General features: G+C 45.0%; 91 protein-coding genes, 4 tRNA genes and 1 other annotated feature (1 of these 96 running past the window's edge). Of the genes, 54 read left to right on the top strand and 41 right to left on the bottom strand.

Going from position 1 to position 115343, the window contains the following annotated elements; translation table 11 throughout:
- The 7 genes from BCT11_RS02535 to BCT11_RS02505 all read left to right on the top strand — a co-directional run.
- Positions 1-1088 carry the 3' portion of a glycosyltransferase family 39 protein gene (locus BCT11_RS02535; protein ID WP_102386988.1) on the top strand. It extends 319 nt beyond the left edge of the window, so the window shows 1088 of its 1407 coding nt (coding positions 320-1407); its start codon lies off the left edge, out of view; it ends in the stop codon at positions 1086-1088.
- A gap of 4 nt (positions 1089-1092) precedes the next feature.
- Positions 1093-1479, top strand: coding sequence for a GtrA family protein (locus tag BCT11_RS02530; protein ID WP_039974954.1), 387 nt, complete (start codon positions 1093-1095; stop codon positions 1477-1479).
- 389 nt (positions 1480-1868) lie between these two features.
- Positions 1869-3965: a methyl-accepting chemotaxis protein gene (locus tag BCT11_RS02525; protein WP_102386987.1), complete on the top strand. Its 2097-nt coding sequence runs from the start codon at positions 1869-1871 to the stop codon at positions 3963-3965.
- A 554-nt stretch (positions 3966-4519) separates the two neighbouring features.
- A complete protein-coding gene (locus BCT11_RS02520; RefSeq protein ID WP_039974952.1) occupies positions 4520-5188 on the top strand; it encodes a PAS domain-containing protein in 669 nt (222 codons plus the stop codon).
- A 24-nt stretch (positions 5189-5212) separates the two neighbouring features.
- Positions 5213-5596 (top strand): RidA family protein, encoded by a 384-nt coding sequence (locus BCT11_RS02515; RefSeq protein ID WP_010447452.1) that lies wholly within the window; start codon positions 5213-5215, stop codon positions 5594-5596.
- A gap of 40 nt (positions 5597-5636) precedes the next feature.
- The gene (locus tag BCT11_RS02510; protein ID WP_038880547.1) at positions 5637-7043 is read left to right on the top strand and encodes a cation:dicarboxylase symporter family transporter; all 1407 of its coding nucleotides are present in this window, start codon (positions 5637-5639) and stop codon (positions 7041-7043) included.
- A gap of 76 nt (positions 7044-7119) precedes the next feature.
- Positions 7120-8442, top strand: a complete 1323-nt coding sequence (locus tag BCT11_RS02505; RefSeq protein ID WP_102386986.1) for a CoA-disulfide reductase — start codon at positions 7120-7122, stop codon at positions 8440-8442.
- A 115-nt stretch (positions 8443-8557) separates the two neighbouring features.
- Here the strand turns inward: BCT11_RS02505 and BCT11_RS02500 are convergent, their stop codons facing one another.
- The 5 genes from BCT11_RS02500 to BCT11_RS02480 all read right to left on the bottom strand — a co-directional run bounded on the left by BCT11_RS02500 (position 8558) and on the right by BCT11_RS02480 (position 17068).
- Positions 8558-8971 carry a hypothetical protein gene (locus BCT11_RS02500; RefSeq protein WP_102386985.1) on the bottom strand — a complete coding sequence of 138 codons (414 nt, stop codon included), beginning with the start codon at positions 8969-8971 and terminating at the stop codon, positions 8558-8560.
- Between the two features lie 119 nt (positions 8972-9090).
- Positions 9091-10044 (bottom strand): hypothetical protein, encoded by a 954-nt coding sequence (locus tag BCT11_RS02495; protein WP_102386984.1) that lies wholly within the window; start codon positions 10042-10044, stop codon positions 9091-9093.
- A gap of 3 nt (positions 10045-10047) precedes the next feature.
- Positions 10048-13557 (bottom strand): T6SS effector BTH_I2691 family protein, encoded by a 3510-nt coding sequence (locus BCT11_RS02490; protein ID WP_102386983.1) that lies wholly within the window; start codon positions 13555-13557, stop codon positions 10048-10050.
- Between the two features lie 380 nt (positions 13558-13937).
- Positions 13938-14420 carry a hypothetical protein gene (locus BCT11_RS02485; protein ID WP_038880541.1) on the bottom strand — a complete coding sequence of 161 codons (483 nt, stop codon included), beginning with the start codon at positions 14418-14420 and terminating at the stop codon, positions 13938-13940.
- Between the two features lie 308 nt (positions 14421-14728).
- Positions 14729-17068 (bottom strand): YgiQ family radical SAM protein, encoded by a 2340-nt coding sequence (locus BCT11_RS02480; RefSeq protein ID WP_102386982.1) that lies wholly within the window; start codon positions 17066-17068, stop codon positions 14729-14731.
- Between the two features lie 409 nt (positions 17069-17477).
- Here BCT11_RS02480 and BCT11_RS02475 point away from each other — a divergent pair, with 409 nt between their 5' ends.
- Positions 17478-19934, top strand: coding sequence for an EAL domain-containing protein (locus BCT11_RS02475; protein WP_102386981.1), 2457 nt, complete (start codon positions 17478-17480; stop codon positions 19932-19934).
- Positions 19935-20008: 74 nt separating this feature from the next.
- Here the strand turns inward: BCT11_RS02475 and BCT11_RS02470 are convergent, their stop codons facing one another.
- Positions 20009-23707, bottom strand: coding sequence for an Ig-like domain-containing protein (locus BCT11_RS02470; protein ID WP_102386980.1), 3699 nt, complete (start codon positions 23705-23707; stop codon positions 20009-20011).
- 211 nt (positions 23708-23918) lie between these two features.
- Here BCT11_RS02470 and BCT11_RS02465 point away from each other — a divergent pair, with 211 nt between their 5' ends.
- Both BCT11_RS02465 and BCT11_RS02460 read left to right on the top strand, forming a co-directional pair.
- The gene (locus BCT11_RS02465) at positions 23919-24629 is read left to right on the top strand and encodes a hypothetical protein (protein WP_198593898.1); all 711 of its coding nucleotides are present in this window, start codon (positions 23919-23921) and stop codon (positions 24627-24629) included.
- A gap of 183 nt (positions 24630-24812) precedes the next feature.
- Positions 24813-25013, top strand: coding sequence for a DUF4250 domain-containing protein (locus BCT11_RS02460; RefSeq protein ID WP_005445023.1), 201 nt, complete (start codon positions 24813-24815; stop codon positions 25011-25013).
- A 21-nt stretch (positions 25014-25034) separates the two neighbouring features.
- On the opposite strand, the gene metR is transcribed toward BCT11_RS02460, so the two are convergent.
- Positions 25035-25946, bottom strand: coding sequence for an HTH-type transcriptional regulator MetR (metR, locus tag BCT11_RS02455; RefSeq protein ID WP_038871949.1), 912 nt, complete (start codon positions 25944-25946; stop codon positions 25035-25037).
- Between the two features lie 263 nt (positions 25947-26209).
- Between metR and metE the strand changes: the two genes are divergently transcribed.
- Positions 26210-28492, top strand: a complete 2283-nt coding sequence (metE, locus tag BCT11_RS02450) for a 5-methyltetrahydropteroyltriglutamate--homocysteine S-methyltransferase (RefSeq protein ID WP_102386979.1) — start codon at positions 26210-26212, stop codon at positions 28490-28492.
- A 103-nt stretch (positions 28493-28595) separates the two neighbouring features.
- On the opposite strand, the gene BCT11_RS02445 is transcribed toward metE, so the two are convergent.
- The 15 genes from BCT11_RS02445 to BCT11_RS02375 form a co-directional block, all read right to left on the bottom strand.
- Complete coding sequence (locus tag BCT11_RS02445) at positions 28596-28997, bottom strand: GspS/AspS pilotin family protein (protein ID WP_038871894.1); 402 nt, start codon at positions 28995-28997, stop codon at positions 28596-28598.
- 3 nt (positions 28998-29000) lie between these two features.
- Positions 29001-29297, bottom strand: coding sequence for a YciI family protein (locus BCT11_RS02440; protein ID WP_038871892.1), 297 nt, complete (start codon positions 29295-29297; stop codon positions 29001-29003).
- A gap of 120 nt (positions 29298-29417) precedes the next feature.
- The gene (yciA, locus tag BCT11_RS02435; protein WP_038871890.1) at positions 29418-29813 is read right to left on the bottom strand and encodes an acyl-CoA thioester hydrolase YciA; all 396 of its coding nucleotides are present in this window, start codon (positions 29811-29813) and stop codon (positions 29418-29420) included.
- Positions 29814-29950: 137 nt separating this feature from the next.
- A complete protein-coding gene (locus BCT11_RS02430; RefSeq protein WP_038871887.1) occupies positions 29951-30523 on the bottom strand; it encodes a septation protein A in 573 nt (190 codons plus the stop codon).
- A 132-nt stretch (positions 30524-30655) separates the two neighbouring features.
- Positions 30656-30898 (bottom strand): hypothetical protein, encoded by a 243-nt coding sequence (locus BCT11_RS02425; protein WP_038871884.1) that lies wholly within the window; start codon positions 30896-30898, stop codon positions 30656-30658.
- Positions 30899-30992: 94 nt separating this feature from the next.
- On the bottom strand, positions 30993-33536 hold the full coding sequence (locus tag BCT11_RS02420; RefSeq protein WP_102386978.1) for a hybrid sensor histidine kinase/response regulator: 2544 nt from the start codon (positions 33534-33536) through the stop codon (positions 30993-30995).
- Positions 33529-34728: an acyl-homoserine-lactone synthase gene (locus BCT11_RS02415; RefSeq protein WP_038880524.1), complete on the bottom strand. Its 1200-nt coding sequence runs from the start codon at positions 34726-34728 to the stop codon at positions 33529-33531. Before BCT11_RS02415 ends, BCT11_RS02420 begins: the two co-directional genes overlap by 8 nt.
- A gap of 158 nt (positions 34729-34886) precedes the next feature.
- A complete protein-coding gene (locus BCT11_RS02410) occupies positions 34887-36146 on the bottom strand; it encodes a dicarboxylate/amino acid:cation symporter (protein WP_038871875.1) in 1260 nt (419 codons plus the stop codon).
- 338 nt (positions 36147-36484) lie between these two features.
- Entirely contained in the window at positions 36485-37291 is an 807-nt protein-coding gene (gene trpA / locus BCT11_RS02405; RefSeq protein ID WP_102386977.1) for a tryptophan synthase subunit alpha, read from the bottom strand.
- Positions 37291-38481 (bottom strand): tryptophan synthase subunit beta, encoded by a 1191-nt coding sequence (gene trpB / locus BCT11_RS02400; RefSeq protein WP_005376781.1) that lies wholly within the window; start codon positions 38479-38481, stop codon positions 37291-37293. The genes trpA and trpB overlap by 1 nt, the downstream gene beginning before the upstream one ends.
- 64 nt (positions 38482-38545) lie before the next feature.
- Positions 38546-39985 carry a bifunctional indole-3-glycerol-phosphate synthase TrpC/phosphoribosylanthranilate isomerase TrpF gene (gene trpCF, locus BCT11_RS02395; protein WP_102386976.1) on the bottom strand — a complete coding sequence of 480 codons (1440 nt, stop codon included), beginning with the start codon at positions 39983-39985 and terminating at the stop codon, positions 38546-38548.
- A 13-nt stretch (positions 39986-39998) separates the two neighbouring features.
- Positions 39999-41009: an anthranilate phosphoribosyltransferase gene (trpD, locus tag BCT11_RS02390; RefSeq protein ID WP_102386975.1), complete on the bottom strand. Its 1011-nt coding sequence runs from the start codon at positions 41007-41009 to the stop codon at positions 39999-40001.
- A gap of 37 nt (positions 41010-41046) precedes the next feature.
- Positions 41047-41655, bottom strand: coding sequence for an aminodeoxychorismate/anthranilate synthase component II (locus tag BCT11_RS02385; protein ID WP_102386974.1), 609 nt, complete (start codon positions 41653-41655; stop codon positions 41047-41049).
- Positions 41656-41671: 16 nt separating this feature from the next.
- Positions 41672-43237 carry an anthranilate synthase component 1 gene (locus tag BCT11_RS02380; RefSeq protein ID WP_038880509.1) on the bottom strand — a complete coding sequence of 522 codons (1566 nt, stop codon included), beginning with the start codon at positions 43235-43237 and terminating at the stop codon, positions 41672-41674.
- 125 nt (positions 43238-43362) lie between these two features.
- Positions 43363-43466, bottom strand: a sequence feature (Trp leader region).
- On the bottom strand, positions 43413-43538 hold the full coding sequence (locus BCT11_RS02375; RefSeq protein WP_042603980.1) for a trp operon leader peptide: 126 nt from the start codon (positions 43536-43538) through the stop codon (positions 43413-43415). It overlaps the preceding feature by 54 nt.
- Before the next feature lie 94 nt (positions 43539-43632).
- Here BCT11_RS02375 and BCT11_RS02370 point away from each other — a divergent pair, with 94 nt between their 5' ends.
- Together BCT11_RS02370 and BCT11_RS02365 are read left to right on the top strand one after the other, a co-directional pair.
- Positions 43633-44508, top strand: a complete 876-nt coding sequence (locus BCT11_RS02370; RefSeq protein WP_038871860.1) for a PHP domain-containing protein — start codon at positions 43633-43635, stop codon at positions 44506-44508.
- Between the two features lie 39 nt (positions 44509-44547).
- The gene (locus tag BCT11_RS02365) at positions 44548-45168 is read left to right on the top strand and encodes an L-threonylcarbamoyladenylate synthase (protein ID WP_102386973.1); all 621 of its coding nucleotides are present in this window, start codon (positions 44548-44550) and stop codon (positions 45166-45168) included.
- Between the two features lie 112 nt (positions 45169-45280).
- Here the strand turns inward: BCT11_RS02365 and BCT11_RS02360 are convergent, their stop codons facing one another.
- Positions 45281-45991 carry a calcium-binding protein gene (locus BCT11_RS02360; protein WP_038871856.1) on the bottom strand — a complete coding sequence of 237 codons (711 nt, stop codon included), beginning with the start codon at positions 45989-45991 and terminating at the stop codon, positions 45281-45283.
- 345 nt (positions 45992-46336) lie between these two features.
- Between BCT11_RS02360 and rluB the strand changes: the two genes are divergently transcribed.
- A complete protein-coding gene (gene rluB / locus BCT11_RS02355) occupies positions 46337-47275 on the top strand; it encodes a 23S rRNA pseudouridine(2605) synthase RluB (RefSeq protein ID WP_038871854.1) in 939 nt (312 codons plus the stop codon).
- Between the two features lie 163 nt (positions 47276-47438).
- Here the strand turns inward: rluB and BCT11_RS02350 are convergent, their stop codons facing one another.
- Positions 47439-47759, bottom strand: a complete 321-nt coding sequence (locus BCT11_RS02350) for an HI1450 family dsDNA-mimic protein (protein WP_005431208.1) — start codon at positions 47757-47759, stop codon at positions 47439-47441.
- Between the two features lie 2 nt (positions 47760-47761).
- Entirely contained in the window at positions 47762-48328 is a 567-nt protein-coding gene (gene yeiP / locus BCT11_RS02345; protein WP_005431209.1) for an elongation factor P-like protein YeiP, read from the bottom strand.
- 187 nt (positions 48329-48515) lie between these two features.
- On the opposite strand from yeiP, the gene BCT11_RS02340 reads away from it, so the two are divergent.
- Positions 48516-49283, top strand: coding sequence for a nucleotidyltransferase domain-containing protein (locus tag BCT11_RS02340; RefSeq protein WP_054757123.1), 768 nt, complete (start codon positions 48516-48518; stop codon positions 49281-49283).
- Between the two features lie 26 nt (positions 49284-49309).
- Here BCT11_RS02340 and BCT11_RS02335 read toward each other — a convergent pair whose 3' ends face one another.
- Positions 49310-51673 (bottom strand): DNA polymerase II, encoded by a 2364-nt coding sequence (locus BCT11_RS02335; protein ID WP_102386972.1) that lies wholly within the window; start codon positions 51671-51673, stop codon positions 49310-49312.
- A 429-nt stretch (positions 51674-52102) separates the two neighbouring features.
- On the opposite strand from BCT11_RS02335, the gene uvrY reads away from it, so the two are divergent.
- The 10 genes from uvrY (at position 52103) to nspC (ending at position 62396) form a co-directional block, all read left to right on the top strand.
- The gene (uvrY, locus tag BCT11_RS02330; RefSeq protein WP_005434947.1) at positions 52103-52747 is read left to right on the top strand and encodes a UvrY/SirA/GacA family response regulator transcription factor; all 645 of its coding nucleotides are present in this window, start codon (positions 52103-52105) and stop codon (positions 52745-52747) included.
- A gap of 1 nt (position 52748) precedes the next feature.
- The gene (gene uvrC, locus BCT11_RS02325) at positions 52749-54581 is read left to right on the top strand and encodes an excinuclease ABC subunit UvrC (protein ID WP_102386971.1); all 1833 of its coding nucleotides are present in this window, start codon (positions 52749-52751) and stop codon (positions 54579-54581) included.
- Between the two features lie 46 nt (positions 54582-54627).
- Positions 54628-55185, top strand: a complete 558-nt coding sequence (pgsA, locus tag BCT11_RS02320; protein ID WP_005530466.1) for a CDP-diacylglycerol--glycerol-3-phosphate 3-phosphatidyltransferase — start codon at positions 54628-54630, stop codon at positions 55183-55185.
- 398 nt (positions 55186-55583) lie between these two features.
- Positions 55584-55657: transfer RNA gene (locus BCT11_RS02315), tRNA-Cys, on the top strand.
- 21 nt (positions 55658-55678) lie between these two features.
- Positions 55679-55754: transfer RNA gene (locus BCT11_RS02310), tRNA-Gly, on the top strand.
- Positions 55755-55834: 80 nt separating this feature from the next.
- A tRNA-Leu gene (locus BCT11_RS02305) sits at positions 55835-55921 on the top strand.
- Between the two features lie 11 nt (positions 55922-55932).
- Positions 55933-56008, top strand: a tRNA-Gly gene (locus BCT11_RS02300).
- 753 nt (positions 56009-56761) lie between these two features.
- The gene (locus BCT11_RS02295; protein ID WP_102386970.1) at positions 56762-59653 is read left to right on the top strand and encodes a pyridoxal phosphate-dependent class III aminotransferase; all 2892 of its coding nucleotides are present in this window, start codon (positions 56762-56764) and stop codon (positions 59651-59653) included.
- Positions 59654-59671: 18 nt separating this feature from the next.
- Positions 59672-60925: a carboxynorspermidine synthase gene (locus tag BCT11_RS02290; RefSeq protein WP_102386969.1), complete on the top strand. Its 1254-nt coding sequence runs from the start codon at positions 59672-59674 to the stop codon at positions 60923-60925.
- A 337-nt stretch (positions 60926-61262) separates the two neighbouring features.
- Entirely contained in the window at positions 61263-62396 is a 1134-nt protein-coding gene (gene nspC / locus BCT11_RS02285) for a carboxynorspermidine decarboxylase (protein WP_045416258.1), read from the top strand.
- A gap of 81 nt (positions 62397-62477) precedes the next feature.
- Here the strand turns inward: nspC and BCT11_RS02280 are convergent, their stop codons facing one another.
- Together BCT11_RS02280 and BCT11_RS02275 are read right to left on the bottom strand one after the other, a co-directional pair.
- Positions 62478-62990, bottom strand: a complete 513-nt coding sequence (locus BCT11_RS02280; RefSeq protein ID WP_102386968.1) for an ACT domain-containing protein — start codon at positions 62988-62990, stop codon at positions 62478-62480.
- A gap of 240 nt (positions 62991-63230) precedes the next feature.
- On the bottom strand, positions 63231-64133 hold the full coding sequence (locus BCT11_RS02275; RefSeq protein WP_038871838.1) for a DUF3943 domain-containing protein: 903 nt from the start codon (positions 64131-64133) through the stop codon (positions 63231-63233).
- A gap of 199 nt (positions 64134-64332) precedes the next feature.
- On the opposite strand from BCT11_RS02275, the gene BCT11_RS02270 reads away from it, so the two are divergent.
- Entirely contained in the window at positions 64333-65565 is a 1233-nt protein-coding gene (locus BCT11_RS02270) for a CinA family nicotinamide mononucleotide deamidase-related protein (RefSeq protein ID WP_102386967.1), read from the top strand.
- A gap of 80 nt (positions 65566-65645) precedes the next feature.
- Here the strand turns inward: BCT11_RS02270 and yfaE are convergent, their stop codons facing one another.
- The 4 genes from yfaE to ubiG form a co-directional block, all read right to left on the bottom strand.
- Entirely contained in the window at positions 65646-65924 is a 279-nt protein-coding gene (yfaE, locus tag BCT11_RS02265; protein WP_102386966.1) for a class I ribonucleotide reductase maintenance protein YfaE, read from the bottom strand.
- Positions 65924-67057: a class Ia ribonucleoside-diphosphate reductase subunit beta gene (nrdB, locus tag BCT11_RS02260; RefSeq protein ID WP_038871828.1), complete on the bottom strand. Its 1134-nt coding sequence runs from the start codon at positions 67055-67057 to the stop codon at positions 65924-65926. The genes yfaE and nrdB overlap by 1 nt, the downstream gene beginning before the upstream one ends.
- 80 nt (positions 67058-67137) lie before the next feature.
- Complete coding sequence (gene nrdA / locus BCT11_RS02255) at positions 67138-69420, bottom strand: class 1a ribonucleoside-diphosphate reductase subunit alpha (RefSeq protein WP_038871826.1); 2283 nt, start codon at positions 69418-69420, stop codon at positions 67138-67140.
- A 497-nt stretch (positions 69421-69917) separates the two neighbouring features.
- Positions 69918-70625, bottom strand: a complete 708-nt coding sequence (ubiG, locus tag BCT11_RS02250; protein ID WP_102386965.1) for a bifunctional 2-polyprenyl-6-hydroxyphenol methylase/3-demethylubiquinol 3-O-methyltransferase UbiG — start codon at positions 70623-70625, stop codon at positions 69918-69920.
- Positions 70626-70934: 309 nt separating this feature from the next.
- Between ubiG and gyrA the strand changes: the two genes are divergently transcribed.
- The 3 genes from gyrA (at position 70935) to BCT11_RS02235 (ending at position 74919) form a co-directional block, all read left to right on the top strand.
- Positions 70935-73577 carry a DNA gyrase subunit A gene (gene gyrA, locus BCT11_RS02245; protein ID WP_042605893.1) on the top strand — a complete coding sequence of 881 codons (2643 nt, stop codon included), beginning with the start codon at positions 70935-70937 and terminating at the stop codon, positions 73575-73577.
- Between the two features lie 121 nt (positions 73578-73698).
- Positions 73699-74322 carry a tetratricopeptide repeat protein gene (locus BCT11_RS02240; protein ID WP_042602730.1) on the top strand — a complete coding sequence of 208 codons (624 nt, stop codon included), beginning with the start codon at positions 73699-73701 and terminating at the stop codon, positions 74320-74322.
- 42 nt (positions 74323-74364) lie between these two features.
- On the top strand, positions 74365-74919 hold the full coding sequence (locus tag BCT11_RS02235) for a hypothetical protein (protein ID WP_039977597.1): 555 nt from the start codon (positions 74365-74367) through the stop codon (positions 74917-74919).
- A gap of 105 nt (positions 74920-75024) precedes the next feature.
- On the opposite strand, the gene nrfA is transcribed toward BCT11_RS02235, so the two are convergent.
- Positions 75025-76452, bottom strand: coding sequence for an ammonia-forming nitrite reductase cytochrome c552 subunit (gene nrfA / locus BCT11_RS02230; protein ID WP_038871812.1), 1428 nt, complete (start codon positions 76450-76452; stop codon positions 75025-75027).
- A 449-nt stretch (positions 76453-76901) separates the two neighbouring features.
- Here nrfA and nrfB point away from each other — a divergent pair, with 449 nt between their 5' ends.
- From nrfB to BCT11_RS02155, 15 genes are all read left to right on the top strand, one after another.
- The gene (gene nrfB / locus BCT11_RS02225; RefSeq protein ID WP_039977596.1) at positions 76902-77504 is read left to right on the top strand and encodes a cytochrome c nitrite reductase pentaheme subunit; all 603 of its coding nucleotides are present in this window, start codon (positions 76902-76904) and stop codon (positions 77502-77504) included.
- A gap of 1 nt (position 77505) precedes the next feature.
- Entirely contained in the window at positions 77506-78192 is a 687-nt protein-coding gene (gene nrfC / locus BCT11_RS02220) for a cytochrome c nitrite reductase Fe-S protein (protein WP_039977595.1), read from the top strand.
- The gene (gene nrfD, locus BCT11_RS02215) at positions 78189-79160 is read left to right on the top strand and encodes a cytochrome c nitrite reductase subunit NrfD (RefSeq protein WP_042605896.1); all 972 of its coding nucleotides are present in this window, start codon (positions 78189-78191) and stop codon (positions 79158-79160) included. Before nrfC ends, nrfD begins: the two co-directional genes overlap by 4 nt.
- A 9-nt stretch (positions 79161-79169) precedes the next feature.
- The gene (gene nrfE, locus BCT11_RS02210) at positions 79170-81077 is read left to right on the top strand and encodes a heme lyase NrfEFG subunit NrfE (protein WP_102386964.1); all 1908 of its coding nucleotides are present in this window, start codon (positions 79170-79172) and stop codon (positions 81075-81077) included.
- Positions 81055-81588: a DsbE family thiol:disulfide interchange protein gene (locus BCT11_RS02205; RefSeq protein ID WP_038876074.1), complete on the top strand. Its 534-nt coding sequence runs from the start codon at positions 81055-81057 to the stop codon at positions 81586-81588. The genes nrfE and BCT11_RS02205 overlap by 23 nt, the downstream gene beginning before the upstream one ends.
- Positions 81575-81985, top strand: a complete 411-nt coding sequence (gene nrfF, locus BCT11_RS02200; RefSeq protein ID WP_102386963.1) for a heme lyase NrfEFG subunit NrfF — start codon at positions 81575-81577, stop codon at positions 81983-81985. The genes BCT11_RS02205 and nrfF overlap by 14 nt, the downstream gene beginning before the upstream one ends.
- Positions 81986-82129: 144 nt before the next feature.
- Positions 82130-82306: a hypothetical protein gene (locus tag BCT11_RS02195; RefSeq protein ID WP_038871948.1), complete on the top strand. Its 177-nt coding sequence runs from the start codon at positions 82130-82132 to the stop codon at positions 82304-82306.
- 227 nt (positions 82307-82533) lie between these two features.
- Entirely contained in the window at positions 82534-83181 is a 648-nt protein-coding gene (ribA, locus tag BCT11_RS02190; RefSeq protein ID WP_196298756.1) for a GTP cyclohydrolase II, read from the top strand.
- 175 nt (positions 83182-83356) lie between these two features.
- On the top strand, positions 83357-84619 hold the full coding sequence (locus tag BCT11_RS02185) for an imelysin family protein (RefSeq protein WP_102386962.1): 1263 nt from the start codon (positions 83357-83359) through the stop codon (positions 84617-84619).
- A 94-nt stretch (positions 84620-84713) separates the two neighbouring features.
- The gene (locus BCT11_RS02180; RefSeq protein WP_061035863.1) at positions 84714-86096 is read left to right on the top strand and encodes a di-heme oxidoredictase family protein; all 1383 of its coding nucleotides are present in this window, start codon (positions 84714-84716) and stop codon (positions 86094-86096) included.
- A gap of 10 nt (positions 86097-86106) precedes the next feature.
- The gene (locus BCT11_RS02175) at positions 86107-87144 is read left to right on the top strand and encodes an imelysin family protein (protein WP_102386961.1); all 1038 of its coding nucleotides are present in this window, start codon (positions 86107-86109) and stop codon (positions 87142-87144) included.
- A complete protein-coding gene (locus tag BCT11_RS02170) occupies positions 87125-88207 on the top strand; it encodes a DUF1513 domain-containing protein (RefSeq protein WP_102386960.1) in 1083 nt (360 codons plus the stop codon). Before BCT11_RS02175 ends, BCT11_RS02170 begins: the two co-directional genes overlap by 20 nt.
- A gap of 104 nt (positions 88208-88311) precedes the next feature.
- Positions 88312-89904 (top strand): L,D-transpeptidase family protein, encoded by a 1593-nt coding sequence (locus BCT11_RS02165; RefSeq protein ID WP_038876084.1) that lies wholly within the window; start codon positions 88312-88314, stop codon positions 89902-89904.
- Positions 89905-90077: 173 nt separating this feature from the next.
- Positions 90078-90626, top strand: coding sequence for a DUF882 domain-containing protein (locus BCT11_RS02160; protein WP_038871788.1), 549 nt, complete (start codon positions 90078-90080; stop codon positions 90624-90626).
- 130 nt (positions 90627-90756) lie between these two features.
- The gene (locus BCT11_RS02155) at positions 90757-91413 is read left to right on the top strand and encodes an MBL fold metallo-hydrolase (protein WP_038876088.1); all 657 of its coding nucleotides are present in this window, start codon (positions 90757-90759) and stop codon (positions 91411-91413) included.
- Positions 91414-91438: 25 nt separating this feature from the next.
- Here the strand turns inward: BCT11_RS02155 and BCT11_RS02150 are convergent, their stop codons facing one another.
- Positions 91439-92107, bottom strand: coding sequence for a DUF2982 domain-containing protein (locus BCT11_RS02150; protein ID WP_038876090.1), 669 nt, complete (start codon positions 92105-92107; stop codon positions 91439-91441).
- A gap of 271 nt (positions 92108-92378) precedes the next feature.
- Between BCT11_RS02150 and BCT11_RS02145 the strand changes: the two genes are divergently transcribed.
- The 6 genes from BCT11_RS02145 (at position 92379) to BCT11_RS02120 (ending at position 98366) form a co-directional block, all read left to right on the top strand.
- Positions 92379-92768, top strand: a complete 390-nt coding sequence (locus BCT11_RS02145) for a MarR family transcriptional regulator (RefSeq protein WP_038871782.1) — start codon at positions 92379-92381, stop codon at positions 92766-92768.
- Positions 92769-93180: 412 nt separating this feature from the next.
- Entirely contained in the window at positions 93181-94275 is a 1095-nt protein-coding gene (locus tag BCT11_RS02140; protein WP_038871780.1) for a TRAP transporter substrate-binding protein, read from the top strand.
- A gap of 131 nt (positions 94276-94406) precedes the next feature.
- Positions 94407-94946 carry a TRAP transporter small permease subunit gene (locus tag BCT11_RS02135; RefSeq protein WP_038876092.1) on the top strand — a complete coding sequence of 180 codons (540 nt, stop codon included), beginning with the start codon at positions 94407-94409 and terminating at the stop codon, positions 94944-94946.
- Between the two features lie 12 nt (positions 94947-94958).
- The gene (locus tag BCT11_RS02130) at positions 94959-96245 is read left to right on the top strand and encodes a TRAP transporter large permease subunit (RefSeq protein ID WP_042605902.1); all 1287 of its coding nucleotides are present in this window, start codon (positions 94959-94961) and stop codon (positions 96243-96245) included.
- Positions 96246-96379: 134 nt separating this feature from the next.
- Entirely contained in the window at positions 96380-97735 is a 1356-nt protein-coding gene (locus BCT11_RS02125) for a cache domain-containing protein (protein ID WP_042602708.1), read from the top strand.
- Positions 97728-98366 carry a response regulator transcription factor gene (locus BCT11_RS02120; protein ID WP_038871772.1) on the top strand — a complete coding sequence of 213 codons (639 nt, stop codon included), beginning with the start codon at positions 97728-97730 and terminating at the stop codon, positions 98364-98366. Before BCT11_RS02125 ends, BCT11_RS02120 begins: the two co-directional genes overlap by 8 nt.
- Before the next feature lie 56 nt (positions 98367-98422).
- Here BCT11_RS02120 and cosR read toward each other — a convergent pair whose 3' ends face one another.
- A complete protein-coding gene (gene cosR / locus BCT11_RS02115) occupies positions 98423-98899 on the bottom strand; it encodes a MarR family transcriptional regulator CosR (protein WP_038871769.1) in 477 nt (158 codons plus the stop codon).
- A 395-nt stretch (positions 98900-99294) separates the two neighbouring features.
- Between cosR and BCT11_RS02110 the strand changes: the two genes are divergently transcribed.
- On the top strand, positions 99295-100866 hold the full coding sequence (locus tag BCT11_RS02110) for a BCCT family transporter (RefSeq protein WP_038871767.1): 1572 nt from the start codon (positions 99295-99297) through the stop codon (positions 100864-100866).
- Positions 100867-101094: 228 nt separating this feature from the next.
- Positions 101095-102978: a methyl-accepting chemotaxis protein gene (locus tag BCT11_RS02105; RefSeq protein ID WP_102386959.1), complete on the top strand. Its 1884-nt coding sequence runs from the start codon at positions 101095-101097 to the stop codon at positions 102976-102978.
- Positions 102979-103055: 77 nt separating this feature from the next.
- Here BCT11_RS02105 and BCT11_RS02100 read toward each other — a convergent pair whose 3' ends face one another.
- Both BCT11_RS02100 and BCT11_RS02095 read right to left on the bottom strand, forming a co-directional pair.
- A complete protein-coding gene (locus BCT11_RS02100; protein WP_081634795.1) occupies positions 103056-103775 on the bottom strand; it encodes a 3'-5' exonuclease in 720 nt (239 codons plus the stop codon).
- A gap of 8 nt (positions 103776-103783) precedes the next feature.
- The gene (locus BCT11_RS02095) at positions 103784-105673 is read right to left on the bottom strand and encodes a DUF294 nucleotidyltransferase-like domain-containing protein (RefSeq protein ID WP_042602704.1); all 1890 of its coding nucleotides are present in this window, start codon (positions 105671-105673) and stop codon (positions 103784-103786) included.
- A gap of 228 nt (positions 105674-105901) precedes the next feature.
- Here BCT11_RS02095 and BCT11_RS02090 point away from each other — a divergent pair, with 228 nt between their 5' ends.
- Positions 105902-106543, top strand: coding sequence for an outer membrane beta-barrel protein (locus BCT11_RS02090; RefSeq protein WP_198593897.1), 642 nt, complete (start codon positions 105902-105904; stop codon positions 106541-106543).
- Between the two features lie 121 nt (positions 106544-106664).
- On the opposite strand, the gene BCT11_RS02085 is transcribed toward BCT11_RS02090, so the two are convergent.
- From BCT11_RS02085 to BCT11_RS02070, 4 genes are all read right to left on the bottom strand, one after another.
- Positions 106665-107855, bottom strand: coding sequence for an amino acid aminotransferase (locus BCT11_RS02085; protein ID WP_045407207.1), 1191 nt, complete (start codon positions 107853-107855; stop codon positions 106665-106667).
- A 181-nt stretch (positions 107856-108036) separates the two neighbouring features.
- Positions 108037-109503, bottom strand: a complete 1467-nt coding sequence (locus tag BCT11_RS02080) for an HD domain-containing phosphohydrolase (RefSeq protein ID WP_102387023.1) — start codon at positions 109501-109503, stop codon at positions 108037-108039.
- 535 nt (positions 109504-110038) lie between these two features.
- The gene (locus BCT11_RS02075; RefSeq protein WP_102386957.1) at positions 110039-111760 is read right to left on the bottom strand and encodes a solute:sodium symporter family transporter; all 1722 of its coding nucleotides are present in this window, start codon (positions 111758-111760) and stop codon (positions 110039-110041) included.
- A gap of 133 nt (positions 111761-111893) precedes the next feature.
- Positions 111894-113996: an alpha-galactosidase gene (locus tag BCT11_RS02070; protein ID WP_102386956.1), complete on the bottom strand. Its 2103-nt coding sequence runs from the start codon at positions 113994-113996 to the stop codon at positions 111894-111896.
- Between the two features lie 232 nt (positions 113997-114228).
- Between BCT11_RS02070 and BCT11_RS02065 the strand changes: the two genes are divergently transcribed.
- Complete coding sequence (locus tag BCT11_RS02065; protein ID WP_102386955.1) at positions 114229-115290, top strand: LacI family DNA-binding transcriptional regulator; 1062 nt, start codon at positions 114229-114231, stop codon at positions 115288-115290.
- The last annotated feature ends 53 nt before the right edge of the window (positions 115291-115343 follow it).

The following is a 115343-nucleotide window of genomic DNA, read 5'->3' as shown; positions in this document are numbered from 1 at the left end:
CGGGCTTTAATGCAGTCATCGCAGCGTTGGTATTAGCGACGTGTGGCATCTTTTCAATTGCGGCGGGCGCAGTGATGACCGACATGGCACTGACGTTGGCAATGACCATGGCGATGGTCGGCTTTTACTATTGTTGGCTCGGCAAAGACAAACACAGCCGATTGTGGGGTTACCTCGGTTTCTTTGGTTTGGCTTGTGGGTTGTTGGCAAAAGGTCCCGTAGCGATAGTGATCATGGGCATCGCAGTATTTCCTTGGCTTGTGATTCAGCATGGTTTCTTTGGCGCTTTTAAAGCCTTGTGGCAGCGGTTTCCTATCGTATCGGGTTTGGCGCTTATGCTGGCGGTTGCTCTGCCTTGGTACATCATGGCAGAAATGGCAACGCCGGGCTTTATTGATTACTTTATTGTTGGTGAGCACTTTAAGCGTTTTGTTGTCAGCGGTTGGGAAGGGGACCTGTATGGCTCTGCTCATGATCAACCACGTGGGATGATCTGGGTATTCTGGCTGCAGTCGGCTGCGCCTTGGTCAATTGTATTGCCTATCTTGGCGTGGAAACGTCGTAAGGTACTCAAAGCCATTGAGACTGATCATCAAGGCCTATTTAGCTTCCTGATGTGTTGGCTGATTTCCCCAATGATCTTGTTCACCATGGCTGGGAATATTTTGCCTGCTTACGTACTACCGGGTGTGCCTGCGTTGGGTATCTTAATTGCGATGCTGGTGGATAAACACGATTTTAAATGGTTGACCGGAACGGCGGCGGTGTTACCAGCCCTGCTGATGATTGCGATGTTGGTTTTGAATATGGGCAAAGCAGACAGCCGCAGCGACCGCATCATCTTCGCGCAAATTAATGACAACGCTCCGGTCTTTTATGTTGGTAAGCGCCCGTTCTCAGGCCAGTTCTATAGTCATGGTCAGGCGAAAAAACTTGAAGATAAGAGTGACTTAAACGACCTGAAGAAATTCCACCTGATTGGTAAATCGCAGCAAGTGGATAGCATGATTCATGAAAATGCGTTGAGTTGTACCAACGAGTTCACAGCAAAATCGAAACGCTCACTCTACACCTGTGTGATTGGGTAACGGAATGCACAAATTAATCAGGTTTGCTCTGGTTGGTGGTGTCGGCTTTATAGTCGACACCCTTATCTTTTCGCTGTTGTTCCATTGGTTTGGTCTGGAGCTGATGCTGGCTCGTGGGATAGCATTTTTGTTTGCGGCAACCACGACTTGGCTTGGCAATCGCTGGCTGACTTTCTCTCAAGCAGAAAAAACCGATCCGTTTGCTCAATGGCAAAAGTTTATGGTGAGTGCTTGTATTAGTGCAGTGCCGAACTTTGCGGCTTTCAAAGGTTTGACGCTTATGTTTGGGACTCAAAACTATATGGTGTACGTCGCGTTGGTTTTCGGAATATTGGTAGGCATGATGAGTAACTACTTACTCAGTACAAAATGGGTATTTAGCGAACATTGATCCTAGCTTATTTGCTTTAATACTGAATAACTGCATTAAAAACAGGGAGATGAAGAAAATTAAACGTGACTCAAGTCACGGTTTGGCTAATCTAATACTCAGTATAGGAGAGTGAATAGCTATGGGTACTTTCGTATAAGATTCATCTTGAATGTTGATTTTAAATTCTATAAATACAATGACTTAATGAACGATTCTCTAGGTTTTATTTATTGTGGGGCTCATGCACTTAAAATATAAAACTGGCCTCATACGTAATCCTGTTAATAAGTTTGATCTTTCCATTCTCTTTCCATTCATATCTTGACGTCTTCTGTTCACCTCTGTTGTTTAAAATCCATGAAATTTCAGAAAATAATGCCAATCTATCATCAGTTACAGAGGTGACTATGTTTAACAGTATACGTACGCGAATCGCAGTCAGTGCGGGCGGTGCCATGGCCTTCACCTTATTGATTGCAATGGGTATGACAACCAACGCATTTACTGACGTGAGCATGCAAGTGAACGAGAAAGTAAAAGCGCAATTGACGGATGCGACTAGCACCGATTTGCAAAATACCGCGATTCAGCAGGGGTTGGATATTGCGAACCAACTTGATCCTGTATTGGCAAACTTAAAACAAGTACGTTCGATCATTGAGTTGAGCGCAGAAACCAACGCAAGCGCAGACCTTATTGTTAAACAGTTTACTGCCGCGCTAGAAGCACAGAATAAAGCCGTATTTGCGGGCTACATGGTTTGGCAAGACAAAACGTGGCCAGAACAAGTGACGTTTAATCCAGAAGAGGGTTTTAACAGCCAAGGCTATCTGGCGCCTTTCTTCTCGCCAAATGATCAAAATAGCTTTGATGCAGTGGCGATGGAGAGCTTTAGCAACACGGAGTTAAACAGCAGCGGTGAACGTAAAGACGATTGGCATTTAATGCCTTATGAAACGGGCAAAACATTTGTCATGGAGCCGTACTTTTATCCTGTACGTGGTCAGCAAGAGCTGATCACAACGATCAGTCAACCAATCAAACAAGATGGCAAAATCATCGGCTCTCTTGGGTTTGATCTGTCTCTTTATGAGCTACAAAGCCAGAGCGAGCAATCTGCACGTAACTTGTTTGATGGCAAAGGTAAAATCCTCATCACATCATGGAAGGGCATCACCCTAGCGAACAGCCGCGCTGCTGATATGGTCGGTAAGAAGGTCTCTTCTGAACTGGCCTCTGAATGGTCTAACATCCAATCTATTGCAAAACGTCAAGGCGCTGGTCTTGTGACCTTTGGCGGTGATGAATATGCGATTACTTCTATCGATACGAGTGACGCTCCATGGGTAGTCATGGTGTCGGTTCCCAGTAGCCACCTTGCAAGAAGCGTCGATGACTACGCGCAATGGAGTGATGAACAGAATTCAAAAGCGCTTGAAAAAGGTGTGTGGGCGGGGATCATCGCTGCTCTTCTAGGCATTGCCTCGATGGCTTTGATCGCGAACTCTCTGGGTAAAGTGCTAAACAATCTGGTTGAGCGTTTTAAAGATGCCGCGCAAGGTGAAGGTGACTTAACTTACCGTATCGAAGTGAAAGGTAAAGATGAAACTGCGCAATTGGCACATTGGTTCAATACTTTCCTATCGCGTATGCAGGAGATGCTGCTGACCGTGATGGTGACTGCTGATCAAGTCGATAAGAATGCGACCGAAGGTCAAACGCGCGCTGCGGCTTCTCGCGATCAATTGAATACGCAAGTGAATGAGGTGAACTCATTAGCGACGGCCATCAATGAAATGAGTGCAACCGCGCAAGAAGTGGCGAACTCTGCGGTCCAAGCGGCAGCGGCGGCGAGCCAAGTACAAAGCAACAGTCTAAATGGTATGACTCGCATGGACAATGCTGCGAGTGCGGTAGATAGCTTGGCAATGCAAGTCAACGATGCGCAGCAACAAACACAAAACCTAGTGGATTCCAGCACGGCGATTCAAGGTATTTTGAGTGAGATTGGTGGCATTGCAGAGCAAACCAATCTGCTGGCTCTGAACGCGGCTATTGAAGCTGCACGTGCAGGTGAAGCGGGTCGAGGCTTTGCGGTGGTTGCCGATGAGGTTCGTAACCTTGCAAATCGTACTCAAGGATCAACTGAAGAGATTCGGACGATGCTGGCCCGTCTAGAACAAGAAACTCAATCAATTGTGGTCTTGATGGAGCAAAGCCAAAAGCAAGCTAATGATACTAAAGGTGAAACACAAGCTGCCCACTTAGCGCTGTCTGAAATCAACCAAGCGATTGAAGTCATCAATGATATGAACAACCAAATCGCCTCGGCAGCAGAAGAGCAGAGCTCAGTATCAGAAGAGATTAACCGCAATGTAGTGATCATCAACGACACGGCGGTAGAGGTGATGGATACGATGACCTCTTCAGTAGAAATCAGTAACGAGTTGACGGTAAAAGCGAGCGATCTTCACGGTGAGCTGAGTAAGTTCAAGCTGTCTTAATTCGTCTTTCCTCATTTTTCATACAAAGCCGAGCAGGTAAATCTGCTCGGTTTTTTTGTTCTGTACTTCCATCTTTTCACTTCGATAACCGCTTTTTCTCGGTATTTTCTTCAACGTTTGCGTCTTTTTAAAATTCACGTCGTCTTATCAGCATGGACTAAGGTTGGAGAGGGCTGTTATTGATGTTTTATTCATTCACAACCATTGTTTTGTATCGTAAATGAATGGCATTTTATAAATATTATCGCCTTTTAAATTTGTTATTACCGTACGCGATTTTTACTGACTTTAAGAACTTGTTCTAGATCATTAAAGTGTTCAAAAATGCAATCTTTGATTTTAAATATTTAAACTTTGATGAGGTTTAAGAAATTAAACCCAATTCATATGTTTTTGGTGATCTTGTTCAACTATTGTGCGTGATTTCGATCAATTCTTCGGTTTTTGGCGGTGTTTTAGACGCATTTTTTAGGTTTACAGAAGTTTACCCTGTATTGCTCAACTAACTCGAAAGGAGTACTTTTTAGTCATTGAGTTCAAAAATGTAAACCGAGATGATGAGTGTAAAGCAAGTTCGATTCACCGACGAAGACAGAGAATGTTTAAGCAATTATTTTCGTTTAGCAGACACGATTGCCGATTTAATCGGGCCGTACTGCGAAGTGGTCATTCATTCATTTGAAAGCTTAGAAAATTCAGTCGTGAAAATCGTCAATGGTCATCATACTGGCCGCGAAATCGGCTCGCCTATCACGGATTTGGGTCTACGTATGTGGAGCACATTCGAGAAAACCGGAGAGGTCTCGCCAAAGAGTTACTTCACTAATGCTGCGGATGGTTCGTTACTGAAATCGACCACATGCATTTTGGCGGGCCCTGAGCAAAAGCCGATTGGCATGCTTTGCATCAATATGAACTTATCCTTCCCATTCCCAGAAATCGTTAAAACGCTTATGCCGCAGTGCAATGTGTCTCAAACCTTGGTCAGTGAGACGTTTAGCAAAAATGCTAATGAGGTCATTCAAAAAGCCTTGAGCGCCGCGATCACAGAGGTGGAGCAAGACGAGACGATTTCTTGCAAAGGCCGTAACAAAGCCATCATTCGTTGTCTGTTTGATAACGGCGTATTTGAGCTAAAAGAGACGACCACACAAGTATCAGAGCAGCTTGGGATCAGCCGTCAGGCGGTTTACAAGTTTATCCGTGAATTTAAATCAGAATAAAATTAATAACTTAGGAGTTACATCGTGAAACAGATCATTGCCACTGAACAAGCACCAGCAGCTATCGGCCCTTACTCACAAGGTACGGCTTATGGCGACATGGTTTACACATCAGGTCAACTACCACTGGTTCCAGAAACCATGCAGTTTGTTGAAGGCGGCATCAAAGAGCAGGCACGTCAGTCTCTTGAGAATTTAAAAGCGGTTCTAGAAGCAAGCGGTGCAGGCCTAGACACAGTATTGAAGACGACATGCTTCCTATCAGACATGGAAAACTTCGCCGCATTTAACGAAGTGTACACAGAGGTATTTGGTACAGAAAACGCACCAGCTCGCTCTTGCGTTGAAGCAGCAAGACTACCAAAAGACGCATTGGTTGAAGTTGAAGCCATTGCATACAAAAAGTAACCGATTTTCGGACATAAATGGGTATCAATAGGAGATTCTCATGAGCGTTTCATTTATTGGATTGAGCATCCTGTTCTTTGGGTTCTATGCATTACTTGCGAACTTCAAAAAACAAAAGAAAAGCTTTAACTTCCGCGTACTGAGTGCGCTTGCTGCTGGTCTGCTATTCGGCGGAGCGATTCAGCTTGTATTCGGTGTGGGCAACGTGGCAACCGCAGGCTTTGCTGAACTGATTTCCGTGTTCGGTAAAGGCTACATCAAGCTTCTACAAATGATTGTAATCCCGCTGGTATTTGTGGCGATGATCTCTTCAATCATGAACGTAGAAGGCGGTGGTGCACTATCGCGTATCGCACCAAAAATCATCGGTATTCTACTTTTCACTTGTGCAATCTCAGCAGCCGTTGGTATCGCAAGTATTTACCTATTCGGTATCGATGCAAACGCACTAGTCAGTACAATCGGTACGAATGGTGCGATTGAAGCTCGTGGTGATGCATTAGTAGCAACGCAAGATGCGATGGCGAACAGCGGTTTGTCTGGTATGGCGCTATCTATCATTCCAGCTAACATTTTCGACATGCTAACGGGTTCTGAGCGTACTTCAACACTATCAACAGTATTGTTCGGTATGTTCCTTGGTTACTGTATCCTGCAAGTGAAAAACCGTAAGCCTGAGAAAGTGCAAAACTTCGTTGATTTCATCAACTCTGCAAAAGAAGTAGTACTTTCAATGGTACGTGAGATTCTGAAGCTGACGCCTTACGGTGTATTTGCTCTGATGACCACGTTCATGATGACAAACGATTTGTTCGCACTAGCAGAAATGGGTCGCTTCCTACTAGCAAGCTACGTGGCAATCGGTGTAATGTTCGCTATCCACTTCGTGATGGTGTCTATGTTCGGTCTGTCTCCGGCGAAGTTCATGAAGAAAATCTGGCCAGTGCTTGTATTTGGCTTCGGTTCTCGCTCAAGCATGGCGGCAATCCCACTAAACGTTGAAACTCAAACTCAACGTCTAGGTGTGGACGAAGAAACAGCAAACATGTCAGCAACGTTCGGTACCAGTATCGGTCAGAACGGCTGTGCAGGTATCTACCCAGCAATGCTCGCTATCATGGCAGCTCAAGTAATGGGTATGCCAGTTGACCTAGGCTTCATCCTACAACTGATTGCTGTCATCGCGATTGCTTCATTCGGTATCGCAGGTGTTGGTGGCGGTGCAACGTTCGCAGCAGTAGCGGTACTGACTATCATGGGTCTAGACATTACGGTTGTGGCGATTCTGGTTTCTATCGAAGCGCTTATCGACATGGCTCGTACCGCGCTTAACATCTCTGGCTCAATGTTGTCAGGTGTACTAACCGCGAAGAAGAATGGCTCACTAAACACTGAGCAATACAATGCTGACGTTACTGCAACAGTAACAAAAGAAGCAGCTGTGTAATTTCCAAACTTAATAAAGAGCACCCAACGCGGGTGCTCTCCGTTTTTCCTGAGTTCAGGTTATTTAGGTAATAAATATGAAAGTTGTTGTCGTAGGCGGTAGCGCTGCAGGTATGAGTTTCGCAGCGAAATACAAACGTAATCAGCCATCAGATGAAGTGATTGTGCTGGATAAGCGCGATTACATCTCGTTCGGTGCGTGTGGTTTACCTTATTTTGCTGGTGGCATGTTTGATGACACTGAGCGCATGATTTCTCGTACGCCAGAGCAAGCGATTAAATCTGGCTTGGACGTGCGTATTGAAACCGAAATGGTGGCACTAGACCGCCCTGAAAAGCAGATTAAAGTTCGTCACCAAGAGGAAGAAAGCACCATCGATTACGATATGTTGGTGATTGCCACGGGCGCACGTCCAATCGTGCCATCGTTCGGTGAGTTCAACCCAGAGCACGTATACACGCTAACCAGCATGGAAGATGGCTTGGCAGTCAAAGAAGCGCTTAAGGACAACAACAAACAACGCATTTGCGTGATCGGCGGTGGTTTTATCGGCCTAGAGGTGTTCGATGCAGCACACCTACTAGGCAAGCACGTCACCCTCATTGAGCGTGAACAACACGTTATGAGCCGTCAGTTCAGCCCTGAAATGATTGAGGTGGTAGAAAGCGCGATTCGTGAATCTGGCGCTGAGCTTAAAACCGGTTGCAGCGTATCAGCCATTCGCGACGCAGAGCAGGGCGGTTACATCGTAGAAACCGACAACGGCAATGTTGAAGCAGACGTTGTGATCATGTCACTTGGCTTCAAACCAAACACAGAAGCGTTCGAGTTACCAAAAGCCGCGAACGGTGCACTACTAGTAGACGAGTTTGGCGCAACAGAAGATGCACACATTTACGCTGTTGGCGACTGTGCCGTGGTTCACCATATGGCGCTAGGCAAATCAGTGTATGTTCCACTGGCAACCACAGCGAACAAGCAAGCGCGCATGATGGCCGACAAACTTGCAGGCAAAGACACTTACATGAGTGGTTTCTTGGGCTCGTCTTGCTTGAAAGTGTTGGATTACGAGCTGGCATGCACAGGCGTATCGGAACTTCTAGCTAAAGAACACGGTTTGGAAGTGAAGGTATCAACCATTTCAGATAAGAACCAAACTGATTACTACCCAGGGCAAGAAGACATTAAAGTGAAGCTGGTTTACCACCCTGAAACCAATGTACTGCTTGGTGGCGAAATCGTTGGCAAGAAGGGCGCAGTGGGCCGAATCAACGCACTCGCTGTTGCTATCACTGCGAAGATGACCACACAGCAACTAGGCTACATGGACTTCTGCTACGCACCACCATTCGCACGTACATGGGATGCACTGAACGTTGCAGGCAACGTAGCGAAATAATATAGCTATCCACGTAAATCAAACAAAAAAAAGGGCTCCAGAGTTATCTCAGGAGCCTTTTTTAATGCTTGTTGTGAGCTACGAAGCAGATTTTTGCGCGTATCGATTTATCAACTTATTTAGAAACTTCGATGCAAAGGGATTCTTCTCTAGCAAACTTAGTTGCGAAGAATGGTAGGTAACCTTCGGGGGAACGAGAGCACTCTTTTAGACCCGCATTTTCATAGCGTGCCTGATAAATCGAAGGGGTTATTAGAGTCAATACGATAGCAACAGTAAGAGAACCTAAGATCAAATATTGTAAGCCGTTTCCATATACTTCATCCCAGCGTTTCTTTTTAAATGCAAAAAACAAAGCACTGATTAATCCTCCAAGTAATACGAAGCCAAATGGAATCATCGCTAAGTCAAACCTTGAGTAAACCGCAACGTCTCCAATTTGGGAAGTTAGCGCTGAGATTTTTTGATATCCAAAGTAAAAACAGAAGCTCGTTAAGCCAGCAAGGAGCAATAAACCACTTAAATACATAAATTGACTAACCAGAAGTTTAGGCTTGGTTTGTGTACCTTATGTTTTTGCATTCTCAAAAACATAAGGTACGGGGGCAGGTTGATACCTGGAGCCCTTCTTTTAGTGCTTGTTGTGAACTATGAAGCGGGAGTGGCTTGCTGTTCACCAGCCGCTTTTAAGCGTTCGATTTCAGATTCCGTTTGCCACTTGCCGTTGTAAAGGTATTCACGCTCAGGGAGCGGGGCATTTGACGCCCTTAAATCAAATACCTCATCGGTTTGATATTCTCTACTACAAACTGGAATACTAAAGAGCCTTGACTCTGGCTTCGATTCAAACAGCTTTTTGTGGTCATCTACCTCTGTACAATCCAGCTTGTAGACCTTTGACAGTTGCGCGACCATGGATTCTAAATCCGCTTCAGTTTTAAAGAAAACATAACAATCTGATCTATCTTGTGAGCGAAAGATAGTCTTATGAGCAGTATCTCGATATCTGCATATGTCCTGCTTAAAATAGAATTGGATCACTTTCCTTTTCTTGTTGTAGTCCGCAAAAAGCCAATCTTCTCGTTCGCCTACTCTCACTTCTGTTGCTTCATCAGGCTGTCGTTTAAGCATACCAAATGAAACCAATATAAACCCACCAGCTCCGGCAAGAACCATGGGGCCAGCAACCCCAACCATCACGACACAAACTATTGCTCCAATCCAGCCCATGGCTTGAGTCGCAGAGTTGACCCAATTCGGTAAATCACGTCGCTTTTTTATAACCAATCCGCGATCGGACAAGGTGTAATCATAACGATTGTCCAAACCAAATGTCAGATAAGATACACCAGACATGATTATCGTCAGACCCGATAAAATATAAGTTAAGATCATGTCACTGTTATCATGTAGGAAATAGGTAAGGAAAAATAATGGACTGACAGCGGCTATAGCAATCGATAGGTATAAGTATCGAAAAGGCTCTTCAATATCGTGCTTGTGCCAGGTTGTGAGATCTTTCCCCTTTAGAATTTGTTGCTCTTGTTCTTCTTGATAAGCCGAAAGCTCGTCTGGCGTGATGTAAAAAGGTAAATAAGCCAAGGGTTACTCCTGTAAGCTAAGTTCACTAGCATCTGAAGTTAATGAACTTCTGATCGTTGCTTGTTTAGTATTGTCTGAAATCGCCGTATAAGTTGCACGCTGTTTTGCATTATTTTGGAACCAGTACTTACGGCTTAATTCGTTTTTATCATCAAGGATGTATTCAATCTCAAATGCTAGATAGTTAGCTGAGCCTTTCATTGGTAGAGTCAATTTATAGACGCTTTGAGAATCTGAGGAATCCGTTGAACTATTCAACGTTTCTAGGTCTACTCCTGTGTACCAAGCTCCCGACATCAGTCCCCCCTCTGTTACAGAAGTATTTGTCCGAAGTTTTATGCCATCTCTTGCATTATTAGTGGGAACTTGGATATGTAGCTCAATACCAAACAGTTCTTGTTTTGCTGCTGGATATTGTGTTGTTGAATTCGGAACGGTACGCATCATTGGTATTTGGCAGATTAAAGGTTTATCCATTATGGTTTTTAACTCAAAAAGGGCCTCTTGTACTAAAGAAGAGTTATGCTTTTCTCTCTCTACCAAGCTTGAGGATTTACTCCAACGTGCTTTATCTGGGTGATAGCCCCAAGGAAGTTTATCTAACCATTTTTGATAATCGTCTTGTTTAAGTTTACTCATGATATGATTACTAAGAAGGTAAACCGCAGTGAGGCCCATAATGACAAACATTATTGGTCCTCCAAAGAGAATGTTTGCCGACCATATGCCTGTTATTCCGCCTATAGCTTGAAATCCACCAATAAGTGTCAATCCAACTAAAGATGCAAAGTTGAAGTATTCCACAACTCTCGCGTTGCCGTACAAGCCGTCAATTTTCTTCCATGAGCGATAGGCCTCTATCCCTGAAGCAAGAGCCCCAATAACTCCGGTTACAGCTAGCCATTTATTGAATACCTTTAAGTCATCAATAATCAGGTTTTCAAAGCCTTTTGTATTTCGAGCTACTAACTTTTTGAGAGTTTTCAGTGAGTGTTTTCTGAGTTCGTCACTCCCTTTAACCTTATCCCATAACTTCCCTGTACGAATACCCGTCCAAGCATTGGCTGCATAAAATAGCTTTTGCTGAATATCCAAGAATTCATCTGAGGACATTAACCCTGTGTCTTGAATACTACTCATGGCATCACCAAGCGCGATGCAGTTAAATACTAATGCCATAAAGCCTAGACCACCGGCATTCTCGAACAGTTTATTCAAATCATCGAGCTTATTCATAGCGATCCGAGTTCTAAGCTCGACGGTTCTTTGCGGTAGATCATCGGGTAATTCAATACGCTGTGGGTACTCCAATGTAGCCACAGCGAGTGCCTTCTTAATTCTCTTTTTATTTTTTAAAGCTGTTGTGTATTTAGAGTCGGCTTTGCGGTTGTTTTTCTGGAAGTCAGCAATGACCGCATCGTTTTTCTTGAGCTCACTTGGGTAATCATTTACGCGTGTTTTCCATTTTTTAAAATCGCGAGCGTAGCTTTCATTTACAGTAACAGGCATATTGTGTGCCATATGCTCTGCTATAACAGCAAACAAATAATAGCTATGGCGGTTCAGAGGTTTAGCAAAAACAGGCATCAGCATAATCGATGCTTGTGAACTCATGCTAACGCCAAACTCTAAAACTCCTTTTGCAAGCGCACCTATTGCAGATTTAAAGATAATGTCCAGCTCTTGGAAACCTTTGGCGATATCTTTGAGAAAGTCCGTTTCCGCAGTGTTTGGGTTGGAAACAAAGTCCATGATTTTAGAGTACATGCCCATACGGTTGCTGGTAGCAGAGATCTGGTCCATCAGCTGATTATCAGCATCAGAATTTTCTGAGGCGATCGACTGTTCATTCTGCGCCTCAGTAATATTCTTCTCTATTACTTTAAATAAGCTTCGGCTAAACCCAGAGGCATAGAGAGCAAGTAAACTGGTTGGTTTATCCCATTGGCTTTCAGCCCATTGGCGGTCTTCTTCCTGCACCACCAAAGTAAATGACTCAACGGCTTGTTTATGGAGTTGATACAAGCTGTATTGTGTGTCTTCACTGTATAGGTCGAAGGTTCTTTCGAGATGATGCGGTGTCAAAGATTCCATTACAGCAATAAAGTCCCTTTTTACCGAGACAACTTGGGCTAGCATGGTTTCTTTTTGTTCTGACAGCTCTTGCATCTCGCTCAGCATTTGCTTCCAGTTGAGCTGCTTACGCCAGCGTTCAGTCGCTATCCATTGTTCGTATTTACCAAATCGGTTTGCTGAAATGCCATATTTTCTCTGTATGGCCTCTGCTATTTCTGAAGTGGATTTTTGGTAATCATCGATAGCTTGCTGGGAAAATGAAGATGGCATTCCTTTGATGATAGCTGCTTGAGATTCACTGGTAAGGTCAACCATTGTTGAGTTGTCATAGTAATCCGCCATGTCCATATAGAATTCAAGCTCTTGGTTTTTGCGCTTTACTCCTGCGGGCATGTCTATATTGTCGCTTGCTCCGAACATACACAACTGCATGGCGGTCTGCATCAAGTTCCACTGGTTTGAAAACTGGTCAGTGAAAAGGCGGTAGGGACTTGCAGCACCAACAAAATGCAGCGACATGTCTTGAATGTCTGCGGCGTAATCTTTTATCGCGACGAAGTAGCCCGATTCTTCTTCTGGAATTGAAGAGGTTAAATCACTCTCGGCTGCGACAGGTTTAAAGGTAGAACCATCTTCATCAGCTTTGGTAGCGATGCCAGAATCTGCAAAGCGCCCATCATCGACGGCGGAAGATTCAATATCAGCCACTTGAGTTAACTTATCTATGGGTGCTATGTTGGGCTGATTCTCGTTTGCAGACAGAACAACAGTCTGCATGCGATCGATATGATTACTCGGATTGTTAAGGACGCGCATGAACATGTTCCATGTCCAACGGTGTTCAGAGTAACAAATCGACAGCACACTCCCGTCTTCGTAGGTAAGGAAAGGTTTTGCACCTTCTGGCGTCCCACGCTGTTCGGATTCTGGGCTTTCCGACTCTCCCAGCTTGTAGAGCGTGAATTGCGTTCCTTTGATTTCGTATTCGTCTAGGCTTTTGTTGATTGCATCATAGACATACAACCAACCATCACGAAGCTGACGCAGGGTGTAGCCAACGGTATTGAGTTTAGCTGGGCCTTGGCCTCTCCATTCTTCAGGCAAACCAAAAGGTTGTGTTTCTTCTGTTTCTAGCTGATCGATGGCGTAGCGAACAGGGATGAAATGTGCCGGTAAAGCCTCTGTTGGTTCTTTCTCGGTTTTTAAATTGAGAGGTTCTGGTTCAGACGGCGGTGGCGGATCGATTTTCTTGGTTTCTCCCTCCCAAAACATGCTGCGCTCTGGAGGCGAGCCAGCCATATCATCGGATGCGTTGGTTGGAACGGTATTCAGAGATTTCAACGTGCCATCGCTTTCAAATGCTTGAACAGCCTCTTCGTGGGTATAGCTGTTGTCGTGCCAAAACATCGAAGTTTTCGGGGGAAGTGGATTACTCATCGTCGGCCTATGTTTAAGAGTTTTACTCCATTAGGCAAATATCGCACCAAAATAAAACGACTAAAAATCAGTGGTTTAATTCTTTCCAGATTCTGCTTTAACCAAAAAATTGTTTGTTTTTCCAATAAGTTGGTTGGCGCATACCATTTTTTGTATCGATAGGGCTTAAGTTTGAGTTAGGGCTTAATTGTGAGTTGTTATCGGGACAGTTAGAGGTGTGTACAAAACAAAAAGGCTCCGGAGTTACCTCTGGGGCCTCACTAGTATCGGTTTCTAGGATGATTTTGGGGGAAGCTGATAGCTTTAAAAGGGAATATGAAGTTTAGATCATCAGTTTTATTACCATCGATTACTGTAGGGGAGCTTAGCCCCAAAATCGCTTAGTAGTTTCTGGTCATGAGACCAAGAATCGAAGCGCTATTCTCACCAAAATGCAAAGTGACGGACTTCGTTTCTCCTTGAGCGAATTTATCATCCTGCTCAATCGAAGAAGGAGATAAGTACACTTGGCCACCAAAGTACGCTTTGATTTGAGATGTTTTGAGCTTAATACCACCGCCTGAGTTGTTGGTGATAACGGCTTGAATCATACGCTTGCCAGAAGGGCTGCTGAATATGTCGTAGCTCTCTATCGAGAAGTAACTGTAAGAAGGCATATCTTTACTGTGTTTGGGTTCCGGCACAAAGGTTGAACCAGAAACCGATCTCACGAATTGCATGGTGTCTTGCGATTGAGAGAGGCTATCTTGGATATCGCCAATTTTGTTTTTAATGTTATCAATGTCATCTTTGCTTTCCGCATTCGCACTCGAGGCGAAGGCACACAACAGCATTAAGGTGGTTACATAGTTCTTGTTTGACATACTTAGACTTCCTGTTTTAATTATGCGAAACACAGTAAAATTGATTTAGATCAATTATGTCAATGTTGCGTCAATTCAGTAATTTATATTCCTGCGCTCATGTACATGACTAGATATCACGTGCTGGCTTACCTTAATCCGATTATAGAAAGGGATACTCGGATGCTCTAGAAAGGCGGTTCTCTGAGGGGGTAGTTTTTAGTGTGAAGTTCTTAATGGCATCGCAGTGATAGTCACAAACGAAAGACAAAACAAAAGGGCTCCAGAGTTACCTCTGAAGCCCTTTTTTCTATTCAAGCTCTATTGAATTAACGGCGCTTAGGTTTGCGTTGACCTGCTGGTTTGCCTTGTCCTTGAGGACGACCTTGACCTTGTGAACCTGCACCGTTTGAGCGGCTTTGGTTGTTGCTACCAGGACGTGATCCCGTATTAGGACGCTGACCGTTTTGACCACCTTGCGCTTTACCTGAACCGTTGCGGTTGCCAGATGGCTTGCCGTCTCGAGAGCCGCCTTCAGAGCGTTTATTCAAGTGACCACCGAAACCCGGTTGGTTCTTGGTGTGTTTGGTCGCAAAACGGTTTGCACCGTGACGACCAGACTTACGACGCTGTGCTGGAGTTTGCGCATCAATGTCTTCTGCTGGAACCAAACAGTTCGGTTTATCACCAATCAGGTGTTTTTTACCCATGTTGATCAGCGCTTCGCGGATCATTGGCCAGTTCGCTGGATCGTGGTAGCGAAGTAGGGCTTTGTGTAGGCGACGCTGACGTTCACCTTTCGCCACTGGTACATCTTCACGTTGTTTGTACTTCACGCGTTTCAGAGGGTTTGTCTCTGAGTAGTACATCGACGTTGCGTTACACATTGGCGATGGATAGAAGTTCTGTACTTGGTCACATTCGAAGTTGTTCTTCTTAAGCCATAGTGCCAAGTTCAGCATGTCTTCGTCTTCTGTACCTGGGTGTGCTGAGATGAAGTAAGGGATTAGGTATTGTTTTTTACCTGCTTCCGCGCTGTACTTCTCAAACATCTCTTTAAAGCGGTCATAAGTACCCATGCCCGGCTTCATCATCAGATCCAGTGGACCTTTTTCTGTATGCTCAGGTGCAATCTTTAAGTAACCGCCGACGTGGTGCGTCACAAGCTCTTTCACGTACTCTGGTGATTCAATCGCGAGGTCGTAACGTACGCCAGATGCGATCATAACTTTCTTCACACCTTCCACTTTACGCGCCGCACGGTAAAGATCGATGGTGTGTTTGTGGTCGGTATTCAGTTTGTTACAGATACCCGGGAACACACAAGAAGGGCGACGACAGTTTGCTTCTGCTTTTGGATCGCTACAGCCAAGACGGTACATGTTTGCCGTTGGACCACCTAAATCAGAAATGGTACCGGTAAAGCCAGGCACTTTGTCGCGGATTTCTTCTAACTCGTTGATGATGGACTCTTGTGAACGGTTTTGGATGATACGGCCTTCGTGCTCGGTAATCGAACAGAAAGAACAGCCACCAAAACAGCCACGCATGATGTTAACCGAAGTTTTGATCATGTCGTAAGCAGGGATCTTTGCCTTGCCATACATAGGATGAGGAACACGCGCGTACGATAGGCCGAATACGTAATCCATTTCCTCTGTAGTCAAAGGGATTGGCGCTTGGTTCACCCAAAGCTCACGGTCACCATGACGTTGCAATAGAGCACGACCCGAGTATGGGTTGGTTTCTAAGTGCAGCACACGGCTTGCATGCGCATAAAGAATGCGGTCGTTGTGCAGTTTTTCGAAGGCTGGTAGGCGCACTGCTGTGTTCGCTGCATCATGACGTGATGGGCGAATAGTGATTGGCTGTGCAACAGGCTCTTCTTTTTTGGTATCGCACTGAGTTTCCACTTCGTAAGGGTTCTTTGGTACGAACGCTTCTTTACGAGGTTTCTCAATACGAGAAGAATCAATAACGGTGTAACCTTCTGGTTCGGCTGGCAGGTTAACCGCAGTACCGCGAATGTTGGTCATGGTCGAGATGTCTTCGCCATCAGCAAGACGGTGCGCGACTTCTACTAGGGCACGCTCAGCGTTACCAAAAAGAAGAATGTCTGCTTTTGCATCGAACAGAACAGAGCGACGAACTTTGTCTGACCAATAATCGTAGTGAGCAACACGACGCAAGCTGGCTTCGATACCACCAAGAACAATAGGTGTGCCTTTGTAGGCTTCACGACAACGCTGTGAGTACACCAAGGTTGCACGATCTGGACGCTTGCCGCCTTCATTGTTTGGAGTATAAGCATCATCGTGACGAAGCTTTTTGTCCGCCGTGTAACGGTTGATCATGGAGTCCATGTTACCCGCAGTGATCCCGAAGAACAGATTTGGCTTACCAAGCTGCATGAAAGCGTCTTTGTTGTTCCATTCTGGTTGAGCAATGATACCGACACGGAATCCTTGTGCTTCCAACAGACGACCAATGATTGCCATACCAAAGCTTGGGTGGTCCACGTACGCGTCACCCGTGACAATGATAATGTCACAACTATCCCATCCTAGGGCATCCATTTCTTTGCGGCTGGTCGGCAAGAAAGGTGCCGTACCAAAACACTCAGCCCAGTATTTTTTGTACTCATGAATAGGAGTAATGTCGTTGGTCATATTTTGCTCTCTGTTCCAGGGAGCGCGAATTATAGCGATTTGATGATCAGGTATCTATACCCAAGTGATTATATAAAGCTTAGTTCGACTAGATTTATTTGGAGATGAAAATCACTCTCAATTCCATCGCTGACTTTTACGCCATTATGTCCTTCAATCCCTTGTGGTTATTGGGTTTTTTAACCTTGTAAAAATTAGCAATAAGCAATGGTGTGCTTATCGAATTCTGTTCCTATAATTGTATTAGTGCATACTAAAATGCACGCGCTTGTTGACTGAAACGCGCCGTAAACATCGTTGATGTTTCAAATGGTATTGACCGATTTGCAATCAAAAAACTACAGCAAACAATCGTCATACATGGGTGGCGCTCTCAAAGTCTTAAGCCGATACAATAGGGGGCTAGGTTATGAGTGAAATGCTATCCGTAGCACAAGGAGAAGTGCAGCCTGCGTCCGGTCATTCTCAAGTGATCGAGTGGTCTTATGATATAGAGACACATGAGTTTGAATGTGACCAGCAAAGCATGATGTCTGTTTTGGGCTTAAAACAGACAGTGAATAGTTTGGATGATGTTTTTCAATACATGTTGCTTGGTCAGGGTGACAGCGCGAAGCAACACATTTTAGATGTAGAACAAAATGGTGGGCATGGTAAGTTTTCTGGTTGCCTGATGCTAGATAATGATCGACTCGTGCATGTAGCGTTGAGCTTTGAGCGTCTTAACGGTCATATCGTGCAAGGTGCCATCATCCCGCAATTGAGTATTACCGGGTGCGAAGAGTTAGCCAAAATTCTGGAAACCATTTTCGATTTACCCAACGTAGGCGTTTTGGTCGCCGATCAAGATACTCGCATATTAGGCTGCAACCCAGCGTTCGAGCAGCAAATGGGTTATGAAAACCGTGACCTTGTTGGTCTGAAAACCCATATTTTAAGTTCTGAACATCATAGTAAAGCGTTTTACGAACAGATCTGGCAAGACATTGATACTGAAGGTTTTTGGAGTGGTAATCTTCTTAGTCGTACCGTGAATGGGAGTAACCAAGCGCATCATCTTTGCATTTATCGGTTAGTGTTCAATTCTGGTCGTACGCTTTACCTCGGTTTTTCTACCGATATTTCTGCCTCATTATTGTGGATGAAAAAGGCCAGTGACCAACCTCAACAGTGGACTACGTTTCTTCCCCCTCGCGAAGAGTTTGAACAACAGTTAGCACGGTTAGTGGATGAAAATAGCCACAAAGATCTCAATATCATCGTGACAATTAGACCGAAATTCTCACAGCAGTCCCTACTTGAGCAGCAGTTAGGTTTTTCCGATTTTGTGATGCGAAGTCGCCACGCCAGTATTGCGGGTCAGTTGTCGCGGGACGTATTTGTAGTGTGTTTGCAAACGCCTCGATGCCAATGGTTAAGCCCACTGCGTCTTATTCAAATTGCGTTACGAGGCTTTTTTTCGGAATTAAGAAGTGAGTTGGGATCAAGTATGCATGATGCAATAGTAGAAGGACAAACTGGTGTATCGGTGCTCGGTTACGATACTGATAATCCAAAACAAGCACTGGTGCATGCAGCGCAAGCGATGGTTTCCTCTCCGAGTGGAGGCCAGAACTACTTCAGTTTTTATAATAGTGAACTGCATGATGAACTCGTCAAGCGTCATCATCTCGAAGCCTTTCTAAGAACACAAATTGAGAGCCAACTTGTTGATGTCTATTATCAGCCGATCATTGAAACACGTACGGGCAAAGTGGTGAAGTTCGAAGCGTTAGCGCGTTTCTATCATCAGAATAAAACCTATGATACCCAAGAGATGATCGCAGTTGTCGAGGATTTAGAGTTGATTGCTGCGTTGGATGATCTCGTTTGCCGCACAGCACTCAAGCAACTTCCTCATATCCAGAAAGTTTATGGAGAAGAAATAGGATTAACGTTGAATCGTTCACTGAATACCAAGTTGGATGCGCTGCAAGTTTTGCAAAGTTCCTATGATTTGATTGCTGGAAGTGGTGTTGATCCGAATCGAATCACTATCGAACTCACGGAAACTGCGTATTTTGAACAAGATAAAGAGCATACCCTTGCTTTGAGTGAACTGCGTGACAAGGGCATCAAGATCGCTATTGATGATTTTGGTACTGGCTACTCTTCCTTTTCTTACCTTGAAGAAGGGCAGTTTGATCTGCTCAAAATAGATCGAAAATTTATCAGAGGTATCGAAGAAGGGAGCACTCGTTACAACATCGTCAAAATGATCACTGAGTTAGCACACAAGCTTGGCGTGAAAGTGGTTGCTGAAGGGGTTGAGTCGCAACAAGAACTAACAGAGCTTGCAGACCTTGGTGTTGATTTTATGCAGGGTTTTTTGTTTTCTCAAGCGGTACCTGTGGTGCTACTGGACAAGCCACAGTGTCACAAAAAGCACTTTAACAACGTGAAAGTAAAACCGACGCAAGATGCACCACTAATGTCTCTCAGCCATACCGATGTTCGTCGACTTGATCCGGGTGAGCCATTGTCACTCGCCGTTGAGTACATGAACTTGAGCCCGACGGCGCCTTTGGTGGTCATTAATGAGAAGCAATGCGTTGGTTTGATTACTAAAGCTCAAATCAACTTGCACTTAACACCAACGATGGGGACTGATTTGGAATCGGAACGTGAGAATAGGATTTGGAAGCGACCAGTGAATCAAATCATGAGTACAGAGTTTGAGCTGGTGGATGCGAACTTGCCTGTCTCGACCGTTCGAGAGCTAGTGACAGCAGGAACGGCCTTTCCATGGATACTTTGTGATTCACAAAATCAGTACCGTGGTTTGTTAACTCAAGAAGATGCGTTGAGTTATCTGGCAAAGAGCTAGTATTAGTTGCATCGCTCTTTTATATGGGCAGTGTTGGGGACTGGTAAAAGTGCTCAATGCTGCTTTCATTCAGTTCACTGCTCATTACATACAATTACGGCACCTTTTTCTACTTCTGTAATAGTATTTGGTCGGTAAGTGGTTGGTACTGAGATGGCCATTGGTGTACCAGTTTCGTACGACAGCCCCACTTGAGTTCCGTATTTCTGATATTTCGTTTGAAAATCCATCATATCTCTTGAGCGAAATGGTTTTAATGTTCCTAGGTTGAGTCCTTTCTCTTTGCAGAACTGTTCCGCTTCAATTGGTGAGAGTGTATTTACTTCATTGGTGAAGACGTTATTGTCATTTTTATTCCATTGCTTGGTTAGATAGACGAACTGTCCATCTTTGCTGACAAATCCTCCTGAACCTGAGTAGTTGATTACGAGGTTCGCTTGTTGCTTTGTATCTTCCCCGTTACCACCGATAAAGATGATAGACGTAGGGATGTTGTTTGTATTTGCTTGTTCTGGTTTGTCAAAAACAAAAATGAGTTTTGACGCGACTGGTTCAGAGTTCGCCTCACTTATGCTTTGAGGTTGAATTGGCTCAATATTGTTAAACAAATACGTGTGATCATAACCAGAGTCGAGTTCTGGGTAAATTTCGATGGCATTGTTATTATGATCAATTAGATAGCTACGTTCTAATTTAGCCAAAGAAGTGGTGAGTAAGATGAACTTATCAATATGTCGGTTTGATGGCACCGATGTGCTCTTATCTAAAAATGAAATCTCCAACTTAAACTGTTTACCCAGATCTTTGAGTTCGTATTGGCTTGCTAGTGTGGGTGTTGATGCCTCAACCGCGCCATCTTCGTAAAACTGTGTCCAAGATTGATTCACAAACTTGCCAGTCTCTGCGGGGTAGCCATAGGTCATTCCTCCTTTATGACCGAAGCCGTGGTTGTGCATCTTTTCGTGTAGGTAGGTTGTTTTAGGTGATGTAGCCCCTTCAGAAAACAACCTAAAATCACGTACGCTCAACCACCCATCTCCAACCGTTGCGACGCCGTTGGCTTCTCGGGTCAGCATCATGTAGGTCGCACTCGGCTTATTTGCGATAAGACTTACGTGTTTCAATGTATGTGGTGAAGTATCGTTACCTTTGAATTTAGCAAAGTGGTCAGAACTGCTTTCTATTGAACGAGTTGATGTCAGTAGCGTTTCTACTTCACACCAATGATCTTCATGCCGGATCATGCGGGTTCTTGAATTCATATAGCTTTGAATGAAGCCGATAAACCGATGGTTATAGTCATAGTTATTCATTAACTGTTTGAAGCCACGCAACTCTTTTTCATATTGATAAACGTTTTCTGTCGTTGGCTGTGCGTATTTGTCGTCATTTTGTCTGACGTCGGCATAAGCTCGTATATGTGCTTTGAACAATGGTTGCTCATCAACGAAATAAGCAGAAGCGATGGGTTCATCAAACCATTCTGGCAGTTCAAAATTCACAGCTTTAAATGGTGAGACAACCCCCGTAATGCGAAAGTGATGTTGATTGACTCTGACTAAAGGATTATTCAAGTAGCGTGGTGTTGTGTTCAACAAATCAAAGTTTGTTAAACCGTTATGCCTAATTTTTATATCATCGATGTCATAACCTTCGAAAACGGAGCGACTTAGAGGAGATATCGCTTCTTCTACCAATGTAATCGTATAGTCCTTAGGGACAACAGTGAATGTTTTCTGAGTTGTGACCGTTGAGGGAAAAGACTCCGCAGTAACAGAGACTTTTATTTCACCTTTTTCAATTCCGGTAAGCGTTATCCCTTCTGTTGATTGAGTAAGCTCTGCGCTACCAACGGGTTCGACGCTCCAATCTAATGTTGAGCTGTTTGTTACGTTAACCTCAGAGCCATCGGTCATGGTTGCGATAGCTTGCAGTACCAGAGGAACACCAGCCGTTATTTCTGTAAATGTTGATTCTAGAGAAAGTCGTTTTATTACGGGAGGCATGACGAATAATGTCATATGGTTTTGATGTTCTAATGAATTAAATTTAGCGAGTGCTGTAATTGTGGTCGAGCCCATATTCTTTCCGACAACCACATTTCTTTCTTGGTCGTCAAAATCGGCAAACTCTTTATTGCTAACAATAAAGCTAATCTCAGGAGAGTTCGAAATATCAATGACACTTCCATCTGACAATAGGGCGTTTACTTTCAAAGGATGCTCTAGCCCTACGGGTAAAGAAAGCTCAGTTTCATCAAAGCTGATCTCGGTAACGATAGCATCTGAAACCGTTAATGTAGCGGTACGACGCCATCTATCAGAAAGTGTACCTGTTATGTTGGTTTCACCAACTTGAATGCCCGTTATCATTCCTTTATGAGGACTAAGTTCAAATGTCGCGATGTCTGTATTATCTACGCTCCATTGAAATTCTGAGGCAGACGTAACTTCGGCAATGGAACCGTCCGAGTATGTGGCCCAAGCTTGAAATGAATGAGATAACCCTTTAGGCAATGAATCGACATTGGGAGATAAACTAAGTTTGGTCACGACAGGTTCGGATACGCTAAACGGTACTTGCGAGCGTATTTGTCCATCGTTCAGCGAGGCAATGAGCGTCGCTTGACCAGGTTTAAGCGCTTTGATGGTCAGTTTGTTCTCTTTTGTCTCTATTCGAGCAATGGTTACAGGGAGCACAGACCAAATCACTCGAGGGTCTCGTGTGACATTGATAGTGGATTGGTCTGTAAGTTCTGCCAGTGCTTGAACATGCGTTGAAAGGCCCAAAGGTATTTCATCTTTCTCGAGGGTTACATTGAGTGTAGAAAACTCAGCAGGAGTAATGACGACTGATACTTCGTCGGACAGCTCTGTGTTTTTAATTTTCGCCGTCAAGATTGCTGTCCCAGTAGAGGTAGCAAATAATTGGGTTTGATCTTGTTCTTGAATAATAGATGCCAGCGAGCGATCCCTGATGTCTAAATGGAGCTCCGGCGAGTTTGTAATTTCTTGCGTTGAACTATCTGAAAATTTAGCGAACGCGAGTATTTGAGAGCTCGAACCGACAGGCAGTTCTGAATGCTCTAGGCTAAGGGACAATTCGACAGGTATGGCTTTGCTGATAGAGATTTTCTTACCTGCTTCTAAGGCGGTATCTCCATATGTGCAGTTAAGTACAGTATTCCCTACACTCATTCCTTGGATGAGGTTGGCTGGATTCCCGAGTGTGAGTTGGGCGACAGTAGAGTCTGCAATATGACACTGAAGTTCCGAAGAGTCAGTCAAATCAATGCGGTTTCCATCTGAATATTCCCCCATGACTTGAAAGGGAAGCGTTAAGCCTTTAGGTGTTGAACCTTCGTTTGCCAATACGAGAGTTAATTTTGAGAGCATTGCTTCGGATACTGTGATTTCTAAGCTTACAGAGAAGGCGAGACCATCTTTATTTATTGATGCGGTGATGGTTGTGGCTCCTTGTGATTTCGCAAGCAATAAGCCGCTTGAGTTAATCGTCGCGACCTTCTCATTCGAGCTATTCCAAATCACGGTATCTGTTTCGGTAAGCCAACTGTTATTCTCTGAGTCAAGAAGTTGAGCGCGTAAATAGAGCTTATCCCCTTTGGGTAGTGACTGAGATTCAGCGTGAATGACTAACTCATGAGAAACCGTGGACTCTTCGTATGATAGGGAGAGAACTGGATCTTTGTTGAAATCACAGCCTGTTAACGAAAATAGACAAAAGAGAATAGAGATGAGCGTTCTGTTTTTCATGTTGTTTTTGACTTTACACTTTCATTTTATTGCAAAATGTAAAGTTCAAGCGGAGAGATTAAATAGCAGGTTTGACGGCTATTTCGCGGCGATGCTAACACGGAAAGCGAATCAGCCCCTCAAGAGATGCTGACTTGTGAACTCTGCGAGCGAGTGGTGAAGTTACGGGCTAGTCGACCATTAGGTGATTTGCTATTATCGCCACCCCAAAATGACTTTTGAGTTTGCATTCAACATGATTCAACAATTGCTGTTAACTTTTCCTCCAATGCTATTTGGCGCCCAAGCGCTGTTGACCTTACTTTTGATTAAGGGTGATATCTGCCCTGGTCAACGTGGTCGCCTGCATAAGATGTTGCCATCAATTGGCGTACTTTGGTTGGCAGTGGCGTCGCTTCGTATTGAAGCTTTCATGATCGTATTCGCGATCTTTTATTTTTACTCTCAAGTTCAGACTAAGAAGACACGTGAGAAAGGGCCATTATGGGCTCTGCATCTAGCGAACGGTTTGGCGTTCGCGTACGTGAGCATTCAACTATTTGAGCAACCGCATTGGGCGGCAAGCGCTTCAGTGGCATTGATGATCTTCTTCTTAGGTGCCGTGTTTGCGCAGTTACTTCTAGTTATCGCACGTAGCCGCTTGCAAGCATTTCACCGAATCTTACCGGTTACGGGTGTTGTTTCGGGTATGCTGTTGGTCGTGATGACGTTGTTTTCTGCTTATCAGTTGGATGAAGCGACATTGAATGGCGTGACACAACATATTCTAGCGTCACTGGCGATGCTGATTATGGCAATCGTGGTTTGGTGCTGGCATCTCTTCACTCATAAAGCGCCAAACAAAGTGCAATTGGCGGCAGCGTTGCTTCTTGCTTTGGCTTCAATGACAAGCTTACAGGGGCTGTTCCTATTGGGGGCATAGACCGAACGAACTAACACTTCTGTCTTCTTTTCTTTTTGTGAGCTCGGGATTTAGATCGAGCTCACTTTCAAAACATTCGATTAAGTCTACGCTTTAGTTATAGCCTCATTCATTTCGAGAGAGTCTTGACGCACGTGCTCAACGGAATTGGGGTCAAATACCTTGTCTTAGAGGAGTGTCGCGATGGATTTAAGCAACGTAAGTAACTGGGACAGCATTATCTTGTTGGGTATCGTTAATGAAAAGCTGCGCTTAGAATGTGATAGCTTTGAAGAGTTGGTATCGATGTACGAGATGGATGTGGAATCGGTAGTGGGCAAGCTCGATATGCTTGGCTATCAATATGACCCACTGACCAATCAATTTAAATCTTACGAACGTTAGTTTCGTTTCAATTGTCGATCTTTAAGCCATCTTGATCCCATCAAGGTGGCTTTTACATTGCTGGCGAGCTGTTGCAAAGAAAGCCTGTAAGTAACGCTTCTCTTTTTCTGAGTTACGTGTTGCTGCGAACAATCTACGCCATAACCCCTCTCCAAAAGGCATGCTGGTAATCAAACCTTGGCGCGAGAACTCAGAAATCGCCCAATTTGGTAATGCTGCTACCCCCAATCCTGCTGACACCATTTGTACGAGCATTAACGTGTTGTCCGCTTGTTTCCACTTGGCTGGCTCAACTCCCGCAGGGTGTAAGAAGTGTTTGACCACATCCAATCTTTGTTTCTGTACTGGATAAGAAAGCATGGTTTGATCAGCAAGATCTTCAGGCTCAATGACGTTTTTGTTCGCTAATGGGTGGCTAGTCGAAGTAATCAAGCGCATTTCGAAGTCAAACAACGGTTCATAATGGACTTCGGAGCGTGGCTGAATGTCTGATGTAATGACCAAATCAAGCTCGCCAGCCAACAGGGCTGGTAGAGGTTCAAAACCGAAGCCGGAAGAGAAATCGAGCGTCACACTTGGCCAAGTTAATTGGTATTCCTTCAGTGCTGGCATTAACCATTGGAAGCAAGAGTGGCACTCAATCGCCATGTGCAAACGACCGTTCACGTCCTCTTTCAAGCTTGCAAGCTCGTTTTCTGCTTTGGCGAGTTTCGGCAAGATTTCATCAGCGAGACGAAGCAAAATTTCACCTTCTGAAGTGAATTTAACGGGGCGGGTTTTGCGCAAAAAAAGCTGCCCACCAATACGAGATTCAAGATCTTTGATTTGATGAGAAAGGGCAGATTGCGTCAGGTGTAAAGCGGTTGCGGTTGCCGTTAATGAACCAGTATCCCTTAGTGAAGTGAGTGTGCGTAAGTGTTTCAACTCTATCATGAATCCCATTCATCCTTTTATGTCTGCCATGAGCTTTATTAACTTACCCATAAAAAATGGATATGTAAACGTCTAGACGTCCATTTGTTTTAGTCTAGTGCGAGTGAGATCGCTCAATATGAAATTTTTTAATAAACAAGTTGAATAATTGGATGTTGTTCAATGCGGTTGCCAGAGCGATAGTTTTAGCCATCCAGACATCTTGATAGGTTTTCTCTCGATGCTCTGACCTCAACATCAGACACTGAATAAGGAATACGGACATGGCAACGACAACGCATATTCTTGGTTACCCACGCATTGGTGAAAAACGAGAACTTAAGTTTGCTCAGGAAAAATACTGGCGTGGTGAAATCGATCAGGCGGAGCTTAAGCGAGCAGGGGCAAGCTTGCGAGCACAAAACTGGAACACACAAACAGAGGCGGGTTTGAGCTTCACAACTGCGGGTGATTTTGCTTGGTACGATCATGTCTTAACCACAACATTGTTATTGGGACATGTACCAAAGCGACACGCAAGTGGGTTTCCAGATTTAGACACACTATTTAAAGTCGGTCGTGGTCAATCTCAATCTGCTTGCGACTGTGGGGGGGCGGCAGCCTCTGATATGACGAAGTGGTTTAATACCAATTACCATTACATTGTGCCTGAGTTCAGCAAGGATGATACGTTTGAAGTCAGTTGGCCACAGCTTTTTGAAGAAGTGAATGAGGCAGTCAAAGCCGGCCACAAAGTAAAACCTGTTTTGCTTGGGCCGCTCAGTTACCTCTATCTAGGTAAGGAAGTGGAAGAAGATTTTGATCGTTTGACTTTATTGCCAAGGCTACTCTCCGCGTATCAAGCAATTCTTTCTAAACTTGCTAGTCAAGGTGTGGAATGGGTACAAATTGACGAACCGATTCTCTCGCTTGAGCTGGAAAGTAAATGGTTGGACGCGTTCAAGCTAGCTTATCAGGTCATTCGTAGTGACGTAAAAGTGTTGTTAACCACTTATTTTGATTCGGTCACGGACACGTTGGATAAAATCATCGAGCTTAATGTTGATGGACTTCATGTCGATTTATCTGCATCGCCTGAGCAGTTTGAAGAAGTGGTAGCAAAACTGCCTAGTGGCTGGGTATTGTCTGCGGGCGTGGTGAATGGACGTAATGTGTGGCGATCGGATTTAAGTTCTCAATTAGAGCGCTTACAGCCAGTTAAAGAGATACTTGGCGACAATTTATGGGTAGCCAGTTCGTGTTCATTGCTACACAGCCCGGTAGACCTAGAGTTAGAAACGGAGTTAAGTGAAGAAGTAAAAAGTTGGTTTTCTTTCGCCAAACAAAAAGTAACGGAAGTTGCCTTGCTTGGCCGTGCGCTTGATGGAGACCAAAATGCGATTTTAGCTTGTGATACGTATAGTCAACCCATTAAAGATCGTAAAGCCGCTTCACATGTTAACAAACCACACGTTCAGTCTCGTTTGAACCAAATCACGGCGGCGCTCAGTCAGCGCAGTGCACCTTATGAAGAGCGTGCCGTACACCAAGCTGAAGTGCTTGGCTTGCCACTCTTGCCGACTACGACTATCGGGTCTTTCCCACAAACGGGAGAAATTCGGGTTCAGAGAAGTGCGTTCCGCAGTGGTCAACTTTCAGAATCAGATTATAAACAGGCATTGAAAGGACACATCGCTGATGCGGTGAAACGCCAAGAAGCGCTCGATCTTGATGTTCTTGTGCATGGTGAGGCTGAGCGTAATGACATGGTGGAGTATTTTGCTGAAAATCTGGCGGGCTTCCAAACCACTCAACTTGGTTGGGTACAGAGCTATGGTTCTCGTTGTGTCAAACCAGCGATTGTGGTCGCAGATATTGAGCGGGTAAAACCGATTACGGTGGAATGGTCGACGTATGCACAATCGTTGACCAGCAAGCAAATGAAGGGCATGTTGACCGGTCCAGTGACGATTCTGTGTTGGACATTCCCACGTGAAGACATTACTCGCAAAGAAATTGCAGACCAGTTGGCCCTTGCACTTCGTGATGAAGTCTCTGACTTGCAAGAGGCGGGTATCAACATTATTCAAATCGATGAGCCAGCGATTCGTGAAGGCTTACCACTGAAGAAGCGTGACCATAAAGAATACCTAAATTGGGCCGTCGATGCGTTTAAGATCTCTGCGGCTAGCGCAAAACCAGAAACGCAAATTCATACTCACATGTGCTATAGCGAGTTTAACGAAATCATTGATTCAGTTGCCGCGCTTGATGCTGACGTGATTACAATCGAGACATCGCGATCCAATATGGAATTGCTGAAAGCGTTCGAAGACTTTAATTATCCGAATGAAATTGGTCCGGGTGTGTACGACATCCATTCTCCGAACATTCCAACGGAGGAGTGGATTGAAGGCTTACTCAAGAAAGCAGCTGAAAAAATACCGGCGCAACGCTTGTGGGTGAATCCTGATTGTGGACTTAAAACGCGTAGTTGGGCAGAAACCGAAGCCGCATTAGGTAACCTTGTCTCTGCTGCTAAGAAGCTCAGAGCTGAACTCGTATAAGCGCTTAGTTTTTCAAACTGGCCGCAGAAACAAAAAAGCGAAGATATCTATCCTCGCTTTTTTATTTTATCGAGCGTCTAACTCAAGAAGATTGAGTCGCGTATTACTGTGCTTTTTGACCTGCGCTGCATGTTTGCGCTGACACCAACTCATCCGCCATTAATTGGCCGCGGGAGTTGCGTACTTTGATTCGGTACATCAAGCCCATATCAATTTGCTCACGCACCGCTGGTGTATTGCAGTAAGTGTATATACTGGTGTTCACTACTTGATTTAACGGCTTGGCACCAAGCGCATCATCGTTATAAATCATCATCATCTCAACCACATTTTTGTTGGAAGAAATGCGTAAGATTTTTAATGGACCGTATTCAAGCGGTAAACCTGCAGAAAGAACACCAGCGCGGTTAGAAGCCATCAACTCAAGTTGATGTTGCTTGTCATCACTTGATGAACAACCTGCTAGTGCACCGAATACGAGGAAAAGACACAGTAATTTTTTCATAACTTAAAACACTTTCTTGAACGGTTTTACGATGACATTTTCGTAAACGCCCGCTGCAATGTATGGATCGGCATCAGCCCATGTTTGAGCTTCTTCCAAAGAGGAAAATTCTGCTATGACTGTCGAGCCAGTAAAGCCTGCTTCACCCGGATTATCGGAATCAATGGCTGGCATTGGACCTGCAGTGAGTAGACGTCCTTCGTCTTGAAGTTGCTGCAAGCGCTCAAGATGTTGAGGGCGAACACTCAGACGTTTTTCTAATGAGTTCTCGATGTCCTGAGAAAAAATGACGTACCACATAGCATATTTCCTTAATTGGTAGGGTAAAGTCCTAATTTAACGCCTTTTTTGTGCCACTCACAAGTCAACAATGGAATTTGTGAGGTTGTTCCTAGCAATTCGTTATATTAAACCAAGTTATTACTTTTGAACTGGGCGTGGTTTACCTTCGCTATCGATCGCAACATAGTTGAATGTGGCATCACAAACCATGAAGCGCTCTTCTACACCGTCGACTTTAACAGGCTTCACCCATACTTCTAGGTCTACACTCATCGAAGTTCTGCCGATCTTTGAGCATACTCCGTAACAACAGACAACATCGCCGACGCTGACAGGTTTTTTAAATGTGATGCTAGAAACCGAGACAGTAACAACTCGGCCTAAGGAGATTTCTTTAGCCAGAATCGCGCCAGCTAAGTCGAGTTGGGACATGATCCAGCCGCCGAAGATATCGCCATTGGCATTAGTATCAGCGGGCATAGCAAGGGTGCGAAGCAATAATTGGCCTTTTGGTGTATGACCTTCTTGATTCATGATGACATCCTACAATCTTTATTAAGCTCAAAAATGGAGCAAATAATGCACCAAGATTTCTGGCGCAAACAACAAAACAGCGACCCTGAGGTCGCTGTAAATAATCAATGTAAGAAGATTATAGCAAAATTGAGCTTTTAATCATCAACCGAAACATCGGATGAGTTTTCTTTCTTCTCTTTTTGATCTTTTGGCATGTGCTTATAGATGTAGAAGCCCGTAGCGATCATGTAAGCGAATGTCGCGATCAGTAAACCGAACACTTTGAAGTTAACCCACACATCGAGTGGGAGCTTAAACGCTACGTATACGTTTAGGCCGGCACAGAACGAGAAAAAGCCAACCCATGCCCAGTTGATTTTGGTCCAGACCGCTTCAGGCAAAGTGATTTCTTTACCAAGCATGCCTTTGATCGCGGACTTGCCCATAGCATGACTTACGGCTAAGCCAACAGCGAACAGTGCATAGATGATGGTTACTTTCCATTTGATGAAGTTGTCATCGTGGAAAAATATGGTCATGCCACCGAAGATAGCCACCATTGCGAAAGTAACCAATTGCATCTTTTCTACTTTCTTGTATAGAGCAAACGTCAACACGATTTGAATAGCCGTTGCGATGATAAGCGCGCCTGTCGCAACATAGATATCGTGCATCTTGTATAGGACAAAGAAGACAATGAGTGGAATAAAATCAAGGATTTGCTTCATGATGCAAAAAACTACCTAGTTATTGAGTTGAGGACAGTCTAGCGGAATCTGAGGCAATGTGAATAATTATAGAATATAGAGGAAAGAAATAGCCGCATTCAGCGGCTATTTTGTTGGACAGAACGAAGAGGTTCAGGCAACGTTTTGGTAACGAGTGATGAGGTTTTTCACATCTTCCAAATAGCCTTCGCGTAACAGGTTATCGACTGTTGCTTCTAGTTCGTCATGGGACATGGTGAAGCAGGTTGATTTTCCCGTCATCAGGTTGAGGTACTGATGGTATTCTTCTTCTGTATAGTGTCCAACACGGTCTAAAAGTAAGGTTTTAATACCGTGGTGAATCAAGCCGTAATAAGTATGTCGATGAAGCATCATGGTCATCTCCTTATCAAGTTTCCCCGCTAATAAAGAGAGGGCTTGAATCTATGGATAATTTGTTTGTACTTCAGTAATGCATATCAGATGCCAATTATTCATTCTCAATTTCGAAAGAATTCGACGCGGTGTCTTTGTTGAGCCAGTTGTTCAGGACATGCCTGAGGGCATTTAAAGTCGTTGGCTTTTCCAAACGCCCATCCATGAGCTTGGCAATCATTTCAAGCTCGCGTTCTCCAGACTCTCCTGAGAGCGCAATGATAGGCGTGTTAGGCGATAGCGCTTTTATCTTTTCACTGGCTTCAAATCCATTCATTACAGGCATTTGCACATCCATTAATATCAAATCGATGTGGTTAGCTTCAAACAGTTCGACCGCATTCTCTCCGTTCTTGGCTTGCAAGCTATTCACACCAAGTTGGTTTAAATACATTTGCACTAATGCTCGTTGCACTTCTTTATCATCAACGATGAGTACGGTTGGTGCGTTCTTATCTATTTTTACGTTCGATTTGGCTTTTTGTTCAGTGTGACTATTCTTCCAATCCGTGAAATAAGGCGTACGTAAGGTTTCAGCTTTTGGCGCATTAGGGACAACAGGGAAATAAAGGTGAAACTCGGTGAACTCTTCCAGTTTTGAGTGGCACTCAATTCTCCCGCCAAATGAACGCATTACGCGTTGGCAATAACCAAGCCCCAAGCCGCTACCACCACTTTTCTGGTAAGAGAAGAAGTCGTCAAAGATTTTGTGAGAGATGGTCTCGTCGATACCAGGACCGGTATCGCGGAACACAAGCACGTTTTCATAAGCCCCAGTACTGGTGCTGATTTCAATTTGACTATCTGGATAGGAATCAAAATAGTAAATTGCGTTACGAATGAGGTTAAAAATAACGAAGTTAAATAAGGTCTCATTTAGCTTGGCCACAAAATCAGTATGTTGTGGTAAACGAATTCTCTCAATTATCTTCTCATTTTCAAAACCGTAGTGGCTGACCGCTTGATCGACCGCTTTATGAATTGAAGAGAGGGCAATGGGCTCATGTTCAGGGGCGCTGTCGCTGACCTCCCGAAGAATGATATCAATCAACTGACGGCCACGTTGGATGGCCGCCTGACCATTTTCGATGTCAATTTTTATCTGCTCAATCGGTGCTTGGTTTTCAATATGCTGCTTCAGAGCCTCAAATTGCAATTGAACTTGAGCGAGAGGATTACGCATTTCGTGGGCAATTGAGTTAGCCAGCGCACGGCTTTGACGAATACGTCGATCGGCCTCAATGGTGCTTTGAACACGTGTAAGCAAGGTTTGCAACGCGGAGATCTCTTCATTTGAGAACAACTGATTGTTGATCTTATGTGGTGAGACCAATAGGTGCGTCACGGATTTGCCTTGCCCGAAGAGTGGCATAACCAAAGCCGTATTGTTTGAACTCATTTTTTCGTACAAGGCTTTTACGGAGCCCTTTGATGAGCTTGCATAGTCAATCTCGTCAGAGAGTTCGTCTAACACTAAGACAGATTTGTTTGACGACAAGTAGTCTTCGTAAAATGTCTCAGTGTAATTACTGGTCACCAAGCGGAGCTTGTCGTTCGGGATTTGCAGTAATATTCCCAAACGTCTCATCGCATCATCAATCGACAGTTTGAACTCATCCTCAAGCGCTAAGATTTGTTGCACGGGTGTTTTCTTATTGCCGTAAATCAAAAACGATGAATAACGGCTTACTCGTTTATAAAGTAGATGCCAAGTAATGCCGATTAGGGCGCAGATTGGTGTGGCGATTAACCATTGTTTGCTATCTGTCATTGGGATGAAGATTGCACCTAAAGGCAAAACGAATATCGCGCATACGAGCAATGCGCTGAGTGACATGTATGCGAGGTATTTGACGCTATAAAAACGTGAGGTGAGTAGCGCATAACCTACGAATAACATTTCACTGATAGACAACGCTGGTGGTAGCCAAGTCAGTGAAAAGTCACCCATGAAGTAAGTCATGCCAAGGTGTATGGTTGCCGTTGATAGCATGAACACCAAGATGCCTGCGATCATGTAGTTGGTTTTGGCTAGCGTTAGTCTGCTGCTGTTAGCGCGCATGGCGACTAAGTTGACCAAAGTGAGCACAACGAAACTTACCAAACCTATGAAGAAGTAGGAGGTCTGTGGGCCAAACTCAATGACAAACTCACTAGGTCCAACGATTTCGACATGCTCTACCGTTAAGTTCGGTTGTAAGTTGATAAATAATGAGTAGACCGTCAGGGTGACGAAGATCAGTTGTTGCCAAGGGTGTACTTTGCTTTTTCTTTGCTCGGCAGAGAGTTGGCAAGAAAAGTAATAGGCGAACGCAAATGCGAAGAAGGACGCAAGGTTAGCAAACTTTGCCATAAAGATGCCGACATCCGGCCCCAAATCAGGCAAGAGCTCGGTATGGAAATACGCATTGCTGCTTATCCAAGCAATGATGCAAACAGAGTAAGCAATGTAAGGCGCGTGATGCGTCCCAAAGATAACCTCGTTTTTTTGTTTTAAGCGAAAGCAGTAGTAAATCAGCCACATAAAAACCACTGCTACCGTGGCAAGTAGCGTAATGGCTTTTGCGTAGATGATTGTCTCTAAACCGAAATCAAACATATTCATCCCTTTCGGATGACGCTCGTTTTCGGTTAGCTCTCACTGCGCGTTTGTAGGCGCGGAAATCGGTTTGATTGAATGCTTTGACCATCATTTCGAAATTCCAGAATCCCCGGTAAGTTTCTTTGCCGTCATTATTGAGATCGCAATATCCAGAATGGAAATACGCTTTCTTATCGATCGACTGATAAAAGTTGAGCATGAAAGGTTGCTCAATGATGGTGAAGCCTACTTTATAACCAGCTTGATACAGTACGTTCATTAGCTCTTTTTGTGCAAGGTAGAGAAAGTAGAGTTTCTGCTGGGCATTTCCACTTACTGTCAAGCGCAGGACTTCACACACAGATTGTGTATCGGATAATAGTAACTTGAATTCGCGATCAAATTCTGGGAGAGAGTAACATTTTAACAGTGTAGATGATGTAAAAAGCTGTAATCGCGTTAGTTCTTCGTACCCATGGTTTGGTAAACAGTAGTGCCATTGTTCGTTGCTAAATTGTGGTGCGTAGCTCAACCAACGGTTGTGAATAGCCCAATCCTGAACCAAAGCAGAGGCAACAAGGGTAGGGACCGCTTCATTGTCTGGATGTTTTAGTAATATAAAGTGCTTCCCTGTTTGCGACAGCGACAGTAACGGCAGCATTTCGTACCACTTTTCACCTTGTATAAAAAGCTCAAGATTACTTAACGTGACTGCATCACTCAGTGATATCGCTTGAGAGTGAGAGGGTGTTTTTACCATAAGTTGAGCATCTTCTATGCGTTCAATCATGGCACCGTAATAAGCGCTATCTTCAAAGGGCAGTTTGGTACTTATTGTAGAGATTTCCTGTACAGGAGGCTTCGTCTTGATTGCTGCAATTTCACATTCACACCAAAACTCCAGCCAGTGCGTAAAGCACTGAGATGCGACAAGCTCTAACGCCGTAATGTAAGGCGATAAGGTGGAAGGGTAACGTTGTACTAAATCACGATAGTCCATCGATTCAAACAGCACTGAAAAGCTCTTAGCCTTATGTTCTGGGAAGAGTGCAATGAGTTGATTTCTTCGGTAGTCAGTAACGGATTGGAATATAACTTGACGTTCTTGCGTATCGAAACCACTAAGAACCGCATTGATCAGCGCGAGCTGTTTTTTTTCAATAGGCATGCTGCTCGCAGATAGCACCCCTAAAGACGACGTAAAATTCATGAGATAACCTAGCCAAGGTTTATGGTTTTTTATTTATGCCGCTCTTATATCATTTAAAACAAAATATGCCATTAGTTTCTATTTAAACGGTTACCTAAGGCAGGTTTATCGTAAAAAAAGCCGCTCGATGGAGCGGCTTGAATGAGCGTTAATTTAAATTATGCTTCTTGCTTTTGAAGCTCAGTTTGTTGTGCTTCTTCTTCAATAAGTGCATCCACGATAACGGCACATGCTGCATCACCTGTGATGTTTAGTGCGGTACGAATCATGTCGAAGATACGGTCAAGCGCAAACAATAGTGGGAGACCTTCGATTGGAATACCAGCAGCAAGCAGTACCGCGACTACTAGGAATGAAGGACCAGGAACACCTGCTTGGCCTACTGCGCCCAGTGTCGAAGTGACGATGATCGCAACGTAAGCGCCCATGCCTAGGTCGATGTTGAACAGTTGCGCAAAGAAGATTGCCACTAGGCCGTAGTAAATCGCGTTACCTGACATGTTGATGGTTGCGCCAAGCGGTAAAACAAATGAAGCGGTTGAGTTTCTTACGCCCAACTCTTTCTCACACGTATCCATTGTTACAGGCAGCGTTGCCATTGAAGAGGCGGTAGAAAGGGCAACTGCTTGTGGCTTCTTCATTGCTGATACGAATTTCTTCGCCGATGTCTTAGTGAAGATATGTACCATTGCTGGGTAAACTACGAAGCCGAACACTAGGATTGCCGCTACGTAAACGACGAACAGTTTGAAGACCACCATTAGGGCACCAAACCCGAACGTACCTACCGCTTCAGCCATCAGACCAAATACACCGATAGGCGCAATGATCATCACTTTGTTGATCATCCAAACCATAGCGTCAACGATGCAGTTAACACCATTGATGATTGGCTCGCGACGTGATTTTTCTTGTTTTGAAATCGCGATACCGAAGAACATACAGAACACAAGGATCTGAAGGATGTTCGCTTCGTTTAGTGATTGGAAAACGTTAGTTGGGATCATACCAGTGATGGTTGCCCAGAAAGTAGGTAATTCACCTTTTGAAGCGTATTCAGCTGAGAACATACCTTCAACGCCAGAAACGTCGATGCCCATGCCTGGTTGGAATACTTCACCCATAAACAGTGCTAGTGCGACAGCTAGGGCAGACGTTAGACCAAAGTAACCTAGGGTTACCAAGCCCACTTTACCTGCAGATTGGCTATTGCCTAGACCTGCTGCACCTGAGATAAGCGCTACTGCGACCAGAGGGATCACAAGCATCTTGATCAGGTTGATGAAGATAGCACCTAGTGGTGCAAATACTGTCGCGCTTTGACCCATGAAGGCACCAACGGCAGTACCTACGATCATTGCAATGACGACTTGTACGCCAATGTTGTTTAGCAAACTCTTTTTGTTTAACACTTCCATAACCTCTGTGCTAATAAAATGTAAAATCCTAAAATTACCCACCAATATAAAGTTATTATTTGGATAATTATATCGCCTTGCTTTTTACACTTATCATTCACAATTAGCAATACAATTTCCGTACAAACTTATCAACTGATCGGGAATTCACTGATGAATGGTAGTTTTTTAATCACAAGCAAACGATTGCCATCGATCGTGCTGATATTTTTACTAGGTGATGTTTATAAAATATATGGTAAGAAAGAGGGGAATTTAGAGAATGGATGTTAAAAAAAAAGATCGATCCCGAATGGTAAATAAGGAATCGATCTCATATTTATGCGAGTAGTAATACGTTATTTTTGTGTTGCTGCTTTCATAGCAGAAACGAATTCACTTAGCTTGTCTAGCATGATTTGTGGCTGCTCAACGTGCGCTTCAATGATCTTCACCACGGCTGAGCCAGAAATCGCACCAGCGGCACCAGATTCTAGTGCTTGTTTCACCTGTGCTGGCTCAGAGATGCCAAAACCAAGTAACGCTGGTGGCGCATCAAATTGGTTCAGTCTATCGAGCATGTGACCTACAGGCATGTTTGCTTTGGTTTCTGCGCCAGTAACACCTGCACGAGATAGTAGGTAAGTGTAGCCGCCACCTAACTCTGATACTTGCTTCAGTGTTTCATCACTTGCCGTTGGTGGTGCGATGAAGATTGGGTGAATACCAAACTTCTCTGCAGCAGCAACAAATTCGGCACTTTCATTAGTTGGTACATCTGCAATCAAAACAGAATCGATGCCTGCTTTTGCACAACGCTCATAGAAGTTCTCGATACCACGAGAGTAAACAAGGTTCGCGTACATCAGAAGACCAATAGGCAACTCTGGGTACTTAGCTCGGATCTTACCAATTTGCTCGAAGCAGATATCTGGTGTTGCGCCTGAGTCTAACGCGCGAATGTTAGCGCCTTGGATGGTTGGGCCATCGGCTAGCGGATCTGAGAATGGAATACCAAGTTCAAGGGCATCTGCGCCAGATTCAACCAGTGTTTCCATGATTTTGTAAGACTGCTCTGCGTTTGGATCGCAAACCGTTACGAACGGTACAAATGCGCCTTGGTTTTTCTCGTTTAGACGCGAGAACATCTTTTCATAACGGCTCATTAGATCGCTCCTTTTTCTTCTAGGATGGCATGCACAGTGAAGATATCTTTATCACCACGACCAGATAGGTTGACTACCAGCAATTGTTCTTTCTCAGGATTCTCACGAGCCATACGCAGTGCGTGTGCCACTGCGTGAGAAGATTCTAGGGCAGGGATAATGCCTTCATGGCGTGCAATCTCTTGGAATGCTTCTAACGCTTCATCGTCTGTTACGTTGTCGTATTCTGCACGACCAATTGCGTTTAGGTGCGCGTGTTGAGGACCAACTGAAGGGAAATCAAGACCCGCAGATACAGAGTAAGACTCCTCAACTTGGCCGTTAGGATCTTGCATCAATGGCGCTTTCATACCAAAGAAGATACCCGTTTTGCCATGTTTAAGTGGTGCACCGTGCTGGTCTGTATCGATGCCTTTACCTGCTGGCTCAACACCAATTAGGCGAACGCTTTCTTCTTCGATGAAGTCAGCAAACATACCAATCGCATTTGAACCACCGCCCACACATGCGATAACCGCATCAGGAAGACGACCTTCACGTGCCAAAATCTGATTCTTCGTTTCTTCACCAATCATGCGTTGGAAGTCACGTACGATGGTTGGGAATGGGTGAGGACCTGCCGCTGTACCTAATAGGTAGTGCGCGTCTTCATAAGTTGCAGACCAGTCGCGTAGCGCTTCGTTACATGCATCTTTAAGTGTCGCTGAACCCGAGTGGACAGGAATGACTTCTGCACCCATTAGCTTCATACGGAATACGTTCGGGCTTTGACGTTCAACGTCTTTTGCACCCATGTACACGCGACACTTAAGGCCAAGTAGTGCACACGCTAGTGCGGTTGCAACACCGTGTTGGCCTGCGCCTGTTTCAGCGATGATTTCGTTTTTACCCATGCGTTTCGCAAGCAGTGCTTGACCTAACACTTGGTTGGTCTTATGCGCGCCACCGTGAAGTAGGTCTTCACGTTTTAGGTACAGTTTGGTTTTCGTACCTTTGGTTAGGTTACGAGTTAGAGTCAAAGCCGTTGGACGGCCCGCATACTCTTGAAGAAGCGTCATGAATTCGCTGCGGAATTCTGGATCTTCTTGCGCGTCGATAAACGCTTGCTCTAGTTGCTCCAATGCTGGAACTAGAATTTGCGGAACGTACTGACCGCCGTATTCGCCAAAGTAGGCATTCAGTTTTGCCATCGTTATATTCCTTCTCGTATTTTTCGCTACGAATAGCTTTAAATTTTTTAGCTGATATCCAGCTTTAGTAGTTGCGAATAGCGGTGAAGGCCGCGAGCAACTTCTGTGAATCTTTTTTGCCTGGTGCGCTTTCTACACCAGAGTTTAAATCTAATCCCAAGCAACCTAGTGTCGCTGCTTGTTGAGCATTTTCTGGCGACAGTCCGCCCGCTAGCATAATTTGACTTGGGTCGCCGATCAGTGACCAGTCGAACACTTGACCGGTTCCGCCAGTTTGGGTGCCAACTTGCGCATCTAGTAGATGGCGGTCAATGTTGTCTGCAAGCAGTTCTGGCTTCGCATCTGTCACGCCGTAAGCTTTCCAAACTTCTACCGCTGCTGGTAGTTCGGCTTTGAGTTGGTTTACGTAAGCTTGGTCTTCTTGCCCGTGCAGTTGCACCGCTTTTAAGCCCAAAGAGGTTGCGACTGAAGCAACAAAATCGATATCGTGATTTTGGAAAACGCCAACGTAATTCAGTGGGGCACCGCTCATGGTTAAGCGAGCACCCTCAAGGTCAACCGCACGCTTCGACTTCTCGACAAAAATCAGGCCACCAAATACTGCGCCAGATTGATACGCTTTTGCTGCGTCATCTGGGTGCGTTAAGCCACAGACTTTGTTTTCACCCAACGTGACTTTGCGTACTGCAAGTTCAAGGTTGTCTTCTGCCATCAGTGAACTACCAATCAAGAAGCCGTCTGCGTATTCCGCTAAATCACGAACTTGTTGATGCGTATAAATGCCAGACTCTGAAATCACGGTCGCATTTGGTGCTAATTCGCGAATTGTCGGCGCCAGTTCTTTAGTACGATTCAAATCAGTACTTAGGTCGCGCAAGTTACGGTTATTGATGCCGATAACGCGTGCGCCTAGCTTAACGGCACGATGAAGCTCTTCTTCGTTGCTGACTTCGGTCAGGATACCCATGTTCAGGCTGTGTGCTGCTTCTTCTAGCGCTTTGTACTCTTCGTCATTGAGGACAGACAGCATTAGCAAGACAGCATCAGCACTGTAATGACGCGCTAGGTAAACTTGGTAGGTATCTACCATGAAGTCTTTACAAATAACTGGTTGTTTGACTTGACCACGCACTTGAGGAAGAAAGTCAAAGTTACCTTGGAAGTACTTTTCGTCTGTTAAGACTGAAATGGCATCTGCATGGTTGTTGTAAACCGATGCGATGTAATCCAAGTCGAAGTGATCACGAATCAAACCTTTAGAAGGAGATGCCTTCTTACATTCGGTGATGAATGCCGTCTTTTCGCCACTCAGAGCATCGTAGAAGCTGCGGTCCGATGGCAGCAAATCAGACTGAAATGTGCTTAGCGGTTGAGACACCTTACGGTCTGCTACCCACTGATATTTGTCGCGGACAATTTTAGCCAGTACTTCTGCCATTTCTGCTTCTTTCTTAGAAACGTGTTCAGACAGGTTGTCAGCTTGCTGAGTGTTGAAGTCAGTCATCTTCTTCAATTCCTTAAGCGTGTGCGGCAAGTTGTTGTACCAATTGGTACGCCTTGCCTGAATTCATTGCCTCAATCGCTTGTTGCGTGTTGGCTTTTAAATCTTCGTGGCCGAATAGACGCATTAGCAGAGCAACGTTTACTGCCACTGCACCCAATTGTGCGTCTGTACCTTTACCCGTCAGAATATTGGTAATGATCGCTTTGTTTTCTTCAGGATCGCCACCTTTGATCGCTTCTAGTGGGTGTACTTCTAGACCGAAGTCTTCAGGCGTTAGTTTGTATTCTGTGATCTTACCGTCTTTGATTTCGGCAACGGTTGTTTCACCGTGAATTGCTACTTCGTCCAAGCCACTGCCGTGTACCACCGCGGCGCGCTTCATACCCATTTGTAGCATGGTTTCAGCGATAGGACGAACCAGTTCTTCACTGTAAACACCCATCAATTCGATGTTTGGACGAGCTGGGTTAATCAGTGGGCCAAGAATGTTAAAGATGGTACGTGTTTTCATGGTTTGACGCACTGGCATCGCATGGCGCACACCACCGTGGTATTGAGGTGCAAATAGGAAAGCAACACCGATATCGTCTACCGCTTTGCGCGTATCTTCTGCGCTCATAGCTAGGTTGATACCAAATGAATCAAGAAGGTCAGAAGAGCCTGATTTGCTGGAGACGCTGCGGTTACCGTGTTTCGCTACTTTTAGACCACATGCTGCAGCAACAAACGCCGCAGTGGTTGAAATGTTGATGGTGTTGTGACCGTCGCCGCCAGTACCTACGATATCTGCGAAATCGTAATCTGGGCGAGGGAATGGGTTTGCGTTTGCCAGAAGTGCTTTCGCCGCGCCTGCAATTTCATCTGGTGTTTCGCCTTTGATTTTTAGTGCAGTCAGTGCTGACGCCATCAAAATTGGGTCTAGTTCACCACGGATAATGATGTCGAATAGCTGTTGGCTCTCTTCCTGAGTAAGCGATTCTTGCTCGTACAGTTTAGTAATAATAGGGTTGATGATTGCTTCCATATTTCCTCTCCTAAATTTCTTATGTGCCAAGTGCTTTTTAAGCAGTGAGTGGGTTCGCTGAAGTTTGTTCTTCAAGTGCCCATTCAATGGCATTGGCCAACAGTGTTGCTCCGTAGGTCGTCATAATAGATTCCGGGTGGAACTGGAACCCGCAAACTTTATCTTCTTCATGTACAACAGACATTACCAAGTCATCCACTTCTGCTGTGATGGCTAGGCTCTCAGGAACCTTGGTCGCAACTAGCGAGTGGTAACGCGCAATCGCAAGTGGTGATGGTAGGTTTTGGTAAATCGCATGGTTTTGGTGCTCCATCATGGAGACCTTACCGTGAATGATTTCTCCTGCACCAGCAACGGTACCGCCGTACGCTTCAACAATCGCTTGGTGACCAAGACAAATGCCGATCATCGGCACTTTGCCTTTCATACGTTGGATAAGCTCTGGCATTGAGCCTGCCTCTGACGGTGCACCAGGACCAGGCGATAGCAGAACCACTGGGTTTTCAAGCTCGTTCACCGCTTGTTCAATGGTTTGTGCTGGGATGTTATTTCGGTAAATCTTGACTGAGTGACCTAGCGAGCGGAATTGATCCACAAGGTTGTAGGTGAACGAGTCAAAGTTGTCGATAAAAATGATATTAGCCATCTCTGAACCCTATTCCTTATTGTGACTTATGCGCTGCTTGGATAGCAGAGATTACCGCTTGTGCTTTGCCGCGCGTTTCGTCTGCTTCCGCTTGTGGATCAGAATCGAATACCACGCCAGCACCAGCTTGGACTTGAGCAATGCCGTTCTCAACGTACGCTGAGCGGATCACGATACAGGTGTCGAGTGTGCCTTCACCAGTTAGGTAACCCACAGCACCACCGTAGCTACCGCGACGTGCGCCTTCTACATCGCGAATCAACTGCATTGCGCGAATCTTAGGTGCGCCTGTCAACGTGCCCATGTTCATACACGCTTGGTATGCGTGCAGTGCGTCTAGGTCTTCACGTAGTTGACCAACCACACGAGATACCAAGTGCATTACGTGGCTGTAGCGGTCGACTTTTAGAAGGTCTGCTACGTGGCGAGTGCCAGCTTGAGCAATACGAGCGACGTCGTTACGTGCCAAGTCAACCAACATCATGTGTTCTGCGTTTTCTTTCTTGTCGGTGCGCAGTTCAAGTTCGATGCGGCTATCTAGGTCGAAATCAATCTCGCCGTTAGGGCGCTTGCCACGGCGACGAGTGCCTGCGATTGGGTAGATTTCAATTTGGTTGGTATCGGTTTCGTACTTAAGCGCACTTTCTGGTGATGCGCCAAACAAAGTGAATAGCTCATCTTGCATGTAGAACATATAAGGGCTTGGGTTGCTCTGTTTAAGTTCTTTGTAGGCCGCCAATGGAGAAGGGCAAGGTAGCGTGAATCGACGAGATGGTACGACTTGGAATACATCGCCTTTCACTACGTACTCTTTAAGGTCACGAACGATTTGGCAGAAGTCTTTATCTTCGATGCTAGGTTGAGCGTGAACATTCTCAAGTTGGGCTGCACTAGGTAGCAGCTTAGGAGAAGTACATTGAGTACTGATTTCTTCGATTCTTGCTTTTAACGCTGACTTTTGAGAATCATCGACAAACAAAGTTGCCTGCAAATGGCAAGACTCTGTCTGATGATCCACAACCAATAGCGTTTCTGCTACGTAAAACACGTAGTCTGGGCATTGATTAGTTGCTTCTGCATTGCCCAACGGTTCGAAGTTCGCAACTAAGTCGTAGGCAAATAGACCACCAAGGAAAATTGCGTGTTTGTCTTGCTCTGAGATATCGAAGCTGTGTTGAACCAAGCGAAGTGCATCAAAAGATGACGCTTCACGTAGACGAGAATCTTCATCCAGTGTGTCGCATGGTTGTGTAAATTCTAGCGTTAATGTGTCAACGTCAAATTGACGAGAGACATCACCACGGACATTTTGGTTTAAGTGTGCTAGTAGGTTTTTGCCGTTATCCGTGAGAGCTTGCATGGTGACAGTGTGACCAAAGCAGACGATACGAACTGCCGAATCAACCAGTAACAGGGATTTCAAGTCTTGCTTTGAATCGATTTCAGCAGATTCCAGCAATAGGCTGTCAGTTTTGTTCTCACATAGCGTGTGGAACAAGCGAGTCGGGTCTTGAGTATAAGGGACGGAAGCCGTTAGCACTTCAAGCTGTCCAAGTTTCTTAATTTCAATGGCCTTGTTCACAAGACCTCCTTATAGCTGTTTACATCTTCCTGCCGTACATAGTCGCATAAAGCAAACGTTCACCCAATCAAGTTTTGGTCATATTCGATGAATGTTTAAGCAGTTGAATGTGAGATGGACGACAAAACAAAAAGCCCGCTGAAGTAGCGGGCTTTGTGACATTTAATTCTCTAAACTAGAAGTACACGTTCGCCCACCAAGAACTTGTCCAAGTGCGCCACCAAGCAACGTCTACGGAATTCATCTTATTCAGACGAACCGCAACTTTCGCTTTCTGGTTTTGGTTAAATTCTTGTAACATGGTGAGCCTTAAATAGGTACTTCGTATTTGTGTACTAGTTAACTAGTGCAGAGATAAAAAGTCAACCCCAAAACAGCATTAAAACGACAAAAAGATGAGAATTGATTTACACAGCCACACTACAGCCTCGGATGGTCGATTTGCACCGAGTGATTTGGTGGATCGGGCACTAAGTTTTGATATCGAGGTTTTGGCGATCACGGATCATGATACGGTTGACGGCTTAGCTCCGGCCAAGCAATACGTTGAAGAAAATAATCTGCCGCTCAAAATCATTAACGGTATCGAGATCTCGACTGTTTGGCAGAACAAAGACATCCATATTGTGGGTTTGAATATTGATCCGGAAAGCCCAGCATTGGTTGGGCTAATTCAGCAACAGAAAACGCATCGCGTAGCAAGGGCGCAGCTGATTGCAGAGCGTCTACAGAAAGCCACTCGCGATGGGGTGCTCGAAGAAGTTCAGTTAATTGCCGGTGATGCGCCAATCACACGAGCTCACTTTGCTAAATGGCTTGTGGACAATGGCTACGCAAAGAACATGCAGATGGTGTTCAAGAAGTTTTTGACGCGTAACAATCCAGGTTATGTTCCACCAAACTGGTGTTCAATGAAAGACGCTGTCGACGCGATTCATGCCGCTGGTGGACAAGCGGTTTTAGCACATCCAGGGCGATATCAACTTACCGCCAAGTGGGTGAAGCGAATGCTGGCTGCGTTTGTGGAGGCGGGTGGTGATGCTATGGAAGTGGCTCAGCCCCAACAAGCACAACAAGAAAGACGCAACTTGGCTGATTATGCTATACAATACAAACTATTAGCTTCTCAAGGCAGTGATTTTCACTATCCGTCACCGTGGATGGAGTTGGGAAGAAACCTCTGGTTGCCTGCGGGTGTAGAACCAGTTTGGAAAGATTGGGGTATTGATCCTTCGTTGAATGCTCAACCTGACGAAGTCGAAACGCCATAAAAAATATAGAGCCGAGAGGTTCGATAATGAGGAATTACAATGAGCCAGTTTTTTTACGTTCATCCAGAAAACCCACAGGCTCGCTTGATCAATCAAGCAGTAGCAATCATTCGTAACGGCGGTGTGGTGGTTTACCCAACCGATTCAGGTTACGCACTAGGCTGTCAATTGGAGAACAAGCAGGCGCTGGAACGAATTTGTCAGATCCGTCGTCTGGATGACAAGCATAACTTTACGTTGTTGTGCCGCGATTTGTCGGAGCTTTCTCTGTACGCTCGAGTGGATAACTCGGCATTCCGACTACTGAAAAACAACACACCGGGTCCTTACACTTTTATCTTCAAAGGCACAAAAGAAGTGCCGCGTCGTTTGATGAACGCAAAACGCAAAACGATTGGTATCCGTGTTCCAGATAACCGTATCGCATTGGACTTATTAGAAGCGCTTGGAGAGCCGTTGATGTCAACATCGCTAATTTTGCCAGGTAGTGACGTGACGGAATCGGACCCTGAGGATATTCGTGACAAATTAGAGCACGCGGTTGATGTCATCCTTAATGGTGGGTATCTGGGTGAGCAACCGACAACAGTGATTGACTTTAGTGATGGTGAGCAAGTGATAGCGCGCGTAGGTGCTGGTGACCCAGCGCCATTTGAGTAAGCTCGTCAACTCAAAAGCAAATACGAAATTAGCACAAAGCTAAATAAGAAAGGGAGGCGAAGACGCCTCCCTTTAATTTTTGAATCAATGAGTAGAAGTTCACATTCGTGGATTATGCGAAGTCAAAGATATCGATATTGTGGTGCTCAATGTAGTTCATGTAACCCGCATCAATACCTTTCAACGTTACTTCCACATTAAACTCGTCGCTAGAGAACACAGCCCAACCAAAGTCGTTGTATGACAGCGTTAGGTCGTCTGCGGAATCGAGGAACGTGTCGCGAATACCATCGTCGTTGGTATCGAGACCCATATCAAATACAAGCTTATCGTGGCAAATGTTGAAGTCTAGGATCTCTGCTTTCACTTCAATGTCGTTTGAGGAAACTGGCTGATCTGGAACGCCAACCGCAAGACGGTTTGTCATTACGAACGTGTCATCACCACATCCACCAGCAATCACAGAGTTGCCATCACCAACGACGACCGTATCATCACCCCAACCGGCATTGATGAAGTTGTTGCCAGAGTAGTCGAAAATCGTATCGTCACCACAACCACCAAATAGAGAGTCATTACCCAAGCCGCCAGACAAGTAATCATCGCCTGAACCACCAGCCAGTAAGTCATCACCTCTGCCGCCTAATAGAGTGTCGTCACCACGGCAACCAAAGACATAGTCATTTCCGTCGAAACCAACAAACTTATCATCGCCACCAAAACCGACGAAAACGTCGTTGGTATCTGAGCCTTTTGTTCCGGTCATGTTATCGTCTTCTGAGGTGCCAAATATCCAATTTAGGTCAAGATTTGTATGAGACATTTATTATTCCTTTTTATCTGATTAAGGGAGCTAGCAAGCTGAACAGTTATCTTTCTTATAACCTTGATAATTTTATCAGGTGCACCAAAAATTCAGAGGTGTGGACAGACCCATAATAGTGCGGTTCTACCCTAGTGCGGCTTAGTACTAAGTTGGAGAAGATGATGAGTTAAGTGTGAGTTTTAGAGCGAGATTTTAACGAGAGAATCTGGACGATTTCACTTACATTAAATGGGAGAATCTCGTATAATGTCCGACCGAAAAAATCCCATTTACATGGGTAACTTGCAAAATGAAGACCAATTCTGGTCTCGACGTCTGTGAAGACGACACATAGGTAGATAAATGAGCGAAAAGTTACAAAAAGTATTAGCACGCGCAGGTCACGGTTCTCGTCGCGAGATTGAATCGTTAATTAAATCTGGTCGCGTTAGCGTGAACGGAGTCGTAGCTAAACTTGGTGAAAGACTAGAAGATGAGAACAGCGTAGTTCGTATCGATGGTCACGTTGTGTCTGCGAAGGTACAAGAAGAAGTGATCTGTCGTGTTTTGGCTTATTACAAGCCAGAAGGTGAACTGTGTACTCGTCACGACCCAGAAGGTCGTCGCACTGTTTTCGATCGTCTGCCAAAGATCCGTGGTTCTCGTTGGATTTCAGTAGGTCGTCTTGATGCTAACACATCAGGTTTGCTGCTGTTTACAACAGATGGGGAACTGGCGAACCGCCTTATGCACCCAAGCCGTCAGGTTGAGCGTGAATACCTTGTTCGTGTTTTCGGCGAAGTAACTGAACAGAAAGTGAAAAACTTAGTTCGTGGTGTTGAACTTGAAGATGGTATGGCACGTTTCGAAGATGTGGTATATGCGGGTGGCGAAGGTATGAACCACACGTTTTATGTTGCTATCAACGAAGGTCGTAACCGTGAAGTTCGCCGTCTGTGGGAATCGCAAGATACGACGGTTAGCCGTCTAAAACGTGTTCGCTACGGTGATATCTATCTGGATAAGAAACTGCCTCGTGGTGGTTGGATGGAACTTGATCTTAAAGAAGTAAACTACCTACGCGAATTGGTAGAGCTTCGTCCAGAAAAAGAAACCATGCTTGATCTGAACAAAGACAACACCTCACGTAAACGTGAACGTGCTCGTAGCCAAAAAATCCGTCGCGCTGTTAAGCGTCACGAAGAGCGCGTAAATACGCCTAAAGGCCGCAGCAACAACCCTTCTCGCCGTAAGCCAAAGAAGAGCGCAGGTGATCAGGGTGCACGCAACAAGCATCGTTAATCGATAGCGAAAATTAGAAAGGCTTGCCACTTGGCAAGCCTTTTTCTTATCTAGCGTTTCGCGTTCGTAATCTTTCGTGTTTGCCAATCACACGTAACTTTAACTTACTGACATAAAAAACACCAGCGAGAGGCTGGTGTTTTTGATCATGATGAGGAAATCGTTAATCACGTTTCCAAAGCATATGGCAGAACTTATGTTCTGGGTCTCGACTGATTAGCATACGAGCAAACACGTCATCAAGTACGTCATTTTCCTCGTTTACTAAGCCGATTCGAACTTCTGCATACACTTCTTTGTCGATGTCGAAGCCAACATGTTCAACCCAGTCATCACCGGTTTCAACAAGTTCTGCGGCACCACGATCTTCAAATTGCGCGGTAAACAGAATGACATCAGCTGGCTCTAGGTTATCTGGAGCCATTTCAAGGAAGATGTCGTACGCAGCGTCGATAACGTCGTCGTAAGAAATCAAATCAGACATGCTTATGCTCGGCTCATGTATTTACGTTCAGTCGTGTTGATGATCACGCGGTCACCAGTCGCGATGTACTCAGGAACTTGAATTACAAGGCCTGAAGCAAAGCGTGCTGGTTTAGTACGTGCAGATGCAGATGCACCTTTAATTGAAGGGTCAGTTTCTTCAATCACTAGCTCAACAGAAGAAGGAAGCTCGATACCAACAGCAGAGCCGTTGATTAGAATAAGGTGGATACCTTGAGTGTCTTCGTTGATGAACAGAAGCTCATCTTCAACTTCGTTGTGTTTGAATGTGTATTGTGAGTAGTCTTCGTTATCCATGAAGATGTGCTCATCGCCATCAGCGTATGAGTACACAACTGCACGTTTGTTCATTTCTACCGTTTCAACCACATCATCAGATTTGTAACGCTCATCTACACGAGCGCCAGTGTTTAGATCTGTACAACGCATTTTGTAGATCTTAGCACCGCCACGACCACCAGGAGTCGTAACTTCGATGTCTTTAACTAGAAGAGTTTTACCATTAGACTCGATTGCGAAGCCTTTTTTGATTTCACTTGCCTTTGGCATTGTATTTTCCTATTTACACTTATTAAGCAAAACTTGGTGATTATAGCGCTAACTTGTTTGTCTGGCACCAAAATTAATCGTTGTTGTTTAATCCTAATGAAACGGCTGAATGGGCTTGATTCAAAACCATAGCTAGTGGATCATATTGACCATCGTTCGCTAAAAACTCGAGATCGCGTTTCAATCAATGTCTCTCTCTGTTATCAATCCAAAACAACCTTTCCAACCAGAATTTGAACCTCTTATTCGAGAGGTGCTAGCGTGCCTAAAAGGCGGCCTCGGTGCTAACCTGCATAGTGTTTACGTGTATGGCAGTGTTGCGCGAAAAAGTGCCATTGCAGGTAAATCAAATCTTGATCTGGTGGTGGTAACGAAGTCCAGTTTTGACAACAACCGAGCAACAATACTCAACACCATCAAATGGCGAGCGCAGCAGGGACACCCACAAGTTCAAGGTGTTTCTATTCGTACCGCGCTGGTGAGTGAGGTAGCAAACCTAGACAGTATTTTTACTTGGGGGTTTATGCTCAAGCATTGTTGCGTTTGTGTGTATGGTGAGAGCTTAGGCGATTGTTTTGGCGATTATGTTCCAAGTTGGGAAATTGCTAAACACTGGAATATGGATGTGGAAGATTGGATCTCAGTCTATCGAAGTAAGATTAGCCAAGCCAGCAGCGTAAAAGAGCAGGTAGCGGCACAAATCGTGATTGCGAAGAAATTACTGCGAGCGTCTTATTCGTTGGTGATGTATCGAGATAAACGTTGGTTTGATGATCCTGTTGAATGCGGTGAGGTATTTTTGAAGTATCACCCTGAAAAGCAATTGGAGATCGAACGTTTGGGTATCTTGCTGGCTGGTCGAGCAATTCCCAAACGCTCTGTACTTGGTTTGATGGATGGCTTTGGAAGTTGGCTTGTAAAGCAGTATCAAAAAACCGAGTTCCGAATAGGTTAAGCCACGCCATCTATGCGTAGTATCTTCTAAAATAATCCCATTTGAGGCGCTGACAGTTGCTCAAAGTCAGTGCCGATAAACGGCAGAATAGCATCGGCGACCGGCTTTAGTTGTTTATCAATGTAATGTTGGTAATCGATAGGACTGTTTAGGTATTCGTGTGGCTCTGGTCCATTTACGGTAATCAGGTATTCGATTCGACCACGGTTTTGATACTGCAACGGTCTCCCAAGTTTAGCATTGATGTCATCTGCTAAGCGTGCGGCTCGCACCTGTGGTGGAATGTTCTTTTGGTATTCGTGCAGCTTTCGACGTAGGCGTTTCTGATACACCAATTGATCATCGAATTCGCCGCTGTTGGTTTTCTCGACCATTTCTCGCACGTAGTCACTTGGATCTTCACCGTGAAAAACCATTTGATACAAGGTGTTCTGGAACTTCTGTGCCAGAGGCGTCCAGTCAGTTCGAGCGCTTTCTAATCCTTTGAAGATAATGCGCTCTTGTTCGCCTTCGCCAATCAGCCCGGCGTAACGTTTCTTAGAGCCTGTCTCTGCCCCACGAATTGTCGGCATTAAGAACTTGCGGTAATGGGTCTCGTATTCAATTTCGAGAATAGACGTTAAGTTGTATTCACTCCTTAAGTGTTCCGTCCACCAGTGGTTGATGTAGTCGACCAGCGTATTCCCAACCTCATCCGCCTCTTCTTGGCTATAAGCGCCATTTAAAGATACGAAGGTGGAATCGGTATCGCCATAAATCACTTGATAGCCTTTGTCTTCAATCAGCACCTTGGTTTGCTTCATGATCTCGTGGCCACGCATGGTGATGCTTGAAGCAAGGCGGGTATCAAAGAAACGGCAGCCAGACGAACCTAGCACACCATAGAATGAGTTCATGATGATCTTAATTGCTTGCGAAAAGGCTTTCTCGTTATTCTTTTTGGCGACATCACGCGCGGCCCACAGCTTCTCAATCATCTCCGGTAGGAAGTGTTTCGAGCGATGGAACTGACCGCCACGGAATCCCGGGACGGCTTCATCATCTGCCTTGCCGATTTCAAGCTGTAAACCTTCGACTAAGCCCATTGGGTCAATCAAGAAAGAACGAATGATCGATGGATATAGGCTTTTAAAATCCAATACCAAGACTGAGTCATACAGATTCGGAATAGAATCCATCACATAACCGCCTGGGCTAGCGATCCAGTTCTCGGGATGTAGGTTAGGTGCGACATAACCTGCACGGTGAATCTGTGGCAAATACAAGTTAGTAAACGCTGCCACTGAGCCCCCTACGCGATCCAGTTCCACTCCCGTTAAACGTGATCGTTCAATAGCGAAGTCGAGTAGGTGGGTATGGTCGAAAATCTTATTTACCAAAACGCAATCTTGCAGGTTATATTTTGCAAGAGAGGGCTTATCCAATCGGTACATGCGATTGATCTCGTCCATTCGGTCATGCACGTTATGAATTTCTTTACCTTCGCCAAGCAACTCTTGAGATACAGACTCAAGTGACCATGAACGGAAATGATATGTTGCTGTCTTTAAGGTATCGATACCATCGAGAACCACACGGCCGGGAATCGAGATAAACCCTTGCTGGCTTTGCGCTGAACTCCGGAAAAAGCTGGCTTGATCCGCTCGACCAATCATTAGCTTCATACTGTGCCATTCTGCACGTTTGTGTAAGAGGCGGAAGTCGAAGTCAATGACGTTCCAGCCAACAATGACATCCGGGTCGAACTGCTTAAACCAATCAATCATAGCTTCAAGTAATGCTCTCTCGTCTTTCACCCATTGGATTTTTGTTTCTGCGGGCTCCGGTTCACCAATCATGATTACGCGAGAATCTACAGGGCTGTCTAAACCGATTGAATAAAGAATGCCTTTCTCTGAACATTCCAAATCAAGGGAAACAACGTGCAGATTTGGTTCATATTCGCCACTACGGCATTTCGCATTTTGGACACGTTGGAAGCCATTAAGGAACTGTCGGTTGCCCGTAAACTCAATACTACCTTTGATAAAACGTTCCATAAGGTAGCGATCAGCTAAGCGCACATCCCCTTCATAATGAATGATGTCATTTTGTGTCAGAGCATCTTGCAAAGCGAAAGCGTCTTTGGTGTTGTGGGTGTAGCAAGCCGCGAGAGCTGAGTGTTGGAAGTTTTTGAGTTGGAGTGGTTTTACTGACACCTCGAGCTGTTTTGAAGCAGCCAGCATATTGACTTGTTCAAGGTGCGCTTGTTCAACAAAGAACACCGGTTTTTCCCCATGAATCAGCAATTGAGTTGGTCCGTCCTCTGTCGAAAGCCAAAGTTCAATTTGCGTTTGGCCTTTGATGACTCGTGCTTGACGAGTGAGTAGGAAGCCTTGTTGGATATTCAAAAGAGAGAAACCTTATAATTCTTTGAGTTCACTATTCTAACATTAAGAACTGTAAAAATAACCAGTAAAACCCTGAGTCGGTATGGGGGAAGAAGAGCCCATGTTTTCGCTTGTTAGGCCACGTTTGCTCGCTTATGGAATAACCATTTAGGGTTGATATTGCGCACTGCTAAACAATATGAAACCTAGTTGCTTGATTTATGGGAATTTCTGTTGTTAATTAGCTTGTCTTAAATTTCGGCTTTGCAGGTCTTTCACTCAAATAATAGAGTGGTTTATGAATAAGTTCTTGCCAAATTTTGCGTTTGAGCACATATTCATAGAAAGCAATTTTTTGCCTAATGCGTTATTATATAGGCACTCATACTGATATCCACATTTAACCAAGTTATGTGGGTGCAGAGCCAATAAAAGTGTGGAGATACAAGTTTGATAAATGTTTTCCTTGTAGATGATCACGAGCTGGTTCGCACAGGGATACGACGTATTATTGAAGACGTCCGTGGAATGAACGTAGCAGGAGAAGCTGACAGCGGTGAAGAAGCAGTAAAATGGTGTCGCAGTAATCATGCCGACGTTGTTTTAATGGATATGAACATGCCAGGAATTGGCGGCTTGGAAGCCACGAAAAAAATTCTTCGCGTGAATCCTGATGTAAAAATCATCGTACTAACCGTTCATACGGAAAATCCGTTCCCTACTAAGGTGATGCAGGCAGGGGCTTCTGGTTATTTGACCAAAGGCGCAGGTCCTGATGAAATGGTTAATGCAATTCGTGTAGTTAATAGTGGGCAGCGTTATATCTCCCCAGAGATCGCGCAACAAATGGCGTTGAGTCAATTCTCACCAGCCTCTGAAAACCCATTTAAAGACCTTTCAGAACGCGAATTACAGATCATGATGATGATCACCAAAGGTCAGAAAGTTACGGATATTTCTGAACAATTGAATTTAAGTCCAAAAACAGTCAACAGCTACCGCTACCGTCTGTTTAGCAAACTGGACATTAACGGTGACGTTGAGTTGACACACTTAGCGATTCGCCATGGAATGCTGGACACCGAGACCCTTTAGTGTGAATCCTCCCTTCGATTCGGCTTCCTTTCTCAAGACAGTAACTCATCAGCCCGGCGTTTACAGAATGTACAACGCCGAGGCTGTTGTTATTTACGTAGGCAAAGCCAAAGATCTCCAAAAACGTCTTTCCAGTTACTTTCGTAAAAAAGTAGACAGTGAAAAGACCCGCGCCCTCGTTAGCAATATCGCCAAGATTGATGTCACAGTAACTCATACAGAGACGGAAGCGCTCATTCTTGAGCATAACTACATCAAGCAGTATTTACCTAAGTACAATGTCCTACTACGTGACGATAAATCCTATCCTTACATTTTTATTAGTGGACATAAACATCCTCGATTATCTATGCATCGTGGTGCTAAAAAACGTAAAGGTGAGTACTTTGGTCCATATCCTGATTCTGGTGCAGTGCGCGAGACGTTGCATTTATTGCAAAAAATCTTACCCGTTCGACAGTGTGAAGATACGGTTTACTCTAACCGAACTCGACCGTGCTTGATGTATCAAATTGGTCGCTGTGCAGGACCTTGTGTCAGCACCATTATTTCCGACGAAGAATATGCTGAACTGGTGGGTTTGGTCCGGTTGTTCTTGCAAGGCAAAGATAAGCAAGTGCTAGAGCAACTCATCGAAAAGATGGAGTTGGCCAGTCAGCAGCTTCGCTTTGAAGACGCGGCTAAGTTCCGAGACCAAATTCAAGCTATTCGCCGTGTTCAGGAGCAGCAATATGTTTCTGAAGACAGCATGGACGATATGGATGTACTCGGTTTTGCACAAGAAAACGGCATCGCTTGTATCCATATCCTGATGATCCGTCAGGGCAAGGTGCTAGGCAGTCGCAGTCATTTCCCTAAGATCCCGCACAATACCAGTCAACAAGAAGTCTTCGATAGCTTTCTTACTCAGTACTATTTGAGTCATAACGAGGCGCGCACCATCCCTTCTCGCATTATTTTGAACCAAGAGCTAGGTGAGGATGTGTTGTCTATACAGCAAGCGTTAAGTGACGTAGCAGGGCGTAAGGTGCAATTTCATACTTCACCGACAGGCTCTCGTGCTCGTTACCTCAAACTGTCCAACACCAACGCATTGACGGCGATTACGACTAAGATTAACCATAAGATGACCATTAACCAACGCTTCAAAGCGCTGCGTGAGGTGTTGGGAATGGAGTCGATAAGTCGTATGGAATGTTTCGATATCTCGCACACGATGGGCGAAAGTACGATTGCGTCGTGTGTGGTATTTAATGGTGAAGGCCCGGTAAAACAAGAATATCGCCGTTACAACATCACGGGCATTACAGGTGGTGATGACTATGCTGCGATGGGGCAGGCGTTAGAGCGTCGTTATTCAAAGCAGTTGGACGTAGAAAAGATCCCAGACATCATCTTTATCGATGGTGGTAAAGGTCAGCTAAATAGATCTCATGAGATCATTTCGCAATATTGGGGAGACTGGCCAAAGCGTCCAACGATGATCGGTATCGCAAAAGGGGTAACCCGTAAGCCGGGGCTTGAAACCTTAATTACCGTAGATGGTGAGGAGTTTAACTTGCCAAGTGATGCGCCAGCACTGCACCTCATTCAACATATTCGCGATGAAAGCCATAATCATGCTATTGCAGGTCATAGAGCCAAACGCGGAAAAACCAGACGTACCAGTGCGTTAGAAGGGATTGAAGGCGTTGGTCCCAAACGTCGTCAAGCTTTGCTGAAATACATGGGCGGTTTACAAGAACTCAAGCGGGCAAGTGTCGAAGAAATCGCCAAAGTGCCAGGAATTAGTCACTCTTTGGCAGAAATTATTTTCCAAGCATTGAAACAATAAGGAAAATCCCGCAACATTAACACGCAATGTGTAAGAGAATAATAAAATGCGTTTGAATATCCCGAACATTCTGTCTCTACTTAGACTGTTCCTAATCCCAGTTTTCGTGGTTGTTTTCTATCTACCTTACTCTTGGGCTCCTTTTGCTGCGGCAATGGTTTTCTGGGTTGCGGGTTTTACCGATTGGTTAGATGGCATGTTAGCCCGTAAGTTAGGCCAAACCTCTCGATTCGGTGCTTTCATTGACCCAGTAGCAGACAAGGTACTGGTGGCGACAGCGCTGATTTTGATTACTGAGCATTACCACTCGATTTGGGTAACGATTCCAGCAGTCACAATGATTGCTCGTGAAATCATCATCTCTGCATTGCGTGAATGGATGGCAGAAATCGGTAAACGTGCGAGTGTTGCGGTTTCTTGGGTCGGCAAAGTCAAAACCGTATCTCAGATGTTCGCCCTTTGGGTTTTGATCTGGCGTTACGACGACTGGATGGTATGGCTTGGCTTTGGAGCGCTTTACGTTGCCACGTTCTTAACATACTGGTCTATGGTTCAATACCTAGCTGCGGCGAAAGATGATTTACTTAATGAAGAACATCACTAAGTAATCGAAACAGATGAATTTAGAAAGCAGGCTATTAGCCTGCTTTTTTATTGCTTGAGAGAAAGCAGCCTTAATAGTAACTGTGATCTAAGTCTGGTTTTTACTCGCTGGGCCGTGGTCGGATACTCAAGTACGAATTTCTCTACTGTTGGGGGCTAGCGGAATACATGATAAAGGGAGGGAAAATAGCCCAAAATTCATGATAAACAAGTGTATTTGGGAGATTCTCAGTATTAAAACTAATCAATTTACCGTCTTTCGCACAAAATCTGGTCAAACGATTTAAAAAAATAAAAATAGTGTTGACTCGATCGCTCGAATCCGTAGAATGCATCCCGTACCCAAGAGAGCATTGCTCGAAAGGGTGGTGAAAGAAGTTGACCTTCCTTCACAAATGAGGCGCCTTGGCAGAGTGGCTATGCAGCGGATTGCAAATCCGTGGACCTCGGTTCGACTCCGGGAGGCGCCTCCATTATTCTCTTTGAGAATGAATGCGACACTAGCTCAGTTGGTAGAGCGCAACCTTGCCAAGGTTGAGGTCACGAGTTCGAACCTCGTGTGTCGCTCCAAATAAAAATGATATGGCGTTAAGCGGTATCAGACGATGGTGTTTTACTTTTCTGTAAAGGCATCACAAAGAAATTTGTGTGCCCTGGTGGTGGAATTGGTAGACACAAGGGATTTAAAATCCCTCGACGTTCGCGTTGTGCCGGTTCAAGTCCGGCCCGGGGCACCATCTCAAAATCTGCGACACTAGCTCAGTTGGTAGAGCGCAACCTTGCCAAGGTTGAGGTCACGAGTTCGAACCTCGTGTGTCGCTCCAGATTCGAAAGCCCAGCATTTATGCTGGGCTTTTTCGTATCTATCATTCCGCATGGCTGTTTTCATCAAGGCTTCATTTTTAGTGGTGGGCTTTGAATATGCCTCTCACGCTTTTTCTTTTCAGATCTTCTGAGCCGTTTCTTCCGTTCCTCGAATCGCTGTTATCGATAGTCTGTTTCCTCTAAAGCACGAACCTTTGCGGTGCAAAACTGCAGCGATACGGTTTGATATGATTAAAAATGAATGGAGTAAACGTTTGCTGTTGTTTGTGATCTCAATCAATATGCAACCTGTGAAAACATATTGCCAGAAGATTTTATTTTGTGATAAATTCGCGCGCAATCTCGGAGCGTAACTTTTACGACATTTGATTCTCTGGGGGATACGCGTAGTGACCATTCAAGCTGATTGTGACACTACGTAGGGTAGGTATCGGCAAAGCCATTTGTCGATAGACGGGATACTAATGCTGTAAACGCAGCATGTTTATGGGAAACCCAACATTGAAACCTTTTAACAACCACACACTAATCAGCTTCATACTGCCGAAATGTCCTGTTTTACAAAATGGGTGCATTACGGAACCTTGATTACTTCCCAATATTTATAAAAGTCGCGCTTGTCGTGACGGGTTATCTGTATTTGTCATTTAAGTAATGACGAATGCGGAGGTGTATCTGTATCTCCTGTTATTTAATACTAACGATAATAAATACAGGAAAGAGAATCATTATAATTCAAGGGATTATGTAGTATGAGCACTGCCTTTGAAGTCGATAATACTATCGCAAACTTTTTTTCTTCCCAGGTTCCTGTAGTTGAAGGAACGTATGATTTAACGCCAGATCAAATTCTTATTGATCAGGCGGAGCATGAATCTGAGGTTCGATCTTATCCACGTCGTCTGCCAATCGCGATAAAACAAGCCTATGGTTGTTTGGTTGAAGACACTCGTGGTCAAATCTTCTTAGACTGTCTTGCGGGGGCGGGCACTTTGGCTCTGGGTTATAATCACCCAGAAATCAACCAAGCGCTAAAAGAACAATTGGATTCTGGTTTGCCGTACCAGACTCTGGATATCGCAACATCTGCGAAAACGCATTTCATTAAGTCTGTTAAAGGCTTCCTACCTCAAGAGTTGAGCGACAACTGTGTGATTCAGTTTTGTGGCCCTTCTGGTGCAGATGCTGTTGAAGCCGCGATCAAACTGGCGAAGCAAACCACAGGTCGTAATACCATGTTTGCTTTTCGCGGTGCCTACCACGGCATGACGAACGGCACTATGGGCATGATGGGTAACTTGGGCACTAAGGCTCGTCGTACCGGTTTGATGTCAGACGTACACTTTATGCCCTTCCCATACAGCTTACGTTGTCCGTTTGGTCTAGGCGGTGACGAGGGTGCGAAAGCGAGTATTCGTTACATCGAGCGTCTACTGAACGACGACGAAGCAGGCATCATGAAACCTGCTGCAATCATTGCAGAACCGGTACAAGGTGAGGGCGGTGTTATTCCTGCTCCTGCGTTCTGGCTACGTGAACTACGCCGTATTTGTGATGATCATGGTATCTTGTTGATCTTCGATGAAATTCAATGTGGTGTTGGCAAGTCGGGCTACAACTTCGCGTTTGAAGAAGCGGGTATTGTTCCTGATATTTTATGTTTGTCTAAAGCGATCGGTGGTGGCTTGCCAATGTCACTATTGGTGATCAACAAACAACACGATACATGGAAGCCAGGTGAGCACACTGGTACTTTCCGTGGCAACCAGTTAGCAATGGTGTCAGGTGCGAAAGCACTAGAAATCATCCAGCGCGACAACCTTGTAGAGCATGCAAACGTTGCAGGCCAGTACCTACGCTTTGGTCTTGAGAGCATTCAAAAACGCGTTAACTGTATTGCAGATGTTCGCGGTAAAGGCTTAATGCTGGGTGTAGAAATTAAGAGTCCAAACGGCGAACTAAATAAGTTCGGCGAGTCTTTGTCGGATGGCCAACTTACCCTAGATATTCAACGCGCGGCACTTGAACGTGGCTTGATGGTAGAAAAGGGCGGCCGTGACGGCTCTGTGATTCGTTTCCTTCCACCACTTATCATCTCTTTCGAGCAAATCGACTTTGCCCTCCGAGTATTGGAAGACGCCATTATCGCGGCGGGTGGTAGCCACGTTGAAACAGACCCACAAGAAGAGTGGAAGAAGCACTTCATTCAAACCGGTGAGCTTGGTGGTACTGAGTTTGCGTCTGTGATGAATCACATGACTTCAGCAATGAAGTCAGTGTTTGAGCAGGTGAATTCACCATACTCGGGGATGGAGCCAAAATTGCTGGAAGCGGCGATTAACGCGGTCGACCTAGACAACAAAAACGCATCGCTAAAATCAGTGATTGATGAATCAGCAGAGCTTGTTGCGAAGAATGCGATTTTCACTCAGCACCCTGATTGTATTGCTCACTTGCATACGCCTCCTCTCATGCCTGCGGTAGCGGCAGAAGCCATGATTGCAGCGTTGAACCAATCAATGGATTCATGGGATCAAGCATCGTCTGCGACTTACGTTGAGCAGAAGGTAATTAACTGGCTGTGTGACAAATTCGAGCTTGGTGATAAGGCGGATGGCATCTTCACTAGCGGCGGTACACAAAGTAACCAGATGGGCCTGATGCTGGCGCGTGACTGGATTGCAGACAAGCTAAGCAACCACTCAATCCAAAAGCTCGGTCTTCCTGATTACGCAGACAAACTGCGCATTGTGTGTTCTAAGAAATCACACTTCACGGTTCAAAAGTCAGCATCTTGGATGGGGCTAGGTGAGAAAGCCGTGATGACCGTCGATGCGAACGCTGACGGCACAATGGACATTACTCAGTTAGATCATGTTCTAACGCAGGCAAAAGCAGAAGGTTTGATTCCATTCGCTATTGTTGGCACAGCGGGTACGACTGATCACGGTGCAATTGACGATTTAGATTTCATTGCTGATATGGCAGCGAAACACGAAATGTGGATGCACGTGGATGGCGCTTACGGTGGTGCATTGATTCTTAGCAGCTACAAATCACGCCTGAAGGGTGTAGAGCGTGCACACTCAATCAGTGTCGACTTCCACAAACTGTTCTACCAAACAATCAGTTGTGGCGCGTTGCTGGTGAACGACAAGTCGAACTTTAAGTTCTTACTTCATCATGCTGACTACCTAAACCGTGAACATGATGAGCTACCAAACTTGGTCGACAAATCTATTGTAACCACGAAGCGCTTTGATGCATTGAAAGTCTTTATGACGATGCAAAACGTCGGTCCTAAGACGCTTGGTGATATGTACGACCACTTATTGGTACAAACGCAGCAAGTTGCTGACATGATTCGCAACCACGAGCAGTTCGAACTTCTCGCTGAACCAGCACTTTCTACTGTTCTATTCCGTGCAACAAACGTTCCCGTAACAAACACGTGTGCGGATCTAGATGAACTGAACAAAGCATTGCGTCTTGAAGCGCTGACTCGCGGTATTGCAGTTCTTGGTGAAACCATTGTTGATGGTAAGACCGCTCTTAAATTTACGATTTTGAATCCTTGTTTGACGACAGCGGACTTTGAATCTTTGCTCTTGAAAATCAACACGCTAGCAGTTGAGCTAGTTTAATAAAGGTAACGGAAAACTATGGCAGTTCTACAGATTGGTGCAGGCGGCGTTGGCTGGGTTGTTGCACATAAAGCAGCACAAAATAACGACGTTCTGGGTGATATCACAATCGCATCACGTACTATCGGTAAGTGTCAGAAGATCATCGAATCGATTCAGAAGAAAAACAACCTGAAAGATTCAGCTAAGAAACTAGACGCGCGTGCAGTGAATGCTGACGACGTAGATTCTCTGGTTGCTCTTATTGAAGAAGTAAAACCGGATCTAGTGATTAACGCGGGTCCTCCGTGGGTTAACATGCCAATCATGGAAGCGTGTTACCGAGCAAAAGTTTCATACTTAGATACATCAGTAGCAGTAGACCTATGTTCTGAAGGCCAACAAGTACCAGAAGCTTACGATTGGCAGTGGGGCTACCGTGAGAAGTTCGAAGAAGCGGGTATCACAGGTATCCTAGGTGCGGGTTTCGATCCAGGCGTAGTATCAGTATTTGCGGCGTACGCAGTGAAGCATCTGTTTGATGAAATTGACACTATCGACGTAATGGACGTGAACGCAGGCGACCACGGTAAGAAGTTTGCGACGAACTTTGACCCAGAAACGAACATGCTTGAGATCCAAGGCGATTCGTTCTACTGGGAAAACGGCGAGTGGAAACAAGTACCTTGTCACTCTCGTATGCTAGAGTTCGATTTCCCGAACTGTGGTTCACACAAAGTGTACTCAATGGCGCACGATGAAGTTCGCTCAATGAAAGAGTTTATCCCTGCGAAACGCATTGAATTCTGGATGGGTTTCGGTGACCGTTACCTAAACTACTTCAATGTAATGCGTGATATTGGCCTATTGAGCCCAGATCCGCTAACGCTACACGATGGTACAGTCGTTCAACCTCTTCATGTACTAAAAGCGATGTTGCCAGATCCAACGTCTTTAGCGCCAGGCTACACTGGCCTAACGTGTATCGGTACTTGGGTTCAAGGTAAGAAAGACGGCAAAGAGCGTAGCGTGTTTATCTACAACAACGCAGACCACGAAGTGGCTTACGAAGATGTAGAACACCAAGCGATCTCTTACACAACAGGTGTGCCAGCAATTACAGCTGCGTTGCAATTCTTCCGCGGCGAATGGGCAGATAAAGGTGTGTTCAACATGGAACAGCTAAACCCAGACCCGTTCCTAGAAACAATGCCAACTATCGGTCTTGATTGGCATGTTCAGGAATTAGAAGCAGGTCAAGGTTTGCCGCTGATTCACGAACTGAACAAATAAGTTTAAGGTTAAACTTATTTAGATTACTCGAGCAGTCATGGCGTGAAGCCGTGGCTGCTTTTGTCGTATTTAAGGTTAACCCCTCCCAGCCTCCCCTTGAAAAGGGGAGGAGCAAAGAAAGGCCGAGCTTAGTTTCAAATCTTCCACTTTTAAAAGGGGGGAAGTTGAGGCAAACCGAGTACAGTTTCCACTTTCCTTTTTAAGGGGAGTAGCAGAAACAGACTGATCGTGGTTTCAATCTCTCCACTTTTTTGGCAAGAGTAGAGGTGGCTTGGTTTAATCCTCCCCCTTTCTAAGGGGGAGTTAGAGGGGGTTAATCGTTGATAAATGGTTAGTTATGAGCAAAGAACAACTGAAAACCCCGTACTTCATGATCAATGAAGACAAGTTGGTTGAGAACTTAGAGAAAGCAAAACAGCTGAAAGATATCTCTGGTGTGAAGCTGGTGTTGGCACTTAAGTGCTTCTCAACATGGGGTGTGTTCGACATCATCAAGCCTTACCTAGACGGGACAACCAGCTCTGGTCCGTTTGAAGTAAAGCTTGGCTACGAAACTTTCGGCGGTGAGACGCACGCATACAGCGTGGGTTATAGCGAAGATGATGTCCGTGAAGTAGCAGATATCTGCGACAAGATGATCTTCAACTCTCAGTCACAGCTGGCGGCATACCGTCATATTGTTGAAGGTAAAGCATCGATTGGTTTGCGTCTAAACCCAGGTGTAAGCTACGCGGGTCAAGATTTAGCGAACCCAGCACGCCAATACTCTCGTTTGGGCGTACAAGCTGACCACATCAAGCCAGAAATTTTCGATGGTATTGATGGCGTGATGTTCCACATGAACTGTGAGAACAAAGACGTAGACGCATTTATCGGCTTGCTTGATTCGATCTCAGAGCAGTTTGGCGAGTACCTAAACAAGCTAGACTGGGTAAGCATGGGCGGTGGTGTATTCTTCACATGGCCGGGCTACGACATCGAGAAGCTAGGTCTTGCGCTAAAAGCTTTCTCAGAAAAACATGGTGTGCAAATGTACCTAGAGCCGGGTGAAGCCATCATTACCAAGACCACGGATCTTGTCGTGACTGTAGTAGATATCGTTGAGAACGTGAAGAAGACAGCGATTGTGGATTCGGCAACGGAAGCGCATAGACTAGATACCTTGATTTACAATGAGCCAGCGTCAATTCTGGAAGCGTCTGAAAGCGGCGAGCATGAATACGTGATTGGTTCGTGTTCTTGTCTGGCCGGTGACCAGTTCTGTGTGGCGAACTTTGAGCAACCACTAGAGATTGGTCAGCGTCTGCACATTCTGGATAGCGCGGGTTACACCATGGTGAAGCTGAACTGGTTTAACGGTCTACGTATGCCGTCTGTGTACTGCGAGCGTTCAAGCGGCGAGATTCAAAAACTGAACGAGTTTGATTACTCCGATTTCAAACGTTCGTTGTCTCAATGGACAGTGAAGTAATTACCAAATTGTCCAAGATAAATCAAAAAAGAGCAGCATAACGCTGCTCTTTTTATTGGATGATAGAGTGGGAACAGTGCGTTAACCTTCAACAATCACGCGCGTATCTTCACTTAGTGCTTCTAGCTCATTCGCTACGTCATCAATGCCTAACTCACTTGGCAACTTAATCGCCATTTTCGCACTGAAAAGACTTGAGCTAACACCGCCGCCGCCAGCAATAAACACACGTTGGCAGTCCATATCAAGAATAGAGATGCCTTGTCCGTCTAGGACATGAGTGATTTCATTGACGATACCAGCTCGGTCGTTGGCATCCAGACGCAATTGAAAAACCGTCTCTTGAGCGTGAGCATACGGTTCTGAATCAACAAATTTTACGACCAATGTTTGGCACGCTGAAAACGCTTCTTTAACAATGTCTGCGTTTTCTTCAGGAAGTTCAACCTTGATAACACCGGCGACCTGATCTTCAATAAAGTTCACTTTACTGATTAACCATTTGCCGTCGTTTTCGTGTGTAACAGCTGCAAGCTGTTTAATGGTCGCTGGTGATGCCTGACCGACAAAATTAACGATAAACACTGTGTTCATAATGTCCCCTCCCGGAATAAGGTTTGGGTGCGGCACGGTAGACGTATCGCTATAGTTATTTGGGCTTAAGGTTCAAGAACTTAAGTTAATAGAGTTTTTCCTTAAATTCAGTGTAGATGTTGGGGGAGGGTTAGGTTTGACAAAGGTCAATTTTTCACACTAATTCGTGATGTAAATAATGAAAACTATGCTTGGGGCACAAAAAAAGCAGCTCGTGAGCTGCTTCTTAAATGTTTGGTTTTAGAAGGTTACCTTCATTTCAAAACCGTAGAAGACGTTGTCGTAGCTTGCGCCTGCGTCCATCGCGAATTTCGCGGCATCTTGGTTGCCGAACCAAGGCGATGAGCTGAATTGGAATTCTGCGCTACCACCCCAAGCGTCGGATACCCAATAGTGGATATGACCAACCGGGTTTAGGAAGAACAGAGACACATCCCCCATTGTTTCTGAACCCATCACCTCGCCACCACCTGCAATAATGTCTTGCTCGGCTGTTAGCATCATCTCACCAACCACGGCACCAAAAAATGGAGTAATAAACAAGTCTTGCCATGATGGGATTTCTGCAAATGCTTCTACGCCGTATTCCCAGAAGAACGTCGACATGGTCGCAGAATATAAAAACGATTCAAACTCGTTGTAGCCTGCGTGACGTGCAGCCGTATAGTAAACACCGCCAAAGTATGGGTGCATAACGTAGTTTAGGAAGTGTTCATCACGATCCCAAACTGGACCGCTTGAAACGTTGTCTTTCCATTTACTACCAAGCTTACTCATGTCACGATCTTCATCGTCCCATTTCGTGATGCTTTCAGGTAGCAGTGTCATCAAACCGACGGTTGCGACACTCAAGCCAAGAATGGTGTATGTCTGCCCCATTAAATAGTCCCAATCTTTATCTTTAGGGATGATGAGGTGTTTTGGTTGAAGACCAGCGTCAAGGTTTAAAGAGTCATCATTATCCAGACCCATAGCGAAACTACGATTTTGTGGCTCGAAGCTATACAGAGTGGTTGTTTCGCAGTAACCTGACAAGCAATCAGGCGTGTAAGAAAACTCAATATGATTAGTCATATCGTACTGGCTTGCGTTTGCTGAAGCAGATGCTGTCAGAACAAGACCACTTAGCGTTTTCTTGAACATGGATGATTTTGACACAGAGGTCTCCGAGTTGTTGGTTTGATGATCGGGCTCACAATTATCCCTTAAAAGAACAGCCATTTAAATACTTGACCTACATTTAATCTCAACAATTTGACTAAGAGATTAGTCTAATAAAAAGAAAACGATATAGGCACAATGTCGAAAAAAAGTGAATTTTGCCTATTTCCAGGAGTCAGTTGTGAAAATTGCGATGCTTAGTACCGGAGAAGAAGTGCTTCACGGTGATATTGTTGATACGAATGCAGCTTGGTTGTCGAGCTTGTTTTATCAACATGGATTTGGCTTAACCAAGCGCTCGACGGTCGGAGATAAACAGTCGAGCCTTATTGAAGAATTTCTCATGCTTAGCTTTAACAACGATGTTGTTATTGTTAATGGAGGTTTGGGCCCAACTACAGATGACATGAGCGCCGCGGCAGCGGCAAAAGCCGCCGAATGTAAGTTAGTACTGTTCAAAGATTGGTTAGAGAATCTGGAGTCGATGTACGCTCGTCGTGGTATCCCAATGCCAGACAGCAACCTCAAGCAAGCGATGTTGCCAGAGACGGCAGAAATCGTAGATAACCCAATCGGCACCGCTTGTGGTTTTAAGATGCTGATCAATGATGCGGTTTTCTATTTTACCCCTGGTGTGCCAAGTGAATTTAAGTTGATGGCAGAGGCGCAGATTCTGCCTGATTTAAAAAAACAGTTTCCTGAAATCGAAAGCTCGTCATGCAGTCGAATTTATACCTTTGGTCTCTCTGAATCTGGTATTTCTGACAAGCTCGATCAAATGAAATTGCCGCAAGGTTATGAGCTTGGCTACCGCTCTTATTTGCCTTTTATTGAAGTGAAGCTGTTTGGGCCATCTAATCAACTAGAGCAGCGTATGAAGCTCATGCAGCTCATTCACAAGCACCTTGAGAGCAACACGGTGAGCGTTGACACACCAATGGTTGATCACGTCGGCCACTTGCTGGTGGAGAAAGGGTTAACCTTATCGGTTTCTGAGAAGAGCAGTGCCGGGCATTTAACTTATTGGCTCAATGGTGATGAGAACGTCGAAAAACAATTTGGACATGGATGGGTGCTCTCAGCGCAGAGCCAAACCATTACTGATGAAGGTGATCCGTTAGCGGCGACGTTTGCGTTGGCGGGTGCGACGCGTGAGAAGTGTGGTACTGATTTAGCGTTAGTCACAGGTAAGCTTGATGAGGGCGTTTTCTCTGTCGCACTTTCCACTTCAACGGGAGAGTGGGGCGCGTTGTATAAGTTATCGAGAAAATACCAACGTGACGACCAAGTGAAAGTCATCAGTGCGGCGGCACTAGATATGCTACGTCGTTATTTGGAACGCAAGCCAATGTCTGCACAATACGCTTTCTTAGAGAAAGTCAAAGAAATGCACATTCCAAGTAGTGCGCTTTAGGCTAATGGCAGACTGCCCAATTTACATAGTAAAAAGCCAAGATGATTGTCTTGGCTTTTTTGTATTTGTTAGAGCTAAGCTTATGCGCGTTTTTCTTTCATCGCATAGTTTACGCCACCAAGCGAAACACTGGATTTCGCTTTGCAAATACAAGGCAGAATCTCATCTGGCTGAGTGTAAGCCATTGCAAAACCTACATACTCTACCTCACCAGATTCTAACTTGCAGCGACAAGCACCACAGTGGCCGTCTCGGCAGTTATATTCTGGTAACAGTCCAGCTTGCTCCATCGTCTCCAAAATAGTATTGGATGGGTTAGACTCAATGCTGACGAGTTTGTTGATTTTGATGGTTGGCATTACAGCTCAAATCCTTCGAAGTCGTCTGCGCTTACTTCGTTGTCAATTTGACCAACAAGGTAAGAAGAAATCTCTGCTTCTTGTGGCGCTACTTGAACGTTATCCGATGACAACCAAGCGTTGATCCATGGGATAGGGTTCGTTGTTGCTTCTGGGTATGCCATTGGTAGACCTACCGCTTGCATACGGATGTTGGTGATGTACTCAACGTATTGGCTCAGGATATCTTTGTTCAAACCGATCATTGAACCGTCTTTAAATAGGTACTCTGCCCATTCTTTTTCTTGCTCAGCCGCTTCTTTGAAAAGATCAAAACAGTCTTGTTTTGCTTCTTCAGCGATTTGCATGAATGTGAAGTCATCTTGGCCGTTGCGTAGCAAGTTGATCATGTGTTGCGTGCCGTTCAGGTGAAGGGCTTCATCACGTGCGATCAGCTTGATGATTTTCGCGTTACCTTCCATCAGCTCACGCTCTGCGAAAGCGAATGAACAAGCAAAACTTACGTAGAAGCGGATGGCTTCTAGTGCGTTTACTGACATCAAGCACACGTACAATTTCTTCTTCAAGTCGTACAGGCTAACTTTAACCGTTTCGCCATTTAGAACGTGCTCGCCTTCACCGTAGCGGTGGTAGTCATTTGTCGCTTGGATCAAATCATCATAGTAGTGTGCAATGTCTTTCGCGCGCTTTAGGATATGCTCATTTTCAACGATGTCATCGAATACAACACTTGGATCATTCACGATGTTACGGATGATGTGCGTGTATGAACGAGAGTGGATCGTTTCAGAGAAAGACCAAGTCTCAATCCATGTTTCTAGCTCTGGCAAAGAAACAAGCGGAAGTAGTGCTACGTTCGGGCTACGACCTTGGATTGAATCTAGAAGCGTTTGGTACTTCAAGTTTGAGATGAAGATGTGCTTCTCATGATCTGGTAGCTTGTTGTAATCGATGCGATCGCTTGACACGTCAACTTCTTCTGGACGCCAGAAGAAAGACAATTGTTTTTCGATTAGCTTTTCGAAAATTTCGAATTTTTGTTGGTCGTAACGAGCAACGTTCACGGATTGACCAAGGAACATTGGTTCCTTTAGCTGGTCATTTTTGTTCTGGTTAAAAGTACTGTAAGCCATAATGCCTCAATTCCTTTTAGACCTCCCCAAGAGGGGAGGCGTTCGATAGTCTGTTTTTACGTATTGTTCAGTGGGGAAGATTAAATCTTACAACCGCCGCCTGCACAATCATCATCTTGTGGTTGAACTGCGTCTTTCTGGTCGTCTTTCGCGCCATCACGAGTGTTATGGTAGTAAAGTGTCTTCACACCAAACTTATACGCAGTTAGCAGGTCTTGAAGAAGCTTCTTCATTGGAACCTTGCCAGTTTCGTAACCTGATGGGTCGTAGTTTGTGTTAGCTGAGATCGCTTGGTCAACGAATTTCTGCATGATACCCACAAGATGCAAGTAACCGTCGTTAGAACCGATGTTCCAAAGCAGCTCATAGTTGTCTTTCAGCTCAGTGAAATCAGGCACAACTTGCTTCAGGATACCGTCTTTCGATGCTTTTACTGATACATAACCACGTGGTGGTTCAATACCATTTGTTGCGTTTGAAATTTGAGAAGAAGTCTCTGATGGCATCAGCGCAGTCAGTGTTGAGTTACGTAGACCGTGTTCAACGATTTCTTTGCGTAGACTATCCCAGTCGTAATGGAGTTCTTCTTCACAGATAAGATCGATGTCTTTCTTGTAAGTGTCGATTGGTAATAAGCCTTTCGCGTAGTTCGTTTCGTGGAACGAAGGACACTTACCTTGTTCTTTCGCAAGTGCTACCGATGCTTTCAATAGGTAGTATTGAATCGCTTCGAATGTACGGTGCGTTAGACCGTTCGCGCTGCCGTCAGAGTATTTAACACCGTTCTTCGCTAGGTAGTATGCGTAGTTGATAACACCAACGCCCAGCGTACGACGGTTCATTGTCGACTTGTATGCTGCTGGTAGTGGGTAATCTTGGTAATCAAGTAGTGCATCTAGTGCACGGACTACAAGTTCAGATAGCTCTTCGAAATCATCAAGAGATTTGATTGCACCAAGGTTGAACGCAGAAAGCGTACATAGTGCGATCTCGCCTGAGTCATCTTCAACGTTCTTCAGAGGCTTAGTTGGCAGTGCGATCTCTAAACATAGGTTTGATTGACGAACTGGCGCGACTTCTGAGTCGAACGGGCTGTGAGTGTTACAGTGGTCTACATTCTGAATGTAGATACGACCCGTTGATGCACGCTCTTGCATTAGCAGAGTGAACATTTCAATCGCTTTAACGGTCTCTTTCTTGATTGAAGGATCGTTCTCGTATTTCACGTATAGACGTTCAAATTCTTCTTGGTTTTCGAAGAATGCGTCATATAGGCCTGGTACGTCAGATGGTGAGAACAGCGTGATGTTGCCACCCTCTACCAAGCGTTGGTACATCAGTTTGTTTAACTGAACACCGTAATCCATGTGACGAACACGGTTCTCTTCAACACCACGGTTGTTCTTAAGAACCATCAGTGAACGAGCTTCACCGTGCCATAGTGGGTAGAACACCGTCGCAGCACCACCACGAACACCACCTTGAGAACAACATTTCACTGCAGTTTGGAAGTATTTGTAGAATGGGATACAACCAGTGTGGAATGCTTCACCACCACGGATTTCAGAACCTAGCGCACGGATACGACCTGCGTTGATACCGATACCAGCACGTTGAGATACATAACGTACGATTGAGCTCGCCGTTGCGTTGATAGAATCAAGGCTATCACCACACTCGATCAGCACGCATGAGCTGAACTGACGAGTAGGAGTACGTACACCAGACATGATCGGTGTAGGTAGAGAAATCTTAAATGTCGATGTCGCATCGTAGAAACGCTTGATGTAATCAAGGCGTGTTTCTTTCGGGTAATTTGCGAACAGACAAGCTGAAACTAGGATGTATAGGAACTGAGCACTTTCGTAGATCTCGCCAGATACACGGTTCTGTACGAAGTACTTACCTTCTAGCTGTTTTACAGCAGCGTAAGAGAAGTCTAGATCGCGTTTGTGGTCTAGGTACGCATCAAGTTCGTCTAGTTCTTCTTTTGTGTAGTCTTCCAGAATGTGCTGATCGTACTTACCCATATCAATAAGACGAGCTACGTGATTGTATAGCGTTGGCGGCTCGTATTGGCCGTATGCTTTTTTACGTAGGTGGAATACCGCTAGGCGAGCAGCTAGGTATTGGTAGTCCGGTGTTTCTTCTGAAATCAGGTCTGCGGCAGACTTGATCATCGTCTCATGGATATCTGACGTGGTGATGCCGTCGTAAAACTGGATGTGAGCACGGAGTTCTACTTGAGATACTGAAACGTTGTTAAGACCTTCGGCAGCCCAAGTGATAACGCGATGGATTTTTTCCAGATCGATAGTTTCTTTACGGCCATCACGCTTGGTGACGGTAAGTTGTTGGTTCATTCTGCTTTATTTCCCTAAGAAAACTGATAAAAGCCGTGTTTTTGTTTGTTTATGTGCAAAACTTGTAAAATTTGCGGCGGCTTTGTGATCAAAGTCTATCTATATATTGTAGCTTAAACACAACATATAGGGGTTAATTTGTTTTCGAGTTACAAGATAGTGCTGTTACCCCAATTTTTCAAGGCACAGGTTTGGGATGACTTGTGGATAACTAACAAAATAAAAAAATCAGTAAGTGAACACTAACCGATGAGAAAAGGGCGGACTTGAATGGGGAAAATTACGTTTTTCAGATCGGTTCATAAATAACCGCATGTAAAAATATTTTCCTTGATCTTTGATAGTTTTTGTCTGTTAAAAATAGATTGGTCAAAATGGAATCTAGAGCACTATTTTTATACAGAATATGACAAAAAAAGCGGTGCATTTATGCTACCGCTTTTCACTTAATTTCATATTTTAATGAAAGGATATCTCTTGGCGAGATGGTGACATTATCAATACTTCTGAGTGTGCACGATGTAGTTTACATCCACATTACGGCCTAGTTTGTAACTGTCGTTTAGCGGGTTGTAATGTAAGCCGGTGATGCCCATTTCTGTTAGGTCAGTTTGGTCTATCATCTTCATCATTTCTGCTGGCTTGATGAACTTTTCATGGTCGTGCGTGCCTTCAGGAACAATCTTTAATAGTTTTTCAGCACCCACAATCGCAAACAAGTAAGATTTGATGTTGCGGTTTAGTGTAGAGAAGAAGACATGGCCACCAGGTTTCACAAGTGCTGCACACGACCGGATAACCGAAAGCGGGGCTGGCACGTGCTCAAGCATTTCCATACAAGTGACGACATCGTAAGACCCCGCATTTTCTTCTGCATGGTCTTCAATCGTGCTTTGGATGTAAGTCAACTTGGTGCCTGTTTCAAGCGCATGAAGACGAGCAACTTCGAGAGGCTCTTTACCCATATCTAGCCCGGTAACTACGGCGCCTTCTTTTGCCATACTCTCGGCAAGGATGCCACCACCGCAGCCAACATCGAGTACTTTCTTCCCAAACAGGCCATCGGCTTTGTCTAGGACATAGTTCAAGCGAAGCGGGTTAATTTGGTGAAGAGGTTTGAACTCGCCCTCTAAATCCCACCAACGAGAAGCCATCTCTTCGAATTTCTTAATTTCACTAGGGTCGACGTTTTGTGCTTTAGTCATGATAGTTATATCGCTTCGCTAATAGTCCTTTGGAAGGCGAGATTATACTCCAATGGTACGATACGTTAAAACTGCTTCTTTTCTCACAATCGCTACAGGGGAGATTTTTGAACGACGTTGGTGGAAATGTAGTCAGTTTTCAGAAAGATATGGGATGAATGTGCAAATTCTCTTCATTTAACTCATAACGAAGCTCACAACCTGATAAAAGGAGCGGGAAAGTGATGCCCCGTTGATGAATTGTGTGTTATATTTTTGCACCTTACACGTATCGTAATTACGATCAGATAATAGAGGGATAATGGCTCTATGAGCGATTTAGCTAAAGAGATCACGCCCGTAAACATTGAAGATGAGCTTAGAGGTTCATACCTAGACTACGCGATGTCAGTAATCGTGGGTCGTGCTCTTCCAGATGTGCGTGATGGCCTAAAACCAGTACACCGCCGCGTTTTATTCGCGATGAACGTACTAGGCAACGATTGGAACAAACCATATAAAAAATCAGCCCGTGTTGTCGGCGACGTAATCGGTAAATATCACCCACACGGTGATAGTGCTGTGTACGACACAATCGTACGTATGGCTCAGCCGTTCTCACTTCGTTACATGCTGGTCGATGGTCAAGGTAACTTTGGCTCGATCGATGGCGACTCTGCTGCGGCAATGCGTTATACCGAAGTACGTATGGCGAAAATTGCCCACGAGCTTCTGGCTGACCTAGATAAAGAAACCGTGGACTACGTACCTAACTACGATGGTACGGAGCAAATCCCAGCGGTTCTTCCAACGAAAATTCCTAACCTATTGGTAAACGGTGCTTCTGGTATCGCGGTAGGTATGGCAACCAACATCCCGCCACACAACCTTGGCGAAGTGATCGATGGCTGTCTTGCATTCATCAATAATGAAGAAATCACCATTGATGAACTGATGGATTACATTCCTGGTCCTGATTTCCCTACGGCAGCACTTATCAGCGGTCGTAAAGGCATCGTAGACGCGTACAAAACTGGTCGCGGCAAAATCTACATGCGTTCAAAAGCGGACATCGAAGTGGAGAAGAATGGTAAAGAAACCATCATCGTCACTGAAATCCCTTACCAGGTAAACAAAGCTCGCTTGATCGAAAAGATCGCTGAGCTAGTGAAAGATAAGAAAGTAGAAGGCATCAGTGCACTGCGCGACGAGTCGGATAAAGACGGTATGCGTATTGTTATTGAATGTAAGCGCGATGCAGTGGGTGAAGTTGTACTAAACAACCTTTACGCACAAACTCAGCTTCAAACCACTTTCGGTATCAACATGGTTGCGCTAAACAACGGCCAACCACAGCTATTCAACTTAAAAGACATGTTGAAGTGCTTCGTTGACCACCGTCGTGAAGTTGTAACTCGTCGTACTATCTTCGAACTACGCAAAGCGCGTGAACGTGCTCATATCCTTGAAGCACTGTCTCTTGCTCTTGCAAACATCGATGAAGTTATTGAGTTGATCAAAAACGCACCAACACCAGCAGAAGCAAAAGTTGGCTTGGTATCGCGTGGTTGGGATCTTGGTAACGTAGCATCAATGCTTGAGCGTGCTGGTACTGATGCAGCTCGTCCAGAATGGCTAGAAGATCAATACGGTATCCGTGATGGTCTGTACTACCTAACTGAAACTCAAGCGCAAGCAATCCTAGAACTTCGTCTACACCGCCTAACCGGTCTAGAGCACGAGAAGATTCTTGATGAATACAAAGCACTTCTAGAAGAAATTGCAGAGCTAATGCATATCCTTGCAAGCACTGAGCGTCTAATGGAAGTGATCCGCGAAGAATTAGAAGCAGTTCGTGATAGTTACGGTGATGTTCGTCGTACAGAAATCACAGCAGCAACCCATGACATTGACATGGAAGAGCTGATTGCTCGTGAAGACGTGGTTGTGACTCTGTCTCACGAAGGTTACGTTAAGTACCAAATTCTAAGCGACTACGAAGCTCAGCGTCGTGGTGGTAAAGGTAAGAGTGCAACGAAGATGAAAGATGAAGACTTCATCGAGCGTCTACTTGTTGCAAATACTCACGATAACATCCTATGTTTCTCTACTCGTGGTAAGACTTACCGTCTGAAAGTTTACCAATTGCCGCATGCAACTCGCACTGCTCGTGGTAAGCCGATCGTAAACATCCTTCCGCTAGAGGAAGGCGAGCGTATTACTGCAATCCTTCCTGTTGATGAGTTCTCTCCAGAGAAATTTATCTTCATGGCAACGGGTGACGGTACGGTTAAGAAGACCCCACTGAACCAGTTTGCAAACGTACGTTCAAACGGTCTAATCGCTGTTAACTTGCGTGATGATGACTCGCTAATTGGTGTTGATATCACCAACGGCGATAGTGACATCATGCTGTTCTCTAAAGCAGGTAAAGTGGTTCGCTTTAGCGAAGACAAAGTACGTGCAATGGGTCGTACAGCGGCGGGTGTTCGCGGTATGAAGTTAGCAGACGATGACCAAGTGGTTTCTCTGATCGTTCCATCGAACGAAGGTGACATCCTAACCGTTACTCAAAATGGTTATGGTAAACGTACTGAACTAGCAGAATACCCAACGAAAGGTCGTGCAACTCAGGGCGTTGTGTCTATCAAGGTTTCTGAACGTAACGGTCCAGTAGTTGGTGCGGTACAAGTAGAAGAAGGCGATGAGATGATGATGATCACCGACGCTGGTACTCTAGTTCGTACACGTGTTGCAGAAGTTAGCCAAGTTGGTCGTAACACTCAAGGTGTGACTCTGATCCGTACAGCAGAAGACGAATCAGTGGTTGGCCTACAGCGTATCGATGAAGTTGAAGAAGTTGAATTGCCTGAAGGCGAAGAAGCAGCCGAAACGACAGAAGTGAATGCAGAGCAACAAGCACCTGAAGCGCCAAAAGCAGATGACGCAGAAGAAGGCTCTGAAGAAGAATAATCTTCACCTTCATAGCTAAATGTGAAAGCCGAGCTAAATGCTCGGCTTTTTTGTATTTGTATCACCGCAATTCAAATCATAAACCAGTAAACTGTGCGTACATTCTCCGATAGGTCGTGTTATGTCTGTTTGGTTTTTTGTTGCCATTACGTTGATGGGTTTGTTCATCGTCTTGTTGTCCTTGAGCGCGTCTCGAATAAAACCGGCAAAATGGTTTGGTTTTTGCGTATTAGTTTTCGTTCTGACGACCGCTGGCTTTTTGCTATTTCGACAACCGCCGCCACCGCCGATTCAAGCCGAAATGTCACGCATGATGACCACTCGCGACATCATGGAAGAGATTCAAACCCAACTTCGGGAGGAGCCTAATAATGCCGAGCTTTGGTTCCAGCTAGGGCAGGGCTATTTGCTCGAAGGAGAGTTTGATGGTGCTCTTATTTGTTTCGACTACGCGATCCAATTGACTGACCCAGTCAGTGCTACTCAGCTTGCCGCTAAAGCGACGACCCTGTATTACATTCATAAGCAAGCAATGACGGATGAAGTGGGTTTGTTGCTTGAACAAGCGCTACAACTTGAACCTCACAATGAAGCGGCTTTGTCTTTGATCGCAAATGACCATTTTTTGTCATTCCGCTTTCAGGAAGCCATTGATACTTGGGTACTATTATTAGATTCTAATGATCCAAACTTAGATAGAGTGCAAATCATTAACTCTATCAACAAAGCAAAAGAGCTGTTGTAGGCGTACAATTTAATAAGCAGTAGAGGGAAAGGTGGGCAACGAATGAAAAATAAAGCACTGAGCATATTGGTTTTGCTGTGCGGCTCTATATTGGCGGGTTGTAGCTCTTCCGATCATTCTGGCTCTTCCTCTTCGGTTTATTATTCTTCAGGTTACTATGATCCTTGGTGGTACGATCATGACGACTACTGGATTTATTACTACCCGGGTTGTTGCGACAACGACGATGAATACAAAGAGAAGCTCGAAGAATGGTGGAATGGCTTAGATGAAGACCAACAGCAATCGATTAAAGACAAGGTAGAAGATTGGAAGGACGATGATATGTCCGCCAATATTGACAATATGAAGCGTCAGTTAGACGACCATTGGCAATCGCTTCCTGAAGAACAAAAGCAGGAGATTCAAACCAAGTGGGAAAATCGCCCGGAGCGTATTGAGCCTGCAGCTTTACAAGACAAAGCCGTGAAAGAAAAGGTTCAACAAAGAAAAGCATTACCGGAAACGAAAATCCAGCGACCAGTTGCTCGTCCAAATGTGCAGATGCCTAAAGCACGTCCAAATATCCAACCTAGGCCGAGGCTTCCTCGTCGCTAGTGAATCTAATTTTTATCTCTCGATAAGATTGAGGATGAAGAAATAAAGAAAGGGGCGTACTGTGCGCCCCTTGTCGTATCTATTTAACCATATCTGTAAGTTTAATTAGTACGTGGCTTCGCGTTCGGCTGCAGCCTTATCCCAATCTGGAGCAATGGTTTCCAAGAAGTCTTTCTTATCGGCGTTCATTTTCTCCATGTCCATACCGAGTGCTTGCTGCGCTTTCGCTTTAGTGGAGATGTCCGGGATCTGTACTGGTTCGGTAATGCCTTTCTTCGCAAGTAGACGAACAAGTTTAGTACGCGCATCCGCAGCACGGTCAACGGCGGTACCGAGCACTTCGAGCGCAACTTCAGGTGCATGCATGTGGACACCGTGAGACGCTATTGCATAGTCCCAACGCCATTGTGCGTGACGGATGTCTTGTAAGATTGGTTGCATTTCTTCTTCTGTTGCACCGGCATCCCAAGCCGCTCCTGCTTCAAAGTGTGCAGCAACGATTTGTTTCTCGGCGGTTAGCTTCATGTTCAATACTTGCGCCTTACGTGTTGAAACGATGCCCTGTAGCTGCTCTTTTGTTTGAGTGTGGCATTGCGCGCACGTATCATCAAAGCGATCAAATGGGTTACCGACTTTATGATCGGTATACACAGTGCCATCTTCTTTGGTTACTTTCGGCATGTGGCAGTCTACACAAACTACTTTGTTCTTACCGTGGATGCCTTCTCGCCAAGTTTCGTAACCAGGGTGTTGTGCTTTTAACATGGGTGCTTTAGAAACGGCATGCGTCCAATCTTTGAAGTTTAGTGCGTCGTAATACTTCTCCATGTCGTTTACTGAAGTTCCCATATCCCAAGGGAATTTGACCGCTTTTGTTGGGCCTGTGAAGTAGTATTCAACGTGGCATTGTGCACAAACAGAGGCTTGTTGATCGAGGCGGGATTGCTCATCAAATTTTTTGCCAATCGTATCAAAAGCTCGCTCAACATACGGGCGAGTGACCGCAAGTGCTGGCTCGCCATTTTTGAACTCCTCAGAGCGAGTATCGTGACAGTCAGAGCAGCCAATAGGATTTACGATTTCTGAGCCCAAGCGTGCCCATTTTCCCTCGAAATACCCATCTTCACCTCGTTCATCAATCACACGTGCGACATCTGGGCTCTTACAGCTCCAACACGCCATTGGCATGGGACCTGATTTTTCATCGGTGGGAGCACCAGTGCGAAGTGTTTGACGAACATCATCGAGAGCGTAAAAGTGCCCGCGAGCCTTATTGTAGTCTTTAGCGAAGCCATAGCCAGCCCAAAGAATGACCATATTAGGGTCTTCTCCGAGTGCATCTTCAATATGTTCGCTTTCAGATGTCGCTTTCCAAGAATGGTATTGGTCAGGATGGTTTTGTTCGAAGGCGTCATTGCGTGGATCGATGAGACCTTTATCTTCCGCCGCCAACGGAGCGCCGACCAAAAATAATTGGCTGGCGAATAAGGTCGCAACCGCGATAGGTGTGCTCATCCAGTGTTTTATGCTCACGGTGTTATCTCCATATTCATTTTTATTAGCAGCGTTGTGAGAAGCTATTCCAAATAAGAATCGGAGATCTACTGTTTATAATATGGCTTAATTAAATAGATGAAATAGTGAGCGGAACTTGTTTTGTTTTAGATCAATTTATACCAGTGATCTCAATCATGTTTGAATTTATATAACCCTAAAGGGGTAGTCATCAATGCTTTGTTTGATAAGGGGTTAGCTTTTTAACCATTTTAAAAATAGGGTGATTAAGCTCGCTTTTTGAACGGTTGTCTCTACCTCTTATGAATAATAGAGGTATTATAAATATAGGTTTAGCGTTGTGGCTTTCTGAAATAAGAATTGATGTCATTTGAAGATGTTAAAAATATCTTCAGAGGAAATTAATTGTCGCTCAAATAAATAATTGAGAATAATTATCACTTATTTAAGAGCTAAGGAAAGAAAATATGGGCAATATAAAATTGGCCATAGAGACAATGTTGAAACTTCTCTTCATCTTTGCCGTCTATGGTTTTTCCATCGCCGCCCATGCGACTTCTTCAGAGCCAGTTGAAGGTGCTCAAACCGAGCGCCATCAAGTCGAATTAATCCGTGACAGAGACTATAAATGTCTCCAGTGTCATAAGGACGCCAAAGATACTCTGAATCTATCGCATGACCCGCAAGCTCTATTAAGCCAGGGCAAACAGCTCAACTGCACGAATTGTCATAGTAATATCGGACCCGATCACCGTGAAGGTGCTTCGGAGGTGATTAAGTTCTCCGCAGCACAATCTAAAGCCGTTCACGATAAAGTCTTTCTTGATCCAAGTTTAATCCTTAAAGCCAATAGTCAATGTGTGGATTGTCATACACCGTTGAAGTTACGTGAAAGTCACTGGACGCATGATGTACACGCGAAAAACCTGACGTGTTCAAATTGTCATGATGTGCATGCTGCGAAAGCCAAAGCGCTGGCATACGACCGTAAAGAACTGATTAAGCAATGTGTCGACTGTCACTCTGAATTTGCCATCGAGCCTGAACTCGCAAAAGAGGAGGAGAGATAGCATGAAATGTTCTAGAAGAAATTTCTTAGCCGGTAGCGGCGCACTGATTTTGACCACAGGCGTTGCAGGCACTTCCGTTGTGAGCTCTTCTCTTTATGCCAGTGACAGTGAGCGAGCTAAACGTTTAGGTATGGTACACGATGAAACGGCTTGTATTGGTTGCACCGCGTGTACTGATGCGTGTCGTGAAGTGAATAATGTTCCGGAAGGTGTGACTCGTCTTAAAATTCATCGAGGAGAGCCGATAGGGGAATTCCCTGATGTGGAATACCAATTCACTCGTGAATCTTGCCAGCACTGTGATAACCCACCTTGTGTGTATGTTTGTCCAACAGGTGCTGCATATAAAGACGAAACGACAGGCATCGTCGATGTGCACAAAGAGAAATGTGTCGGCTGTGGTTATTGCTTAGCGGCCTGCCCTTACCAAGTGCGCTTTTTCAACCCTGTTGACCACTCTGCAGATAAATGTAATTTCTGTCGCGATACCAATTTAGCGCAAGGTAAACAGCCAGCTTGTGTGGAGTCTTGTCCGACGAAGGCACTGATATTTGGTGATTTGAACGATCCGACGAGTGAAGTGAGCAAAGCGATAGAAGGCCACGTTGTTTACCGGGATAAATCGCACCTAGGTACGCAACCTAAGCTGTATAAAATTCCGCATAGCAAAGGGGAGGTGTCATCATGAACGGCTTTGAAAGTGCTTTCCACTTTGACTCGTTAGTCTGGGATTGGATTATCGCGATCTATTTGTTCTTAGCGGGTATGTCCGCTGGTGCGGTGATGATTGCCATCTATCTAAAACGTAAAGTCATCGAGGGTGACCCAGCAAATAACGGCATCATGAAGGCCATGGCTTGGTTGGCGCCATTTGGTATCATTGCTGGTTTGGTTATTCTGATTTTCCACCTAACTAAACCGCTAGAGTTTTGGAAGATCATGATTTACTACAATCCGACTTCCGTGATGTCGATGGGCGTTATCCTGTTCCAAGTGTACATGATTGTGTTGTTTGCCTGGATCGGCGTAATTTTCCGCCATCCTATCATCAACTTCTGTGAAGGAAAGCTGCCAAGTAAGCTACTGGACTTTGTTGATGGTCTGCTTATTAAGTTAGGTAAAGGCAACAACGCCATAGAACTTTTTCTGGGATTTTTAGCGATAGTCTTAGCTGCATACACCGGCTTCTTACTGTCTGCATTGAAGACCTACCCAATGCTTAACAACCCAGTGCTGCCTATTTTATTCTTGTTCTCGAGCTTGTCTTCTGGCGCAGCGGCTTGCTTGATGTTCGGAATTCTCGTCTTTAAAGAACCGACTAGCAGCCCGAGCGTGTCTTGGGTTCACGGGTTTGAACGCCCAGTGGTGTTGTTCGAATTGTTCGTATTGGTGACATTTTTCACGGGCTTAATCTTCAGTGGAGGGCAAAATGAAGCAGCTGCGTGGAACGCGATATCCAGTGGCTTTTGGGCGCAGTGGTTCTGGGTTGGTGTAGTACTAATAGGTATGCTAACACCTCTTACCATGAACTGGCTGATACCTTCAGAAGTGCGCCATAAAGGCAGTTATGTCTTTGTCGTTACCACTTTGAGCTTGGTCGGTGTACTCATGCTACGTACGTTCATCCTTTATGCAGGCCAAATGACGGTTGTATAAGGAGGTAAAATGGAAGCTGAATTGGGGTTTTTCTTACTGGTATTGGTGGTCATGGCGTCCAGCAGCGCAGCATTGTTGCACTGGTTTCGACGTGCTATCGGAAAGAACGTGGCGTTAACACATCAAATTGCCACGTCGCACATCATCAGTTTAGCTTCCGTTATCTGTCTATTGCTTCTTGTTCTTTGTTTCATTAAAGACAACTTCGCTCTTGAATATGTCATAGCTCACTCTAATAGCCATTTGCCAGTCGCTTTTAAGGTTGCTGCCGCATGGGGAGGGCATCAAGGCTCGATGCTGTTTTGGGTGGTAACGCTTAGCGTGTGGGCGTCATTTATTGCGTTCAAATCTCCTATTAGTACGCAATATACAGGTGACTGCTTAGGCATCATGAACGTGTTAATAGCCGTCTTTGCGTGGTTCACATTAACAACTTCTAACCCCTTTGAATACGCTCAAGTCCTAGCTACAGAAGGACGAGACTTGAATCCGATGTTGCAAGACATTGGGCTTATTATTCATCCACCACTGCTTTATTTAGGTTATGTCGGTTATGCCGCGATATTGGCCTTTGCTTTAGCTGCTTTGCTGGGTAAATGTCCTCTGAGTGAATGGTACGGGATTGCTCGTCGTGCCGCTTTCTTTGCTTGGGGGACACTCACTGTCGGTATTTTGGTTGGCTCTTGGTGGGCTTACAACGAGTTAGGGTGGGGCGGTTGGTGGTTCTGGGACCCAGTAGAGAACGCTTCATTATTACCATGGTTAACCGGAACCGCACTGTTACACAGCGGAGTTCTAGCTCAAAGACATAAAAGTGCTCTATGGAGTACCTATGCGTTGGCATTTGCGACTTTTAGTTTGAGTATTTTGGGAACATTCATTGTGCGCTCTGGGGTTCTTACCTCGGTGCATGCTTTTGCGGTTGATCCAACCAAAGGCTTATTACTGCTGGCGGTGTTGAGTCTGTTGCTCGTGGTCACTTTTGGGATACTTATCGTTCGAGGTGACGGCATCAAAGCTATTAAGCTAGTTTCTCTTCTTAGCCGAGCATACTTGACTTACGTTGCGATAGGCTTGTTCGTCATTACTACAGCGATTGTTTTCTTGGGTACGTTCTACCCGATGGTCTACCAACTGTTAGGACTTGGTAATATTTCCGTTGGTGCTCCTTACTTCAACAGCTTGCTATTCCCATTGTCATTATTAGCATTGGGCGTAATGGCGATTATTCCTTTGCTCAGTTGGCAAAAGGGAGCGGATAAAAATGCTTTTATCTTTGCCTTGATTGCTATGTTGGCAGTGGTGAGCTCTGCTTTCGTGTTTGTTTTCTCGGTTGAAAGCGTGCGTACAACCAGTTTGATCACGATTATGTTAGCGGTGTGGGTTGTGGTCGCCCATTTTTTGCTGATATTAACGTCTGAGACTAAGGTGACGCCGGTTCCTATGGTAATGGCACATATTGGTTTTGCCCTCGCCGCAACTGGGGCGGTGATAAACAGTGACTATTCTTATGAATATCATTTGCGAGTTGAGCCTGAGAGCTCGCACCAACGTTCAGACGTGAGTATTGATTATCATGGCATTGAGTGGGTAATTGGTCCAAATTACACCGCAGAACGAGCGAGTATTTATCTTCATTTGGAAGATGGTCGTACCTTGTCCCTTCAACCGGAAAAACGCCATTATCCAGTTCGAGTTATGAATATGACCGAGCCAGCCATTCGTTCATTGTGGCATGGAGACTACTATGTCACGCTAGGCGATAAAGTAGATTCCAATGCCTATGCAATTAAACTTCAGTATCGAGCCGGTATCTGGTGGATTTGGAGTGGTGGGCTAATCGCAGTATTTGGTGCGTTAATGACACTCGCGAACAAAAGAAAAAAGGTGGCACATGGTGTCGAAGAATACGCTTAAGTTGTTATTTCTTGTTAGCGTTGTGGCTTTGTTTGCTGCTCTTACGGCAACCGCTCTGTCTGACAGGCCCAATGTTGAATTGTCTGAGCAGCGCAAGTTGGTGATTCCTAGCTTTACCTCGATATCATTGCTTTCTGAAAAGGAAGTAAACCAAACCGTGTTTAAAAGCGAAGGTTATAAATTGCTGAATATTTGGGCTTCTTGGTGTGGAATATGCAAGAGTGAGCACGATGAATTACTTCTATTAGCAGAGCAGGGTGTACCCATCATTGGTTTGAATTATCGAGACCAAAAACAAGCTGCTCGTGAATATTTGAGCTTTAAACGAAATCCATATAAAGAGGTGATCAGTGATCCCAATGGAAAGCTTGCTGTTGAACTTGGTGTAATAGGTACACCAGAAACTTACTTGATTGATCAAAATGGAATCGTGTTGATCAAATATCGTGGAGAGCTCACTAAAGATAAATGGAATGATATATTTTCGGAGTATTTTGATGTTTCGATTTAATTATCTACTCGCCTGTTTGTTGGCTTTTACGTTATTTTCATCTTTAGTGAAAGCGGAAGACATTAAGCAGAATGTTGATCTATTTCAGTTTCATTCTGTTGAAGTGCAACAACAGGCAACCGCTCTAGCCAAGACATTACGCTGTCCTCAATGCCAAAATCAAAACCTTGTTGAATCAAATGCCCCAGCGGCAAAAGACTTACGTTTAAAGGTCTACACGATGGTGAATGAGGGGAGTAGTGAACAAGCGGTCAAAGAATATTTAGTTGCAAGATATGGGAATATTGTTCTTTATCAGCCGCCGTTTAATTATTCCACAGCATTGTTGTGGATCTTTCCTGCGCTATTTTTGATCTTTTTTGTCTTATATTCGATCCGAATGACAAAACGTAATTAATGTGATGATAATTCCACTATTAAAAATAAATTGTGCACATAACAAGCAGAATGTTATCATTTTGCAGAATTTATGAAGGCTCCAGTGAATAGCAGACCATAAAAATGAGCTGGAGAAATAATAAAAGAACGAAAGGTGTACGCAGTGGATTCAGTTATATCGCAATTAAAAAAGGACTTTTATTCGCAGATTCGTGCATTGCAGTCACCGAAGCTGCCACAAGTCACTTCGTCTCTCGCCGTCTTAACCGACGAGGAAATTCAAGAACTCGAAGCCGTTTGGATTGAGCTCGCTGTATGGAAGCGAAGCCAAACTCATTAAACCGATTCAAACTTAGCGACTTTAAACCCTAGGCAAATTTGTCTGGGGTTTTTTTATTGTAGTTAGCTGTAAATGTTATACTATAACAAATGTAAAGTCGGCAGTTGGGGATCATTTTCGCTATGAATTCTCGCTGTTGCTAGAATAAGAGTACGCCTCGTTGTGATCTCAACATTGAAAAATGCGGTATCAATCCCCATAGTTGAAGAGCAAATGAGAGCAATCCCATGAATGCGATAACGAAAATGCATCAAGCAATAAATCGAGTGAGTGTAGATATGGCGGAAGTACGTGCCAGAGTAGATTTTAAAGTCGGGGCTAACAGCAACATAGATGCCGAAATCCTGTCTTTCCATGGCCTAAAGACAGATAAAGAGCATGTAGCAATTATCTTTAAACAAGCGGATCAAACGCAGGATATGCCTTTAGTGCGTATGCACTCTGAGTGTCTGACTGGCGATGTGTTCCACTCTTCACGCTGTGACTGCGGTGAGCAACTAGAAGAGACCATCAATCGAATGGGCGAATCAGGTGGCATTATCCTATACCTACGTCAAGAAGGCCGCGGTATCGGTCTTTATAACAAGATTGATGCATACCGTCTTCAAAGTCAGGGCATGAATACCTACGAAGCGAATAATCATTTAGGTTTCGATGATGACCTGCGTGACTTCACAGAAGCAGCACAAATGCTAGAAGCATTGGGTGTTAGCAAGATTCGTTTGGTAACGAATAATCCTAAGAAGATCCGTGAGTTATCGGAATACGGAATCGAAATTTCAGAAGTTGTCAACACTTCTGCACACATCAAAGATGGCAATGAAAATTACCTGAAGGCAAAAGTTTCTCACGGGAAACACAACCTAAAGGTTTAATTATAAAGATAAAATTGACAATAAAGCACGTGAAAAGCCTCATTATTATGAGGCTTTTTTTGTATCTGGAGTTGCAAATAAATTGTAAATTTGTATTATCTCGGGACTAAAGTGCAAATAAGAATAATTAGCACTACCAATACGATAATTAAAATGCTCAACAAGGATGCTTCAGATGAATGCAAAAAAAGTTTTAGTCCAATCTATTGCTGCATCACTCCTCATTGCCAGTGGTTCTACCGTTGCTGCTACAGTAACTAAACAACAAGTTGTCGAACATTACGCGGACGTTGCCCATGCTGTGTTTGCTGATTCAGTAACAACAGCGAAAGCGCTGGATGTAAAAATCGACGAATTCCTAAAATCACCATCAGCGAAAAAGCTTGAAGAAGTAAAACAAGCTTGGCTCGATTCTCGCGTTCCTTACCAACAGTCTGAAGTTTTCCGTTTTGGTAACGCAGTCGTTGATGATTGGGAAGGCCAGCTAAATGCATGGCCACTGGATGAAGGGCTGATCGATTACGTTGCGACAGATTACCAATACGAATTAGGCAACGAAGGCGCCTCTGCTAACATTATTGCCAATACAAGCCTACAGATTGGTGCGTCTAAACTCGATGTATCAAAAATTACACCAGAATTAATTGCGGACTTGAACGAAGTTGGCGGCTCGGAAGCAAACGTGGCTTCTGGTTACCACGCGATTGAGTTCTTATTATGGGGCCAAGACTTAAACGGCACTAACGCAGGTGCTGGTCAACGTGCTTACACAGATTTTGTTGTGGGATCTGAATGTACTAACGGTCACTGTGACCGTCGCGGCGAGTATCTAAAAGCCGCTGCTGATCTGCTAGTTCAAGACCTTGAGTGGATGGAAAAACAGTGGTCTGCAGAATTGAAAGGCAACTACCGCGAAGAGCTACTTGCTGGCTCGGCTGAAAATGGTCTACGCAAAATGCTATTCGGTATGGGTTCTCTTTCTCTAGGTGAGCTGGCGGGTGAGCGTATGAAGGTGGCACTAGAAGCGAACTCGACAGAAGACGAGCACGATTGTTTCTCAGATAACACGCATAACTCTCACTACTACAATGAGCAAGGTATCTACAACGTTTACACTGGTACCTACAAAGGTGTAAACGGTAAAGAATTGTCTGGTCCAAGTATCGCTGATCTTGTTGCTCAAAAAGATCAAAAAGCAGCGAAAGAGATCCAAAAGCAGTTTGACATGACTCGTAGCCAAGTTGGTGAATTAGTAACGTCTGCTGAGAAGAACAACCAGCACTTCGATCAATTGATTGCAGCGGGCAACGCACAAGGCAACGCGCTGGTAAACGACACCATCATGTCGTTGGTAGCCCAGACCGGTGCGATTGAGCGAGCGGCAAACATTGTCGGCATCGACAGCCTAAGCCCTGATACTGCTGACCACGAGTTTTAATCGTTCATAACCATAATAAATAAGGGCTCTTTGTGAGCCCTTTTGCCGTTTGAGCTCGTTGTTATCACCCTTGTTGTATATGTAGAGCAATGATATGAAGCCATACCTAATTTCTGCGCTAGCCGCGCTCCTTTCTTCTTCTGCCATGGCTTACGATGTTAAGTCTGGTGGCAAAACCAGTGTTAAAAAAGACGGCGCGAATGCTTATTCTCTTCCTGCTGCCAACTTGCCGATGAGTAAGCGCCTCGATTTCAGTGTAGGTAACAGCTTTTTTCGTAACCCTTGGGTACAAGCGCCAGCGTCAACAGATGCTCGTGATGGCTTAGGCCCGCTTTTTAACACTAATGGTTGTCAGAACTGTCACATCAAAGATGGCCGTGGTCATCCACCAGAAAAAGACGATTTACATGCGGTGTCTATGCTGGTGCGCTTAAGCATTCCTGCAATGACCCCAGAACAAAAGAAAGCGTTCATCAAAGACGGCGGAATCCCTGAACCAACATACGGCGGCCAGTTACAAGATTTCGCACTCCAAGACCAAAAACCAGAAGGAAAAATCGACATTACCTATACCGATGTTCCGGTGCAGTTTAAAGATGGAACGACAGTCGTTTTGAGAAAACCAAACCTGAAAATTACCGAATTAGGCTATGGTGACATGCACCCAGATACGGAATTTTCCGCGCGTGTTGCGCCGCCAATGATCGGTCTTGGTTTGTTGGAGAGTATTCCTGACGAAACGCTACTTACTTGGGCTGATGAGCAAGATGCCAACAAAGATGGTATCTCAGGCAAAGTAAATAAGGTGTGGGACATTGAGAAGGGTGACTTCTCAATTGGTCGTTTTGGATGGAAAGCAGGACAACCGACGTTGATGCAGCAAAATGCGGCGGCATTCAATGGCGATGTGGGTTTGACAAGCCATTTATTCCCGAACGAAAACTGCACCTCGAAGCAAAGCATTTGTGACGATATGCCAAATGGCGGCAAACCAGAAGTGAGTGAAAATATTCTCGACTTCGTTGAGTTTTACAGCCAGCACTTGGCGGTGCCGATTCGTCGCAATGTCAAGGATCCGAAAGTGCAACTAGGACAGCAGATCTTTGCATCATCGGGTTGTGAAAGCTGCCATAAGACCAGTGTAAAAACGGCGAAACGACCTGAATTGCCAGCGCTTTCTAAGCAGCTTATCCACCCATACTCAGACATGCTTCTGCATGACATGGGTGAAGGCTTAGCCGATAACCGCCCGGAATACTTAGCAAACGGCCGTGAGTGGCGAACTGCGCCTTTATGGGGCATTGGTTATACCGAAGAAGTAAACGGTCACACGTACTTCTTACATGATGGCCGTGCTCGTAACCTAATGGAAGCGGTGTTGTGGCATGGCGGTGAAGCTGAAACGGCAAAACAAAACGTCTTAGCACTGAACAAAAAAGAACGAGATGCATTGATTGCGTTTCTGAATTCTCTATAAGGAAGCAACCATGAAAAAAACACTGTTAGTGAGTGCGATTACCGCAACGTTAAGTTTGGTTGGTTGCCAATCGACCATTAGTTCGAGCTCTGCAAAGCCTGAGAGTACAAGTCATATTTCTCAAAGCGTGTACGAGGTCGAGTTTCAATCAGCTCAGACGTTTTTAGCGCAAAGCACAGAACTTGAACAACGTTTCGCAGATTATTGCGCATCAGAGTCGAAAAATGATGCTCAAGTAAAGCAGCAATGGCACCAAACCATGCTGTCTTGGATGTCACTTCAAGGCCAAGAGCGCGGTCCTGCTACGGCATTAGAGCAAAGTTGGAATGTTCAGTTTTGGCCAGATAAAAAGAACACCACTGGACGTAAAATGTCGGTACTGACGAAATCTGAACAAGAATGGACATCAGAGCAGATTGCGACACAAAGCGTTACTGTGCAGGGTCTGGGGGCGTTGGAATGGTTGATTTACGACAATGCATCGACACTTTCTACCAATAACAATACTTGTGCAACTGGCGTTGCGATTGCTGAAAACTTGCATGAGAAAGCACAGATCATCGCAGATTCTTGGGCAGAAAATCCATGGAATTCATTAGAGATGGCGGAATGGGAGTCAGAGTACATTTCTCTTCTGTCGAATCAGCTTGAATACAGCATGAAGAAGCTCAGTCGACCACTAGCGAAGATTGGTAAGCCTCGCCCGTATTTTTCAGAATCGTGGCGTTCAGAGACCTCGCTTTCAAACTTAAAAGCCAACCTTCAAGGGATGGAAGCGTTGTACTTTGCTAACGGAAATGGTCTAGATGCGCTACTGAGAGAGCAAGGCCATGCAGATCTCGCAGACCGTGTCGTTCATCAGTTTGAAATGGCGTTAGAAACTTGGCCAGAAGATAAAAGCTTATTTGCTGCACTACAAACAAAAGAAGGCTATCGCATGGTGCTCGCTCAATACAATAAGCTAGAGCAATTGAAGTACTTGATCCACGAAGAAGTGGCGATCGAACTTGGTGTCGTAATAGGATTCAATGCTACCGATGGTGACTGATCAAACCCGCCGCACATTATTAAAGGCCGCTCTGTTTGGAGCGGCAGCGCCCGTTATGCCATTTGGTTGTGCTTCGACAACATCGCGAGAGCCTGCATTGATTGGCTGTTCAATCATAGGCCGAGATAAGTTTGCAGCTGTCGTCGCTGATGAACACGGTATGCCGATTACGACATTGCCGATCCCAGAGCGTGGTCATGGTGTGGCGACAAACCCACAAGGTCATGCCGTGGTTTTTGGCCGCCGACCTGGTACTTTCTTCATGGTGTTTGACTATCGCTCAGAGCAGATGATCAAACTGCAGCTAGCAAAACCGAATCGCCATTTCTATGGTCATGGCGTTTACTCCCATGATGGCACGTTGCTATTTGCCACAGAAGGGGAGAGGGGGACAAGTCGTGGGATCATTGGTGTTTATGATGTGCAAAAGCAATATCAAAAGATCGATGAGTTAACGGGCTTTGGCCTTGGGCCTCATGAAGTGATCATGATGCCGGACGGCGCATTAGCGATTGGAGTCGGTGGAGTACACACCAACGGTCGTGAACCGTTAAACCTCGACAATATGGCACCTAGATTGAGCTACCTCTCGCAAGATGGCGAGTTATTGGATCAGGTTTCTTTACCAGATCATAAGCTAAGTATTCGCCATTTAGCTCATGATGGCGCGGAAACCGTGCTTTGTGGTCAGCAATATCGTGGCGAACCGGACGAGTATCCAGCCTTGATCGCCATGCACACGCGTGGTGGTGAAATGCAAGATCTTCAAGCTGAGCCTGAAGAGTGGGCCCGATTCAATCACTATGTGGCGAGTATTGCTGCGACAGATGAATGGATTTTAGCGACTTCTCCCCCTGGTAGTTGTTATGGAATCTGGTCTAAATCTACCGGCAAGTTGGTTGAGCTTAATGCCTTGCCGGATGCGTCTGGCGTCGTGATTTATGGCGATGAATTTCGAGTGAGTTCGGGTGCAGGAAAAGTGGTTGAGCAACGGCCATTAGAGTCAAAAAAAAGCTTCTCTAGCGGCATCCAATGGGATAACCATTGGTCGCGAATTATCTAGAAAGATCATGACTTAATTGCTTATTGAGAAATTTGTTGTCGATTTCATCTTCAGATTCTTAATTTTAAAGCTGCAACCCGTGAGATATTTGCCATACTTTTTTTATGGCAAACAACGGAAGGATCGATTCAGTGATTGCTAGATTCCTTATAATAACGGCACTTATGGTGCCGTTTTGCAGCTTTTCTACTGTAGTTTCTCTCGATGCTTCTGCACAAACAGAGCAAGAAGGGGCAGTTGCTCAGCTGTCAGTCGAGAAGATGATCCATTACCCAGAAGTGATTGATCAACTTTACCAAAGCACCAATTACCGCCTGAATTGGGAAAATGACAGTGATGTCGATCGATTAGTGTTCCAGATGAATTTGGTGGCACTAGCAGACGTAACTCAAGAGTTTGACGATCAGCTTCGTCGTATCGAACAAGTTAGAGCACAAGGTGATAAGCTTGACTTCGATCTTGTGATGACGGACTCATTGCTCATGTATCTTAGTTACCTTGAGCAAGTGCCTGAAGAAGGCATCAATTGGTTGTTCGCAAACAAAGACCACATCAAGCTTCCTGCTCCGAGCATTGAAACCCTTTCTCTGTTGAGTAATGAAATCACTGTCGGAAAGATGGGCCAATTTCTTGATGGTCTTCGTTCCCCCCTACAAATGGATGAGTCGTTTAACACGGCATTTGCGTCCTTGTCGACGTACGCCAAATTTGAGTTCCCTTTGTATCAACAAGATCAACGCTTGGCGAAAGTGGGTGACGACTTGTTTGATAAAGCAAGTTTGATTGCACGAATGCAAATTGTCGGTGTTGACGTAGGACATTTGGAGACAGAAACAACACTTTACGATGAAAATCTAGAGCTTGCAGTCAAAGAGTTTCAGCGTATTCATGGCCTAAAACAAGACGGTGTGATTGGTCCAAACACGCTTCGTTGGATTAATTTTTCGCCACAACAACGTTTACATTCATTAGCGTTAAATGCTGAGCGCTCTCGTATTTGGGCAAAAGAGCGTGACAATGTCGTATTTGTTAATGTGCCTGGGTATGAGGTCACTTATTGGCATGATGGCCAAGCTCTGTTTGAATCGAAGGTAGTGGTTGGGCGAGCGTCACGTAAGACACCAATCATGACGGGGACGTTAGATTCCGTCATTCTTAATCCTACATGGAACGTGCCTTGGAAAATCATGGTGAAAGACATCATTCCTAAGGTGAAGCGTAATCCAATGTACCTGATGGAACACAACATTCAGATTATTCGCTCTTGGACATCGCGTGAGATCATCGACCCTACGACGATCAACTGGGCAACCGTAAATCCAAGAACGTTCCCTTACCGCATGCGACAGTCTTCTGGTGCGCACAACGCATTGGGTCTGTACAAATTCAACATGCCTAATCCACAAGCGATTTACTTGCACGATACGCCAAGTAAAAACTTGTTCCAGCAAGATCGACGGGCTTATAGTTCAGGTTGTGTGAGAGTAGAGAATGCCGATCAATTAGCAGAATTGCTGTTCAAAACTCAAGGCTTAGAAGAGCGGTTAGCTAAGAAGCGTCAAAGCTCACGTCGTTCAAATAACTCCGTACCATTGAGTGAACGCATTCAAGTGCATATCATTTATCAAACGGCATGGTTAGAAGAGGGTGTGCTTTACTATCGTGATGACATTTATCAATACGATCATCAAGGGTGAGATTCGTTCTCAATTTAAAAAAATTTACAATTCATAAAATCTGTTTGCTGTTCAATAAGTAAACAAGAATTCCAGCCTAAATGTGACAAGCCGGACCAATTTATGCATTTGACGCGCTAAATTGGTTTCGGTAATGTCCGCTGCTTGTACAGTAAATGAGCAGTATCTTTTAAATGGTAAGTCGTAATTTTTCCCGTCGTGATTTTCTTAAAATGACCGCTGGTGGTGTGGTTGTCGCATCTGCAATGCCAAGTATCTCTTGGGCTGCGTTGCCTGATGAACCACGAGTACTCGCAATGAACAACTTAAACACAGGTGAGTTGCTAGAGTCCTGCTACTTCGATGGTAAAGGTTATGTGGATGAAGAGTTGAAACGCTTGGATCAGTTCTGTCGCGATCATCGCCGTAACGAAGTGCACCCAATGGATCGACGCTTGTTCGACCAAATCAGCCAAATTCAAAAGTTAATTGGGACTGAGTCAGAAGTCATTGTGATTTCCGGCTATCGCTCTCCGGTAACCAATGCATCTTTACGTAATGGCTCTTCAGGTGTAGCGAAGAAAAGCATGCACATGGAAGGAAAGGCCATTGATTTCCGTTTAGATGGCGTGAAGCTCTCTACCGTGCGTGAAGCCGCGCTTAGCTTAAAAGCGGGTGGGGTTGGTTATTATCCACGCAGTAACTTTGTTCATATCGATACCGGAGCAGTACGTTCTTGGTAACACCTTATTGATACTCTATTTTTTGCGATAAATCGCCGTGAACAACCCGTCCCACAAAGCTTGAAGTCGCTTAGGGTTAGTGTCATAGTTGCGGCAGTTTTCATGCAAATTTATTCGGTATAGGTTATCTATGGCTCTGAAATACCAAGTTGTTCCAGTAACATCTTTCTCTCAAAACTGCTCTATCGTTTGGTGTGATGAAACCATGAAGGGGATTGTGGTTGATCCAGGTGGCGACGAGAAGCAACTAGCAATGTTAATCAAAGAACTGGGTGTTGACGTTGTGAATCTAGTATTGACCCATGGTCATTTGGACCATGTAGGTGGCACTGAGCCTTTGGCTGCTATGCTGGGCGGTACAGAGATTGTTGGTCCTCATAAAGCGGACAACTTCTGGTTGCAAGGCCTAGAAGGCCAAAGCCAAATGTTTGGTTTTCCTTTGACAGAGGCCTTTGAACCTCATCAGTGGCTGAATGAAGGTGACAAGGTCACTTTTGGTCAGCAAACCCTAAATGTCATCCACACGCCAGGCCATACTCCGGGCCACGTAGTGCTTTATAGCGAAGACGCGCGTTTGGCATTTGTCGGTGATGTTCTGTTTAACGGCAGTGTTGGTCGTACAGATTTCCCACAAGGTGATTTCAACACGCTTATTGGCTCGATCAAAGAGAAACTCTGGCCACTTGGTAACGACGTTACTTTCGTCCCAGGTCATGGTCCTCAATCGACTTTTGGTCATGAGCGTAAAACTAACCCGTTTGTCGCTGATGAGATGCCGCTATACTAGAGCATGCAGATTTAGCTCTCGTAAATTATGCATCTGGCTCGGCTGCCGCTAGGTACCGTCGAGCCAACCCTACAAACTCTTCCGCCTCTCTATCCAAATCACTGGCCGAAATAAACACATCATAGCCATAGAACTTCCTTTGATATCTCATTCTATTTGCTAGCATGGCTTGTAGGCCGTCGAATTGCATTCCGTCCTCATTGATGTAGGGAGCAGGGTCGAGCACCATGTCTTCGAACTTTGTCTCGCAGTTATTTTGTCTCGCTCCCAAATAGAGCAGTGCGCGTTGGCCCAATAAAATTTCAGTTGCGATACGTGGACATATCGCGTTGAGGTAGGGCGAGTAATGCTTGAGGCGTATGCCTATCCAAGGTAGTGGTTGATGCCACCCTTCTTGCTCATAAGTACACACACCAATGGAGTCGATATTCTTCCAACGGACGACCCATCCGCCTTTGAAAAGGTGCTGCTGAAAATGCGAAGCGGTCAAGGTATAAGATACTTGGCTCTTTTTAATCATCATGATTGCAAAGCCGATGATGATGGCCATCAGCACCACAGAGAGCATCGCTTGCTTCCAGCCAGGTGCAATTAGAACCAGAAACAAGGTAATCAGCACCACAAGGAGCATGATCAGTTTGTTCACTGGGGAGTTGGATTTGAAATGTGAGTTAGTCAGATGCAGCGTTTCCATGCTTTTAACCTCAATGAATAATGAGTCTGAGGTCTCTGATTTTGATTGCTCAACTTGTTGCTTATTAAGTGCAAAGAACCTCTGTTTTTATACCCAGTATTCAATAAATCCGTTCACAATTTATCTGATTAAATAGTAGACGTTCTATGCAGTGAGCGCATTTTTCATCGCGTTTCGCCGCTAAAACCTACAAATCGCTTGTGAATTTTGGTATAAAACGCGCTTCAAATTTTCATCCCTGCTGAGATGCAGTGAACTGGAGAAATATTCGATGAGACTTGCTCATAAGCGTAAGGTGCAGATGAAACTGCAAAAACGCATTAAAGCGACAGTAGCAAAAGTAGCTGCTGCACCTAAAGCGGCTAAGCCTGCTGTTGAAAAAGCAGCAGCACCTTCTGTTGCTGAGAAAGTTGTAGCTGAAAAGAAAGTAGCTGCAGCAAAAACGGTTGAGGTTGCACTTACTCCTAAGCAGCAACAAGTACTAGACATCGTTGTAGCAAATGCTGAAGGTATTAACCCTAAAGGTATTGGTCAAGCTGCAGGTCAAGAAGACACTAAAGCGGCATCATGGGCTACTGGCGCACTGAAGAAGCTTCTTGAAGAAAACCTAGTTCAAAAAGAGCAGTTAGCAGGTAACAAAGTTATCTATAAAGCAGTTTAATTACCGCTGTAATTCTGTTTTCTAATTAAATGCCTCGACATTGGTCGGGGTATTTTTTTACCTGCGATACGCTTAATAGAGTTTCTAATTGAGAATTCTAAAGATATAAAGCCGTCATTTGTCACATTTTTTTAAATACTGTGTAAATTCTTCTGCAGTCAGATACTTAAGTAGTTCCTTATTCTTATAATCCAGAATGCTAACTTAACTATCTGATTAATAGACTTTATAAAATTTAGCCATCATAAAGACTACGTATAACTACGTAATACTAATGGCTAAAGCCCGTTTCAAAGCACAAATTTGTGCGTGTTCATGCCCATTTCTTACTTCCATGTAATGTCCCATCTTCTATAGCGAATCCTTATGTAATGGATGACAACAATAACCTTGGTGACAAAGGACGTGAACGATGAGTCTTATCCAAAAATCTCTGAAACGAGTGCTCAAAGCGACAGCGATGGTTGCTGCTATGGCATTTTTAACTACTTCTGCTCATGCTGCTGACGACAAAGTTTATCGCTTAAAACTGGCGGAGACATGGGGGCCGAACTTCCCAATCTTTGGTGATGCGACTAAAAACATGGCGAAAATGGCAGAAGAAATGTCAAACGGGCGTTTGCAAATCCGTATTGACTCTGCGAACAAACATAAAGCACCACTTGGTGTGTTTGATATGGTGAAATCCGGTCAATACGACATGGGTCACTCGGCGTCCTATTACTGGAAAGGCAAAGTACCAAACACCCTTTACTTTACCTCTATGCCTTTCGGTATGTTGCCAACAGAACAATATGCATGGTTCTACTACGGTGGCGGTATGGAGTTGATGGAAAAAGTTTACTCCCCCCACAACCTATTATCTTTCCCTGGTGGTAACACGGATACCCAAATGGGTGGCTGGTTTCAGAAAGAAATCAAATCAGTCGATGACCTACAAGGTCTGAAAATGCGTATCCCGGGCTTTGCTGGTGAAATTCTTGCAGAACTGGGGGCGAAGCCTACCAATATCGCACCGGGTGAGCTGTACACTTCTCTTGAGCGTCGTACTATCGATGCATTGGAGTGGGTAGGTCCTTCTCTTGATTTACGTATGGGCTTCCACAAAATTGCGCCTTACTACTACACAGGTTGGCATGAGCCGGGCACTGAGCTGCAGTTCCTAGTGAACAAGCGTACTTGGGAACGTCTACCAGATGATTTGAAAGCGATCCTTCAAGTTGCGATGAAAGCCGCCGCGTACGACATGTACACTCAGTCTAAGCACGAGAGTGGTAAGAACTGGGCATCAATTCAATCAGAATACCCCGATGTTCAAGTCAAAGACTTTCCGCCGGAAGTTATCTCTGCGCTACGTGAAGCGAACGAACGTCTTCTAAAACAACATGCGGAAAAAGATGCATTGGCAAAAGAGATTCAAGAATCTCAAGCGAGCTATATTGAGCAAGTGCGTCCTTGGTCTGACATTTCTCACCGAGCTTACTTAAACAGCCAAGCTCAACAGTAACTTCAATATGCTGGCTGAATCTATTGGTTCTAGCCAGCTAGCGAAGCCCAAGAAAAACTTCTCTTAGAGAAGATCATAACAAGTGCTCCGCGAGCCAGCGGAGCCAATTCACACGTTCCATGGAGTTCGGAATGAGAAGCCTTATTTATATTGAGCGAATCTTTAACCGCTTCGGTGATTTTCTGGGGTGGTTATCCAGCATCCTATTTATATTGTTATTAGCGAACGTGGTGTACGACGTTGTCATGCGTTACGTGTTTAATGATGTCTCTATTGCCTTTCAAGAAATGGAATGGCACCTCTTTTCTGCGGTATTTTTACTCGGTGTTCCTTACGCGATTAAGTCCGGTGGTCACGTTCGAGTGGATATTTTCTATGAGCGTTTATCTTATAAAGCTCAATCCGTTATCGATCTCTTAGGCACACTCTTTTTCTTATTTCCTTTCTGTCTATTGGTAGCTTGGTACGGCATCGACTTTGCCAAAGAAAGTTATGCCTTGGGTGAAACATCGGGTGATCCTGGTGGCTTACCATATCGTTGGATTATCAAAGCAATGATCCCACTTTCTTTCTTGTTCATGGCAATCAGTGGTATGGGATTGCTGCTGCACTCCATCAACAAAATTGTTAACCCTCATCTTATCTATGCCGGTAATAACGGTAAGTCGTAAAAGGAATTCAGTATGATCGGTATAGTGATGTTTTTTGTCGCCTTGTTTGCGCTACTGCTCGGTTTTCCTGTTGCTTTTACTTTTGGCGGGATCGCATTAATTTTTGGCGTTTGGGCAGAAGGGATCGAGATGTTCGCCTTCATGCCATATCGCATTCAATCCATCATGGAAAACACGGTATTGATGGCTGTACCTCTCTTTGTCTTTATGGGGTTAGTATTACAAAAGACACGGTTAGCAGAGCAGTTGTTGGAATCCATGGGACGTCTATTTGGTGGCGTTCGTGGTGGCATTGCGATTTCTACCGTGCTAGTGGGGGCGTTATTGGCGGCATCGACCGGTGTGGTTGGAGCGTCTGTCGTCGCGATGGGTTTGATCTCTCTTCCCGTCATGCTCAAGTATAACTACGATAAAGGGTTAGCTTGCGGCACTATTTGCGCGTCGGGGACACTCGGCCAAATTATCCCACCTTCGATTGTATTAATTTTATTGGGCGATGTACTTGGTGTCCCAGTTGGCGATTTGTTCCAAGCTGCGGTGTGGCCGGGTATTGTGCTGGTGGGTGCTTATGTTATCTATATTCTGATTTACGCCAAACTTAACCCAGAAGCAGCCCGTCCTATTGATCGTGATGAATCGATCAGTCGCAAAGAGGAAGTGATCACCGCGCTGAAAGCTGTATTGCCGCCTTTAGCATTGATCATTGTGGTGCTGGGCTCTATTTTTGCGGGCATTGCGACGCCAACAGAATCTGCTGCACTCGGTGGTGCAGGTGCGATTGTGCTGTCACTGTTGTATAAACAGTTTAGCTGGTCGATGGTGTACGAAGCATCGAAAGAGACGGTAAAAGTCACAGCGATGGTTTTCGCGATTCTACTGGGTGCAACGGCATTCTCGATGGCATTTACCTACACGGGCGGTGACTACTTGGTAGAAGAGTGGATGCTAGAGCTTCCGGGAGAAAAGTGGGGCTTCTTGATCATCACCATGCTCGTGATTTTGATTCTCGGTTTCTTCATCGATTTCGTTGAGATTTGTTTCATTATTGTCCCAATCATTGCGCCTGTTGCTGAGCTCATGGGCATCAACATGACGTGGTTTGCGATTCTGATTGCTATGAACTTACAGACTTCATTCCTCACACCACCGTTTGGTTTTAGCTTGTTCTATCTGAAAGGGGTGGCGCCAGCAGGTGTGACAACACGAGATATTTATAAAGGGGTAATGCCGTTTATCGCGATTCAAATTGTTGTACTCGCCTCTCTGTTATTCTTCCCTGGTTTCTACGGCATGTCGTAATACGCATGCAGTGACACTAGCGTAGCAATGCAAAGGTGAAAGGCGAATTTGTGAGCTGAGAGTTTTTACCTTTTGAGACAAGTTGTTAAGCTGATTAGTCACTAAGCTAATCAGCGTTTCATTGGAGGAAAGGGATGCCTCTTAAAGCCAAACTTATCTTGCTGGCGTTGATCCCCGTGTTGTTGGTGTCCGCAAGCATCAGTTGGATTTCCATTTATCAAGCGAAGACGCTAGGTCAACGAGAGGTGGAAATCTTTCATCAAAGCTTGATTCAATCTAAAGAAGTCGCGTTGAAAGACACCGTTGATTTGGCTTTCGATGCGATTTCGCACATCTACAATGATCCCACCATAGAAGAGCATGCTGCCAAAGCACGAGTGAAAGCGATCCTCAATCGACTTCGCTACGGTTCCGATGGCTACTTCTTTGCCTACGATAAACACGGAACCAATTTAGTTCATCCTATTTTGCCCGATTTGGTTGGGCAGAACTTACTGCATATCCAAGATGAAAACGGCGACCACCTCATCGAAGCGTTGCTCTATCAGGCTCAGCTTGGAGGTGGCTTTCATCAATACCTTTGGCAGAAGCCTTCTACGGGGGAAGTCGTGCCTAAGTTGAGTTATGCCGCTTGGCTGGATAAGTGGGAGTGGATGATTGGCACAGGTTTGTATATAGAAGATGTCAGTCGCGAAGTGGCTAATATGCGCGCCGCTGTGAATCAAAATATCGAGACAACGTTTTTCACCGTGGTTGTCATTTTGGTGGTGACAGTCGCGGTCATCATTGTTCTAACTCTTGCAATCAACCTACATGAGCACAGGTTAGCCGATAAACATCTAAAAGAGCTCGCTCACAAGACGGTGATGTTCCAAGAGGACGAGAAGAAGCATTTAGCTAGAGAGTTGCATGATGGCATTAATCAGTTATTGGTTTCGAGTAAATGCCATTTAGATCTAATGGGGCATCGGATCGACGATGAAAAACTCAAATCACACCTCGATAAATCTCAGCGTTCGTTGATTACCGCAATCAATGAAGTTCGCCACATTTCCCATCAGTTGAGACCAAGTGCGTTGGATGACATTGGTCTTGAGGCGGCGCTATCAACCTTATTGCAAGATTTTCATTCGCATTCCGGTATTGATATCGACTGCCATTTTGATACCAACCATGTGAAGTTAAAATCCGAAGTAGCGACAACGTTGTATCGCGTTGCTCAAGAGTCGTTGAACAATATTGAGAAACACGCGAAGGCAAAAAAGGTCACGGTAATTTTGCAAAAAATGGGCAATATGCTGCAATTACTGATACGTGATGATGGTACGGGGTTCTTAGTTAACCAATCGGTTCATCGGCAAGGTATCGGATTGCGTAACATGCGTGAGCGGGTCGAATTCATTGGTGGTGAGTTTGAACTGATGAGTGAACCAAGGTTAGGGACAGAGATTACCGTTTTGTTAGATTTGGATGGATTAGTTTATGGATAAACCGATTAGTGTGGTGATTGTGGATGACCACCAAGTCGTGCTTGATGGCTTTATGGCACGCTTGGAGCTTGAGTCTGACATCAATGTTATCGGTACTGCGAGTAACGGGCTGGAAGCCATCGAAGTCGCTAAGTTACTTAACCCTGATGTCATCTTGATGGACATCAGTATGCCGATCATGAACGGTATCGAAGCCACGGGGGTGATTAAGGAGGAACGACCCGAGAGTAAAATCTTAATGCTTACCATGCATGACAATCGTGAATACATCATGAAGGTGATGCAAGCGGGTGCGGTCGGCTACATGCTTAAAGAAATCTCGGCAGAAAAAATGGTGCAAGCGATAAAAACCGTCAACCAAGGTTCAACATATTTTTGTGAATCGGTTACTCAAACATTATTTACACAAGATGTTGTACCTGCGGCACAAAAGCCGAACCCACTCAGTCGCCGTGAAGAAGCGGTATTGAAACTGGTGGCTCAGGGCAATAGCAGCAAAAAAATTGCTACGCTTTTAGATATTAGCTATCGAACGGTAGAAACGCACCGCCACAACATTAAGCACAAGTTGGATCTGCACTCGACAGCGGAATTGGCTAAATACGCGTTTGAGACTGGTTTGACAGAGTGATTTCTGGGTAGGAGAAAGCGCTCATCACTGGACGAATGAGCGCTAACAAAAGCATGTTATTCAGGTTTGGTGATGCTACCGATCTCTAGCATTGGTGCAACATCGATATCTTCCGCATTCATCATGGTAGAAATGCGCTGAACAGACGAAAGCAGCAAGCTTTGCTCCCATTCTTCCAGTTTTTGGAAGCGGCTGATGAAGTGCTCTTGAAGTGGCGTTGGCGCTTGTTTTAACGCTTCTTGTCCTTTTTCTGTTAGCACTGCATGCACTTTACGCTTGTCTTCCACACTACGGCGGCGTTCAACAAGCTGATTACGCTCTAAACGGTCTAAAATAGTGGTAGCGGTTGCCTGACTCATATTGGTGTGGCTAGACAGTTGCTTAATCGTGACATTGTCTAATTCACTAATGGCACGCATAAGAATCAGCTGTGGAGCCGTCAAACCAGACTCTTTGCTCAACTTTTTAGAATGTAAATCAATGGCGCGGATGATCTGACGAATCGAGACCAAGACTTCTTCGTACTTTTCCAATTTAGTAATCCAGTCATTAAGGGATCATGTAACGACGCGACACTAACTCAAAAGCGTTGCTAATAAAAGGGGTTAGTCAGGGATCGCGACACCATTTTTCAATTATTTGCCTTGGCTCTCCTTATTAAATTTATGGTTTTTTGCGGGTAAAAAAGGATGACCTAGAATTATTATAGTAAGAAATGTTTGTGGTCTAATTATTGCTGTGGTTGTTTTCGCTTTTTTTGGTGGATTTTTCTGATTGAAAAGTAAGTTATTGGATTTTTTATCAGCAAAAGATAGACAAAAACGCCTCAAATGGTAGGATCTTCCACTTTCATGGAAAATAAAATGTATCGTGTTCGAAAGGTTTTTTGGCGCTGCGTCGAAAAACTAGAATGCAAAAGAGAGGAACAATGACAAAAGGTATAGATAAGTACAGTATCGACAGTACCGACTATACGGTTGGTCAAGACAACGTGCAAAAATGGGGTTTTGACGTACATAATCCTGTTTTTGGTATCAGTGCGGGTTTCATTGCACTATTTCTTATTGCTGCATTAGTTCTTGATGCACATACCGCAAAAACAGCGTTAGATGGCATTAAGCTGAAAATCATCAGCTCATTTGACTGGCTGTTCATCCTTTCCGGTAACATCTTCGTTATCTTCTGTTTGGTATTGATTGTTTCACCAATGGGTAAGATTCGCCTTGGTGGTAAAGATGCCGTTGCCGATTACTCTTTCATATCATGGCTTTCTATGCTGTTCGCTGCAGGTATGGGTATCGGCTTGATGTTCTGGAGTGTTGCTGAGCCAGTGGCTTACTTCACCGGTTGGTATGAGACACCGTTGGGTGTTGAAGCGAATACACCAGAGGCGGCTAAGTTAGCACTAGGTGCGACCATGTTCCACTGGGGTCTACACCCTTGGGCAATTTACGGTGTGGTTGCGCTTTCACTCGCCTTCTTTACCTATAACAAAGGTTTGCCGCTATCAATGCGTTCGATCTTCTACCCGTTATTGGGTGATCGCGCTTGGGGTTGGGCTGGTCATATTGTTGATATCCTAGCGGTACTAGCAACTCTATTTGGTCTTGCGACGTCTTTGGGTTTAGGTGCACAACAAGCAGCAAGTGGTATTCACCACGTGTTTGGTGTTGAGCCTGGGCTTGGCTTGCAGATTGTTGTCATTACTGTTGTGACTTTACTCGCTGTTGTATCCGTTATTCGCGGTATTGACGGTGGTGTGAAAGTCATTAGTAACATCAACATGGTTATTGCCTTTTTACTTCTTATCCTTGTTGGTTTAATTGGTTGGGCTGTGAGCCTTGGTTCTATTCCGACGACATTTATGTCGTATGTAGAGAACCTAATTCCGCTGAGTAATCCGTTTGGTCGTACTGATGAAGCATGGTTCCAAGGCTGGACTGTATTCTACTGGGCTTGGTGGATTTCATGGTCACCATTTGTTGGTATGTTCATCGCGCGAGTTTCTCGCGGCCGTACAGTTCGTGAGTTCATCACGGCGGTACTGATTGTCCCTACAGCGGTAACACTAATTTGGATGTCAGTATTCGGTGGTCTAGCTATCGATCAAGTGATCAACAATGTGGGTGAGCTAGGTGCAAACGGTCTAACTGACGTTTCATTAGCGATGTTCCAAATGTTTGATGTTCTGCCATTTGGTAACATCCTATCTATCATTGCGGTTGTTCTGGTATTGGTATTCTTTATTACCTCTTCAGACTCTGGTTCTTTAGTTATCGACAGCATTACCGCTGGTGGTAAAGTGGATGCGCCAGTTCTACAACGTGTATTCTGGGCATTTATGGAAGGTGCAATTGCGGTTGCACTACTGTGGATCGGTGGCTCAGAAGCGGTTCAAGCACTGCAAGCTGGTGCTATCTCAACTGCGCTTCCATTCACATTCGTATTGCTTGCTATGTGTGTCAGTTTATTGATGGGCATGAGAACAGAACGACAATAATTGATAAAATTTATAAATATCTCTTAGATATTAATGAGTTAAAAAGCCAGCGTAATGCTGGCTTTTTTTGTGCGATTTTTCTGACGCTTGCCAAAAAAATGGCGAATCAAATTCTTTATTTTACAACAGGTTATCGTATTAAATTTGTGAACAATCTTCGTGATTACTTTGTCAGAAATGTGTAAGATTCAGCCTCCTTAACTGTTCTCCCAACTTCTTATAATAATTATGAAATTATCATTAAAACAAAAGCTAATTGGCGCAAGCCTCTCTGCTGTTGTAGTGATGGCAACAGCATTAACTTGGTTGTCGGCTGGTCAATTGTTTGATCAGACGCGTTCAGGTGTCTATTCACGAGCACAAAGCCTAAGTAACGCAGCATCAGAAGGTATTTCTGACTGGGTTGCGATTCGCAAAGACATTGCGACGGCTTTCAACGATTACTCAACTGAGCAAGACGTTGTGCCTTTCCTACAACAAGCACGCAAAGCGGGGGGCTTTGACGATATCTTCCTAGGTACTCCGGAAGGTGGTATGTACCGTTCTCATCCAGAACGCAACCGTGCCGATTACGATCCTCGTACTCGCCCTTGGTACACTGAAGCGAAATCAGCGGGTAAGCAGATCATCACTGAAGCGTATCAGGATGCGATCACTAACGCTCTACTGGTGACCATTGCCGAACCGGTAATGAAGAACGGTAAGTTCATTGGTGTAGTGGGTGCTGACGTTCTGATTGATCAGTTGATCAATGACGTGATCAGCTTGGACGCGGGTGAAAATGCGCATGCCATGTTGATCGACATGAACGACGGTACTTTCCTTGCGCACCCGAACAAGAGCTTGACGCTTAAGCCAATTACGGACCTTTCTAACCAATTTTCAAAAGATTCGATTGAGCGTGCAGCCAATACAAGTTCGATTGAGACAACAACGATCAAAGGTCAAGAGAAGCTTTACTACTTCAGCAAAGTGCCAGGTACAAACTGGATGTTCGCGATTGAAATGGATCGTGCAACTGAAGAGGCGAGCCATGCACAATTACTACGCGAAATGCTGATTACAGCTGTTCTCATCACCATCGTAGTGATTGCAGCGGTGTCTTGGTTAGTCGGCTTCTTGTTCCGCGATCTTGGCCGTGTATCGCAGGCGCTTGAAGAGATTGCTTCTGGTGAAGGTGACTTAACACAACGTCTTGAACCACGTAGCGATGATGAAGTTGGTAAACTTGCCGAAAACTTTAACCGCTTTGTGGGCAACATGCATACTATGGTGACCAAGCTTAGTCACGTTTCTGCATCGTTGTCAGAGCAAGCTCGTACGACCGCTCAGCAGGCTGAGGAGCGTAGCCAACGTATTTCTTACCAGCAAGACGAAATCAACATGGTTGCGACTGCGGTAAATGAAATGGCTGCGGCGACACAAGAGATTGCAGGCAATGCTGACAATACTGCATCAAGCTCAGAAGAAGCGGTGCAAGCGTGTGTTCATGGTTCAGGTCAAGTGACTCAAACTCAAGGCTCTATCCAGAACCTTGCACAAGAAGTCCAAGTGGCGACGAACGTGATTCAAGAGCTTGAGGCGCACGGTAATGCAATCAATACGATTCTTTCCACGATCCAAGGTATTGCAGAGCAAACCAACTTACTTGCGTTGAACGCTGCGATTGAAGCGGCGCGCGCGGGTGAGCAAGGTCGTGGTTTTGCGGTGGTTGCTGATGAGGTTCGTGTTCTGAGTCAACGTACTCACGCGTCTACTCAAGAGATTCAAGAAACGATTGAGATGTTGCAAGGTACGACAGCAAAAGCTGTAGGTATTATGGATGACAGTCGTCGTCTTGCTGACACCAGCGTGGATGATGCGAACTCAGCAGCGGTGAGCCTCACTCAGATTCACACTGCAGTAGAACGCATTAGCGACATGGCAACACAAATTGCGTCTGCTGCTGAAGAGCAAGCGTCCGTAACAACAGAAATTACGCGCAACACAGAAGGCATCCGCGATGTCTCTAACGAACTGTCTGTTGAAGCGCATCAGGCCGCAGAGCAAGCCGCGCACCTATCTGAGCTTTCTCATGAGCTAGAACAAGAGATCAATCGCTTTAAACTGTAAGTGATTTGAGCATTAAAAAGGAGCCGATTGGCTCCTTTTTTGTTTATCAGCGGAAAGTATTCTCGATTCGCTATGACCTACAGCCAAAGACTACTGATAGGTTGCTCTTCGCTGTAGTGATGGGCAATTTGGGCTTGAAGTAGTTCTGCTGTGGCGATTGCATCCGTTAACGCATGATGAGGTGTATAATCCGGCAGACCATAACGGCGACGAGATTGAGCTAAGCGCAATGACTTCGGCTTATTCCCTTTTAACTTGTTCCAAAGGCCGCCAGAGAGGCGCTGTTGAATGTCCTCTTCAATTTGCAGCGTATCCAATACAGGGAACTCGATGCCTTCCTTAATGCGCGCTCGCAGCGCTTGGTCGAGGAATTCGCGCTCAATACGACGATAGTGAACGACAACAATTTTGCCCGCTAAGCTTTCCAATAATGGTCCGAGGATCTCTCCTAAGTCGGGTGCGTCTATCAGCTCACTGTGTGTAATGCCGTGAATGATGACTGATTCTTCATCGAGCTTTTCTTGCGGTCTTACTTTCCAGTGCTTTGCTTGGCGAAGGAAAATGCGATTAAGATTAAACGGCACCAAACCAATGGTGATAATGCCGTTCTTTTGCGGATTCAACCCAGTAGTCTCAAAGTCCAAGGCGACAAACTCTACCTCAGATAATGGTGTTTCTGGCGCAGGCAGTGCGGTGCTATAGAAAGCGACCAGACGTTCATCCTTCGCGCTTTCTAATTTGCTTTGAAACTTGGTTGGCCATTGGACAAAAGGTTTTTGAAACAGCTTCTTTATCATTCCGTGTCTCACTTAAACTTATTGCTTGCCTGATAACGGAACTTGAGGAAGTTCTGACCATTACTCAAGATTTGGAAAGCATCCTTAAGATTACGTCGTTCAAAATCCGATAAGTTCTCTGGTTCGATGTTGTTATCCGGCTCAATACCGAGTTCAACATCGATGGCTTGGTGACGGATGCGAACCATAGAGATGAACTCCATTGCGTCCTTCAAGTCCTGCGCACGTCCTTTCGGTAAGATGCCCGCGTCAATGATGTCATCCAAACGCTCAAAAGAGTTTTGAGCTCGAGAACCTACCGCCAAAGAGTGAACACGAATCAAATCCACCAATGGTGCCGTACCACGACGCTTTAAGTTGATCGAGTTTTTGTGTTGACCATCTTTTTCCATCACGAAGTCTTTGAAGAATCCAAGTGGAGGCGTTCGATTTAAGGCGTTGCGAGCTAAGCAAGCGAGGAAGCGGTTATTCTTACGCGCGCGACGAACGATAAAGCTGGTCAGTTGTTCTGCCCATTTTAAGCGGCCATAAACGCCATCTAAGTCAAAGAAAATAGACGCATTCAGTAGCGCTTTCGGGTTAGGGTCATCAATCCAGTCTGCAAAGCACTCTTCCCATTGCGAGCGAGTCATACGCCATTCAGGGTTGGTTGCCATAATGTCGCCGGTACAATACTTGTAACCACATACGTTCAAACCGTCACTGACATATTGCGCCAGCGCTTCAAAATACTTGCCGTGCTTGTCTTCTTTGTATGTATCATCAAGGATGATGGCATTGTCTTGGTCTGTGACCAACAACTGCTCATCTCGACCCATTGAGCCCAGTGCTAGGAAGCAATAGGGAATGGGTGGTGGGCCTAATTCTTCTTCTGCCATCTCAAGCAAGCGCTGCTTGAAGCTGCGCCCGATCACTGACATCGCACTGCCAACCATGTGAGAGTTTGCGTCTTCATTTACTAAACGTACAAAGCTGCTTTTCACTTCGTCGGCAACGATCGCTAAATCTTCGATGGTTTGTTGCTGGAAAATACTGCTCACCAACAACAGAGAGTTTTGAGATTCGTAACGAACGATATCGGTGGCTTCAATAATGCCAATTGGCATCTGGTCTTTCACGACAGGTAAATGATGCACGTTATAGCGCAGCATGGTTAGCATGGCTTCATACACATAGGCGTTGTGATCGAGGGAAATAACTTCTGTCGTCATCACCGTTGAAACGTCATCTTGAGGCGACAAACCTTCGGCCAAAACACGGGTACACAAATCGCGGTCAGTAATAATACCAACGACAGGCGATTGCGGGTCATCTTCATCAAGAACAAATTCAGGGTCGACAATCAACAACGAAGAGACATTGTCTTGCGCCATAAGCTGTGCGGCTTCTTGAATGGTTTGGCCTCGCTCAATGGTCGGCGCATCGCGCGTCAGCAGTGTTTTTACTTTCGATGTCGTCAGATCATTCGCGTCATTATTTTCAGACACGGCTTGGCGTAGTCTTGCACTGTTTTCAACTTCGACAAAGTCGGCAAACGAGTCAAAGTTATCGTAAAGCTCTTGGAAAATGTCTTGCGGAATGCAGTAGAGCAGGGAGTCTTCGATTGCCTTTACTGGAAAGCGAACTTTGTTGTTAGTAAGAAGGCCCATTTGACCGAAAAGATCACCTTCATCGAGGCGGTTGTAGAGCTCACCTTTGCGTCGATAGACTTCAACTACGCCACTTCTTACCATATATAGGTCGTCAATTTGGTCTCCTAAATGGATGATAGGGGTGTCCTGACGGTAGTAAGAGATCTCGATGTTCTCTGTCACTTTGATGAGCGTTTCTTCCGGAAGCTCGTTGAATGGGGGATACTTGGCGAGAAAGTTATATATCTCGAGAAGTTCTGCTTCCATTAAGGTGCCTTTTGGTTTGCAAGTGATAGAGTAATCTTAACTTAGTTTTAAAACAGAATCTTATCGGATCACTGTTTTTCGTGCGCAATGATAAGATTCAGACAAGTCGCACGGCAAAGCGCCATCAATTCGGCTACGCTGTCATCAAGATGCCGAATTAAATCAATAAACTGTAGTCGAACTAGAGAGCATAAGTACTTTTGGATGACACTCATGGAAGGAAGTAAAATGGTAAGATTGTTATTAGCTGCACCTCTTGTAGCATTACCTATAATGAGCGTTGCCTCAGAGGCAGAACAAGCCGCAAAATTTGGGTATGAACACATTAACCTCGACCTCGGCGCGGGTACGACCAACGAAGAATGGTTAGATAACTCGAATGCCACCACCGTAGGATTGGGTGGTAACTATCTGCTGACCGATAACTGGTTGTTTAATGTGGATTACTCCGCACAGTTTTTCCACCCAGACGACTTCACTTTGCGCATTGACCGTTTAATGTTTGGTGGTGGATACCGTTATGGTATTAACGAAAAACTGGATGTGTATGGCGTTTATGGGCTCGGTGCCATAAAAGCTAAGGCAACCGATGATAAGAGTGACAATACGATTTCATCAGAAAACGAGTTTATCCAAGGCGTGACGATTGGTGCTAACTACCTGTTCAGTGAAAAATTAATGGGTACGGCTGAAGTGCATTTAAATCGAAGTGATATCGTTGATGAGAACAACTACAAGATTGCTTTCAATTATCAGTGGCATGATGTGATTGGTACAGGTTTGTACTATCAGTTCCGAGATACGGATTATCAAAATCAGAGCTCTGATCATATTAACGAAGTGGGCATCAGCTTTAAGTTCGTTTATTAGAGCAATGGTTGAATTACATCATCGGCTTGTGACGGTGCTGTTTGAAATGAAACACACAAAAACAAAAAGGTCAGCATGTGCTGACCTTTTCTGATTGTGCTTTCTATTAGCTAAAGCGGAGTTATAGAACTGCCGCAATGCCTTTACATAGAGGACCCATGTTTGACTTCGTCATGCCTGCTACGCTGATACGACCAGAGCCAACAATGTAGATTGCAAACTCTTCCTTCAGGCGGTTTACCTGTTCTTTAGATAGACCAGAGAATGAGAACATACCGTTTTGGCGCTCGATGAAGCTGAAGTCAGCGTCTACACCTTCAGCTTTCAGAGTTGCAACGAATAGCTCACGCATCTCTTGGATACGGTCACGCATTTCTGCTACTTCAGCTTCCCACTCTGCGCGTAATTCTGCATCGCCTAGAATGTGAGTCACAACTGCACTGCCGTGCGCTGGTGGGTTAGAGTAGATAGAACGGATGATAGCTTTCACTTGCGAGAATGCGGTTGTTGCTACTTCTTCTGATTCAGCAACTAGAGTGAATGCACCTACACGCTCGTTGTATAGGCCGAAATTCTTAGAAAAAGAGCTCGCCACTAGGATTTCTTTGTTGTACTTCGCGAAAATACGAAGACCTTCTGCATCTTCTTCGACACCTTTCGCAAAACCTTGGTATGCAAAGTCAAATAGAGGCAGTAGTTTCTTGTCTGCCACTAGCTTCGCCAGAGCTTCCCACTCTTCAGCCGTTGGATCGATACCAGTAGGGTTGTGGCAGCAGCCATGCAGAAGCACAACATCGCCTTCCGATGCAGCTTGAAGATCTGTCAGCATCGCATCAAAGTCTTTGTCTTTCGTTTCTGCGTTGTAGTAGCTGTATTGTGCCGTTTCAATGCCTGCAGCAGTGAACACGCCGTTGTGGTTTGCCCAAGTTGGGTTGCTGATCCAGATCTTCACTTCGCCAAGCTGACGTTTAATAAACTCGCCGGCAACGCGCAGAGCGCCCGTACCACCAGGTGCTTGAGCTGTTTTAGCTCGCTTGCTCGTAACGATTTCTGCGTCTGCACCAAATAGCAGTTTTTGTACTGCCAGACCATATTCTGCTGTACCTTCGATTGTTAGGTAAGATTTGGTTTTTTCAGTTTCAATCAGTGCTGCTTCGGCTTTCTTTACGGTAGCAAGAACAGGGGTTTCACCTTGTTCGTTCTTGTAAATACCAACGCCTAGGTTGATTTTTTCAGCGCGAGTATCTTTTTTAAACTCTTCAGTAAGTCCAAGAATAGGGTCGGCCGGAGCGGCAACTACTTTTTCAAACATAATCTTCATCCATGTTAATCGAAGGGGTCTGCTGACATTTATACCTTTCAGCAATATTCGTTACAACAGTTAGTGAAAAGAAAACTTAAAAAAGTTTTGATTTGAAACAGAATTCTAACATAAGCAAAGATTTTGCTATGAAAACCCCTCTTAACTGTGGAGTTAAGAGGGGGATAATTCGCTAAGCGGCGAGATCTTGAGCATCTTGATATTGATGTGCGATATGCTGAAACTGTGCTTCTACAGCAAGGAAAGCGTCGACAACTTGCGGGTCAAAATGTTTGCCATTTCCTTCAAGAATGATTGATTTTGCCTTGTCATGACTGAACGCTGGCTTGTATACACGCTTTGATATAAGTGCATCATAAACATCTGCGAGTGCCATCAATCGGCCAGAGAGGGGAATGCTTTCACCCGAGAGTTGATTTGGATAACCACTTCCATCCCACTTTTCATGGTGTGTCAGCGCGATCTCTTTCGCAACTCGCAAAAATGAGCTACTTTCTAGCTGTTTTTCTGCAATTGACAACGCTTCGGCACCAATTTCAGCATGACCCTTCATGATCTCAAATTCTTCGTCGGTCAATTTACCCGGTTTGAGTAACACACTATCAGGCACGCCGACTTTACCCACATCGTGAAGCGGGGCCGATTTATACAACAGTTCAATGTAATTGGGAGTCAGTAACATGCGATGTTGTTCAAACTGACTTAAGTGTTCTGCCAGCACTTTGACGTATTCCTGCGTTCGCATGATATGAGCACCAGTTTCGTTATCGCGAGACTCTGCCAAGGCGGACAGGCTGACAATGGCAACATCACGCGTCGTTTTCACCTCGTCTTGCGAAACTTGCAAGCTGTCTAGCATTTGGTTGGTGAGGCAGGCCATTGAGCCTAGCTCATCATGTTGGAAGACCGGGAGGCGTTGAGCCACCTTACCTTGAGTGACTTCCAATAATGCTTGTTCTTGGCTAAACAAAATCTTCTGCATCAAGCGAGTCCATAACACCATGATGGCAATAACGTATCCCCCTACAACCAACGCGATATACACCAGTTCCTTGATAAAACTGATCTTGCCTAAACCATTGCTGATTTGTTCTGGGTTTTGCTCTAACCAATAAATGTCTTTTACTGCGACCATGGTTAAGATTGCGGTGAGAGTGATCAGTAACGCAATCATCATCCCGATCATCTGTTTGACCATAGACTGGCGTTGCCCTGAGAGGACAAAATCGAATTGGTTTTGCTGGCGCAAGTCATTAAATTGAGCCAATTTGCTTTGCAGTTGAAGGATAGAGCCTGTCAGGAAGCCAAACAATCCCATGCCAAATAGGACCTTTACATTGCTATCGAAAGTAAAGTCATACTGGAGGTTGTAATAAGCCGCGAAAGGGATGCTAACCGCAGTAAATAAAATCGTATCCAGCTTCGCTTGGCGGTTTTGTGCAATTAACGGGTGTGTTGCGAGAATAAAGTGACGCACTAAATAGATGAAGGTAAACACCACGGCGCAGTGCAAAATGACTTCGTAAACGCTGAGCGTACTGAGCATGGGGCAGACGCGTCCGCCATAGGTGCCAAAAAAGAATGCAGCGGCTAAATAAAGTTGCAATGTTAGCGGTGCGTTGTAGTTAGTATTCGCCATGATTAACCTTTCTAGGAACATCTTCAGCATCACTATTTTCACTCTTGGTTGCGCTTCTAGAGAGGAACTTGGTTATGTTATTGATGCTGTTGATTGATCTGTCACTTGTAAAATCAAAGACCTGCGATTCTAGCGATAGATTTCATTAAGCGCTATAAGGATAGGGAAAGGGAAAGGGAAAGGGAAATAGGGTGCATCTTTAACTTGAAAGTAAAACCGCACTTCGACTTGCCTTACAGGGACACTCATTAATGTGAACAGAGCGGCGAATAGATGATTGCATGAATATCGAGATTTCTAGGTTTTATAAGGTCTGATGATGTATTTGCATAATTTATTTAAAGTTTCGTTCTAATTATCTTGCTCTATGTATTTGTTCTTCCTGTGTTGCGTTTACCTCGAAAAATCCGAAAGGTTAAAAGTGCCTTTAGGAGACATTTCTTTCCTCAAAAGCTCTTTGTTGATGACGAAGTTTCGGTAGAAAACAAAAATCGGAGCCAGCGCTCCGATTTTTATGTGCGCAATCTAAGTCGACTTAAGGCATGTACATGTCATTGAGCTTTGACACTTCTTTGTGCTTTCTACGTTTGATGAAGTAGTTAGAAACCACACCGAACATCAAGACCAGACCACAGAAGCCGTACACTTGCATGATAGTCTGATCGCTTGAGACAAAACCGAAGTCTGAGAACATTACGTAAGCGCCCAATACCATGTAGATGATGACCGCTGATGCTTCAAAGCGGAATGACCACGGTGTGACATCGATGTTCTCATTTACTGGCATTACGTAGTCTGTATCACGCGGCATAAAGTAACCAATCGCAAACATCAGAGCAGTACACACGACGAATAGAATTGCTAATTGGTGTAGGAAGTGAATTGGTGTACCAAAGACCAATTGCATCGCAGCGTAGGAGCTAACAAACACGACCAAAGCAACTTTAGCGGCAATAGCAGGAACGCGTTTTGAAATGTAGCCCACAAACACGATAGTGAAGATAGGCACACTAAAGAAACCCGCAACCATTTGTAGGTATTGGAACAAGCCTTCCGGTGCGTACATGATGAAAGGGGCAATACAGACCGAAATGATCGCAATGATAACGCCGAAGATACGACCTTTACCGACCAACTCTTCATCCGATTTGTCTTTGCCAAATAGTGGTTTGTAAACGTTCAAGGCAAACAAGGTGGTTGAGCTGTTCAATACGCCGTTAAAGGTACTTAGGATAGCGCCGAACATGACCGCAACGAAGAAACCAACAAGCGGCTTAGGTAATACTTCGTTCACCAAGCGTGTGTACATCGTATCTGGGTTGCCCGCATCTGCGCCAAACATATGGAACGCAATGATGCCCGGAATGATTAGGAAAAGTGGAGAGATAACTTTAATCGCACCCGCCAGAATCACGCCTTTCTGACCTTCTTTGAGGTTTTTCGCGCCAAGTGCACGTTGGATAATAGATTGGTCAGTACCCCAGTAGTACAAGTTCACCAACAATAGACCTGTGAACAGGGTAGAGAAAGGCAGTGGGTCGGTCTCTTTACCTACGGATTGCAGCTTTTCCGGTGCGGTAGTCAGCAATACGTCTAAACCTTCCATAAAGTTACCGCCGCCTAATGCCATTAGACCAAATACTGGGATCATCAAACCGCCGGTGATCAAGCCTACGCCGTTGATCGTGTCTGCAATTACCACGGCTTTTAGACCGCCGTAAATCGCGTAAAAGAAACCCAGCAAACCAATAGTGGCAGAAATCAGGGCGATAGAGCTGAACTCTGAAATGCCCAGTAAACCTTGCACATCAAAGATTTCGCCCAGTACCACTGCGCCAGCGTAAAGAGTGGTAGGTAGAATGTTGATGACGTATTGGCACAAGAACAACAGGGTAACGAACTTCTTCACCGACATGTCGTAACGGCTTTCTAAGAAGTCTGGAATGGTGGTGATGCCTTGCTTGAGGTAGCGAGGAACAAGCAGCAGCGCAATGATAACCAGTGTAACGCCAGAGGCCACTTCCCAGCCCATCACACTCATGTTGTGGGTGTAGGATTGTGCACTCATGCCAACAAAGCTGGTGGCACTCAGGTTGGTCAGAATCAAGGAGCTGGCAATGAGCCCGCCTGTTAAGCTTCGTCCACCAAGGAAGAAACCGTCTTGAGAGGTGTTTTTATCGTTTTTAACTTTGCTGTAAGTGAACACCACAACAAAGCCTGTAAACAGCAAGAACGAAAGTAATACTGTAATAGACATTTTGTTTCCTTAACAAGTTAAGCAATTAAGTTTTGCTTGTTAGTTGTAGGGTGCCCCTCTAGCGCGTATAGGAGTGTTTTATCAGGAACAACGCGAAGTTGAAACCCGGTCGCTAGAGGGCACAGGTAGAGGTTTACATTTTCTTAAGATGAACAATGAGCGCCGATTCTGGATCGAGAATCGGAAGCGTCACCCCAATTTCCTTTAAGTTATCGCCACTTAGCGTCAGGGTTTTGTCTAGCCATTGCGGACGTTGCTTCATCAACTGGAAGCTGGTTTTTGGCATTTCAACAATATTAACTTCGTAACGGGCGTTTTCATCCGCACAACTGACGCGAAGTGGAGATGGCAGCGCATGATTTGGCATTGCCAACTGACACACCGTAATCAGCATTTCTTGTCCGTTCTCAACGCCATAGATGTTCTGGTTTTGATCGGCAGGATCGATGCGGAAAGTACGTCCAGAATGAAGCAAATCGCGATACTGTTTGTGCAGTTGAATGTAATGAGCAAACGCTTGTTTTTCTTCAGCGCTTTCTTTTACTGGATCGAGCTCCACACCCATGTGACCACTTAACGCCGTCACTCCACGCATGTTGATCGCATGGCGACGATTGGTTGAGTGACACTCTGCAGGACCAATGTGAGCACCCATGACTTCAGGCGGGAAGAAGTAGCTCATACCACGTTGAATCGCTTGACGTTCCAGCGCATCGTTACAATCAGAAGCCCAGAAACGGTGAGTGCGTTTAAGGATCTCAAAATCAATACGGCCACCACCCGAAGAGCAAGACTCAATTTCAACCGCCGGATGCGCAGCTTGAAGCTCGTCTAGCAAGCGGTAAAGCGCTTTCGTTTGGCCATGCACAGCGGGTTTACCTTGATGCCCTGGCTGAACCAATTCACGGTTCATGTCCCATTTCAGGTAGCCGATGTTGTAACGAGTCAGTAAGTCATTCAAACGCTCAAACAGGTAGTTGAAGCAATCTTGGTTTTGCAAATCCAACACGTATTGCCAGCGGCCTGAAGGTTGGTGGTAGCCTTGCAGACTTAATACCCAATCTGGGTGCTGGCGATAGAGATTTGAGTCTTGGCTGACCATCTCTGGCTCTACCCAAAGACCAAACTCCATGCCTTTGTTGTTTACGTGCTCGATGACAGGCTCAAGACCATTCGGGTACTTCGTTTCATCCAAGTACCAGTCACCAAGCGCTGCACGTTCGCCATCACGACCAATGAACCAACCATCGTCAATGATGAAGCGCTCGACACCCATCTCAGCCGTTTCTGTTGCCATCTGCATGATGTATTCAGGCTTGTGATCGAAGTAGATGCCTTCCCACGTGTTTAAGTGAACAGGGCGAGGTCTGTTGTTTGGAAATTGGATAATATTGGCACGAACAAACTCGTGGAATCGCTCTGATATTCCATTCAACCCCGAGTTACTGTATGTCGCGTAAAGCCATGGTGATTGGTAGGCTTCACCGCTTTGTAGACGCTTTTCACCAGACAGTAGCAGTTCACTAGCTTGAACAAAGCGACGACCGTCACTGCGAACATCGGCACGCAGTTGGTGGTTACCACTCCAACCAAGATGGAAGCCCCAAACTTGCCCCAATTGTTCACTAAAGCCATTAGTGCCCGCGAACAAACCTGGGAAGTTCTCGTGAGAGGTGCGACCGCGACGGTTTTCTTGCATAAAGCCACCATGCTCAAAGCTCAGACGCTGAGTTTGAAACTCATGACACCAGCGACCGTGGAACGTCATCAGCTCGTTTGTATGGTTAGGAAGTGGCAGGGTAGAGGAGAGCTTACCCAAGCAATACTCACCGGCAGTCGTGTTTTTTACGGTGATGCGTTTTTGTACCACATCACTGTTAAAGTCCAGTTGTAGCTCAATCAATAATTCAAGACCAGCGATGTCATCTTGCAGAGTAAATGTCGCGCTGTTGTCATCGTGCTCTATGGATGTGGTTGTGAACACGGGAGCCCAGTCTTCGCCATTGCGATGTCCCTCAATCCCAGGCGCATTAAAGTGACCACTACCAAGCTCAGGACAGAGTGATAAGGGTACGTCAACATCAAGGCGAGCCTGCGAGATAGGACGTTCGGTTGAGAGCATTAAATCGGGATCGATTTGAGCGATCTTTGCGCCCCAATGAAGGATTTCAGGAACACGATCCACTTTAATGATCATGCTGTGATTCTTGGATTTTAAGTGAACAATTTTTTGCATGTTGTTTCTCTGTTTTCGCAAACATTTAATCTAAAAATAATCATGCGCCTGTTTGGTTTTATTTCGATTAAATAGCCGTTTAAATGTGACTTTGAACAGGCTTTAGAACGTGGTTTTGTGTGCTAGATCTACTGTTTTCGGGAACATTTTTTCATGTTTTTTACGACATTGTTCACGAGAACATTCGAATGAATTTGGTAGAGTAAACAGCAAATCAGAATAGGAGAACGCAGTGGCAGTTACGTTTAAAGATGTTGCACGGTTAGCTGGAGTTTCGACACAAACCGTGTCGCGTGTAACCAACGGCGCGGATAACGTCGCAGAAGAAACACGAAAGCGAGTTAACGACGCAATCAAAAAGCTTGGATACGTGCCGAACAAAGGGGCACAAATGTTGAGCCGAGCGAAGTCGCGGATCATCGGTATTGTCTCTTTGGATATCTCACTGCATGGTGTGGCTCTTATTGCTAATGGCGTTCGCAACCAAGCGCACGAGATGGATTACGCGACGGCGCTGGCAGTGTTAGGTGACAACTCCATTGAGGAATTCCGTAGTGCAATCCGAGAGCTCATTGCCCAGCAAGTTGATGCCATTATCATCAACGCCCCGGTAACCAGAGAGATGGCAGAAAACCTTGTGGAGCAGTTCAGTCAGCTCACGCTGGTTTTTATTGATGTACCCGAGGGGACGCCCGTCAATTCTCTCAGTTGTGACCATAAAGCTGGGGCAAATTTAGCGATCTCTCACTTGATCGAACATAAGCGCGAATCCTTCGTGTGTATTTCTGGCCCCAAGGCATCTACGGCTTCTCAGATTCGTTACCAAGAATGGCAATCACAGATTCAGCAACATGAATTGGTGCAAGCGGCATACTATGAGGGAGATTGGCAAGCAGCCAGTGGCTACAACGCTATTAAAGACGCCGTGTTAAAAGGTGTGCCTTTTGATGCTGTATTGGTGGCGAATGATCAGATGGCGCTTGGCGTGTTATGCGCGCTTTCGGAGGCGGGTATTAATGTACCTAAAACCGTCTCTGTGGTTGGGTTCGATGGCATTCAAGACAGCCAGTTTTTCTCACCCCCTCTGACAACGATTAAGCAAGATTTCAATGAACTTGGACGTAGGGCGGTCAAGTTAGTACTGAGTCAGATGGAAAAAGGGCAAGGCGTTGTGTCAAAAGTATTGCCAATCAGCTTGGTTGAACGACAAAGCACATCAGCAAAGGCGGACACGCTTTATGACAAGCAAGAAATACTGACGCACTTAGAGAACATACGTCGTCTATTACCTTAGTTGAACTGTTAATGATTTTTGCCGCGGTTACAAAAAAATGTATGGTCCGCCCC

The sequence above is a fragment of the Vibrio sp. 10N.222.52.B12 genome, from assembly GCF_002875385.1.
In the GTDB taxonomy this organism is placed as follows: Bacteria; Pseudomonadota; Gammaproteobacteria; order Enterobacterales; family Vibrionaceae; genus Vibrio; species Vibrio jasicida.
The sequence above is the reverse complement of the archived record's forward strand: the minus strand, read 5'-3'. Positions and strand labels throughout refer to the sequence as shown.

What these genes read in the sequence shown, in the direction of transcription:
- rluB (WP_038871854.1), top strand. Translation starts at nt 46,337, where the DNA reads ATGAGCGAAAAGTTACAAAAAGTATTAGCACGCGCAGGTCACGGTTCT.
- BCT11_RS02090 (WP_198593897.1), top strand. Translation starts at nt 105,902, where the DNA reads ATGGTAAGATTGTTATTAGCTGCACCTCTTGTAGCATTACCTATAATG.
- BCT11_RS02075 (WP_102386957.1), bottom strand. Translation starts at nt 111,760, where the DNA reads ATGTCTATTACAGTATTACTTTCGTTCTTGCTGTTTACAGGCTTTGTT.
- BCT11_RS02460 (WP_005445023.1), top strand. Translation starts at nt 24,813, where the DNA reads ATGGATTTAAGCAACGTAAGTAACTGGGACAGCATTATCTTGTTGGGT.
- nrdB (WP_038871828.1), bottom strand. Translation starts at nt 67,057, where the DNA reads ATGGCTTACAGTACTTTTAACCAGAACAAAAATGACCAGCTAAAGGAA.
- BCT11_RS02475 (WP_102386981.1), top strand. Translation starts at nt 17,478, where the DNA reads ATGAGTGAAATGCTATCCGTAGCACAAGGAGAAGTGCAGCCTGCGTCC.
- BCT11_RS02505 (WP_102386986.1), top strand. Translation starts at nt 7,120, where the DNA reads ATGAAAGTTGTTGTCGTAGGCGGTAGCGCTGCAGGTATGAGTTTCGCA.
- BCT11_RS02490 (WP_102386983.1), bottom strand. Translation starts at nt 13,557, where the DNA reads ATGAGTAATCCACTTCCCCCGAAAACTTCGATGTTTTGGCACGACAAC.
- nrdA (WP_038871826.1), bottom strand. Translation starts at nt 69,420, where the DNA reads ATGAACCAACAACTTACCGTCACCAAGCGTGATGGCCGTAAAGAAACT.
- metE (WP_102386979.1), top strand. Translation starts at nt 26,210, where the DNA reads ATGGCAACGACAACGCATATTCTTGGTTACCCACGCATTGGTGAAAAA.
- BCT11_RS02095 (WP_042602704.1), bottom strand. Translation starts at nt 105,673, where the DNA reads ATGGAAGCAGAACTTCTCGAGATATATAACTTTCTCGCCAAGTATCCC.
- BCT11_RS02240 (WP_042602730.1), top strand. Translation starts at nt 73,699, where the DNA reads ATGTCTGTTTGGTTTTTTGTTGCCATTACGTTGATGGGTTTGTTCATC.
- nrfF (WP_102386963.1), top strand. Translation starts at nt 81,575, where the DNA reads ATGTTTCGATTTAATTATCTACTCGCCTGTTTGTTGGCTTTTACGTTA.
- BCT11_RS02410 (WP_038871875.1), bottom strand. Translation starts at nt 36,146, where the DNA reads ATGGAAGTGTTAAACAAAAAGAGTTTGCTAAACAACATTGGCGTACAA.
- pgsA (WP_005530466.1), top strand. Translation starts at nt 54,628, where the DNA reads ATGCGTTTGAATATCCCGAACATTCTGTCTCTACTTAGACTGTTCCTA.
- BCT11_RS02180 (WP_061035863.1), top strand. Translation starts at nt 84,714, where the DNA reads ATGAAGCCATACCTAATTTCTGCGCTAGCCGCGCTCCTTTCTTCTTCT.
- BCT11_RS02415 (WP_038880524.1), bottom strand. Translation starts at nt 34,728, where the DNA reads ATGAATTTTACGTCGTCTTTAGGGGTGCTATCTGCGAGCAGCATGCCT.
- BCT11_RS02425 (WP_038871884.1), bottom strand. Translation starts at nt 30,898, where the DNA reads ATGATGCTTCATCGACATACTTATTACGGCTTGATTCACCACGGTATT.
- BCT11_RS02150 (WP_038876090.1), bottom strand. Translation starts at nt 92,107, where the DNA reads ATGGAAACGCTGCATCTGACTAACTCACATTTCAAATCCAACTCCCCA.
- BCT11_RS02485 (WP_038880541.1), bottom strand. Translation starts at nt 14,420, where the DNA reads ATGTCAAACAAGAACTATGTAACCACCTTAATGCTGTTGTGTGCCTTC.
- trpB (WP_005376781.1), bottom strand. Translation starts at nt 38,481, where the DNA reads ATGGCAAAACTGAATGCCTACTTTGGCGAATACGGCGGTCAGTACGTT.
- BCT11_RS02205 (WP_038876074.1), top strand. Translation starts at nt 81,055, where the DNA reads ATGGTGTCGAAGAATACGCTTAAGTTGTTATTTCTTGTTAGCGTTGTG.
- BCT11_RS02290 (WP_102386969.1), top strand. Translation starts at nt 59,672, where the DNA reads ATGGCAGTTCTACAGATTGGTGCAGGCGGCGTTGGCTGGGTTGTTGCA.
- ubiG (WP_102386965.1), bottom strand. Translation starts at nt 70,625, where the DNA reads ATGACTAAAGCACAAAACGTCGACCCTAGTGAAATTAAGAAATTCGAA.
- BCT11_RS02130 (WP_042605902.1), top strand. Translation starts at nt 94,959, where the DNA reads ATGATCGGTATAGTGATGTTTTTTGTCGCCTTGTTTGCGCTACTGCTC.
- BCT11_RS02470 (WP_102386980.1), bottom strand. Translation starts at nt 23,707, where the DNA reads ATGAAAAACAGAACGCTCATCTCTATTCTCTTTTGTCTATTTTCGTTA.
- yciA (WP_038871890.1), bottom strand. Translation starts at nt 29,813, where the DNA reads ATGAATCAAGAAGGTCATACACCAAAAGGCCAATTATTGCTTCGCACC.
- BCT11_RS02350 (WP_005431208.1), bottom strand. Translation starts at nt 47,759, where the DNA reads ATGTCTGATTTGATTTCTTACGACGACGTTATCGACGCTGCGTACGAC.
- trpA (WP_102386977.1), bottom strand. Translation starts at nt 37,291, where the DNA reads ATGAGCCGTTATGAAAAGATGTTCTCGCGTCTAAACGAGAAAAACCAA.
- nrfD (WP_042605896.1), top strand. Translation starts at nt 78,189, where the DNA reads ATGAACGGCTTTGAAAGTGCTTTCCACTTTGACTCGTTAGTCTGGGAT.
- BCT11_RS02375 (WP_042603980.1), bottom strand. Translation starts at nt 43,538, where the DNA reads ATGTTACAAGAATTTAACCAAAACCAGAAAGCGAAAGTTGCGGTTCGT.
- trpD (WP_102386975.1), bottom strand. Translation starts at nt 41,009, where the DNA reads ATGGAAGCAATCATCAACCCTATTATTACTAAACTGTACGAGCAAGAA.
- BCT11_RS02235 (WP_039977597.1), top strand. Translation starts at nt 74,365, where the DNA reads ATGAAAAATAAAGCACTGAGCATATTGGTTTTGCTGTGCGGCTCTATA.
- BCT11_RS02510 (WP_038880547.1), top strand. Translation starts at nt 5,637, where the DNA reads ATGAGCGTTTCATTTATTGGATTGAGCATCCTGTTCTTTGGGTTCTAT.
- BCT11_RS02135 (WP_038876092.1), top strand. Translation starts at nt 94,407, where the DNA reads ATGAGAAGCCTTATTTATATTGAGCGAATCTTTAACCGCTTCGGTGAT.
- BCT11_RS02295 (WP_102386970.1), top strand. Translation starts at nt 56,762, where the DNA reads ATGAGCACTGCCTTTGAAGTCGATAATACTATCGCAAACTTTTTTTCT.
- ribA (WP_196298756.1), top strand. Translation starts at nt 82,534, where the DNA reads ATGAATGCGATAACGAAAATGCATCAAGCAATAAATCGAGTGAGTGTA.
- nspC (WP_045416258.1), top strand. Translation starts at nt 61,263, where the DNA reads ATGAGCAAAGAACAACTGAAAACCCCGTACTTCATGATCAATGAAGAC.
- nrfC (WP_039977595.1), top strand. Translation starts at nt 77,506, where the DNA reads ATGAAATGTTCTAGAAGAAATTTCTTAGCCGGTAGCGGCGCACTGATT.
- BCT11_RS02520 (WP_039974952.1), top strand. Translation starts at nt 4,520, where the DNA reads ATGATGAGTGTAAAGCAAGTTCGATTCACCGACGAAGACAGAGAATGT.
- yfaE (WP_102386966.1), bottom strand. Translation starts at nt 65,924, where the DNA reads ATGCCAACCATCAAAATCAACAAACTCGTCAGCATTGAGTCTAACCCA.
- BCT11_RS02170 (WP_102386960.1), top strand. Translation starts at nt 87,125, where the DNA reads ATGCTACCGATGGTGACTGATCAAACCCGCCGCACATTATTAAAGGCC.
- metR (WP_038871949.1), bottom strand. Translation starts at nt 25,946, where the DNA reads ATGATAGAGTTGAAACACTTACGCACACTCACTTCACTAAGGGATACT.
- BCT11_RS02530 (WP_039974954.1), top strand. Translation starts at nt 1,093, where the DNA reads ATGCACAAATTAATCAGGTTTGCTCTGGTTGGTGGTGTCGGCTTTATA.
- BCT11_RS02155 (WP_038876088.1), top strand. Translation starts at nt 90,757, where the DNA reads ATGGCTCTGAAATACCAAGTTGTTCCAGTAACATCTTTCTCTCAAAAC.
- BCT11_RS02080 (WP_102387023.1), bottom strand. Translation starts at nt 109,503, where the DNA reads ATGGCGAATACTAACTACAACGCACCGCTAACATTGCAACTTTATTTA.
- BCT11_RS02430 (WP_038871887.1), bottom strand. Translation starts at nt 30,523, where the DNA reads ATGAAGCAAATCCTTGATTTTATTCCACTCATTGTCTTCTTTGTCCTA.
- BCT11_RS02275 (WP_038871838.1), bottom strand. Translation starts at nt 64,133, where the DNA reads ATGTTCAAGAAAACGCTAAGTGGTCTTGTTCTGACAGCATCTGCTTCA.
- BCT11_RS02120 (WP_038871772.1), top strand. Translation starts at nt 97,728, where the DNA reads ATGGATAAACCGATTAGTGTGGTGATTGTGGATGACCACCAAGTCGTG.
- BCT11_RS02070 (WP_102386956.1), bottom strand. Translation starts at nt 113,996, where the DNA reads ATGCAAAAAATTGTTCACTTAAAATCCAAGAATCACAGCATGATCATT.
- BCT11_RS02370 (WP_038871860.1), top strand. Translation starts at nt 43,633, where the DNA reads ATGAGAATTGATTTACACAGCCACACTACAGCCTCGGATGGTCGATTT.
- BCT11_RS02110 (WP_038871767.1), top strand. Translation starts at nt 99,295, where the DNA reads ATGACAAAAGGTATAGATAAGTACAGTATCGACAGTACCGACTATACG.
- BCT11_RS02105 (WP_102386959.1), top strand. Translation starts at nt 101,095, where the DNA reads ATGAAATTATCATTAAAACAAAAGCTAATTGGCGCAAGCCTCTCTGCT.
- BCT11_RS02445 (WP_038871894.1), bottom strand. Translation starts at nt 28,997, where the DNA reads ATGAAAAAATTACTGTGTCTTTTCCTCGTATTCGGTGCACTAGCAGGT.
- nrfE (WP_102386964.1), top strand. Translation starts at nt 79,170, where the DNA reads ATGGAAGCTGAATTGGGGTTTTTCTTACTGGTATTGGTGGTCATGGCG.
- BCT11_RS02465 (WP_198593898.1), top strand. Translation starts at nt 23,919, where the DNA reads ATGACTTTTGAGTTTGCATTCAACATGATTCAACAATTGCTGTTAACT.
- BCT11_RS02085 (WP_045407207.1), bottom strand. Translation starts at nt 107,855, where the DNA reads ATGTTTGAAAAAGTAGTTGCCGCTCCGGCCGACCCTATTCTTGGACTT.
- BCT11_RS02100 (WP_081634795.1), bottom strand. Translation starts at nt 103,775, where the DNA reads ATGATAAAGAAGCTGTTTCAAAAACCTTTTGTCCAATGGCCAACCAAG.
- nrfB (WP_039977596.1), top strand. Translation starts at nt 76,902, where the DNA reads ATGGGCAATATAAAATTGGCCATAGAGACAATGTTGAAACTTCTCTTC.
- BCT11_RS02360 (WP_038871856.1), bottom strand. Translation starts at nt 45,991, where the DNA reads ATGTCTCATACAAATCTTGACCTAAATTGGATATTTGGCACCTCAGAA.
- BCT11_RS02340 (WP_054757123.1), top strand. Translation starts at nt 48,516, where the DNA reads ATGTCTCTCTCTGTTATCAATCCAAAACAACCTTTCCAACCAGAATTT.
- gyrA (WP_042605893.1), top strand. Translation starts at nt 70,935, where the DNA reads ATGAGCGATTTAGCTAAAGAGATCACGCCCGTAAACATTGAAGATGAG.
- BCT11_RS02440 (WP_038871892.1), bottom strand. Translation starts at nt 29,297, where the DNA reads ATGTGGTACGTCATTTTTTCTCAGGACATCGAGAACTCATTAGAAAAA.
- BCT11_RS02385 (WP_102386974.1), bottom strand. Translation starts at nt 41,655, where the DNA reads ATGGCTAATATCATTTTTATCGACAACTTTGACTCGTTCACCTACAAC.
- BCT11_RS02480 (WP_102386982.1), bottom strand. Translation starts at nt 17,068, where the DNA reads ATGACCAACGACATTACTCCTATTCATGAGTACAAAAAATACTGGGCT.
- BCT11_RS02140 (WP_038871780.1), top strand. Translation starts at nt 93,181, where the DNA reads ATGAGTCTTATCCAAAAATCTCTGAAACGAGTGCTCAAAGCGACAGCG.
- trpCF (WP_102386976.1), bottom strand. Translation starts at nt 39,985, where the DNA reads ATGACTGACTTCAACACTCAGCAAGCTGACAACCTGTCTGAACACGTT.
- BCT11_RS02185 (WP_102386962.1), top strand. Translation starts at nt 83,357, where the DNA reads ATGAATGCAAAAAAAGTTTTAGTCCAATCTATTGCTGCATCACTCCTC.
- BCT11_RS02125 (WP_042602708.1), top strand. Translation starts at nt 96,380, where the DNA reads ATGCCTCTTAAAGCCAAACTTATCTTGCTGGCGTTGATCCCCGTGTTG.
- BCT11_RS02145 (WP_038871782.1), top strand. Translation starts at nt 92,379, where the DNA reads ATGAGACTTGCTCATAAGCGTAAGGTGCAGATGAAACTGCAAAAACGC.
- BCT11_RS02420 (WP_102386978.1), bottom strand. Translation starts at nt 33,536, where the DNA reads ATGTTTGATTTCGGTTTAGAGACAATCATCTACGCAAAAGCCATTACG.
- BCT11_RS02175 (WP_102386961.1), top strand. Translation starts at nt 86,107, where the DNA reads ATGAAAAAAACACTGTTAGTGAGTGCGATTACCGCAACGTTAAGTTTG.
- BCT11_RS02165 (WP_038876084.1), top strand. Translation starts at nt 88,312, where the DNA reads ATGGCAAACAACGGAAGGATCGATTCAGTGATTGCTAGATTCCTTATA.
- BCT11_RS02500 (WP_102386985.1), bottom strand. Translation starts at nt 8,971, where the DNA reads ATGTATTTAAGTGGTTTATTGCTCCTTGCTGGCTTAACGAGCTTCTGT.
- BCT11_RS02280 (WP_102386968.1), bottom strand. Translation starts at nt 62,990, where the DNA reads ATGAACACAGTGTTTATCGTTAATTTTGTCGGTCAGGCATCACCAGCG.
- BCT11_RS02160 (WP_038871788.1), top strand. Translation starts at nt 90,078, where the DNA reads ATGGTAAGTCGTAATTTTTCCCGTCGTGATTTTCTTAAAATGACCGCT.
- BCT11_RS02525 (WP_102386987.1), top strand. Translation starts at nt 1,869, where the DNA reads ATGTTTAACAGTATACGTACGCGAATCGCAGTCAGTGCGGGCGGTGCC.
- yeiP (WP_005431209.1), bottom strand. Translation starts at nt 48,328, where the DNA reads ATGCCAAAGGCAAGTGAAATCAAAAAAGGCTTCGCAATCGAGTCTAAT.
- BCT11_RS02365 (WP_102386973.1), top strand. Translation starts at nt 44,548, where the DNA reads ATGAGCCAGTTTTTTTACGTTCATCCAGAAAACCCACAGGCTCGCTTG.